The sequence below is a fragment of the Neobacillus mesonae genome (genome assembly GCF_001636315.1).
Taxonomy (GTDB): Bacteria; Bacillota; Bacilli; order Bacillales; family Cytobacillaceae; genus Neobacillus; species Neobacillus mesonae.
In genome coordinates, this window is the sequence record NZ_KV440949.1 from 2,507,230 (window position 1) to 2,622,572 (window position 115,343).

The 115,343-nt window shown below is 40.3% G+C and carries 100 protein-coding genes, 4 tRNA genes, 1 pseudogene and 3 riboswitches (2 of these 108 only partly in view); of the genes and pseudogenes, 37 read left to right on the top strand and 68 right to left on the bottom strand.

Translation table 11 applies throughout. The annotated features are described in order from the left end of the window. A protein-coding gene (locus tag A6749_RS11850; protein WP_066389775.1) for an ABC transporter ATP-binding protein crosses the window boundary here: on the bottom strand, positions 1-81 show its beginning. It extends 807 nt beyond the left edge of the window; only the first 81 of its 888 coding nucleotides appear in the window; the start codon lies at positions 79-81; its stop codon lies off the left edge, out of view. Positions 82-96: 15 nt separating this feature from the next. Then, positions 97-720: a TetR/AcrR family transcriptional regulator gene (locus A6749_RS11855; protein ID WP_066389776.1), complete on the bottom strand. Its 624-nt coding sequence runs from the start codon at positions 718-720 to the stop codon at positions 97-99. Between the two features lie 167 nt (positions 721-887). On the opposite strand from A6749_RS11855, the gene A6749_RS11860 reads away from it, so the two are divergent. Together A6749_RS11860 and pepT are read left to right on the top strand one after the other, a co-directional pair. Further along, positions 888-1,853, top strand: coding sequence for a nuclease-related domain-containing protein (locus A6749_RS11860; protein WP_236719660.1), 966 nt, complete (start codon positions 888-890; stop codon positions 1,851-1,853). 472 nt (positions 1,854-2,325) lie between these two features. Further along, entirely contained in the window at positions 2,326-3,558 is a 1,233-nt protein-coding gene (gene pepT / locus A6749_RS11865; protein ID WP_066389778.1) for a peptidase T, read from the top strand. 32 nt (positions 3,559-3,590) lie between these two features. On the opposite strand, the gene A6749_RS11870 is transcribed toward pepT, so the two are convergent. The 3 genes from A6749_RS11870 to A6749_RS11880 all read right to left on the bottom strand — a co-directional run bounded on the left by A6749_RS11870 (position 3,591) and on the right by A6749_RS11880 (position 7,115). Continuing rightward, positions 3,591-4,529 carry a phosphotransferase gene (locus A6749_RS11870; RefSeq protein ID WP_066389779.1) on the bottom strand — a complete coding sequence of 313 codons (939 nt, stop codon included), beginning with the start codon at positions 4,527-4,529 and terminating at the stop codon, positions 3,591-3,593. Beyond that, entirely contained in the window at positions 4,522-6,096 is a 1,575-nt protein-coding gene (locus tag A6749_RS11875) for an FMN-binding glutamate synthase family protein (RefSeq protein ID WP_066389780.1), read from the bottom strand. Before A6749_RS11875 ends, A6749_RS11870 begins: the two co-directional genes overlap by 8 nt. 113 nt (positions 6,097-6,209) lie before the next feature. Beyond that, entirely contained in the window at positions 6,210-7,115 is a 906-nt protein-coding gene (locus A6749_RS11880; RefSeq protein ID WP_066389781.1) for a LysR family transcriptional regulator, read from the bottom strand. Positions 7,116-7,305: 190 nt separating this feature from the next. On the opposite strand from A6749_RS11880, the gene gdhA reads away from it, so the two are divergent. From gdhA to A6749_RS11890, 3 genes are all read left to right on the top strand, one after another. Beyond that, positions 7,306-8,688 carry an NADP-specific glutamate dehydrogenase gene (gene gdhA, locus A6749_RS11885; protein WP_066389783.1) on the top strand — a complete coding sequence of 461 codons (1,383 nt, stop codon included), beginning with the start codon at positions 7,306-7,308 and terminating at the stop codon, positions 8,686-8,688. A 75-nt stretch (positions 8,689-8,763) separates the two neighbouring features. Further along, positions 8,764-8,916 carry a DUF4023 domain-containing protein gene (locus A6749_RS27645; protein ID WP_407937508.1) on the top strand — a complete coding sequence of 51 codons (153 nt, stop codon included), beginning with the start codon at positions 8,764-8,766 and terminating at the stop codon, positions 8,914-8,916. Positions 8,917-9,148: 232 nt separating this feature from the next. Beyond that, positions 9,149-9,231, top strand: a riboswitch (cyclic di-GMP riboswitch). A gap of 31 nt (positions 9,232-9,262) precedes the next feature. Then, positions 9,263-13,228 (top strand): Ig-like domain-containing protein, encoded by a 3,966-nt coding sequence (locus A6749_RS11890; RefSeq protein ID WP_066389788.1) that lies wholly within the window; start codon positions 9,263-9,265, stop codon positions 13,226-13,228. Positions 13,229-13,278: 50 nt separating this feature from the next. Here the strand turns inward: A6749_RS11890 and A6749_RS11895 are convergent, their stop codons facing one another. From A6749_RS11895 to A6749_RS11940, 9 genes are all read right to left on the bottom strand, one after another. Next, complete coding sequence (locus A6749_RS11895; protein ID WP_066389790.1) at positions 13,279-13,863, bottom strand: hypothetical protein; 585 nt, start codon at positions 13,861-13,863, stop codon at positions 13,279-13,281. 14 nt (positions 13,864-13,877) lie between these two features. Continuing rightward, positions 13,878-15,044 (bottom strand): ParM/StbA family protein, encoded by a 1,167-nt coding sequence (locus A6749_RS11900; protein ID WP_066389792.1) that lies wholly within the window; start codon positions 15,042-15,044, stop codon positions 13,878-13,880. An 851-nt stretch (positions 15,045-15,895) separates the two neighbouring features. After that, positions 15,896-17,359: a L,D-transpeptidase family protein gene (locus tag A6749_RS11905; protein WP_066389794.1), complete on the bottom strand. Its 1,464-nt coding sequence runs from the start codon at positions 17,357-17,359 to the stop codon at positions 15,896-15,898. A 340-nt stretch (positions 17,360-17,699) separates the two neighbouring features. Further along, positions 17,700-18,923: a L,D-transpeptidase family protein gene (locus tag A6749_RS11910; RefSeq protein WP_066389796.1), complete on the bottom strand. Its 1,224-nt coding sequence runs from the start codon at positions 18,921-18,923 to the stop codon at positions 17,700-17,702. Between the two features lie 140 nt (positions 18,924-19,063). Next, positions 19,064-20,338, bottom strand: a complete 1,275-nt coding sequence (locus A6749_RS11915) for a cytosine deaminase (RefSeq protein ID WP_066389798.1) — start codon at positions 20,336-20,338, stop codon at positions 19,064-19,066. A 3-nt stretch (positions 20,339-20,341) separates the two neighbouring features. Continuing rightward, a complete protein-coding gene (gene codB, locus A6749_RS11920) occupies positions 20,342-21,604 on the bottom strand; it encodes a cytosine permease (protein ID WP_066389804.1) in 1,263 nt (420 codons plus the stop codon). Positions 21,605-21,956: 352 nt separating this feature from the next. After that, positions 21,957-23,156 (bottom strand): phosphoglycerate dehydrogenase, encoded by a 1,200-nt coding sequence (locus A6749_RS11930; RefSeq protein WP_066389809.1) that lies wholly within the window; start codon positions 23,154-23,156, stop codon positions 21,957-21,959. A 117-nt stretch (positions 23,157-23,273) separates the two neighbouring features. Then, a riboswitch (glycine riboswitch) is annotated at positions 23,274-23,354 on the bottom strand. A gap of 149 nt (positions 23,355-23,503) precedes the next feature. Then, positions 23,504-23,584, bottom strand: a riboswitch (ZMP/ZTP riboswitch). Positions 23,585-23,654: 70 nt separating this feature from the next. Continuing rightward, entirely contained in the window at positions 23,655-25,727 is a 2,073-nt protein-coding gene (locus A6749_RS11935; RefSeq protein ID WP_066389816.1) for an SA1320 family protein, read from the bottom strand. Between the two features lie 13 nt (positions 25,728-25,740). Beyond that, positions 25,741-26,685, bottom strand: coding sequence for a DUF1672 family protein (locus tag A6749_RS11940; RefSeq protein ID WP_066389817.1), 945 nt, complete (start codon positions 26,683-26,685; stop codon positions 25,741-25,743). A gap of 689 nt (positions 26,686-27,374) precedes the next feature. On the opposite strand from A6749_RS11940, the gene A6749_RS11945 reads away from it, so the two are divergent. Further along, on the top strand, positions 27,375-28,121 hold the full coding sequence (locus tag A6749_RS11945; protein WP_066389818.1) for a 3D domain-containing protein: 747 nt from the start codon (positions 27,375-27,377) through the stop codon (positions 28,119-28,121). A 212-nt stretch (positions 28,122-28,333) separates the two neighbouring features. After that, positions 28,334-29,653 carry a short-chain fatty acid transporter gene (locus A6749_RS11950; RefSeq protein ID WP_066389819.1) on the top strand — a complete coding sequence of 440 codons (1,320 nt, stop codon included), beginning with the start codon at positions 28,334-28,336 and terminating at the stop codon, positions 29,651-29,653. Positions 29,654-29,714: 61 nt separating this feature from the next. On the opposite strand, the gene A6749_RS11955 is transcribed toward A6749_RS11950, so the two are convergent. Next, positions 29,715-30,194 (bottom strand): NUDIX hydrolase, encoded by a 480-nt coding sequence (locus A6749_RS11955; RefSeq protein WP_066389820.1) that lies wholly within the window; start codon positions 30,192-30,194, stop codon positions 29,715-29,717. A gap of 256 nt (positions 30,195-30,450) precedes the next feature. Here A6749_RS11955 and A6749_RS11960 point away from each other — a divergent pair, with 256 nt between their 5' ends. Further along, a complete protein-coding gene (locus A6749_RS11960) occupies positions 30,451-31,920 on the top strand; it encodes a S8 family serine peptidase (protein WP_066389822.1) in 1,470 nt (489 codons plus the stop codon). Between the two features lie 55 nt (positions 31,921-31,975). Here the strand turns inward: A6749_RS11960 and A6749_RS11965 are convergent, their stop codons facing one another. The 4 genes from A6749_RS11965 to A6749_RS11980 form a co-directional block, all read right to left on the bottom strand. Beyond that, complete coding sequence (locus tag A6749_RS11965; RefSeq protein ID WP_066389827.1) at positions 31,976-32,962, bottom strand: SPFH domain-containing protein; 987 nt, start codon at positions 32,960-32,962, stop codon at positions 31,976-31,978. Positions 32,963-33,050: 88 nt separating this feature from the next. After that, positions 33,051-33,944, bottom strand: a complete 894-nt coding sequence (locus A6749_RS11970; RefSeq protein WP_066389831.1) for a TPM domain-containing protein — start codon at positions 33,942-33,944, stop codon at positions 33,051-33,053. Beyond that, entirely contained in the window at positions 33,941-34,969 is a 1,029-nt protein-coding gene (locus tag A6749_RS11975) for a TFIIB-type zinc ribbon-containing protein (RefSeq protein ID WP_066389835.1), read from the bottom strand. Before A6749_RS11975 ends, A6749_RS11970 begins: the two co-directional genes overlap by 4 nt. A 25-nt stretch (positions 34,970-34,994) precedes the next feature. Continuing rightward, positions 34,995-35,372: a PspA/IM30 family protein gene (locus A6749_RS11980; RefSeq protein WP_066389836.1), complete on the bottom strand. Its 378-nt coding sequence runs from the start codon at positions 35,370-35,372 to the stop codon at positions 34,995-34,997. A 644-nt stretch (positions 35,373-36,016) separates the two neighbouring features. On the opposite strand from A6749_RS11980, the gene A6749_RS11985 reads away from it, so the two are divergent. Both A6749_RS11985 and nspC read left to right on the top strand, forming a co-directional pair. Continuing rightward, positions 36,017-37,255 (top strand): saccharopine dehydrogenase family protein, encoded by a 1,239-nt coding sequence (locus A6749_RS11985; protein ID WP_066389837.1) that lies wholly within the window; start codon positions 36,017-36,019, stop codon positions 37,253-37,255. A gap of 1 nt (position 37,256) precedes the next feature. Further along, entirely contained in the window at positions 37,257-38,384 is a 1,128-nt protein-coding gene (gene nspC / locus A6749_RS11990; RefSeq protein ID WP_066389838.1) for a carboxynorspermidine decarboxylase, read from the top strand. A gap of 97 nt (positions 38,385-38,481) precedes the next feature. On the opposite strand, the gene A6749_RS11995 is transcribed toward nspC, so the two are convergent. Next, positions 38,482-38,904, bottom strand: a complete 423-nt coding sequence (locus tag A6749_RS11995) for a hypothetical protein (protein ID WP_236719661.1) — start codon at positions 38,902-38,904, stop codon at positions 38,482-38,484. Positions 38,905-38,963: 59 nt separating this feature from the next. Further along, the gene (locus tag A6749_RS12000) at positions 38,964-39,437 is read right to left on the bottom strand and encodes a hypothetical protein (RefSeq protein WP_066389840.1); all 474 of its coding nucleotides are present in this window, start codon (positions 39,435-39,437) and stop codon (positions 38,964-38,966) included. A gap of 198 nt (positions 39,438-39,635) precedes the next feature. On the opposite strand from A6749_RS12000, the gene A6749_RS12005 reads away from it, so the two are divergent. Further along, positions 39,636-41,918: an outer membrane protein assembly factor BamB family protein gene (locus A6749_RS12005; protein WP_066389841.1), complete on the top strand. Its 2,283-nt coding sequence runs from the start codon at positions 39,636-39,638 to the stop codon at positions 41,916-41,918. A 66-nt stretch (positions 41,919-41,984) separates the two neighbouring features. Here the strand turns inward: A6749_RS12005 and A6749_RS12010 are convergent, their stop codons facing one another. The 5 genes from A6749_RS12010 to A6749_RS12030 all read right to left on the bottom strand — a co-directional run bounded on the left by A6749_RS12010 (position 41,985) and on the right by A6749_RS12030 (position 47,705). Next, on the bottom strand, positions 41,985-43,142 hold the full coding sequence (locus tag A6749_RS12010; RefSeq protein WP_066389842.1) for a PQQ-dependent sugar dehydrogenase: 1,158 nt from the start codon (positions 43,140-43,142) through the stop codon (positions 41,985-41,987). Between the two features lie 132 nt (positions 43,143-43,274). After that, positions 43,275-44,237 carry a quinolinate synthase NadA gene (gene nadA / locus A6749_RS12015; RefSeq protein WP_084797815.1) on the bottom strand — a complete coding sequence of 321 codons (963 nt, stop codon included), beginning with the start codon at positions 44,235-44,237 and terminating at the stop codon, positions 43,275-43,277. 155 nt (positions 44,238-44,392) lie between these two features. Beyond that, positions 44,393-45,229, bottom strand: coding sequence for a carboxylating nicotinate-nucleotide diphosphorylase (gene nadC / locus A6749_RS12020; protein ID WP_066389843.1), 837 nt, complete (start codon positions 45,227-45,229; stop codon positions 44,393-44,395). Continuing rightward, positions 45,198-46,781, bottom strand: coding sequence for an L-aspartate oxidase (nadB, locus tag A6749_RS12025; protein WP_066389844.1), 1,584 nt, complete (start codon positions 46,779-46,781; stop codon positions 45,198-45,200). Before nadB ends, nadC begins: the two co-directional genes overlap by 32 nt. A 138-nt stretch (positions 46,782-46,919) precedes the next feature. Beyond that, positions 46,920-47,705, bottom strand: a complete 786-nt coding sequence (locus tag A6749_RS12030; protein WP_066389845.1) for an SDR family oxidoreductase — start codon at positions 47,703-47,705, stop codon at positions 46,920-46,922. Between the two features lie 170 nt (positions 47,706-47,875). Here A6749_RS12030 and A6749_RS12035 point away from each other — a divergent pair, with 170 nt between their 5' ends. Beyond that, the gene (locus tag A6749_RS12035) at positions 47,876-49,021 is read left to right on the top strand and encodes an MFS transporter (protein ID WP_066389846.1); all 1,146 of its coding nucleotides are present in this window, start codon (positions 47,876-47,878) and stop codon (positions 49,019-49,021) included. 61 nt (positions 49,022-49,082) lie between these two features. Here A6749_RS12035 and A6749_RS12040 read toward each other — a convergent pair whose 3' ends face one another. After that, complete coding sequence (locus A6749_RS12040) at positions 49,083-50,327, bottom strand: serpin family protein (RefSeq protein WP_084797816.1); 1,245 nt, start codon at positions 50,325-50,327, stop codon at positions 49,083-49,085. Positions 50,328-50,505: 178 nt separating this feature from the next. On the opposite strand from A6749_RS12040, the gene A6749_RS12045 reads away from it, so the two are divergent. Continuing rightward, positions 50,506-50,955: a CoxG family protein gene (locus A6749_RS12045; protein WP_066389847.1), complete on the top strand. Its 450-nt coding sequence runs from the start codon at positions 50,506-50,508 to the stop codon at positions 50,953-50,955. A 55-nt stretch (positions 50,956-51,010) separates the two neighbouring features. On the opposite strand, the gene A6749_RS12050 is transcribed toward A6749_RS12045, so the two are convergent. Next, positions 51,011-52,546 (bottom strand): malate:quinone oxidoreductase, encoded by a 1,536-nt coding sequence (locus tag A6749_RS12050; protein WP_066400945.1) that lies wholly within the window; start codon positions 52,544-52,546, stop codon positions 51,011-51,013. A gap of 310 nt (positions 52,547-52,856) precedes the next feature. After that, positions 52,857-53,765: a LysR family transcriptional regulator gene (locus A6749_RS12055; RefSeq protein ID WP_066389848.1), complete on the bottom strand. Its 909-nt coding sequence runs from the start codon at positions 53,763-53,765 to the stop codon at positions 52,857-52,859. Between the two features lie 171 nt (positions 53,766-53,936). Between A6749_RS12055 and A6749_RS12060 the strand changes: the two genes are divergently transcribed. Further along, the gene (locus tag A6749_RS12060) at positions 53,937-55,127 is read left to right on the top strand and encodes a coenzyme F420-0:L-glutamate ligase (protein WP_066389849.1); all 1,191 of its coding nucleotides are present in this window, start codon (positions 53,937-53,939) and stop codon (positions 55,125-55,127) included. A 98-nt stretch (positions 55,128-55,225) separates the two neighbouring features. Here A6749_RS12060 and A6749_RS12065 read toward each other — a convergent pair whose 3' ends face one another. The 6 genes from A6749_RS12065 to A6749_RS12090 form a co-directional block, all read right to left on the bottom strand. Next, entirely contained in the window at positions 55,226-55,777 is a 552-nt protein-coding gene (locus A6749_RS12065) for a pyridoxamine 5'-phosphate oxidase family protein (RefSeq protein ID WP_180321126.1), read from the bottom strand. A gap of 226 nt (positions 55,778-56,003) precedes the next feature. Continuing rightward, entirely contained in the window at positions 56,004-56,756 is a 753-nt protein-coding gene (locus A6749_RS12070) for an SDR family NAD(P)-dependent oxidoreductase (protein ID WP_066389850.1), read from the bottom strand. 56 nt (positions 56,757-56,812) lie between these two features. Next, the gene (locus tag A6749_RS12075) at positions 56,813-58,507 is read right to left on the bottom strand and encodes a M20/M25/M40 family metallo-hydrolase (RefSeq protein ID WP_066389851.1); all 1,695 of its coding nucleotides are present in this window, start codon (positions 58,505-58,507) and stop codon (positions 56,813-56,815) included. Positions 58,508-58,601: 94 nt separating this feature from the next. Next, positions 58,602-59,324 carry an amino acid ABC transporter ATP-binding protein gene (locus tag A6749_RS12080; RefSeq protein WP_066389852.1) on the bottom strand — a complete coding sequence of 241 codons (723 nt, stop codon included), beginning with the start codon at positions 59,322-59,324 and terminating at the stop codon, positions 58,602-58,604. After that, positions 59,290-60,000 (bottom strand): amino acid ABC transporter permease, encoded by a 711-nt coding sequence (locus tag A6749_RS12085; RefSeq protein WP_407937528.1) that lies wholly within the window; start codon positions 59,998-60,000, stop codon positions 59,290-59,292. The genes A6749_RS12080 and A6749_RS12085 overlap by 35 nt, the downstream gene beginning before the upstream one ends. 49 nt (positions 60,001-60,049) lie before the next feature. Further along, a complete protein-coding gene (locus A6749_RS12090) occupies positions 60,050-60,865 on the bottom strand; it encodes an ABC transporter substrate-binding protein (protein WP_066389854.1) in 816 nt (271 codons plus the stop codon). Between the two features lie 312 nt (positions 60,866-61,177). On the opposite strand from A6749_RS12090, the gene A6749_RS12095 reads away from it, so the two are divergent. Continuing rightward, a complete protein-coding gene (locus A6749_RS12095) occupies positions 61,178-62,569 on the top strand; it encodes a sigma-54 interaction domain-containing protein (protein WP_084797817.1) in 1,392 nt (463 codons plus the stop codon). Positions 62,570-62,887: 318 nt separating this feature from the next. Here A6749_RS12095 and A6749_RS12100 read toward each other — a convergent pair whose 3' ends face one another. Next, positions 62,888-63,790 carry a MerR family transcriptional regulator gene (locus tag A6749_RS12100; RefSeq protein ID WP_066389856.1) on the bottom strand — a complete coding sequence of 301 codons (903 nt, stop codon included), beginning with the start codon at positions 63,788-63,790 and terminating at the stop codon, positions 62,888-62,890. A 254-nt stretch (positions 63,791-64,044) separates the two neighbouring features. On the opposite strand from A6749_RS12100, the gene A6749_RS12105 reads away from it, so the two are divergent. From A6749_RS12105 to A6749_RS12170, 15 genes are all read left to right on the top strand, one after another. Beyond that, positions 64,045-65,112, top strand: a complete 1,068-nt coding sequence (locus A6749_RS12105) for an ABC transporter permease (protein ID WP_066389857.1) — start codon at positions 64,045-64,047, stop codon at positions 65,110-65,112. Between the two features lie 3 nt (positions 65,113-65,115). Then, positions 65,116-65,847: an ABC transporter ATP-binding protein gene (locus A6749_RS12110; protein ID WP_084797818.1), complete on the top strand. Its 732-nt coding sequence runs from the start codon at positions 65,116-65,118 to the stop codon at positions 65,845-65,847. 167 nt (positions 65,848-66,014) lie between these two features. Continuing rightward, entirely contained in the window at positions 66,015-66,473 is a 459-nt protein-coding gene (locus A6749_RS12115; protein WP_066389858.1) for a staygreen family protein, read from the top strand. A gap of 129 nt (positions 66,474-66,602) precedes the next feature. After that, positions 66,603-67,829, top strand: a complete 1,227-nt coding sequence (locus A6749_RS12120) for an NAD(P)/FAD-dependent oxidoreductase (protein ID WP_066389859.1) — start codon at positions 66,603-66,605, stop codon at positions 67,827-67,829. A 386-nt stretch (positions 67,830-68,215) separates the two neighbouring features. Further along, the gene (locus A6749_RS12125; RefSeq protein WP_066389860.1) at positions 68,216-72,898 is read left to right on the top strand and encodes a beta-N-acetylglucosaminidase domain-containing protein; all 4,683 of its coding nucleotides are present in this window, start codon (positions 68,216-68,218) and stop codon (positions 72,896-72,898) included. Between the two features lie 241 nt (positions 72,899-73,139). Continuing rightward, a complete protein-coding gene (locus tag A6749_RS12130) occupies positions 73,140-73,577 on the top strand; it encodes a LytTR family DNA-binding domain-containing protein (protein WP_066389861.1) in 438 nt (145 codons plus the stop codon). 14 nt (positions 73,578-73,591) lie between these two features. Continuing rightward, positions 73,592-74,023 (top strand): DUF3021 family protein, encoded by a 432-nt coding sequence (locus A6749_RS12135; protein ID WP_066389862.1) that lies wholly within the window; start codon positions 73,592-73,594, stop codon positions 74,021-74,023. 198 nt (positions 74,024-74,221) lie between these two features. Further along, complete coding sequence (locus A6749_RS28405; protein ID WP_161487142.1) at positions 74,222-74,398, top strand: hypothetical protein; 177 nt, start codon at positions 74,222-74,224, stop codon at positions 74,396-74,398. A 233-nt stretch (positions 74,399-74,631) separates the two neighbouring features. Then, positions 74,632-75,036 (top strand): cytochrome c oxidase subunit II, encoded by a 405-nt coding sequence (locus A6749_RS12145; protein ID WP_066389864.1) that lies wholly within the window; start codon positions 74,632-74,634, stop codon positions 75,034-75,036. A gap of 255 nt (positions 75,037-75,291) precedes the next feature. Next, positions 75,292-76,593: an alpha/beta hydrolase family protein gene (locus A6749_RS12150; protein WP_066389865.1), complete on the top strand. Its 1,302-nt coding sequence runs from the start codon at positions 75,292-75,294 to the stop codon at positions 76,591-76,593. Positions 76,594-77,345: 752 nt separating this feature from the next. After that, positions 77,346-78,575: a selenium metabolism membrane protein YedE/FdhT gene (yedE, locus tag A6749_RS12155; protein WP_066389866.1), complete on the top strand. Its 1,230-nt coding sequence runs from the start codon at positions 77,346-77,348 to the stop codon at positions 78,573-78,575. 69 nt (positions 78,576-78,644) lie between these two features. Beyond that, the gene (locus tag A6749_RS28915; RefSeq protein WP_269085726.1) at positions 78,645-78,821 is read left to right on the top strand and encodes a sulfurtransferase TusA family protein; all 177 of its coding nucleotides are present in this window, start codon (positions 78,645-78,647) and stop codon (positions 78,819-78,821) included. Positions 78,822-79,164: 343 nt separating this feature from the next. After that, positions 79,165-79,878: a CsxC family protein gene (locus A6749_RS12160; RefSeq protein WP_066389867.1), complete on the top strand. Its 714-nt coding sequence runs from the start codon at positions 79,165-79,167 to the stop codon at positions 79,876-79,878. Positions 79,879-80,130: 252 nt separating this feature from the next. Further along, a complete protein-coding gene (locus tag A6749_RS12165; protein WP_066389868.1) occupies positions 80,131-80,835 on the top strand; it encodes a CsxC family protein in 705 nt (234 codons plus the stop codon). 251 nt (positions 80,836-81,086) lie between these two features. Then, the gene (locus A6749_RS12170; protein ID WP_066389869.1) at positions 81,087-81,809 is read left to right on the top strand and encodes a CsxC family protein; all 723 of its coding nucleotides are present in this window, start codon (positions 81,087-81,089) and stop codon (positions 81,807-81,809) included. A 32-nt stretch (positions 81,810-81,841) separates the two neighbouring features. On the opposite strand, the gene A6749_RS28095 is transcribed toward A6749_RS12170, so the two are convergent. Then, on the bottom strand, positions 81,842-82,543 hold the full coding sequence (locus tag A6749_RS28095) for a hypothetical protein (protein ID WP_127489570.1): 702 nt from the start codon (positions 82,541-82,543) through the stop codon (positions 81,842-81,844). A 111-nt stretch (positions 82,544-82,654) separates the two neighbouring features. Here A6749_RS28095 and A6749_RS28100 point away from each other — a divergent pair, with 111 nt between their 5' ends. Then, the gene (locus tag A6749_RS28100; protein ID WP_153043025.1) at positions 82,655-83,185 is read left to right on the top strand and encodes a hypothetical protein; all 531 of its coding nucleotides are present in this window, start codon (positions 82,655-82,657) and stop codon (positions 83,183-83,185) included. 320 nt (positions 83,186-83,505) lie between these two features. After that, a complete protein-coding gene (locus tag A6749_RS28410; RefSeq protein WP_161487143.1) occupies positions 83,506-83,655 on the top strand; it encodes a hypothetical protein in 150 nt (49 codons plus the stop codon). 195 nt (positions 83,656-83,850) lie between these two features. Here the strand turns inward: A6749_RS28410 and A6749_RS12180 are convergent, their stop codons facing one another. Together A6749_RS12180 and A6749_RS12185 are read right to left on the bottom strand one after the other, a co-directional pair. Next, positions 83,851-84,669 (bottom strand): CsxC family protein, encoded by an 819-nt coding sequence (locus A6749_RS12180; RefSeq protein ID WP_127489574.1) that lies wholly within the window; start codon positions 84,667-84,669, stop codon positions 83,851-83,853. A gap of 348 nt (positions 84,670-85,017) precedes the next feature. After that, on the bottom strand, positions 85,018-85,803 hold the full coding sequence (locus A6749_RS12185) for a CsxC family protein (protein ID WP_066389871.1): 786 nt from the start codon (positions 85,801-85,803) through the stop codon (positions 85,018-85,020). A 165-nt stretch (positions 85,804-85,968) separates the two neighbouring features. On the opposite strand from A6749_RS12185, the gene A6749_RS12190 reads away from it, so the two are divergent. Together A6749_RS12190 and A6749_RS12195 are read left to right on the top strand one after the other, a co-directional pair. Continuing rightward, positions 85,969-87,159 carry a ParM/StbA family protein gene (locus A6749_RS12190; RefSeq protein ID WP_066389872.1) on the top strand — a complete coding sequence of 397 codons (1,191 nt, stop codon included), beginning with the start codon at positions 85,969-85,971 and terminating at the stop codon, positions 87,157-87,159. Positions 87,160-87,171: 12 nt separating this feature from the next. Beyond that, positions 87,172-87,531 (top strand): hypothetical protein, encoded by a 360-nt coding sequence (locus A6749_RS12195; protein ID WP_066389873.1) that lies wholly within the window; start codon positions 87,172-87,174, stop codon positions 87,529-87,531. Positions 87,532-87,723: 192 nt separating this feature from the next. Here the strand turns inward: A6749_RS12195 and A6749_RS12200 are convergent, their stop codons facing one another. Then, entirely contained in the window at positions 87,724-88,263 is a 540-nt protein-coding gene (locus A6749_RS12200) for a CotY/CotZ family spore coat protein (protein WP_066389874.1), read from the bottom strand. Positions 88,264-88,422: 159 nt separating this feature from the next. Then, complete coding sequence (locus tag A6749_RS12205) at positions 88,423-89,202, bottom strand: nitroreductase family protein (RefSeq protein WP_066389875.1); 780 nt, start codon at positions 89,200-89,202, stop codon at positions 88,423-88,425. Between the two features lie 426 nt (positions 89,203-89,628). Here A6749_RS12205 and rluF point away from each other — a divergent pair, with 426 nt between their 5' ends. Further along, the gene (gene rluF / locus A6749_RS12210) at positions 89,629-90,336 is read left to right on the top strand and encodes a 23S rRNA pseudouridine(2604) synthase RluF (RefSeq protein ID WP_066389876.1); all 708 of its coding nucleotides are present in this window, start codon (positions 89,629-89,631) and stop codon (positions 90,334-90,336) included. Between the two features lie 257 nt (positions 90,337-90,593). Here the strand turns inward: rluF and A6749_RS12215 are convergent, their stop codons facing one another. The 23 genes and pseudogenes from A6749_RS12215 to A6749_RS12325 all read right to left on the bottom strand — a co-directional run bounded on the left by A6749_RS12215 (position 90,594) and on the right by A6749_RS12325 (position 111,574). After that, on the bottom strand, positions 90,594-91,082 hold the full coding sequence (locus A6749_RS12215; RefSeq protein ID WP_066389877.1) for a methylated-DNA--[protein]-cysteine S-methyltransferase: 489 nt from the start codon (positions 91,080-91,082) through the stop codon (positions 90,594-90,596). Further along, positions 91,066-91,538 (bottom strand): annotated as a pseudogene (locus A6749_RS29390) (DNA-3-methyladenine glycosylase family protein); the annotation flags it as partial. The gene A6749_RS12215 and the pseudogene A6749_RS29390, both read right to left, overlap by 17 nt. 101 nt (positions 91,539-91,639) lie before the next feature. Further along, on the bottom strand, positions 91,640-92,212 hold the full coding sequence (locus tag A6749_RS12225) for a bifunctional transcriptional activator/DNA repair enzyme AdaA (protein ID WP_066389878.1): 573 nt from the start codon (positions 92,210-92,212) through the stop codon (positions 91,640-91,642). A gap of 21 nt (positions 92,213-92,233) precedes the next feature. Beyond that, complete coding sequence (locus A6749_RS12230) at positions 92,234-93,010, bottom strand: isocitrate lyase/PEP mutase family protein (RefSeq protein ID WP_066389879.1); 777 nt, start codon at positions 93,008-93,010, stop codon at positions 92,234-92,236. Between the two features lie 221 nt (positions 93,011-93,231). After that, complete coding sequence (rlmH, locus tag A6749_RS12235) at positions 93,232-93,711, bottom strand: 23S rRNA (pseudouridine(1915)-N(3))-methyltransferase RlmH (protein WP_066389880.1); 480 nt, start codon at positions 93,709-93,711, stop codon at positions 93,232-93,234. A 101-nt stretch (positions 93,712-93,812) separates the two neighbouring features. Beyond that, positions 93,813-93,971, bottom strand: a complete 159-nt coding sequence (locus tag A6749_RS12240) for a CxxH/CxxC protein (RefSeq protein ID WP_066389881.1) — start codon at positions 93,969-93,971, stop codon at positions 93,813-93,815. 130 nt (positions 93,972-94,101) lie between these two features. After that, positions 94,102-95,322 (bottom strand): S1C family serine protease, encoded by a 1,221-nt coding sequence (locus A6749_RS12245; RefSeq protein ID WP_066389882.1) that lies wholly within the window; start codon positions 95,320-95,322, stop codon positions 94,102-94,104. A 169-nt stretch (positions 95,323-95,491) separates the two neighbouring features. After that, complete coding sequence (locus A6749_RS12250; protein WP_066389883.1) at positions 95,492-96,286, bottom strand: MBL fold metallo-hydrolase; 795 nt, start codon at positions 96,284-96,286, stop codon at positions 95,492-95,494. Between the two features lie 5 nt (positions 96,287-96,291). Next, on the bottom strand, positions 96,292-97,089 hold the full coding sequence (locus A6749_RS12255; RefSeq protein ID WP_066389884.1) for a two-component system regulatory protein YycI: 798 nt from the start codon (positions 97,087-97,089) through the stop codon (positions 96,292-96,294). Continuing rightward, positions 97,076-98,401, bottom strand: coding sequence for a YycH family regulatory protein (locus tag A6749_RS12260; RefSeq protein WP_066389885.1), 1,326 nt, complete (start codon positions 98,399-98,401; stop codon positions 97,076-97,078). Before A6749_RS12260 ends, A6749_RS12255 begins: the two co-directional genes overlap by 14 nt. Then, positions 98,398-100,224: a cell wall metabolism sensor histidine kinase WalK gene (walK, locus tag A6749_RS12265; protein WP_066389886.1), complete on the bottom strand. Its 1,827-nt coding sequence runs from the start codon at positions 100,222-100,224 to the stop codon at positions 98,398-98,400. Before walK ends, A6749_RS12260 begins: the two co-directional genes overlap by 4 nt. Positions 100,225-100,230: 6 nt before the next feature. Next, a complete protein-coding gene (gene yycF / locus A6749_RS12270; protein ID WP_066389887.1) occupies positions 100,231-100,941 on the bottom strand; it encodes a response regulator YycF in 711 nt (236 codons plus the stop codon). 216 nt (positions 100,942-101,157) lie between these two features. Continuing rightward, a complete protein-coding gene (locus tag A6749_RS12275; RefSeq protein WP_066389888.1) occupies positions 101,158-102,585 on the bottom strand; it encodes a peptidoglycan DD-metalloendopeptidase family protein in 1,428 nt (475 codons plus the stop codon). A gap of 384 nt (positions 102,586-102,969) precedes the next feature. Then, positions 102,970-103,042: transfer RNA gene (locus tag A6749_RS12280), tRNA-Phe, on the bottom strand. A gap of 162 nt (positions 103,043-103,204) precedes the next feature. After that, positions 103,205-103,281, bottom strand: a tRNA-Asp gene (locus A6749_RS12285). 74 nt (positions 103,282-103,355) lie between these two features. Beyond that, positions 103,356-103,427: transfer RNA gene (locus tag A6749_RS12290), tRNA-Glu, on the bottom strand. A gap of 12 nt (positions 103,428-103,439) precedes the next feature. Beyond that, positions 103,440-103,515: transfer RNA gene (locus A6749_RS12295), tRNA-Lys, on the bottom strand. A 661-nt stretch (positions 103,516-104,176) separates the two neighbouring features. Then, positions 104,177-105,469 carry an adenylosuccinate synthase gene (locus A6749_RS12300; RefSeq protein WP_066389889.1) on the bottom strand — a complete coding sequence of 431 codons (1,293 nt, stop codon included), beginning with the start codon at positions 105,467-105,469 and terminating at the stop codon, positions 104,177-104,179. A gap of 175 nt (positions 105,470-105,644) precedes the next feature. Next, complete coding sequence (gene dnaB / locus A6749_RS12305) at positions 105,645-107,009, bottom strand: replicative DNA helicase (RefSeq protein WP_066389890.1); 1,365 nt, start codon at positions 107,007-107,009, stop codon at positions 105,645-105,647. Between the two features lie 130 nt (positions 107,010-107,139). Further along, positions 107,140-107,586, bottom strand: a complete 447-nt coding sequence (gene rplI / locus A6749_RS12310; protein ID WP_066389891.1) for a 50S ribosomal protein L9 — start codon at positions 107,584-107,586, stop codon at positions 107,140-107,142. Further along, positions 107,583-109,562, bottom strand: coding sequence for a DHH family phosphoesterase (locus A6749_RS12315; RefSeq protein ID WP_066389892.1), 1,980 nt, complete (start codon positions 109,560-109,562; stop codon positions 107,583-107,585). The genes rplI and A6749_RS12315 overlap by 4 nt, the downstream gene beginning before the upstream one ends. A 25-nt stretch (positions 109,563-109,587) precedes the next feature. Then, a complete protein-coding gene (locus A6749_RS12320) occupies positions 109,588-110,532 on the bottom strand; it encodes a YybS family protein (RefSeq protein WP_066389893.1) in 945 nt (314 codons plus the stop codon). 106 nt (positions 110,533-110,638) lie between these two features. Next, positions 110,639-111,574, bottom strand: coding sequence for a substrate-binding domain-containing protein (locus tag A6749_RS12325; RefSeq protein WP_066389894.1), 936 nt, complete (start codon positions 111,572-111,574; stop codon positions 110,639-110,641). Positions 111,575-111,716: 142 nt separating this feature from the next. Between A6749_RS12325 and modA the strand changes: the two genes are divergently transcribed. Next, positions 111,717-112,523, top strand: a complete 807-nt coding sequence (gene modA / locus A6749_RS12330; RefSeq protein ID WP_066389895.1) for a molybdate ABC transporter substrate-binding protein — start codon at positions 111,717-111,719, stop codon at positions 112,521-112,523. A 5-nt stretch (positions 112,524-112,528) separates the two neighbouring features. Then, positions 112,529-113,185: a molybdate ABC transporter permease subunit gene (gene modB / locus A6749_RS12335; protein WP_066389896.1), complete on the top strand. Its 657-nt coding sequence runs from the start codon at positions 112,529-112,531 to the stop codon at positions 113,183-113,185. Positions 113,186-113,231: 46 nt separating this feature from the next. Here the strand turns inward: modB and rpsR are convergent, their stop codons facing one another. The 4 genes from rpsR to ychF form a co-directional block, all read right to left on the bottom strand. Beyond that, entirely contained in the window at positions 113,232-113,471 is a 240-nt protein-coding gene (gene rpsR / locus A6749_RS12340) for a 30S ribosomal protein S18 (protein WP_066389897.1), read from the bottom strand. 49 nt (positions 113,472-113,520) lie between these two features. Continuing rightward, a complete protein-coding gene (gene ssb / locus A6749_RS12345) occupies positions 113,521-114,039 on the bottom strand; it encodes a single-stranded DNA-binding protein (protein WP_066389898.1) in 519 nt (172 codons plus the stop codon). 67 nt (positions 114,040-114,106) lie between these two features. Then, the gene (rpsF, locus tag A6749_RS12350) at positions 114,107-114,394 is read right to left on the bottom strand and encodes a 30S ribosomal protein S6 (RefSeq protein ID WP_066389899.1); all 288 of its coding nucleotides are present in this window, start codon (positions 114,392-114,394) and stop codon (positions 114,107-114,109) included. Positions 114,395-114,594: 200 nt separating this feature from the next. Further along, positions 114,595-115,343 carry the 3' portion of a redox-regulated ATPase YchF gene (gene ychF, locus A6749_RS12355; protein WP_066389900.1) on the bottom strand. Its footprint extends 352 nt past the window's final position, so only the last 749 of its 1,101 coding nucleotides appear in the window; the start codon falls outside the window, past its right edge; it ends in the stop codon at positions 114,595-114,597.

A 115,343-nucleotide genomic window follows, 5' to 3' on the forward strand; every position in this document is an offset into this window, starting at 1 on the left:
CTCCACGTTAAAGCTGATGTTTGCAATCCCTCTCGCCTTTCCATACGTTTTCGTCAGGTTCTTAAGCTCAATCACATTCATCGCTTAGGGCCTCCCTTATTTATAAAAAGCCTTTATGAGTACGTCGAAATACTGCTCCACTTCAATGCGGACTTTTTGATAATCTATTTCGTGGTTTGGTGATAGCTTTGCTTTGTTCAGCTCCTCATCACTCAATTTTTCAAATGTCCAGGTGATGATTTTCAAGATTTTTTCCTGCTCAATATCATCGCGGAATTTCGAGGTATCAATGTTTTCATACATTTTGGCAAAATTGATTTCCAGCAGCTGCTGTAATTTATTTTCAAACTCCTGCTTTATTTCCTTCGATTCTTCCAAGTAAACAGCCTGAAGGAAATTAAACAGCTCAGGATAATTCGCCAGCAATTCCATCTTAATGATGACCGCCTGCCGCATCCTACTGAAAAAATCCGCCTCTGAAAGGTCAATTTTTTTGAAAAATTCATCGGCAATCAAGTCATAGCAATAATCAAACAGGAATAAGTACAACTGCTTTTTATTGCCGAAATAATGAAATAGCAGCCCTTTTGAGATTTCCGCTTCCTTCACGATTTCATTCGTCGAGGCATTATCATATCCTTTCTGGGCAAATTCCTTTATCGCAGCATTAATGATTCGATCTTGTTTTTCTTGATCTAAGTTGAGAAATTTCGTAAACAATGTTTAGCGGCCCTCCTTTTGTTGTGGTTATTGACCACATCAGTCAATTACATTTTATTCCTATTGACTGTGCTGGTCAATGGGCGGACAAGTTTATTTTTACAACTTTTTGAACTCTATAGTTTTGCTTTTTGCTGTGTGCTACGATGCGTGTGGAGGTGATTTATTTGAAAGATCGAGATTTTTCATTGAAGTTAGAAGGGCTGATTGCTGCCCAAGACCGGTTGCCGGCTGCCCATCCGATCCTGCCGATTTTATCCGCGAAACAATCCGCAGTTGAAGCAGGGATTGGCGGGGAAGAGAGGGTTGCGGAGGTTTTAAGGAGAAGTTCGTTTTGCTTTGATAACCGCATTTATCATGATTTATCCCTTGCATCTAATGAGAAATTCCAAATCGACTCACATTGTTTAACTCCCTGGCACGGCGTTGTTTTTGAGGTAAAAAATATCGGCGGGGTGCTGGAGTTTAAAGAAAATCCGCCGCAATTAATCAGCACGAAAGACGACGGACACCAATTTGGCTATGAAAGTCCCGTTACCCAGCTGCAGCGAAACTGCGATTTTTTAACTGACTGGCTTTGGAGCCGGAACATCCAACTCCCCATCTACAGCGCGGTCGTACTAGCCTATCCGAAGCAAATCGTCAAAGTCCCCCCTGCCCATACGAAGCTTTTATTTCCCAACCTAATTCCAGCTTTCATCAAAAACATCCCACGACCCGAGCAAAGGCTAGACCCAGATACCTTTGCATGGCTTTCCGCTGAACTTCTAAGATGTCATCGACGTTATATCCCAAGGCCCATTAGTGAAGCTTATCAAATTCCGCTGGGGGATTTTCTGCCGGGGACAAGATGCAAAGTATGTCGGAGGTTGGGAATGATTAAGCTGCCTAGAACATGGGTTTGCCCCACTTGTGATGCAACCGATCCTATAGCACATCAAAGAAACTTTCTCGAATGGTTTTTGGTTTATAAAAGAACCATCACCAATCAGGAGTGCAGAAGGCTTTTGGGGGTGGATATCCAGACAGCGAAACGTATTTTACTAAGTATGGGGTTTAAAATCGAAGGCAATTATCGATATAGGAGATATATAATGGATATTAATAACTTTAATCATTTACTTAAGAAATAGTTTTGATAAATTATTTTACACTCCGATAGCTGGGGTTCTGCTAACGACAATTGGGACACGCTATACGACAACTGAACTGCCTTATTCGACAGTTGGAGATCGCTTGGCGACAATTGATTTCCTTTCCGACAATTGGGACACGCTATACGATAATTGAACTGCTTTATCCGACAGTTGGAGATCGCTTGGCGACAATTGATTTCCTTTCCGACAATAGGAACATGCTATACGACAATTGAACTGTCTTATCCGACAGTTGGAGATCGCTTGGCGACAATTGGTTTCCTTTCCGACAATTGGAGCATGCTATACGACAATTAAACCGCTTTATCCGACAGTTGGAGATCTCTATACGACAATTGTAGTATGTCAACCGCCAATAGAGCACCCCTCCTCCAAAAATGTGTAACCGCCCCCGCAACGTGATATGATAATCATGTACATAACTCAGAAAAAAAGGGAGTGCTGCACAGTGAAAGAGGATTTGATTAAACGATTTACTTCCTATGTTAAGGTGGACACGCAGTCGGATGAGAGCAGTGAAACTTGTCCGTCGACTGAAAAGCAGTGGACGCTACTTCGCATGCTGGTGGATGAATTAAAAGCAATAGGCATGGAAGAGGTGACGATTGATGAAAACGGATACGTGATGGCGACACTGAAAGCCAACACGGAAAAAGACGTGCCGACAATTGGCTTCCTTGCCCACGTTGACACAGCAACTGACTTTACCGGCACAAACGTCAACCCGCAGATTCATGAAAATTACGACGGAGGCGACATCGTTCTTAACGAAGCGTTAAAGGTCGTCATGTCACCAAAGGATTTTCCAAATCTCGAAAATTACAAAGGTCATACTTTAATCACCACAGACGGTACCACGCTGCTTGGTGCGGATAACAAAGCCGGGGTAACGGAAATCATGACCGCGATGCACTACCTTATCCAGCATCCAGAAATCAAGCACGGCAAGGTTCGTGTTGCTTTCACACCGGATGAGGAAATCGGGAGAGGCCCGCATAAGTTTGACGTTGCGGCGTTCAATGCCAAGTATGCCTATACCGTTGACGGCGGTCCGCTTGGGGAGCTGGAATATGAAAGCTTCAACGCAGCAGGAGCTAAAATCACGATTAACGGCAACAACATTCACCCTGGTTCAGCCAAAGATAAAATGGTCAATTCCATGAAAATTGCGATGGAATTACAAGGCAAGCTTCCGCCGCAAGAAGCACCGGAGCACACCGAAAATTACGAAGGCTTTTATCATCTGTTGTCCTTCAACGGCGATGTCGAGCAAACGAAGCTCAACTATATTATCCGCGACCATGACCGGGAAACGTTTAATAAACGAAAAGAAACCATGACTAACATCGTCAATGAGTTAAAGGAAAAATACGGCGCTGAAAACATTCAGCTTCAGTTGAATGATCAATACTACAACATGCGTGAAAAAATTGAACCGGTGAAGGAAATCGTTGATATTGCCCAGCAGGCGATGGAAAGCCTTGATATCAAGCCAATCATCCAGCCAATCCGCGGCGGTACGGACGGCTCGCAGCTATCGTTTATGGGTCTGCCAACACCAAACATCTTCACCGGCGGGGAAAACTTTCATGGGAAATATGAATTTATTTCTGTTGAAAATATGGTAAAAGCAACCCAAACCGTCGTTGAGATTGTCAAACTTTTTGAACAACGAGCATAACATACAAAAAGCTAACCCTCACCATAAAAGGGTTAGCTTTTTAAAATACACTCACATAACTGCTCCAGCCCAGCAATCGTCTCATCACGCTGTCTCTTCAGCTGCTCATTCGACCACTTTCCCTCATCTGCCTGTAAATCCTGCTCAATTAATAACAGCATCCACAGCGAAAACACGACCGCAAACAAATAATACTCTTTTTTAAATGCCGCCCTGTCAACCGCCGCCTCAACACCATCAAGATAACAATCCAGCGCTTCCTCCCGCAGTCGGCGAGTCATTTTTTTCAAAAAAACAGGGTGTGCCATATCAATCACATGGTACAAATCCCAATAAGGCAGATTCAAATGGGCATGCTCCCAGTCCAGCACGAACAGACGGCCATCGACAAGCGCATAATTACCTTGATGCAAATCACCATGAGAGATAACCTGCTTCTTTGAAAATATGAAACTTTCAAGTCTGCCCCAAACAGGGCCAAGCAGCCCAACCCCCGAAAACTTCTCTCGGCCAGCAAGCACCTCCGCCCGCATCTCCTCAACCCCCGGCTTCATCCCCGACAATGGCACATCCGCAAACGAAGCAACAGGCAGGGAGTGCCACACTACGGCCGACCTCACCACAGCAAGCAAACTTTCCTTATTAAACTCATGCGAAAGTGGCCCCAAATCCTCAAAAATCAACCAGCACAAATCTGCCTCGCCGGAAACCCGGTAAGAGATAATTTTTGGAAAACCTGCTCCAACCAAAGGAAGAACCTGTTCATGAGCCCAAACCTCTTTGCCAAATTGCGCATTGTTCGTAAGAGGTTTAAAAATATATGATTCCCCTGAAGGCAGATAAAATCTTTCCACACACCGGCCGTTGTTACCACGATAAAGAATTTCCCTGCTGCAAACCATCTCATCATTCAGCCGGCCATCACCTAAAACAATCCCCTCAGGCAGCCTGGAAGAACGATGGTCACTCATCACCGGTCTCCCGATCAACAGCTAGAGGAAATAACTCTGAAAGCCGCCGAACATGGCCGTCAGCCTCCTTAAAAACAATATGCTCGCGGGTGAACTTACGCGGTGACTCTAGACCGCAGGCCGCCGCCAGTGCATATAGACCTTGGCGGACGCTGATGATATAGTTCATCACACGCCATTTCTTCTCCTCCGGAACCAAAGCCTCCTGCTGTTTCGGATCGGTCGTCGTCACCCCCGCGGGGCATTTACCGGTATGGCACTGCAAGGCCATGATGCAGCCGTTAGCCATCATAAAGCCCCGGGCGGAGTTGACTGCATCAGCCCCAAGCGCCAGGGCAATGGCAATTTTATCAGCAGAAATTAATTTCCCTGAGGCAAAAATCTTAAATTTATCGCGCACACCGTAGGCAGCCGCTTGATCAACCACCGTAATCAAAGCCGGGTAGAGGGGAAGCCCCATGGTATCCGCCATCGCCTTGTACGTTGCCCCCGAACCGCCTTCACCGCCGTCCACGGTAATGAAATCAGGATAAATATCGAGCACTTTCATTGTCTGAAAAAAAACATCCAATTGAAAATGGCTGCCCACGACTATTTTAATCCCGACCGGCTTGCCACCAACGTCCTGAAGCCGTCGAATAAACTGAAGCGCGTCCTCAGGATTCCGTAAAAATGAAAAACGGTTTGGCGAGATGATCGTTTCCCCCTGCGGCACTTTGCGAATCCGGGCTACCTTTTCCGTCACTTTAGCCCCCTCTAAATGACCGCCTTGAATCTTTGCTCCCTGACCGAACTTTAGCTCAAACGCCCTAACTACCTCAACATCCGCAACCCGTTTAAATTCATCAAGAGAAAAATCCCCTTCATGGTTACGAAAGCCAAACAAACCAGGGCCAATTTGGACTACAACGTCAGCGCCGCTTGCCAAATGCTCCGGGGCAATTCCGCCTTCACCGGTGTTTAACCAAGAACCACCGGCCATTTTACAGCCATACCCGGTCGATAAAATATAGTTTTCCCCGACAGAGCCATAAGAAGTGGCCGATGCGCCAAACGGTCCGTGAAGCTTCCACGGCTGTTCCCGAACCGGACCGACGATAATCGCCTCTTCTTCCGGAAACAACCAGCGCGGCACCGTGTCCTCTGCAAGATGCTCCCGCCGGAAAAATAAGCCTTCATTGTCAATCCGATACTTCATTGCCTGAACATTATCCTGATTATCAACCTCGAGCTCTTCCTTTAATAATGGAAACAGTTCGTTGGCAATATAGTAACCTGGCTGATCAAAATCACGCTTCGAGCCAAAACTGATCAAATCTGTACGGTATTTCGCGGAAAACACCACCCCTAAATAATCCGCCCGGGAAAACGGTCTGGCGCTGTTATCATCGTCAAACCAGTATTGCCTCAGCTTCGGCCCCATCATTTCGAGCACATAACGGATCCAGCCAAAGTAAGGATACGCCCGAATTATCGAATGCTGCGGTTTTTTTGCTAAATTGCGAAGCCATAAGAAAAAGCCGAGCATGCCGCCGAACAAGATAATCAAAACAATCGTCCACACCATACAAATCCCCCTTAACATGAGGTCTCAAGGCCTCGCGAGGTGTATCAAAGATAAAATAATCCTTCTTTAATACATATGTATGGTGGGAATGTCTTTATCCCGCTCCAATAAATCTAATGCTTATAACGATCGAGAATACTAAAGAAATCGCTTAAAAACTCATAAAACAGTTTTTCTGTCGGCAGCAGCTCACGTTCGGAGGGAATAATCACCCCAACCGTACGGCTGACCTCAGGTTCCGTGATCGGAATTTTAACAGTCGAACGCGGCAGACCGTCAATCAATGTGATCTCAGGAATCAACGTGACACCAAGTCCAGCAGACACCAAGCCTTTAATCGCATCAATATCTTCTCCCTCAAACGCTACCTGTGGTTCGAAACCAAGCTGACCACAGGCATTCACAATAATTTCCCGTAAAATAAATCCCTTTGGAAATAAAACAAACGAGTCCTCCCGTAAATCGTTTACCTTTAATACCGGCTTTTTGGCATGCGGGTGGTTCTGTGGCAGGAGGGCGACAATTTTTTCCGTAAACAAGGTCCTGCCCTTAATCTTTTGTTCCTTTTTCGGTACCGGTCCAAGAAGTGCTAAATTAAAATCTCCCTTTACCACGCCTTCAATTAAGTTTGCATAGGAGCTCTGATTTAACTTGAATTTCACCTCAGGATGCAGCTCACGGAAGGCTGAGATAGCAGTCGGCAAGGTGTAAGCGGCAAGGCTGCTCGGGAATCCGACGCGAATCGTACCTTTTTCAGGATCGAGCTGCTCTTCAATTTCCCGTACAGCATTATCAATCAGCTTGACCGCCTGTTCCATTTGTTTTAAAAACATTTCGCCAATCGGCGTCAGCTTTACGTTTCGGCCCTCACGGATAAATAGACTGACCCCCAGTTCTTCCTCTAAGTTAAAAATTTGCCTGCTCACAGCCGACTGGGCCACATGCAGGGCATGGGCTGCTTCTGTCACATGCTCTCGTTTTGCCACCTCAATAAAATATTGAATCTGTCTTAACTCCATTTTTTCCCCGCCCCTTTCATCAAACTCCTATCTATATTGTATTTTAAAGCATTCATCTCATTTCGGCATTAAACCTATCTATTATTCATATTGCTTAGATTATTTAAACCATTATAAAATAAATCCATGCTAATAAGAATATTCAGTAAACACTTAACGAATTAAAATTTTAACAAAGGGGTTGATTGCATTGCAAACAATTGAAGATGTAAAACAATCAGGAACGCAAGCAGTAAGAGACTATGTGAATGAGGTGTTTGAGACGGTAAAACGCCGCAACCCTTTTGAATGTGAATTCCATCAGGCCGTTGAGGAAATTTTCGATTCCCTGATACCCGTTTTTGAAAAACATCCAAAATATATGCAACAAGGTATTTTAGAAAGAATTGTTGAACCTGAACGAGTGATTTCCTTCCGTGTTCCTTGGACAGATGACACCGGCAAGGTTCAAGTAAACCGCGGTTTCCGCGTCCAGTACAACAGCGCAATCGGGCCATATAAAGGCGGACTTCGCTTCCACCCCTCCGTTAATGCCAGCATTATTAAGTTTTTAGGCTTTGAGCAAATTTTTAAAAACTCCTTAACTGGCCAGCCAATTGGCGGCGGTAAAGGCGGCTCTGACTTCGATCCGAAAGGAAAATCAGACGGCGAAATCATGCGTTTCTGCCAAAGCTTTATGCAGGAGCTGTACCGCCATATCGGACCGGATGTCGATGTTCCGGCAGGAGATATCGGTGTAGGAGCGAGAGAAATCGGCTACATGTTCGGAATGTATAAGAAGCTTCGCGGTAATTTCGAAGCTGGGGTATTCACAGGCAAAGGGCTTAATTACGGCGGAAGCTTAGCGAGAACAGAAGCAACCGGCTATGGTACTGTATATTTTGTTGAAGAAATGCTGAAGGATAAGGGCTTAAGCTTCGATGGCAGCACTGTTGTTGTTTCCGGCTCCGGAAATGTCGCCATCTACGCTATTGAAAAAGCGCAGCAGCTTGGTGCGAAAGTTGTTGCCTGCAGCGATTCCAATGGATATATCTATGATGAAGATGGAATTAATTTTGAAACAGTGAAACAGCTTAAAGAAGTGGAACGGAAAAGAATTTCTGAATATGTTGACCACCATCCACGCGCCCAATATTTCGAAGGCTGCACAGGCATTTGGTCCATTCCATGTGATATCGCTCTTCCATGTGCGACACAAAATGAGATTGATGAAGCTTCTGCCAAAATCTTGGTATCTAATGGAGTAAAAGCAGTTGGCGAAGGTGCTAACATGCCATCTACTCTTGATGCCGTGAATGTGTTCTTAAACAGCGAAGTTCTATTTGCCCCTGGTAAGGCAGCAAACGCTGGCGGCGTAGCAGTTTCAGCTCTTGAAATGGCACAAAACAGTGCAAGACTTGCTTGGTCATTTGAAGAAGTCGACTGCAAGCTTCACCAAATCATGACGAACATCTACCGCAACAGCGTAAAAGCTGCTGAAGAATACGGGTTCCCAGGCAATTTAGTGGTCGGGTCCAACATCGCCGGATTTACTAAAGTGGCCGATGTTATGATTACACAAGGCTTAATTTAGAAATCTCCTTTCTAGGAGATTTTTTTATTCCTTCTGAACCCCCCTTACATGTTTCCAATCAGGATGGTAACACTAATGAATGGTAAAGGAGGGTTAATCGCGATGGATCAAGGAAGTACACATGAATTTGTTGAAAAATTGCATGAAAGACAGGAAAAGGATCGGAAAAACAGAGAGAAGCAGGGCGATAATGCCCCTGCAAAGAAATTGCCGAATCATAAGCACTAGTCAAACTAAGGAACAAGCCATGATAAATTAGACCATGGCTTGTTTTATTTGCGTCTCGCTTTTAATAGCGGCCACATACTCTCTAATCCCCCATTTTACATAATGATTCGACCGTTTTTTTTGTCGAACGAATTTACTTTTTTAAAAGTTGTAGTCAATATAACATAAAATTTAGAAAGCTATGTCTTTTGTACTATTTTTCACTTTTTAAAAGGGAGGGATTAATCACTAATTTTAAAAGGGAAGCATTGAAGTATAACCTGATTTGGACACTTTGGTTATATGGAGCTAGTAGTGTAACCGGCCCTCTTAGTCTGTATTTCTATAATTCTAGGGGGAAGAAGTAATGTTGAAAAAATTACAGAAGTCGTTTGTGATGTTGTTGGTTTTATTGGTTTCGGGGGTATTTTCGACCCTGTCGGCGATTGCGTCTGAACTAGAGGCTGTTCCCGAGTTTAACGGTGAATCTAATGGAGTCATTAGGGTAGTCCAAGGGGCAAGTTCAGAATATACCTTGAAGTTATCTTATGAAAAAGGAAATCAAAATAATACATCCGGAACTATTACGGTTTATACCAATTATCAAATTATTGGAGACACGCCTAGTAATTCAGGTTCCCCACAAACCTTTTCATTTTCAGGAGAAACTTTATCAAAAAATGTTAAAGGTACTATTTCTGCAAAGAATGCAGTACCAGGAACATACACAATCCCAATTAATGTGACCATTAAAAATAATGGGAATGGCAAAGGGAATGAATTGATGAACACCACCATTGACTATTTAACGGTTATGATACTGCCAAGTGATTCAGCAGCACCTGTTGTTACGATCACTAAACCTGTTAATGGCGGCTTCTATCAATCTAGCAAGCTGCCAAAAGAGCCTGAGTTTACCGTTAAAGACGAAAGTTCTTATACAACCAATGTAACCGGATGGAATACAACAACCGAAGGAGAGCAAACTGTTACAGTTACCGCAACCGATGCATATGGTAACGTGGGACATGCTTCTGTCACATACTACGTTGATAATACAGCTCCTGCGATTACTTCAGAGGTCGTTAACGGCGGTGTCTATAATGCTGCTTCACTAAAGGACAAGGTTAAAACTTACTATTCAGTAAATGAACCAACAACATCTCTTTTAGCAGATGCATTAGACCTGTCAGTTGGCCAGCATACCGTCCATATCACTGCTGTAGATCGAGCCGGAAATAAAGCTGAAAAAGAAATCACCTATATTATAGACAATGACGCACCAACAATTACCTTTAACTTTGATGATGGGGGATACTATAAATCTAGTATTTTTAGCTCATTTAACCCCTACTATAACATTGAAGATGACAATTTAGATCAAGATTCCATTTCGGCTAGTAAACCAAATTTAACAGAAGGACCACACTCAGTAACAGTCAGTGCTTCTGATTTAGCGCAAAACTATAGCACTGCCACAGCAAGCTACACCATTGATGATACAGCACCAAAGGTTACTATCCATTTAGAAGATGGGAAATATTATAATGCTGCTTCCTTAAGCGAAATTGGGGAGTTTTATACTGTAGAGGATCTTAATCTATTAAGGGTAGAACCTTCCGGATTTGGGACCACCAACGGCCACTATAAGGCAACCGTAATTGCTACTGATAAAGCAGCAAACGTTACAGTTCAATCGGTTGAGTACGTTGTTGATACTATTGATCCTGTGATTACATTTAATTCCGACAAAATCGCCAATCGCGGTTTCTACACATCCAGCTATTTGCAAGATCTTACTGATTTCTACTCCGTAGAAGATGCTAACAAGGATGAAGTAAACGTAACTGCGTTTGATTTAACCGAAGGGGAGCACACATTAACCATTACAGCTACTGATAAAGCCGGGAATAAATCAACAGAAACTATTACTTATACAGTGGATAACACAGCACCGACGATTACGTTTAATTTAACGCCAAATGGTTTCTATAATTCTAAAAATCTACCAGAAAACTATTTCACTACCTCTGACAAAAACGGAGTAGTAAGTGTAGTTCAATCCGGCTATGATAAATCTGAGGGCATACACACGCTGACTGTTACTGCGATGGATGCTGCCGGGAATAGTACAACAGAATCCATCACCTACACAGTAGACGATACAGATCCAGCAGTTTCAATTAATATCCCTAAAAATGGCGGTTTCTATCAATCTGCTAATCTACCTAAGCAGCCAGATTTCGTAGTAGTCGATGCCAGTCCTGTTGTAACCAACATTGTCGGTTACAATAAAGAAGCGGAAGCAGAGCATACCGTCACGGTTACTGCAACAGATGCGGCTGGTAATGTTGGTAGTGCATCAGTAACCTACACGGTCGACAATACAAAGCCAGAGATTACTTCAAAATTGATTGATGGTGGGTATTATAACAAGGAAACACTGGAGAATCTAGGCAAGTATTATGATGTTAAAGACCCCAACATAAATTTAGAAAAGGGCGTAACAGCAAGTGATTTAGTCCTGACAGAAGGAAAACACACTGCTGTCATTACCGCGGTAGATAAGGCCGGCAATAAAGCTGAGTTAAAAATCAACTACACAGTGGATAATACAAAGCCAACAATTACCTTTAACTTTGATGATAGCAGCTATTATCAGTCTCAAAAATTCAAGACCTTTGACCCATATTATAAGGTTGAAGATGAGAATCTTGATAAGGATTCCATTAAAGCAAGTGACATTAGCTTTGCAGAAGGAGAACATGAGTTAACGGTCAGCGCAGCGGATTTAGCGAAAAACTCCAACAGTGCAACCGTTAAATATATCATTGATGATACAGCTCCAACAGTTACGCTTGCTTTAAAAGATGGGAAGTATTATAATCTTGAAGCTTTAGAAGCTCTTGGCCAATACTGGTCAGTGACCGATAACAGCCCATTTGACGTTGAAGCAACACCTTTAGTGACTGAAGATGGAACTTATACGGCAACCGTTAAGGCAGTTGACCGGGCTGGAAACGAAACAACGGTATTTGTTGAATATCATGTTGATAACACACCACCGGAAATTGAACTGGATGAATCTAAGCTAAAAGATGGCGGGTTCTATAACGCAGCCTACCTTAAAGGTTTATCCAGCAAGCCTTACACAGTGAAAGACGCCAATCCTGATACCGATACCGCTAGTGAGTTCTATTATGAAGAAGGAACTCATGAGTATACTCTTACAGCTAAAGATAAAGCTGGAAACACGGCCGTCAAAACGATTTCCTATACAGTCGATAATACCGCACCAACGATTGGATTTAATCTAGAAAAAGATAAAGTTTATACTTCGGCTCAGCTTGCAGAAATCGGGCAGTACTATAGCGTGTCAGATAACCGCCCTGAAGCCGTTCATGTAGAGGCGGACGAATTAATCACCGGGAAGGATGGAACTTATACTCTAAATGTTACGGCAACAGACAAAGCCGGGAACATCACAACTGCTTCCATCACCTATACTGTAGATGATACAGCCCCAGTGGTTAAGTTCCATTTGGAAGATGGCAAGCACTATACAACAAAAACTTTAACCGATGCCTTGGCTGAATTTGACCATTACTACACTGCCACAGATAAACACTTAGCAGATGTTAAAGCTGAGCCATTAAAAACCAATGAGGGTGTGCATACGTTAACTGTCAAGGCAACAGATGCTGTAGGAAATAATACGGTTGCATCCGTTACCTACACCGTCGATAACACTGCGCCGAATATCAGTGGCTTAAATGGATTAAAAGACGGCCAGCGTTTCTTAGTAGGACAAAAGATCGATATTAAACCGATTGTAACAGATAACTTTGACAAGGAGCCAACTTTAGAGGGCCCAGTTAAACTTGATACCTCAAAAGCCGGAGCTCATAGCATTACGGTTACTGCAACGGACAAAGCCGGAAATACAAACAGTTTCACATATTCCTATCATGTTTATCAGTATAGCGGCGTCCTTGAGCCAGTTAAAGCTGACGGTTCCAGCACATTTAAAAAGAACAGCACGATTCCAGTGAAGTTCCAAATTAATGATGGCAAACAATATGTGACTGACGCCGTTGCGACACTTGGCCTTGTCAAAATTTCTAACAACGGAAGCGAAGAGGAAGCCCAAGTGATTTTTACATCTGCGGCTACAGAAGGCAACCTTTTCCGCTGTGGAAACGGAGACAGCCAATATATCTTTAACCTAGGTACAAAAACCTTAGATGAAGGTAAATATAAGGCAGTCATCAAAATTGAACTCGATGGAATAGAAACAATTAAAGAATCTCAAACTTTTATCATAAAAAAATAATCCCAAAGAACCCCGTCTTTTCTTCGACGGGGTTCGATTCTGTATTTAAACTATTTATTCATACTCGCCAAAAACCCGCCCAGCAGATCATCGGCATCCTCTTCCTGATCTTCTTCAGTACCAGCAGCAAATTCATCCGGTTTAATCTGATCCCAATCAATCGTATCTAAATCATCGTCCCGATGGTCGGGCTCAACTGCCGCAGCTGCTTCTTCATTTAAAGAAATGTCGATTTCTTGCGGCACCGGGGTCATTTCCTCCTGAAGATATAACACCTCTTCAAGGTCTAAAGACTTACTATTTAATGACGCTAACAACGAAGTCGCGCGCATTGGGTCGGCAATCAGCTGATACACGATGCTCCCAAGCAAAGCTTCCGAGTGCTCATGCTTTAGCCAATCTCGCTGCATCTTGGTTAAGGATTTCGGAAGGGGAATCGTGATGGTTTCCTTCTCCCTGGAATAAGAATTTCCGACCCCTTGCAGAACAAACTCAGCCATCTTACTGGAAAAATTCCGTCTTTCCGTTTCCTTCAATCGTTGCAATTCTTTCAAAAGATGTTCCGGTGTATCGGATGGGAGCCGGAAAGAAATTGCCTGACCTCGCTTTATGTCAGTGGTGGCAGACTTTTTCATATCATCACCTTAGATTAATTTTTAACCGGTGTTTTAACTTCTGCTGCCTTTTGTTTTTCTGTTCTTCTGACAAAGTCAGTGATGAGCTTATAATAAGCATTTGCCATCATCCAAATACTTTCTTTCTCATCCTCGAAAAATTCAATATTGTAGCCGTCTAGATTGTTATTTAAAGTTTTAAGATAATCCTTTAACACATGTGATCCGCCACCGACAAAATAGCAGATTTCCGTCTGTGAGTTTTTTAACCAGACATTGCGCAATAAACGGTATTGTTTTTTTGCCAAGTCCAAGAGAATTCGGTCGGTAATATCATGGACGCTTGTCCTGCTGCCACGAACCATAATATGATTACGGTTATTTTTGCGGGTAATAATATCGACCACATCACGGCGGCTGTCGAGCTCAACGCCATGCTTCTTTCTAATCTCTTCCCGAATTGCCTCTAATGACTCGGAAACGCCAAGATTAAAGCCTTGAGCCTTATCATCATCGACATTACGGTTTTTAATCACAGCGATATCAGTAGAAAGGCCGCCGATATCTTGGATTAAAATGCGCTTATCAATTAAATCCTTGTTAATAATTTTTAAGTTACTATCCATTACAAGGTTAATGAATGCAGCAAACCCCTCCGGGTATACCTTTACTTCATTAAATTTTATATTTACCTTTATTCCTTGGTATTTAGGAGTCACAAGGAACTCGACCTGATGAACAGAACCTAGTAATTTAGAGCGGTATCCCGCGTCTTTCCCTTCTTTTACTTCACGAAGGGGGAGACCGGTTCCAATCGTATATGTAGCATCAATCACATTTTTTGTCTGCGGAAAGTCTTGTTTTACCGCATCTAATGCCAATGTCGCAAACAGCATAATTAAAGTTTGATCTTCCTCAGACTTGCTGCTGCCTGGGTCTAATTCAGCCGCATTATCGCTTTTAGCTGCCAGGTTCCCGACACGATAAATGAGATTATTCTCCTTCAGGGCAGGGGAGTGGACTCTAATATGAATTCCGTCTAACGGATCTTTACTATCCAGTTCTTCAATCCCGATAATCGGGCGGTCTTCTGTATCTCTAGCAATAATGTTCGGGATATTCAATTCATATTCCATTTCTCCAAAAATTGCCTTAATCGAATCATTACCAACGTCAACTGCGGCCAATCTTGATTTTGTCATAAGCCTCAACCCTTTCCACTTAAATTGGTTTATCTATCATTAAGCGTATAAGAGTTTACTAGATTCAGCAATGAATCTAAGCGAAAAGAAATATAAGTGTAAAAATGTAAACAATACGTAAACTTTTGTAGACAAGTAAACAATTTCGTAAACATCGTTTACAAAGATGTACACTTGTTGATTTAATGCGATGTTTACATATTTGTATACACGTAAACATTATTGTAAACATAATGTATACAAAATGCATACATGTAAACATATGATGTATACAATTCGAAAACATGTAATCATTTCTGTTTACATATTGTTTCTTGGAAAAATAAAAACCTGAAACAAAGCGTTCCAGGTCCCATTGTCTTATTGTTATTTGTTGACAATAACTGCTATATGGTTGCTAACATCAAGAAAGACAAGTGATTCTTATATTTATACTTATGAGTTACAGTATTGTCATTGCCTCATCTTGATCTAGAAAATAGGGTTTGTGTCGTCTTCCTGGAGTCATCCTATTTGCTGCACACCGGTTTGTTCTAGAAAGTACTTTTTCCCAGCCATTTCGACCCCAGCCTGTCTGCAATACACCGGTTGAATCAAATTAATATATCTTCCCGTCTACTAACACCCTGCTTGTTTTCGCCGTACCCGCTTCATCCATGTACATGTATTGATTTAAAGCGATGTTTACATATCTGCAAACAAGCAAACGTTATTGTAAACGTAACGTATACAAAACGTAGACAAGTAAACTTGTAATGTGTACAATTCGAAAACATGTAAACTTATCTGTTTACTTGATGTTTTCTTACGGAATAAAACCCAAAACAAAAGTTTCAGGTCCCATCGCCTCCTTACCATTTATCAGAAATAATCGCCATATCCTTGTTGACGTCAAGATAATACCAATGATTCTTATATTTAATCCAATGAGTTACAGTAGAACGTAGATTATTTAAATAATACCGCTCTCCATCTACATTCAGCCAATCAGACACCCCGTCATCAATCACATCAGTTATAACAGCAGCCAAAGCAGTATTGTAAGAACCATCGGTGCTTAAGTAATACCAGCTCCCATTAACGTTAATCCAGCCGGTTTGCATTACACCATCATCCGCTAAGTAGTACCAGTTCCCGCCGTCATTAGCCCAGTCGGTCTTCATGGCACCTGATTGATCAAAATAATACTTTTTGTCACCAGCCTTAAGCCAGCCGGTTGTCATTGCTCCATCATGGTCCAGATAATAGCTTTTGCCGTCTAGCTGAAGCCATCCTGTATGCAGCACACCGGTTTGATCTAAAAAGTACCTTTTCCCATCTATTTCGACCCAGCCTGTCTGCAATATACCGGATGAATCAAAATAATACCTTTTCCCGTCTGTTTCCACCCAGCTTGTTTTCACTGCACCAGCGTCATCTAAATAATATTTTTCCCCGTCTATTTCATGCCAGCCGCTCTCCTTTGCCGCCCCGGTTAAATCCAAGTAATACTTCTTGCTGCCATCCTCCAGCCAGCCCCTCTGCATGGCACCTGATTGATTAAAGTAATATTTTTTTCCGCCGATTGTAAACCAGCCGGTCCGCACTACCCCATTTATATCAAGGAAATATTTATCCCCGCGGAGTTCTAGCCATCCTGTTTTCATGGCTCCGGATTGAAGAAAGAAGTACTTTTTCCCGGCGATCGTCTGCCAACCTGTCTTTGCAATCCCATTTTCGTAATAATATTTACTTCCGTTTGCCAAAACCCAGCCACTTTTCTGTTCAATCGGCGTACTTTCACCGCCGCCCCCGCTCACAGGGGCCGTTACAGGATAGCCATTTGCTACGGCAATAGCATCAAAACTGCTGCTTGAATAAGTAATCACAACCGGTGTGAAATTATTTACCCTGCCAAACAGCCACTGCACCTCGGCATTATGCATCCGTACACAGCCCGAACTGACATACCTGCCAATCGAATTTTCATTATTGTTGCCGTGGATCCCATAGGTGGTGCCATATGTGCCCCTTGCCTCAAGCCCCAGCCAGCGGTTGCCTAGCGGGTTTCGGGGGTCGCCGCCAGGAATATTCTCCGTATAATAAGGGCGGTTGACGATCTTATTGACAATCCGAAATTTCCCCTCAGGCGTTAACGCACGTGTCCTCCCAGTAGCTACACTAAAGGTTCTCACCAGCTTTCCATCTTGATAAAAGGCGAGTGTATTGGTTCGTTTATTGATAATAATGAACTGCGTGTTAGTATCAGCTTCCGTATGGCTGGTAAAAACGAACAAAGACATCAACAACACAAAAATCGCTGATAATTGTTTCATAATGATCTCTCCAATATGGTTGTTATCTTTAACATAACATGCCAAATCAGAGCGAATTGTCACAATCTGGTAGTAAATTTGTAACTTTTTTAATACTTATTGCTTAAGGACAAAACACTTCTTTGAAACTAGAAAACTGTCCTCAATAGGCATGCTTAAGGACAAATTACTCCTTCATACCTACAAAACTATCTTCAATAAGCCTTCTTGAGGACAGAAACCTCCTTCATGCCTACTAAACTGTCTTCAATAGCCCTTATTAAAGACAAAACCAGCCCAAATAACGATGAAATTGTCATTAAGGAAGCCCCAGCTATTAAAAAGCATCTTAAAAATACCATTAATGACCTTGTACTGATGCCGTCACAACCGTTCCCGCGTTTGGGTTGTCCTGAATGGAGATGGCCGCCATACCCTTACCAACATTCATGTAATACCAATTATCCTCATATTTTAACCAGCTGGTAACCGTCGACGAACCGCTGTTCAAATAGTAGCGGTCGCCGGAGATATTCAGCCAGCTTGTTTTCAACGAATCCTTATTCTCCGCCAAATCCGGACCGTCACCATCACCAATCCAGGTATTTTCTATAAACCCGCTCGAATTTAAATAATACCATTTACCATTTGAGTTCACCCAGCCTGTCTTCATTGTTCCGTTTCGTTCAAAATAGTACCATTTATCTCCAGCCTCCAGCCACCCGATTTTCATTGCGCCGGTTTTGTCAAAGTAATATTTTTGGCCGTCTTCCTCGAACCAGCCCGTTTTTAACGCTCCGTCCTTGGCGAAATAATATCGTTTACCTTCATCGGTCAGCCAGCCGGTTTTTGCCGCTCCTGTTTGGTCAAAATAATATCTTTTCCCATCAGCTTTAAACCAGCCTGTCTTTGCTGCACCATTTTGATCAAGGAAAAATTTCTGCCCTCCGCTGGAAACCCAGCCGGTCTGCATAACCCCGTTTTCGTTAAAGTAATACTTTTTGCCGCCAATCGTCTGCCAGCCTGTTTTCGCCGCACCATTTGCAAAATAAAATTTCTGCCCGCTAAAGACTTGCCAGCCGTTTGTATGCTCTTTAGCAATCGTCTTAAAGCTGCTGCTTGAATGGGTAATCACAACAGGGGTATTATTCTTCACTTGACTAAACAGCCAGCGAATCTCAGCATTGTGCATGCGGACACAGCCTCCGCTTACATATCGGCCAACTGAATATTCATTGCTGTTCCCATGAATCGCATAGGTTGTCCCATAAGTCCCCCTCGCATTTAATCCCATCCAGCGATTGCCTAACGGATTACGCGGGTCACCGCCGGCAATTTTCTCTTTATAATAAGGACGGTTTACGATCTTATTGACAATCATGAATTTCCCCTCAGGCGTTAGATCCCTTGTCCGACCAGTAGCCACCTTAAACGTCCGTACCAGCTTGCCGCCATCATAAAATGCCAGGGTATTAATCTTCTTATTAATGATAATCAACTGGGAACTCCCGCTCGCCTCCGAATGACCGGCGGATAAGAAAAACAACCCGAACAATACAACAAAAACAAACGACAATTTCTTCATATTAAACCTCTCCAATTATGTAGTTATAACCAAGCTACCATAATATATCTGAATATTTTGTCAAAAATTATCGTCAAGATAAAAAAAAGCGGTGTCAGGCACCATGTGAAAATTCACATGGTCCTGACACCGCACTTTATTTATCTAGTAAACGTCACTCGTTCTGTATTACTTTCAAGTGAAATAGTTGTTTCGCTCGGTTTTGTTTCAGCAATCACTTTGCCGCCGCGAATCGAATAACGGACTGGTGCTTGTTTCCGGATTGCCTCGTATTCGTTTTCTGCTGCTACAACAATCAAATTCGCCGGCTTTCCTTCTTCAATTCCGTACATTTCTTCAATATTTAATGTACGCGCGCTATTTTTTGTAATAAGATCAATCGAATTGACAATTTGATCATAGCCCATTAGCTGCGTTACATGGATGCCCATATGCAAGACTTGCAGCATATTGCCTGTACCGAGCGGGTACCATGGATCAAAAATATCATCATGGCCGAAACATACATTTAGTCCTGCTTCCTGCAATTCTTTTACCCTCGTCACGCCGCGGCGTTTTGGATAAGTATCAAATCTGCCTTGAAGATGAATATTCACCAGCGGATTTGCCACAAAGTTCATATCAGCAAGCTTCAGCAGTCTAAATAATTTGTATGCGTAAGCATCATTATATGAACCCATTGCTGTGGTATGACTTGCGGTAACACGAGAGCCTATGCCGCGTTCATATGCTTCTGCTGCAACAACCTCAATAAAACGCGACTGCTCATCATCAATTTCATCACAGTGGATATCCACAAGCCGGTCATATTTCTCTGCCAAGTCAAAGGCCTTTTTCATAGAATCTACGCCGTACTCTCTTGTGAATTCGAAATGAGGAATGCCACCGACAACATCCGCCCCCATTTTCAACGCTTCTTCCATTAGTTCGAACCCATTTGGATAAGATAGAATCCCTTCTTGTGGGAATGCGACTAATTGTAAGTCGATATATGGCGAAACTTCCTCTTTTACCTCAAGCATCGCCTGTAACGCAGTCAGTTCAGGGTCAGTTACATCCACATGTGTTCGGACATGCTGGATTCCTTGTGCCATTTGCCACTTAAGCGCCGTTTTGGCTCTTGTTTTTACATCTTCTTTTGTTAATGTTTCTTTCCGCTGTGCCCACCGCTGAATTCCTTCAAACAATGTACCGCTGATATTCCATTCAGGCTCACCTGCAGTTAAAGTTGTATCTAAATGAATATGCGGCTCAATGAATGGAGGGAGAACAAGGCAGCCCGCAGCATCAATCACATCATGGGACAAGCTGTCAATGTCTTCAACCTTTTGCGTAACCTTGACAATTTTCCCTTCTTCCATGGCAATTTGCCATAGTCCATCTTTTCCTCTAAGTTTTGCATTTTTAATAATCATGGATTAACTCACCTTTTCCATTTCAGTTACATATGTTGAAACTTTTCCTACAGCCGTTAATTTAGAAACGACCACATAAATGATAGCTGATCCTAAAAGACCATTTATTGGTGGAATTCCGGGCATATACTTTGCCAGTACCACTCCTGCTGCCCATGAGAAAATGGCAATCCAGTTGACTGCTTTAAACTTCATCCCTTCAAAGCGCGGGTATTTACCACGATGTACGATGAAGTAATCTGCTAAAATAATCGCACCGATGGATGGCAGTGTTGAACCTAATATTGTTAAGAAGTTGACAAAGTTGTTATACAGCCACATCGCCGCAATCGTTCCTACAATTCCGTTGAAGATAACCATTTTGCTCTTTTTGATTTTTGTAATGTTTGAAAAACCAAGACCAGAAGCATATAGCGCATTATCATTTGTCGTCCAGATGTTAAAGCCTAAAACAATGATTGCCGGTACAATTAATCCTTGAATAAACATTACTTCTGAAATATCTGATTGAGCAGTTACAATCGTTCCCACCGCTCCGAAAAGGAACATTAAGGAGTTACCGATAAAGAAGGCAATGACCGTTGAGGTTACCGCTGAGCGCTTTGTTTTTGCAAAGCGGGCAAAGTCAGGTGTTAAAGAACCGGCACTGATAAACGAACCGATACAAATCGTTAATGCAGCTGCAAGCCCCATTGCTGCATCTGGCTGATAGTTGAACAATTCGTGAATACCGCCAAGTGTTTCTGTTGCTTTAAACATCGAAAAACCGCCTAGAACCGCAATCGAAGGACATGCTATAAAGCTTAAAATCGCTAATGCCTTAATTCCGAAAAATGCTGTTGCTGTCATCGCAATTCCAGCAATCCCGATTAATAAGTAAGTATCTAAACCCGTTACTTTTTGCACCGGAATGGCGAACATCGCAACACCGACACCAAACCAGCCGACTTGTGTTGCTCCAAGTAGAAAGGAAGATAGATAGGAGCCTTTTTCGCCAAACGCATAACGAGCAAGCAAATGGGTTGATAAACCCGTTTTTGCTGCGATGTAAGCTAGTGCACCTGTATAAAGTCCAAGAATCAGATTACCTGCTAAGACAATCCAGATAAACTGTGTAAAGTCCAAACCCTTTGCTAACGATCCGCCAGACCACATGCTCGCTGAGAAGAAAGTCAGCCCAAGCATAACCACAAGCATATTCCAAAATCCATTACGATTAGCCTGCGGGACAGGCTGCAGAGAAAAATCTAAATCTACTTTTTTCATACCAATTCCTCCATATACTCTTCATTTGGTTTGAACTGGTACCGAAGGAAACCTTCGATAAAAGAAAAAAACTCCTTGCCGTTTCCGACAAGAAGCTTTTTCATCATGATAAACAATGGGCAGGGTAAACCAAAGCCCACCATATATCACAAATTCCGTTGTCCTTGTCAGCCTCACGGGACTGAATTTAAAGGTACCAGTATTAAATTAACAATATTATGGCAGAAAAACGCCAAATTTGTCAATAGGGGAAATGAGGCATGGGACGGTTCTCCTGCATCATACGAAACAACAAAAAGGACCGGCCCCTCACTCTGCTAAACTAGTGAGAGACCAGCCCTATAAAAATAATTTAAATAATCCGTGCTCTTACAACACCGTCAACTAAATTAATTTGTTCTGCTAAGCCCGGAATAATATCACCGCTTACTTCATTGTCAATATCAATGATCGTATAGGCATAATTGCCGCGGCTTCTGTTTACCATGTCGGCAATGTTCAGATGGTAGTTTGAAATCACTGAAGTGATTTTTCCCACCATATGCGGAATGTTTTGATGGAAAACAGTCACACGAACCTTTCCTGTATACGGTAAGAAAGCATTCGGGAAGTTCACAGAGTTTTTGATGTTTCCTGTCTCCAAAAGCTCCTTCACCTGACGTGAGGCCATGATTGCACAGTTTTCCTCTGATTCTGTTGTTGAAGCCCCAAGGTGCGGAATTGGCACAACATTTTTCATTTGCAGCACATTTTCATTTGGGAAGTCAGTAATGTATTTACCTACGATTCCATCCTCAAGTGCAACAGCCATATCAATTTCATTGACAAGCTCGCCGCGTGAGAAATTCAAGATGTGAACACCCGGCTTCATAATGCTGAAGGTTTCTTTGTTAAACATTCCTTTTGTGTCATTTGTTAACGGAACATGTACGGTAATATAGTCAGCTTCAGCAAACAGCTGTTCAATCGTCATGGCGCGCTGGACGTTACGGGATAAGTTCCAAGCTGTGTCAACAGAAATGAACGGGTCAAAGCCAATGACATCCATATCTAAATCTAGCGCATCGTTCGCAACAAGGGCGCCGATGGCTCCGAGACCGATGACACCAAGTGTTTTTCCTTTTATTTCTTTACCGACAAACTGTTTCTTTCCTGCTTCTACAAGCTTTGGAATTTCACTGCCTTTTCCATCAAGAGCCTTTGTCCAGGCAATCCCGTCAAAAAGATTACGTGAGGAAGCCATTAATAACGTTAGCACAAGCTCCTTAACGGCATTGGCATTGGCGCCTGGTGTGTTAAAAACAACAATTCCCTGCTCTGTGCACCGATCGACTGGAATATTATTTACACCTGCACCAGCACGGGCAATACCTAATAGATTGCTGCCAAACTCCAAAGAATGCATGTTGTAGCTGCGGACGACAATCGCATCCGGGTTCTCACTTGCATCATCAAGTATATATTGGTCATTTTTGAATACCTTTAATCCTTGTTCTGCAATGCTATTTAACGTTTTAATTGTTTTTACTTTGTCTAATGTTATTGTGCTCATTTTCGTTTCTCCCTTTTTTTTAAAATCATTAAAAATACTTAGCTTCCAAATGAAAAAAGAGACTGGTGTTCTCCAATCTCTAAAAAAGGTATCAAAAATAACAAATAAACATTGCCTTTGTTATCTTCTGTCCTTTTGCCTGAGATATTGAACCCTTCGGCGCTGCGGCAAAACCGCAACCTCTCCAGAAGCCGCTCCTGTTATAGTGTGACCCATAACCTTCATAGCGCTTTTCCTATTTTGTTTTTACAACCAGCAGAACTGCAAGCTTTCAAGTTTACTATCAGCATCAATTCTAATCTATCGCCTCCTTAAAAGCATAAAGAGGCAAGGGAGTAAATCCCCCTTACCTCTGCCCAGGCGAACGGCTATACGATACAATGTGCTCCCTCACGGTGATCCGTGTCTCGCCAGTCACACACAGTCTTTTAATTTGTTTTATTTTATCAAAATTTTCAGCGAGTTTCAACCCTTTAAAACTTTAAAGTGCGTAAAAATTTAAGTTAAAGTAACCCGCTGGACTTGTTCTTCCAAGGCACCCATGTTTTTTAAGACATCTTTTGACACTTTACATAAGGCCTCAATGGAAAGACCTTTCTCATCTGATAATTGAAAGACAATATCCTTAAAAAGAAGCTGCATATCCTTAAAAATATTGACCGCTGCCGTATTATAGAAATGAAGATTCATATAATTCCCGGGATGAAATAGGGCACTATCAATATAAGGACGCAAATTATTAACCAATCTAGGAAAGTGGAGGATTAACCGGTCAACACCTTTTCTGACCCCTTCCACTGTTGCCGCTGCTTCATCCAACGGTGCAAGTGCTTGCCGAACCTTCGCCCTGACTTTATCTTCATAATCGGTAAAAAGGCTCAATACAAGCGATTTTACATTTCCATAGATGACAATATTGGTCATAATATTTTTGATTGTGAAGGATGTTGTCTCCAGAACGGATTCAATCGTTGATAAAACTTTTTGGATTGTGATCAATAAAGGAAGGACCATTTTATAAAGTGTCGTTTTTAATTTTTCAAAAACTAGATCAAGATGAACTTGCTTGAGCCGCATTCTTAATGTCATATATTTCGAAGCTTCTAAATGATAGTTATTGGTTTTCTGTACGTCAATAGTCCCTTCCGCAAAGCTGGATTTTGAGCCGATGGCAGCTGCCAGTGCTTGATCCCGTTGGGCAAATGTGGTGGCCGTATCTGACACCTGCTGGGTGAATTCCGATAGCTGTTTAGAAACTTTTCCATGATTTCGATCGATGATCTGATAATGGCCATTGATTTCTCCGACAACTGCATCTGCAAAATGATCTGCTCCGCCTTTAAATAATTCCGGTACCTTTTCATGAATCAAGAAATGAAACACGTTGGTAAGTTCTTCAATTTGCTGCTTGATTTGGTTTAAATATCCTCTAGCTTGATCAAACAAATGCTCCACACTAATATTTACATGATAAATATGTTCCACAAGCTCCATCGGCGGGGAATTCAAAATCAAATTGAGTGAACGGCAGTATCCTTCAGCCTTATTAAGAAAAGTAAGCAAAATATCAATTTGAAATTTAAACATGTTTCCGGTGGACGTTATTCCTTTAAAAATGGGGTCCCCTACTTGATTTTCAAAGGAATCTGTAAAGGTTTCCTGGAGCTTTTGGACGCGTTGGCGAAATTTACTTGTTTCGTGCTCAACAATTTCGAGGGAATGTTTCATATATTCTTTAGCCCTTGAAAGCTGCTGATGAACGTCCGTTTCCAGACTATGTTCCAGTATTCTTAGATTTCCCTCATTGATCTCAATTTTTTGCGAACCGCCATACAACGGCTTTCCAGTCCAAAAATTTGTCATGATGTGGGTATCGGCATCGACGTAAATGACTCCGTAACCAGGCTGTCCTTTTTGGCCTATGGTGTAATATTGTCGACCATCATTCTCTCTTAAATAACCCGTATGATTGGTGGCAAGCTTCGAAAATTCGGGAATACCATTATTGATTTCATAGCGATTCCCCGGGATTCGATTATCCAGGCCCAACGCCATTTCCGTCTTGGTCAGCACATCATAAATACTGAAGTAATTGGTAATATTCGAGTACGATTGGTTCGGGTCAACAATTCCCTCCGGTAAGAGGGCCGGATTTAAGGTGACGGCCTTCACCTCCGGATGCGCAACTCCAACCGCATTCGTCGTCGCACCACCAAGGGAATTCCCGCACACATTGGTAATCTTTCCGTACTTTATCGCCATCTCACCGTAATAATCATTGGCCGCTTGTATTTGTGCCGGGATAATTTTACTTAGCAACTGAGCATCTGTGAATACGTCCTTTTTATCGGCTGTACCGGCGAAGACGATTGTTAATTCACCCGTTTTATCATTTACAACTGTCATGGCATCGAGTCCGGAGGGGTGGTCATATCTTGTATTTACAACCAAATAGTCGTTCCCATTTACTTTTAATCTATCATTTGTTCTATGTGAAATATAGGCATGATATCCTGCCAGTTCTACTAAATCATTATCATATTTGATTTTAAAACTCGTTGAAGAGTTCACATCCGTTTTCCTCCTATTTTTTAATAATAAAGTTTGGATAGGCTCTTTCAAGAGTAGAGTCTTTCGAGTTTATTCCCGTAGTTTTATCTAAAGTATTATCATTTAATAAAACTGAATAAGCCCCAGGAGGAATACCGTCCCCTTTCTCGATATCTGCCACTAATTGGTTTAAAACAGCTGGATCCGGCTCGGCATCTTTTTCAGCCATGAAAAATTCAATTGTAATAATTTGGTCTTTTGGATCTAATGATTTCTTATCAAAAAGAGTTTTCCACTCTTCATTGCTGCGCTTTGGATTTTCCATATACTTATCAAATAAGAAATCACACAATTCACCCTTGGAAGTTGTATAGTAATAAGGTGTTGAAAAACCACCTGTATCGGTATTATTAACTGCCTCTATCCGTCTTCCAACTACCGGGTGTTCTTTGACAAATGATCCTACATATTGATCAAGTTTTTTGAATTCCTCGTCAAAGATCATCGCATAAATGCCTGTTGCTATAGCATCCTCGATTTGCCCTTCCTGTGACCAAACATTCTCAGACATGATTTTTTTATTTTTTGTATCGATAGGTATAATTGCATAAGCATGAAAATGTGGCTCTCCTACTGATTCCACAAATACTGTCGCTCCATCCACATTACCCACTGCATTATGTACAATTACTTTTGTTTTGTAATTTTTTAAAAAGAAGTCTTTAACAGCCTGGTCAATTTCTTTTCGGTGCGTCTTGGCAATCTTATCTGTTTTCTCTCCATTTTCCAGTTTATAGCCCTCGCCCGTATAATCCTGAACCCGTACATAATTTTCAAGGCGTACATTCGACTCTTCTTTGTTATTAGGGGTTTTGCTTTCCGTCTCCGTGTTATTATCCGAAATATTCATTTTGCCGCAGCCTCCTAAAATTAAAGACATTCCGATGGCTAAGGCCATCATTGTTTTTCCATATTTCATATTTAAAAGCCCTCCTAGACTTGATGTCTTTATAGATGATGCCAATTATTGTCCAATTATTAAAATGGGAAGGGGTCATATTGAACAAAATTCATTATGTACATAAAGTTATTCAATAGGAATACAATTACATACAAATCTTACCATATTAATACATAATCAGAGAATGTTACTTTAGAAGGATAAAATTTTCGAAAGGCAGGACATTAGACTTATAATTTAGAAGGGTTTGAAATCGATGACCAACAAAGTCAGGTGAAGACAATGGTATTCACCTGGCTTTGTTTTATTACAACTGCCATAAAGCAACACGAAGGAGGGTGTTTTTGGATGGATTTCCCACAAGGACGAAGGTTCTCCTGTCTCATAAACAAAAAAGTTATAAAATTTTCGGAAAAATAAGTGGAATATACCCCATAATTTGGTTATAGCGTGCGTTTTATATCCGCCCTTTGTAACATCCCTGTAATATTTCTATGCTTGTTTTAAAAGCAACAGTCTGTTGGGATTATTGCTATTATAGTACTTAAAATGAAATTTATATTCAGATTATTCAGTTAATTTAGAAATGCTATTGCAATATACCTGCCATATCTGTCATTAATTTAACATCTCGCTGTTCTTTGCCACAAAAAAATCCATGTTACGATTATGAAAACTTAGCAACAAAGAACATGGAGGGTAAAAGAATGCTAGACAAATTAAAAATATTCATCGCAGCAGCCGTACTCTCAGTAACTGTAAGTGCTAATGTACAAGCTGCAACCGTAACAGTAGAAAAAGGAGATACCCTATGGGATCTTTCAAACGAACATGATACATCTGTGGAGAATATCCAAAAAGTAAATCATCTTTCATCGGACCTGATTCATCCCGGAGATAAATTAACGATACCCCAGGAAAAACATTATATAGTAAAAAATGAAGATACTTTAATCGATATTGCTAAAGAACAGCATGTAACAGTATCACAAATTAAAGAATGGAACGATTTAATTACCGACCTTATCCATCCTGGACAAGATCTTTTACTATATAAGAATGTAAAGGCAGAACCGATAAAGCCAGAGGTCACAAAGCCTGCTAAGAAGAAACAAAAGGTAGATAAACCTAAGGTAAAAGCTGCCTCAACAAGTAATACTGGTAAAAAGCAAATTACCGTGAAAGCTACTGCGTACACAGCTTTCTGTGAAGGATGCTCTGGTACCACCGCTACTGGAATTGATCTAAGAGCAAATCCAAATAAAAAAGTCATTGCAGTAGACCCATCCGTTATACCGCTTGGCAGCAAAGTATATGTAGAAGGCTTTGGTGAAGCAATCGCCGGAGATACAGGCGGAGCCATCAAAGGAAACCGAATCGATGTCTTCATTCCATCCGAAGCAAAAGCAAATGAATTCGGTGTAAAACACCTAAAAGTAACCATATTAGACTAATGGAGCATGGGAACTGTTTTCCTATTTCATTGGTAAAAGGGTCAGCCCCTCAACTCCGCTTCAGCGGAGGAGGGGCCAGGCCCTTTTTTGGTGTCAGGCACCCCATCCTCCAATTTCCTCACTAATATTTTCACTATAAAAACAGGAATAATCCCCCATTGTATAGAATAATTGGAATATTAGAAAACTATTTAAGGAGGAAGTTTTTTGACATGAAGGCTCTTGTTTCTTTTTTTAACCGGGTTATGCAGCGCTATTTGCCTGATCCATTTCTGTTTGTCATTATTTTAACTTTTGTCGTCTTTGGATTAGGCATTGTTTTGACGGATAATGGGCCATACCAAATGGTGCAGCATTGGGGCAATGGCTTTTGGGGCCTGTTAGCTTTTTCAATGCAAATGGTGCTCGTTCTGGTAACCGGACATGTACTTGCAAGCAGTAAACCATTTAAAAAGGGATTAGGCGCCCTTGCCTCTCTGTCCAATACACCGGGACAGGCAATTATTTATGTAACACTGATTTCACTTATTGCCAGCTGGATTAACTGGGGCTTCGGTCTTGTTATCGGCGCACTTTTCGCAAAAGAACTGGCGAAGAAGGTTGAAAATGTTGACTACAGACTGTTAATTGCGAGCGCTTACTCCGGCTTCGTTGTTTGGCACGGCGGCTTTTCCGGCTCCGTACCATTGACAATCGCAACACCGGGCCATTTTTCTGAAAAAATGATTGGCATCATTCCTACAAGCGAAACGATTTTCGCCCCATTCAACATTATTATTATTCTCGCTCTAATTGTTGTTTTACCGATCTTAAATCGTTTTATGATGCCGTCAAAAGAAGAGACGGTGATTGTGGACCCGGCACTTTTAGAGGACAATACATTCCAGGCAGCGGCATTAGAAGGTAAACTTACCCCGGCTGAACGGCTGGAAAATAGTAAAATTGTTTCCTTACTCGCCGGTATTTTTGGATTGATCTTTTTATTTTGGTATTTTGCCACGAATGGATTCAAGATTAACCTTGATATCGTTAATTTTCTGTTCTTATTCTTAGGGATCTTATTTCACGGCACACCAAAACAATTCCTCGACGCTGTCCTAAATGCTGTAAAGGGGGCAAGCGGGATTATTATTCAATTTCCGTTCTACGCAGGTATCATGGGTATGATGGTAACTTCCGGCTTAGCCGCGGTGATTTCCGAAGGCTTCGTTTCGATATCAAACGAGTTCACCTTCCACCTGTTTACATTTTGGAGTGCAGGGCTGGTTAATATTTTTATTCCATCCGGCGGCGGGCAATGGGCCGTTCAAGCACCGATTATGCTTGATGCAGCCAAAGCCCTTGGTGTATCTATTCCAAAAACAGCCATGGCCGTCGCCTGGGGCGATGCCTGGACAAACATGATCCAGCCATTCTGGGCCCTCCCAGCCCTAGCCATCGCCGGCCTAAAAGCCAAAGACATCATGGGCTTCTGCGTCATGGTCCTAGTCGTCAGCGGCATCATCATTTCATTAGGGTTCCTATTTCTATAATGCATGGGGCTGGTTCTTTTGCTTCTGATGCAGAAGAACCGTCCCCATTTCTCATTCTAGATTAAACCCGTATTGGCAGAGGGGATGTAGTATAATTCACTACATCTTCACCAACATATTCAAATATATGCTCTAACCCATATTCCCCATTTAACATTTTTGGCAAAAACATTTTCATATTACTGACAACTCCCCCGTTGTCTGGGTGTAAAATCCACTCAAGCGGTTTCCAGTCTAGAATCCCTTCGTCCATTTTAAGAGGGGTCGGAAGATGAACATCCTTGAGCAAATCCGCAAGAAACACATACATCCCGGACACCTCCATATCGCTTTTCCAAATCACATTTCCTGCGTGCACCACTTCGTCTAATTCAAGCCCTGTCTCCTCCAAGACTTCCCTCATTACACCTTGATAAGGAGACTCATCTTTTTCAATTTTTCCGCCTACGCCATTCCACTTCCCCATATTTGGGCTTTTTCGCCTATTTATCAGCAGTAATTCGCCATTTTTTTTTATAAAGCAAATCGTATATTTCAACATCAAATAACTCCTCAAAACATTTTTAATAGCTTCAATTATATCACTCCCAGACTAATTCCAAATAAATGAAGCGCAAAGGGTTTTTCGTTTTGCTAAATATTTAACAGGCTTTTGCTACTTTGGAATCAGAAGAACCATTCATTTTCAAAATATTTGTCTAAACCTTTTCGGTTCTAATTTCCTCATTCGACAATATCATTTAGGAGCTTGTCTTAAAATCTAGTTGTACTTAAATTAACTAAAGGGAGAAATGTAAATGAAGAAAAAGTTTGCTGCTTTATCTGTTAGTTCGGTTCTATCATTATCTTTACTTCTTGGGGCTCCATCCATCGAAACAAAGGCATCTCCTGAGCCGGAACATTATGTTGTTGCCTATAAAGGAAAACTACCCTCAAACTTCTCAGAAAAAATTGAAGAAGCAGGTGGAAAGGTAGAACGTGTGATACAAGAAATCGGGACCGTTGAGGTTGCTTCCTCTGATCCTTCATTTCTAGCAAATATAAAACAAGATACAAATGTGCATGCTGCGGACCGGGAATTAGAAGCATACTTAGAAACGGACCCCGATGGGAAAATTCAATTTACCCCGGGGACCCCAAACGGAGAGAAGGTTACGCTTGATTCAAATGCTGACAGCTATTGGGATCAACAATGGGACATGCAGCGCTTAACCCATAATGGGGATTCCTATAAATTAAATAAAGGAAATCATGATACCGTTGTTGCGGTCATCGATACTGGAATTGACTTTAGTCACCCAGATTTAAAAGATAACGCAGATCTTGCCGGGTCGAAAACCTTTGTACCGAGAACTACTGATGCTTGGGATCAAAATGGCCACGGGACGCATGTCGCTGGATCAATTGCCGCAAATGGGAAGGTGAAAGGGGTAGGACCTGGATTAACGGTTCGTGCCTACCGTGTATTCGGTGCAACAGGAGGAGCACAGCAGTCTTGGATTACCGACGCTATTGTATCAGCGGCCAACGATGGTGTTGACGTCATTAACATGTCGATTGGCGGCTGGCGCTGGATGGCCAATAACTTAGGGGAAAAAGGTGATTCAGCTTCGATGGTAGCTTATCACCGCGCCGTTCAGTATGCCATTCAAAAGGGAGTAACAGTGGTTGTTTCAGCCGGTAATGACTCAAGAGATTTAAACAATTTACATGATATGCAAACCTATTGGAAGGAAAATTACGGTTGGGATATTAAAGGTCCATCTCGCGTCGTACCAGCACAAATTCCTGGTGTCATTACTGTTTCTTCGTCAAACGAGTGGAGTGATGAGGGGATTGCCTTCTATTCTAATTATGGAAATGCCATCGATGTTGCCGGCCCTGGTGGCGATAATGGCCCAACGTATGACGGTCTATACCGCCAAAACCCGAAAGGTGACTTTTTAAATAAACGTGACTTTACTTATCGCACATTATCAACGTATCCTACCTATCCTGTTGGCGGCGGAAATAATGCGACAACGAAATTTAGTGACGGCAAATGGCATGGATATTCTTACCTACACGGAACATCCATGGCAGCACCAAAAGTAGCCGGTGTTGCCGGAGTCATTAAAGCCGCCCATCCTGAATATAGCCCTGCCCAAGTAGCAGCTGCGATTAGACAAAGTGCAATTGATTTTGGCAAGGTCGGATTTGACGCACTCTACGGCCACGGCGAAGCAAATGTTTATAACTTCCTATCAAAAGATAAGCCTAAAAAATAAGCTAAACACAGGGACGGTTCTTCTGTATCAGAAGCCAAAGAACCGTCCCCATGCATCACACCAGCTTTTGCCCGCAGTTTGAGCAGAAGTTGGCTCCGTCTGTTTTGGTGCCGCAGTTTGGGCAGAAGTTTGGTCTCTTTTGGTCGCTGGTTCCTGTTTGTGTAGTGGGCTGAGTATTTTGCGATGGTGCATCCTGATTCTGTTTCATTTGGTTCATCATTTTACCCGCTATATTCATCCCCATCATCATTCCAGCCATATCCGAGGCTGCCCCTCCGCCGCTCATTTTGCCGGAGGCCATGCCGTCCGTCAATTCAATCTGCTGATAGCGATTAATGTCACTAACCATCCCGTGCGATGCATTTTTAGTAATCCTGTCTTGAATTTCCTTTGGATAGCTGAAGCTCATGACATTAAAGCCGGTAATTGCAATACCGCTTTTTTGCATCTGCATATCTAAATCTTCTTGAATGCCTTTGGAAATGTCGAAGGAGTTGGCCTGAAGGTTAAACATATCCTTTCCTTCCTTCGTAATCCACTTCATCAAGAGCTGATCAAGAACTGCCGTAATCCGTATTTTGACATCCTCAACCAAATATTGCTCGCGGACACCAGCGATTTGATCAATCAACGCAATATAATCACTCACTTTAAAATTGAACGTTCCGTTCGCCCGAATCGGCAGGCCGCCCGGAAGCCCTAAAGTAGGGATATTAATCGCATTTTGCGTGCCCCATTTCACCACAAACTCCTTGGTATTGACAAACAGCACCTCGACTCGCATGCCGCTATTAAATCCGAACTTAAATCCCTTCAATGTCGACAAAAAAGGAATGATTTGCGACTCGATATCATACTCGCCTTCATCACGGAAAATCCCTTCAATTTTTCCATTGTTTAAAAAAAGCGCATCCTGACCGGGACGAATGATCAGCTTACTTCCTTTTTTAATCTCGCGGTTGCTCCACTTATAAAAAATCATATCATCCCTGAATTCCTGCCATTCTACAACATTTGCAAATTGGTTTTTAAAAAAAGACATCTATCCATCTGCTCCTTTCTGAAATATCATTTTTATATGTGTTATTGACTTTGAGAATTGTCTAGCTCAGCGCCCGCAATCCATTTCTTTAAAATTTCCCCCGGCTGCCGCTGTGTGAATGCCCACCGCCTGTAATACCGCCACCGCCGCTATTTGTATTGCTCGACGGTTTCTTCTGTCTCGTTATCGTCCGTCGAACAAAGGTATCATAACTGCTGATGACCTTTGAACTGCTTTTATCCATATAGGTTTGGGCATCAACCGTAACCCTGCCGCCGGAGCGATAGGCCATTATTCCCACAACACCCCCCGCCATGACGAAAGAGATAATTAGCTGAAACCACCATTGAAAAAAGATATTTTCCGGATTAACACGCGAATCATACTCATGGGCGTTGTACCCGTCATCGATGCCACCGGATCCATAGTCCGTATATCCACTAGACCCAGATTGCCCAGGTCCATCCCCCGGCTCATAGCCCATATATTCATAAGCATTATTTAAAAAAACCGAAAACGCCTCAAAATATTGGCCGTCCGATAAATCCGGGGTAATTTCATCGCGGATCATATCAAGCCTGCCGTCATCCAAATACTGCTCGGCTTTTTTAAAACCGGCCAAATACACATCGCGCTCGTTCATGTCGATGGCCAAAATCGCTGTATTTCCATGTGGCTGGTCATAACCAGGACCATGCTCATCATAAAAATCCTCTACATATTGAACAATGTCCTTTCCATCTGTGTCCTCTAATGTAATGATAAGAAAAGCAGTGTCTCTTTCTTCTCCCAGTTCACTCGCTAACTGTTGTAGTTCCGCCTCTTCATCATCCGTTAACAACTGGGCATTGTCATAAACATAATGCTCCCGGTCAAACGTTTGTGCCGCCTGTACATTGGATGAAAACCCACCCCAAGGCAGCACCAGCAGCATCGCCGTCAAAAAGAACAGGAGACTTTGTTTCACATGAAACAATCTCACCAAAATCCACCTCCCATCATGTAGGAGACGCATTTTAAGGCAAAAAAGGTCCCGGCCGCAATCCCGCTAAACCACGCTGTTACTCTGCCCCGGCTGATAGGAGGTTTACCGACAATTTTCCCCGTCTGCCCGTTCATCGCAAACGTATACTCAGCCTTATTGTAGTCATAGCTGATCATCCAGACCGGCAGTAAAACATAATGGCTGTTAACATTTCTAGTATCAATGTGCTTATTTTTATAAAGTACAGAATGATAGCTTGAAAAAGTAGAAGAAATATAGGAATCAATGTAGCCGCCAATTTTGTCTTTCGCCCGTGGCAGCAGCTCTTCGTCATTGTACTGGTATTTCTCCGCCATATATCCTGCCAAATAAGGAGTTTTAAACTCCTTCAACTGGTCATACGGATATGGCTCCAATTTATCCATTAATTCATCACTCATTTTCATTGAGGCATCCACCGGGATTTTGAGATAGTCAAGATTGATATCGCGGAAGGCATCATAAAACTTTGTTTCGGTATAAATATAATCCCCTTCTGTATAAGTCCTAACCTTCGTACATTCCGCGCTGACTTGTACCTTACTATTTAAATCAAACAGCCAAAACGGAACATATATCCCCGTAATATTCTTAATCCGGTCCGCATGCATGAAGCCTTTCGGGGTCAGCAGCCCTTTGCTGCACCACTTTTTGAACGCTGCCATGGCTTCTTCCTTGCTAATCGTAAAAGGAATGACTTTCGCGGGTGCAAGCTGGCCTGATAAACGGTCAGCGATGACAACACCTGCACCGCAAAAGCCGCAGTTTGTAGCCGCTGTCTCGGCCGCGGTGATAAGAACTGCGCCGCAATTTTCACAATGAAACTCCGTTGCTTCATCATCAGAGAACCTTATTGATTTCAGTTCTTCTGGATATTTTTCGATATTCTCCTGTCTGCCGCAGCTATGGCAGGACAGATCGCCATTTTCAGCATTGAAAGCCATATCACTTCCGCAGCCTGGGCATTTGTAATGAAGGATCATGGTCACTTCACCCCTTTAGCAACTACTAATTTTCAAACCCTTCACGTTTAATCGATTCCAATTCACTAATATCCGCAAGAAGCTTATCAAGCATTTGCTTCATGTGCTCGGATTTTGCCGAAGCCAACTGATAGGATGCCTGTAATTCGGATAACTTGGACGCCCAGACAGCTTTCTTCTCTAAAAAATTCCTTGCCTCTCCTTCGCTTCCAGCTTCTAGCGCCTTATTCGAATAGCGCTCCAATTTCTTGATTTCTTCTTGACATTCATTGATTTCCCGCTGCAAGCGCTGTTCTTCAGCCCGCACAGCTTCCGCTTCGGCCTTTACCTTTCCTAAATCCTTATTAATAGCTTTAAGATACTGATCAATCATTCTTGCTGGATCATCCGCCTTATCAAACACATGCCTCACCCTCCCATAAGAAAAAGCAATACTACATTATACTGCATAAATTGGATAAAAGTTTCATTTCCTTGAATAATGCATGAGGACGGTTCTTGTGCCTCTGAGATGCAAGAACCCTCCCCATGCATCAAAAAAATTTTAAATTTCCTCTTGTTTTTTTAAAAAGATGCTGATACTATAAAGTAGCGTTTAATTGGAAAGCTGATATTCAATACTTTGAGTCTTTCCAGCAGATAATTTAGACCACTTCCTATTGGGAGTTAAGGCCATACGGACAGCCGGGTCGAATGCCGATTGGCAACTTTAGTTGCCCCTATTGATTGAGTTAAAAGCTCAAATTTTATAAGTTGGTTACTTTACAACCAGTGCGCATGACGCACACAACTTGTGAAATGGTCAATAAGAGTGGTAAAAGTAATTATTTGCTATATAGACTCTGATCATATTTTGATATAGTTTGAATATTAAAAAGCTTTCTGCCATCATGTTAAATTTTTTGGCAATAATATACTTGTGGCTTTTTATGGGTATATTTATGCTTTTTAATAATAAGATTATGTCGAAGCAAGTGTTGTGCGCGAATAGGCGTTTTACACTTGCTTTTTTTGTTGCAAAAAAATTCACTTGGGGGGAAACGAAAGATGGGAAAAGCACTTATTATCGGAGCAGGCGGCGTAGCATCCGTTGCCGTCCACAAATGTGTTCAAAACAGCGAAGTATTTGAGGAAATTTGTATCGCAAGCCGTACAAAATCAAAATGTGATGAGTTAAAAGCAAAGCTTGACGGCGGCAAAACAAAAATTACAACTGCTCAAGTTGATGCAGATAATGTAGAAGAGCTAATTGCGTTAATTAACGAAGTAAAACCAGACATCGTCATGAACTTAGCATTACCATATCAAGATTTAACGATCATGGATGCCTGCCTGGCTACAAAAACTCACTATATGGATACTGCCAACTACGAGCCGGAAGATACGGCAAAATTTGAATACAAATGGCAATGGGAATACAAAGAGCGCTTTGAAAAAGCCGGTATTACAGCTCTTCTCGGCAGCGGTTTTGACCCAGGTGTAACAGGCGTATTCTCTGCTTACGCGTTAAAACATTATTTTGATGAAATCGAATATATCGACATTCTTGACTGTAACGGCGGCGATCACGGCTATCCATTTGCTACAAACTTCAACCCTGAAATCAACATTCGTGAAGTATCTGCTAACGGACGTTATTGGGAAAATGGCGAATGGATTGAAACGGAGCCAATGGAAATCAAGCGTGTCTATAACTTTGCTGAGGTTGGCGAAAAAGACATGTATTTGCTTTACCATGAAGAGCTTGAATCGCTTGCGAAAAACATGCCAGGACTTAAGCGTATTCGTTTCTTCATGACATTCGGCCAAAGCTATCTTACACACCTAAAAGCACTTGAAAATGTAGGAATGACTTCCATCGAGCCAATCGAATTTGAAGGCAAGCAAATCATTCCGCTTCAGTTCTTGAAGGCTGTGTTACCAGATCCTGCAACACTTGGCCCACGTACAGTCGGCAAAACAAACATCGGCTGTATCTTCAGAGGGAAAAAGGATGGTAAAGAGAAAACCTATTACGTATACAATGTTTGCGACCATCAAGAGTGCTATAAAGAAGTTGGATCACAAGCAGTTTCCTATACAACAGGCGTTCCGGCGATGATCGGTGCTGCAATGATCTTAACTGGCAAATGGAACAAAGCCGGCGTTTACAATATCGAAGAATTTGATCCAGATCCATTCATGGAAGAGTTAAACAAATGGGGACTTCCATGGGTAGAAGACTTCAACCCAGTGCTTGTTAATGATGAGCCTGTAAAAACGAAAGATCCGGAGTTCGTTCGCTAATATGCGGTTTGAAGAACTGCCAACTCCTTGTTATGTCGTTGATGAAGGTCTTGTGGAAAAGAATTTAAAAATCCTGAACGGTGTCATGGAACGTACGGGAGCTAAAATTGTTTTGGCGCAAAAAGCATTTTCTATGACAACCATGTATCCCCTCATTGGAAAATATTTAAGCGGTACAACTGCAAGCGGTTTGTACGAGGCACGATTAGGCTACGAAGAAATGGGCAAAGAGAATCATGTCTTTGCCCCAGCCTACCGTGAAGATGAAATAGACGAAATTATTTCGATTTGTGACCATATTATTTTTAATTCCTTTTCTCAATTGGAGAAATTTAAAGATAAAGCATTGAAGGCCGGAAGAAAAGTGGGCTTGCGTATCAATCCTGAATGCTCCACACAAGTTGGACATGCCATCTATGACCCATGTTCACCAGGCTCTAGATTCGGTGTTACCAAAGAGCATTTCCGCCCCGATTTGCTTGAAGGTGTGTCTGGACTGCATTTCCATACACTCTGCCAGCAAAACTCTGACGACTTAGAAACTACGCTTAATGCCGTGGAAGAAAAGTTTGGTGAGTGGCTGTCGCAAATGAAGTGGATTAACTTTGGCGGCGGGCACCATATCACAAGGGAAGATTATGATATCCCTCGCCTTGAGGCTTGCATTAAGAGAATGCAGGAGAAATACGGATTGGAAGTTTATCTTGAGCCGGGAGAAGCAGTTGCGCTTAATGCCGGATATCTGGTTACATCTGTCCTTGATTTCCATCAAAATGGAATGGAGATTGCGATTCTCGACACTTCTGCAACCTGCCATATGCCGGATGTACTGGAAATGCCTTATCGTCCACCGTTATTCGGCTCAGGTGAAGCAGGAGAAAAACCATATACGTACCGTCTTGGCGGGCAAACCTGTCTTACCGGCGATGTCATCGGCGACTATTCCTTTGACCAGCCATTAAATTGCGGCGATCGCCTAGTCTTCGGTGACATGGCTATCTACACCATGGTTAAAAACACCACCTTTAATGGAATGGCACTTCCAGCCATTGCGATCAAAGACAAGGACGGAGACTGCCGCATCGTCCAACAATTCGGCTACCAAGATTTTAAAATGAGATTAGCATAGGAAACATAGGAGTCGGCTCCGCCTGCCCCTTTGTTCTTCCGTTACATATTATTAAAAGTGCTGCCGGCCAGGCGGCACTTTTTTCTACGTAAATTACCTAATACTCTCTAGCCCCATATGCTTTAATCACATAGTAAAAACCAACCCAAGAACTAAGAACAACCAAATAAATAGCAAACGAGATGTAAAGGTTATAACCATGATGATAATGATAAATCCCCAGCAAATCGCCCACCCTTTCAAATCCAACACTGATAAGCGCCCACACAAGAATGTACATCGGGGAATATCGCAGTCTAATATTCATACGGTCATATAGATGAAAGTACAAATAACTATAAGGCGCATACATACACTGGGATAGGTAGTCAAAGAATTCAAATTTAGGTGAGTCGTTTAAATCATAATAATTTTTCGGTAAAACACTTAAGGTATGATCGAAAAAGAAGCCGAAAAAAACTCCGCATATGAGAAAAACAGCAGTTATTTTCTTTGGAAAACGCTTCGGGAGGAAATACACCACTATACCCCCTATAAAGAGGGCAATGATAATGAACCACTCATTTTGATTGAAACTATTCAAGCCTTTTTAATCCCTCCTCGTTCCAAATGAATAAACCAACGTGTAATTTGAGCAAGCACTAGGATAAAAAGAATGTAGTTAATAGAAGCAAAGAACATATTCCAATTGTGATAAACAATGATCCCTAACGAGAGCAATAACCACTCATTTATCATGAAGAATAAGTATATTGCTGCTGCCAGCAGCCACCGCGTTATCGATCTTAACCGCGAGTTCAATATGCTTGCACCTATGATTAGAAGGAGGGGGATCTCAACAAACCGGCAAATATTTAACGCAACCCCCTTCTCCACATCCTTGCTGGCCGGAACCCAGTGTAAATTTACATCTAAAATGGAAAAAATAATAACTGTTAGGATGGAACTGACAAAGTATGTAAAGATCATTTCTACCAGAGTCAACCCTTTTGGCATAATGGCAAACACAATGATGACCAGCCAAGTGACAAAGCAAATGACAGCAATTGACATCCAATCACCCCTTTTCAAGTGCGCTCCAAAAATGAAACACTCCCATTAGTTTTTACTTTTTCCTAATTGGTCCAAATTAACAGAAATCTTTTCAATAATATGGAGTATTTTAATGTCCTGTTCGCTCTTATCTTTTTAGATAAATTTATTCAAAAACGGGTAAATTACAGTAAAACCATTGAAAGGAGTGTTAAATGGGTGAAAAAAATAAGCTGGATTATGATTATATGGCTGTTTTTGATGACTGCGGCAGCCGGATGCGGTCAACAGGATACCGCTAAGGATAACACTAACAACAAGGGAACAACTGAAACAAAAACAGAAGCCCAAAAAGATAACAAGGGGGAGGACAGTAAGCAAGGGCCAGATAACAATAAACCCGGTGACACACTATACGGATCGGGACATCGTTCTTATCAGCATATGAAATATCTTGCAAAAGCCGCACCGAAGTTTTCCTCTAGTGAACTGACCAAACCACCGACAGGAAACTGGGTCACAAATGGGGGAGACATCAACAATGGCCGATATTCTCCATTAGACAAAATTACCACAGCAAACGTAAAAAATTTAAAAGTGGAATGGGTTACAAGCCTTGGCTCAGGTAAGGAGTTTAAATATTCCGGCGAGGCTACGCCGCTTGTCTATGATGGAGTTATGTTTACCATTACCGGGGCAAATGAAGTTCAAGCACTTGATGCAAAAACCGGTAAGTTGATTTGGGAATATAAGCCACAGCTTGCCGAAGGGTTGAACACTGTTTGCTGCGGATGGACGAGCCGCGGCGTCGCATTAGGGGACGGCAAAGTCTTTGTCGGACTTCTCGATGCAAGACTAATTGCTTTAGACCAAAAGACAGGAAAATTGGTATGGGAAACACAGGTAGAAAGCTGGGAAAAGGGCTATACCATTACAAGCGCGCCGCTTTATTATGACGGAAAGGTCTATACGGGAATTGCCGGCGGTGAGTACCAAATTAGAGGATTCGTTGCCGCATACGATGCTGAAATCGGAAGACAAATCTGGCGGACCTATACCCTTCCGGCACCGGGTGATAAAGGAAGCGAAACGTGGCCAAAGGACAGCAGGAACTGGCTGACAGGCGGAGCTCCAGTTTGGCAGACACCTGCCATTGACCCAGAGCTGGGAACGATTTATTTTGCAACTGGGAATACCTCTCCTGACCTTGATGGAAGCAATCGTGAAGGTGATAACTTATTCGCGAACTCCATCTTAGCGCTGGATGCCAATACTGGGAAATACAAATGGCATTTTCAAGAAGTGCACCACGATATTTGGGATTTAGACCCCGCAAACCCTGTGGTGTTATTTGATGTAAAAATGAATGGAAAAATGCGAAAAGGAATTGTCCAGGCCGGAAAAACAGGCTGGCTATATATTTTAGACCGAACAAACGGGAAACCGCTGATTGGCATTGACGAAAAACCGGTGCCGCAGAATAAGAACCAAAAGACTTCACCTACCCAGCCGTTCCCGATTGGGGATGCGTTTGTACCGCAGAAGATTACAAAGGAAGATGTGAAACGCGATTTACCAAAAGATTTTAAGGGCGAGTATGGAGATATTTTTACACCGTTCTGGGACAAACCGGTCACTCTTAAACCATCACCTCAAGGCGGAGCAAACTGGCCGCCATCTGCTTACAACCCGAACACAGAAATGTTTTATGTGTTAGGAAATGATAATTATTTTGCCTATGCCCATTATGGAGAAGAAAAAGATGAGCGATTTACGGAAGGGAAAGAGTATATTGGAAGTGTTTGGCAGCCGGTGGAAAATTCCCCGCACCTCGGTACTGTCACCGCCCTTGATATTAAAACAAATAAAATCGTCTGGCAGAAAAATTGGGATACGATTGCCTATAGCGGAATCTTAACAACGAAGGGCAATTTAATGTTTACCGGACATAATGACGGCCGGATACTTGCCTACGATGCAACCAACGGCAAGCAGTTATGGGAATTTAAAATGGATGCAGGGGCTAATGCGCCGCCAATCACCTATGAAGTCGACGGAAAGCAGTATATCTCCATCTTCGCAGCCGGAAATACACTAGCTGGCACAACCCATGGAGATAAAATTTATACCTTCTCATTAGACGGTAAGTATGGTTCTTTAAACGATATTCCGAAGGATAAAATCAATGTATCTCCAATTAAGAATCAAGATACGGAAACTGATAAGCAGCAGGCTGCCGATCAAAGTAAATCTAAGAATGAAACCAGTTCAGCGGCTGGAACAGGAGAAGGCATATATAAAAACAACTGCCTAGCCTGCCATGGAGACAAAGGCGCCGGCGGCCATAATGGACCAAATTTACAAACAACCAAATTAGATCTTAACGGCATCATCAACCAAGTGAAAAACGGCGGAGGCGGAATGCCCCCATTCAAAGACACACTATCCGCAGACGAAATCAAAGCAGTAGCCGAATACGTCAAATCCCTCGGCGGCGGATAATACCAAATTTAAAAGGGTGTCAGGCACCATGTGAAATATTCACATGGTGCCTGACACCCGTATTCCTTATTTTTTATCAGCTGAAGCTCTTTCAGTTAAAGAGATATGGATTAAGCGGTCGTCTTTGTCTGTTGGGTTTCCACGTTTGTCGCGGTTGCTGGTGATGGTAAATAATTCGTTGTGATCGACCAGTACGTCCCGTAATCTGCCGGCCTCCGCATAAAACTCATTAAGCTTTTTATTTGCTACATCATACGTGAAAATTTTCTTACCTGCTAATGAAGCAACAAAAAGCTTTCCATCATTAAAGGCCATTCCAGACGGAGCCCACGTAGCATCGCCCGATTGAACAAGCGGCTTCACCATGCCGTTTGCCTCTTCATCCCCTTGAATCACCGGCCATCCATAATTTTTCCCGGCCTGAATCAGGTTAATTTCGTCATGTCCTTTTTCCCCATGCTCTGAACTGTATAAGTTGCCTTTTCCATCCCAGGCTAAGCCTTGAGGATTTCGATGACCATAAGAATACACATACGAACCTTTAAACGGGTTATCCTTTGGAATTTCACCGCTTACTGTCATTCGTAGTATTTTCCCTGCTAAGCTCTTAAGGTCTTGGGCATTTCCTCCCTTGCCGACATCACCTGTCGTGGCGTAAAGCATCCCATCCGGTCCGATTTTAATCCGGCCGCCGCTGTTGACCTCACCGCCAGGAATCCCTTCTAACAGAACAGCTTCTTCTTTCCATGTATTGCCGTTGAGTTTTAAGGAAACAATTCTGTTCAACGTTTTACCATATTTTTGGTAAGAGTGATAAGCAAAAGCCTTTTTCGATTTTTCAAAATTAGGCGCTATCGTAAACCCTAGAAAGCCGCCTTCGCCTTCATGGTAAATGTCCTTTGAAACCTTTACATTCTGAACATCAACCAAGCCAAGGTCCCCATTAATTTGAATGACCGTGCCTTCGCGCTGGCTTAGGAAAAACAAACCCCCATTCTTATTAATTGTCCATGGGATGTACAAATGATTGGCATTAACACTTCCATCATCGGAAACCGATACCTCCACCACCTTTTGCGTTACCTCTTTTGCATCCGGCTGCCGCAGGGAATTTTGCTTTTTACCTGTATCATTCGCTTCGTCTTTATCATTCCAAAGCAAAGCCGTCCCAAGCCCCGCCGCTAAAACAACACCCAGCACACTAAAAACTACTAACCTTTTCAAACTACCACCTCATATTTAATAAATTACACCACCATCCTTGACACATTTTTGATTTTTCAAACTCTTCTAAACAAAATAAAACATGGGGACGGTTCTTCTGCATCTAAGGCAGGAGAATCGTCCCCATGCTTTCTATCCAATAGAAATCATCCGATCAATGGCTAACTTTGCCTTCTTGGCTGTTTCTGGCGGAACGGTAATGACATGTTTGTTTTCTTTTAAAGCTGCTAGCACCTTCTCGAGTGTGATCATTTTCATAAATGGACAAATGGCTTCTCGGTTGGCAGGGATGAATCGTTTGTCAGGGTTTTGTTTTTCCATCTGATGAATAATTCCAACTTCTGTTGCCACAATAAATTCCGTCGCGCTTGAAGTTTTTGAATGCTTTAACATATTGCCAGTGGATAGAATATGCGTTTTCTCTTCAGGAAGCACACCTTCAGACATTAAGTACATGCTGGAGGTAGAACAGCCGCATTCCGGATGGACAAGCAGCTCAGCTTCCGGATACTGCGTGATGACCGTTTCAACCTGATGGGGAGCAATCCCCGCATGAACATGACATTCCCCCATCCAAATATGCATATTTTCACGCCCGGTTTCCTTCTTCACAAAAGAACCTAGAAACATGTCTGGTAAAAACAGAATTTCTTGATCCTCCGGAATCGAACGGACAATATCTACCGCATTCGAAGAGGTGCAGCAATAATCGCTCTCTGCCTTCACATCAGCTGTTGTATTCACATAGGCAACGACCACGGCACCCGGGTGCTGCGCTTTCCATTCCCGCAGCTGGCTGGCAGTGATGGAGTCAGCTAGCGAACAGCCCGCCTCAAGGTCTGGCAGAAGAACTGTCTTCTCAGGGTTCAAGATGGCGGCCGTTTCTGCCATAAAGTGAACTCCGCAAAAAACAATGACCTCGGCATCGGTCGTTACCGCCGCGCGTGCCAGCGCCAGGGAATCGCCCAATACATCAGCAATATCCTGAATTTCCGGAAGCTCATAATTGTGGGCAAGCAGAACCGCATTACGTTTTATCTTCCACTCTTGGATTTCTTCTATTAAACGGCTTTTCATTTCAGTAGTAACTGTCATATGAACGTTCCTTTCCATTTAGATTTAGCCGACTTTGCGTTATATCGGCGATTTCTTCGCTTTTATCAGCGAATTTATGGTACTTATCAGCGAATTGACTACCTTTATCGGCGAATCTAAACCGTTTATCAGCGAATTGAGATTTGCATCCTGCTTCAGCTGAGCAAAACCTTCACACTTATATCAAGCGCCTTATAGGAATGAGTTAAAAAGCCAAGTGATATATAATCAACACCCGTATCACGGAAGGACGCCAAATTACTTAACTTGATTCCGCCGGACGCTTCCGTTATTACATGTTCAGGAACTAATTCAATCAATTCCTTTATTTCATCCGGAGTACGGTTATCAAACATGATAATATCTGCGCCTGCTTCCACTGCTTCCAAAACCTGTTCTTTCGTCTCCGTTTCCACTTCAATTTTCACCATATGTCCGGCATTTTCCCGAACCAGCTCAACCGCATGCTTAATTGAGCCGGCAAAGGAAATATGATTATCTTTAATCATTACCCCATCATATAGCCCAAAACGGTGATTAAAACCGCCGCCGCAGCGTACTGCGTATTTTTCCAGCATTCGCAGCCCCGGTGTTGTTTTTCTCGTATCGCAAATCCTTGTATGAGATGAGTCAAGCGTCTCTACCGCCTGACGGGTCAAAGCGGCGATACCGCTCAACCGTTGAACCAGGTTAAGAATCACTCTCTCTCCCTTTAGCAAATCGGAAATCCTCCCGGCGGCAACAGCAAATTGCTGCCCTGCCTCAATGACCGCACCGTCGCGGGTAAAAAGCTCCACTTCAATTTGCGAATTTAACAGTTCAAAGCCTGTTTTAATCACTTCTTCCCCGCAAAAAACCCCATTTTCCTTTGCCAGAAAGACAATTTTCCCGTTCGTATCCTCTGGAAAAATAAAATCTGTCGTTAAATCTCCTTCGCCAATGTCTTCGATAAAAAATTGCTCAATTGACGAGCGCAGTTTCAGCTTGTTCATGTTTCACCATCACTTCCCCTTTGCGCTTATGAATGATCGTTTCCCTACACCAATTTTCATCTTCATTTGGAAAATCACTGCGGTAATGGCCGCCGCGGCTTTCCGAACGGTGCCATGCCGCATCCGTTATAAGGTAAGCAGTGATATACATAAAAATAGCGTTAATATCTTCAATTGAATAAGAGTCTAGCTCTATAAAGGCATTTAGATGTAATTGCTGGAGCCAATTTTTCTGATCTTCCAAAAGCTCTTTAGAACGAACAATGCCAACCATTTTCATCATCCGCTCCTTAAGAACTTGTACATCAGGAAGGACTGACTTTTTTTCTTGAACGGGCTGGATAGGTTTAGGAACACGGTGCCTGACACCCAATGTTTTTTCCATATTTTTATTGATCCACTGTGACAGCCTTTTCCCTTGATAAAGGCCTTCTAATAACGAATTGCTGGCCAGGCGGTTGGCTCCATGAAGACCCGTACACGCTGCCTCCCCTATCGCAAACAGTCCATTGATGGATGTACGCCCAATCAGATCTGTCTTAATGCCGCCCATTGAAAAATGACTCCCTGGAACAACCGGAATTCTCCCTTCCAATAGATTCACTCCGTTGTATTCGCAAATAGCGGTTATCGAAGGGAACCTCTGTTTAAAATCGCGAATGGCACTGATGTCTAAATAAACGTCCTGCCCCTTTTCGGTATAATTAAAAATTGTCTGTGAGACAACATGTCTTGGGGCAAGGTCTTTCATAGGATGGACTCCTTCCATAATCGGGGTTCCATCTGCGGTTACTAAAACCGCGCCTTCCCCTCTAACAGCCTCAGAAATCAATCCTTTTGTTTCCCCATTTTTATATAGTAGCGTTGGGTGGAACTGAATAAATTCCATGTCGGAAATTTCAGCACCGGCTAAGTAAGCCATCGCTATCCCGTCGCCGGTAACCGTTGGCGCTCCGGAAGAATAACTATATAGCTGGCCGCAGCCGCCGGTCGCAAGGACAACATACTCACCATAGAAATGGCGGATTGTACCGTCCCCGCTTTTCGCTTTGACACCAATGCATCGCTTCTGTTTCTGATCGAGGATTAGCTGGTAAGCAAAAGTATTTTCTTCCATCCTTATATTGTCTGTTAAATTACGAATTAAGTAATCTATGAGATTTTTCCCTGTTGCATCGCCGCCGCTATGAACAATTCGTTTCTCACTATGTGCACCTTCAAGACCAAGAAGGAGGTTTCCGTCTTCGGTCTGATCAAAAATATTACCTTCTTTTGAAAGCTCTTGAATCAGCAGAGGTGCCTCGTTCAAGATTTCACGAACGATTTCCTCATCATTATGAAATCTTCCTGCTTCAAGGGTGTCGGCGAAATGCTTCGAAGGGTCATCATGAATTCCGATGGCAGCGGCAATCCCGCCCTGTGCCATGTAGGAATTTGTATTCTTTATAAATGACTTTGTGAGAATCCTCACATTTTTATCTTGACTAATGAGAGTGGCCAGTCTTAATGCCGCAACCCCGCTGCCAATAATCAAAACATCATCCATTTCCATATTAAGCACCTCACTTATTATTTACAGGTGTCTTGACATATATATTTACATATATTCATCCTAATTACAATACTTTTTTTAAATGAGACATGGGGAAGATTTTCCCGCCTCCTGATGCAGGATAATCTTCCCCATGTCTCATAAAAGGGATTGGGCTCCGTCGATATAGATTTCGCTTCCTGTGATGTGGCTGGATTGGCTCGAGGCGAGGAAGAGGACAAGATCTGCGACTTGTTCGGGTGTTCCGGGACGGTCTTCTAAGGGCTGGTTTCCTTCGGGATAATCAATAGGGATTTGTACTTTCTTTAATTTCTCTTTTTCTTTCCAGGTATTTTCGCCAATATTGGTGTCGATTGCACCCGGACAGATGATGTTTACCCTGATGCGGTAATGGGCAAGCTCAAGGGCAGCCATTTTACCGAAACCCATCTGACCTATTTTAGAGGTACTGTAGGCCGACATGCCAATATTTCTAAAAATTCTATTTCCATTAATAGAGCTCGTAATGATTATGCTGCCGCCATCCTTTTTCAAATGAGGAATGGCATATTTTACGGTTAAAAACGTGCCTGTCAAATTATTGGAGATGGTTAAATTCCAATCTTCAGGCTTCATGTCCTCAATCGGCGTCACTTCGCCATTTATCCCTGCATTAGCAAAGACAACATCCAATCTTCCCCAGCGGTCCATCGTTTGTTTATAACAGAGCTCAACTTCCTCCAGCTCCGATACATTCGCCTCCAGCAGAAGGGCTTCGCCGCCCGCTGCTTCAATTTGCTTTTTCACTTCCTCAACGTTTTCTTTATGCAAATCTACTAAAGCAATCTTTCCGCCCTGTTCCGCAAGCCTAATCGCTGCCGCCTTTCCGATCCCTGAGCCCGCTCCTGTAACAAACGCTACCTGATTTTGCAGTAATTTCTCCATTTTACAAAGCCTCCTTGATGATGATGTATATACTATATCCATCATGGAGGTTATTAAAACGAAAAAATCTAACAAAAACAGCTTGCAAATCGCTCCAGAAACGGTGACTTTTCCGGTATTAGCGCGTGTAAGTTCGCCATGATATAATGCAAACATTGGGGGGAGAAAATTTGAATATACAGCGCTGGATGAGCCAGCAGTTTTTTAGTTTTTACATAACTTGGGGTGTTTTCCTGCCCTATTGGACAGGGTGGATGATCTATACAAAAGGAATAACCATTTCACAGGCCAGCTTGATTATGAGCTTAGGACTGATGATACGGGGGCTTTCTACATTATTTGCCTTTCCTTACTTAGCGGAGAAACTCAGCAGTAAAACGCTGGTAAATGCAATGGCTATCGGCACGTTTATTACCATTCTCTGTTATATTCCGGCTGATTCCTATTCCAGCTTACTAGCAGTAACGTTACTGCTCAATATTTTTTATCCTACATTAATGCCTGCGTTAGACAGTGCGGCCGGTGTTCTTGTACAGAATAAGCAATTGAGGGATTACGGGAAGAGCCGCTCTTGGGGTTCCATTGGGTTTGTCGCGGCTGGCATGATCTTAACCTTCTTTACAGGCGCCCTGGGAGATATAGTGATTTTATGGGCATTGATACTCAGTACAATGATCTTTATGTGTCTAGGTTTTGTGAAAACACCTGATATATTATCTCAAAAACCACAAGCGATTCAAACAGACAAAGCCAAGCTAAATTTATTTAGCATCAAACACATTGGTTTAGTGCTCATCATCGTCATTTTACTGCAGGCAGCACATGCTTCTTATTACAGTTATGGCTATATTTATTTACTAGATATCAATGCTCCAAAATATTTAATTGGCCTCATTCTAAACATTGCCGTCATCGCAGAAATTATATTCTTTTCGATTGCTGACACAGCATTCCGAAAATATTCCATTGGCGCCTTACTGGCATTAGCCGCATTAGGTTCAACAGTTAGATGGGGCTTAATATATGCCTTTCCAAATGTCATCATGTTCTGTGTCGCCCAAACATTGCATGCATTCTCATTTGCAATGGCACATTATGCCTTTATGAAATACTTAGTAAAAAATATCCCACATTCTCAAATCGCGAAGGCACAAGGAATTTACTCCGCCCTCGCACTTAGCTGGAGCACCGCTGTATTCACCATATTCGGCGGCTACTTATACGAAATTGAACCAAGGTACGCCTTTATCGGCATGATCATATGCACTGTGCCGGCACTGTTCTTAGCACTTATTTATCGGAGGTTAGATCACTAAAACAAAACATGAGGAGTATTCTTCTGCCTAATGAATAAGACCGAAGAACATCCCCCATGCATCATGGTTTTGAAATGGAACCGAGAAATAAGATGGTACCGGTTTCGTTATTTGTTATAGTTATGAAGAATGGACGATTGATTTCCATTTGGAAGGGACTGTCCATGGGTGCTGCCTTTGTATCCATTTTTACAGAGGTGGCGCCGGCTGCTTCTGACCCTTGTTCATCGACATTGATAAATGTTTTTTGTTTAACTTTATCAATCCAAACTGACCCTTTTGTTCCTTTAACCATTTTCGTAAAAACAGCCTTCTCATCATCAAATGCGGTCGTCATACCAAGCTTCACCAGTGCCTTACTCCATTCAGCGTCGTATTCTAACTGAAATTTCGGAAGCAGAACCGTTCCATCCTTTTCATTGAATTCAGCCTTCCATTTCTCCCAGTTATCATTCGTAAGTCTTTTTCTAAACTCCTCTAAGCTAGACCCTTCCTTTGGGAGAAATACATACATGCTCATTTTTTCACCGGCATAAGGAAGAATCACCGCCTGGAAGTCCTCATTTTCCATATAGGCTAATTTCTCATGCAGCGTCATAAGAGGCTGCTCTTTCGTTGTGCCGTCCCCTAAATGAAATATCCGCTTCTTTGTATGCTTAGGATCAAATTCATGCATCCAATCCCCTTTAAAATAAATTGCATTAATCAGGAAAGCTGCTGTATCGGGGTTTATTTCCTCATCAACAATTTTAGGTATTCTTCCATTCGTTGCTATTTCAACCCAGTTATTAATTATTTCTGGGGTTCTAGAACTATTTATGTCAACTTCTTGAATTTCGGCATTATAATAGTCGTGGACATTCTGAGCGAAATCATCCTGAAATTGTAACTGATTGTTTAACCAAATCGAGTTAGCAATCTCCAGCCGGCTATGCTTGAAATCATTTAGAAGCATTGACATTAAAGAAGCATTAGCTTTATTGAGCTGCTCTGCCTCGATTCCCTCCTTATAGAGAACCTTTGCCATTTCCTCTTTAGTAATCCCATCTGCCCCATTGTAGGCCATCGACAACGCGATTAATAAACTAGTAGGAGAAATAAATATATTGCCGTCTTTATTTGGCTCTGACTCCGGCAATATGTCAAACCCCAATTGATTATTGGCGGAAATAATTGTCTGATAATCATCTTTGTTAAAAGCAGCATTGATTATGAATCCCGGACTCTCTTGGTTCTTCCCAATTACACTGACAATGACCCCTGCCAAAATAATCATTACTATTATTGGAACAATGAACTTCTTCAATCCACCACCGCCTTTACTTTATTAGACTTGGAGAAGCAAAAAAATGTTTCAGCTGAAGTGGTTACAATCCTGTAGTGGGAAAATAAAGATCTAATTTTAATAAGTCCTTTCCAAACGGCGGAAGAAACATATACATATACGAAGATCTAAATATTGACAATAGAGAGGAGGAATATCAATGCCGAGCGGAATGCATCAAGTTGAGGTAGGGGTACCGATTCATAAGGTTTGGAATTTTGTTAAGAATATGGATAACTGGGCTCCACTTATTCCCGGATATATTCAACATCGGAGATTTACTAACCGTCAATCCACCTGGGAATTTTATAGTAACATTGGATTCATTAAAAAAAGGATTAATCTGATGGTCACAATAAAAGAATGGATTGAACCGACAAAGGTTACTTTTGATTTAAAGGGGACCAATGAAAAACTTTCAGGCAGCGGCTATTTCCTGGCTGAAGCAATCGATCAAAACAAAACAAGAATAACAGGTTATCTTGATATGACTGCGGGCGGTGCAACTGGGCCATTGGTTAATACGTTTTTAAAATCCTATCTGCCTAGGGTAACAGAACAAATCACCATCGCAATCGCCACAAAATTAGAGGAGCTTAATAAATCTTAAAAAGGGGTCAGTCCCCCGATGCTTTAAAGCATCGGGGGACTGACCCCAAAAGTTATTAAACAAGTACAGCTTCTCTTTCTCTTTCCAATTTATAGTTTTCCTTCTTGCCTTCGCTTAGTTTAAGCGCTTCTGCTGTTGAAGCGTGAAGCTCGTAGAAAAGATCAGGGTTTTTCACGAGTGATACACCATAAGAAGGAATCATTTCTTTTAATTTAGGTTCCCACTCTTCCATATACTGCGGGAAGCATTTATTGATTACCTGAAGCATAACGTGAACGGCTGTTGAAGCACCTGGTGAAGCTCCGAGCAAAGCAGCAACCGTACCCTCAGCCCCCGTAATGACTTCCGTACCAAATTGAAGTGTTCCTTTGCCGCCAGCTTCCGTATCTTTAATAACTTGGACACGCTGACCTGCTACTACAATATCCCAATCCTCACTTTTGGCGTTCGGAATAAATTCACGTAACTCTTCAATTCGTTGTTCTTTCGATAACATCAGCTGCTGGATCAAGTATTTTGTTAATGGGATGTTTTTCGCCCCTGCGGCCAGCATCGTAAAGACGTTATTTGGCTTCACAGAACCTATTAAATCCATATTTGAACCAGTTTTTAAGAATTTTGGCGAGAAGCCCGCAAACGGTCCAAATAGCAGTGATTTTTTGTCATCAATAAATCGTGTATCCAGATGCGGTACAGACATTGGAGGTGCACCAACTGCGGCTTTGCCGTAAACCTTTGCATGATGCTTCTCAACAACATCCGGATTGTTACATACTAGGAATAATCCGCTTACCGGGAATCCTCCAATATGCTTACTTTCAGGAATACCTGTTTTCTGCAATAGTGGCAAGGAGCCGCCGCCGCCGCCGATAAAGACAAATTTGGCGGTATGACGTTCGATGGAACCAGTGTCCATATTCCACACTTTCAATTCCCAATAACCGTCACTGGTACGTTTAATATCTTCCACTTGATGTTTGTATTTGACTTCAACGTTTTGTTGCTTTAAATGATCAATCAAAATACGCGTTAAAGCGCCAAAGTTAACGTCCGTTCCTGAGTCAATTTTGGTAGCCGCTATAGGCTCCGTTGTGGTCCGGCCTTCCATAATAAGCGGAATCCATTCCTGCAGTTTTTTCGGGTCTTCGGAAAATTCCATCCCTTCAAATAAAGGGTTGTTCGTAAGCGCCTCATAACGCTTTTTCAAGAACGTTACATTTGTTTCCCCTTGTACTAAACTCATATGAGGCAGCGGTCTGATAAAGTCCTGTGGATTTTGAATCAGATTGCTGTTTACAAGATACGACCAAAATTGTCTTGAAACCTGGAACTGTTCATTAATATTTATAGCCTTGCTAATGTCTATAGATCCGTCTGGTTTTTCGACGGTGTAGTTAAGCTCGCACAGAGCAGAGTGTCCCGTTCCCGCATTATTCCACTCATTAGAGCTTTCCTCTCCTGCGGATTCGAGTTTCTCAAACACTGTTATTTTCCATTCTGGCACTAATTCTTTCAAGAGTGTCCCCAAAGTCGCACTCATGATTCCGGCACCAATTAAGATAACATCTGTTGTTGTTTGTCCGTTACTCATTTTTCCCATCCCTTATACCCCTAAGATTTGCAGAAAGGATGTAAGCGCTCCTGCTAAGGCGTCATAGCAAGCAAGGGGCGCGACTAGTCACACACCTTTTCTGGATCAATGATTACTATTACTAGTTTATCACTATTATTTAGAGATTAATAGTTATTAAACTATTTAAAAGCTGGTAAAAGTACAAAGTTTCTCCAAAGAAATTAGACTAATTTTTATTCTTATTTAATACCTCAAATTTATTTCTGTAAAACATTTCCCATTTAATCAAGTATATTATCAATTTAACAATTATTACATTCCATTATTTTTATAAACGCCCATAAGAATTTCTTATGAGCTTTTTTTCAATAATTTCAACAAACCTTTCCGCGGCTCGATTTAATGGAACATTTTTCAAATAACATATGCCAATACTTCTTTTTGGTATTGGATCTGTTAAGGTCACTTCGCGAAGTAATCCTTTTCTCAAAAACTGTTCCGAGAATTCCTTTGTCACACAAGCAACGCCAAGATTGATCCTAGCGAATTCTAGCAGCAATTCATGTGAACCCAATTCAAATTCCGGCTGGATTATAATTCCCTTTGATAGGAAAAATTCTTCAACATATCTCCTTGAATTGGAATTGTCCAATAAAATAAGCGGAAGCTTAACCAATTCCTCAAGGTTAATCGGCTTAGATAATATTTTTCGGTATTTTTCGCCATATACAAAGGTATCCTGAATCTCAAATATAGGCTTTACTTCTAATGATTTGTCATCAATAGGAAGATTACAAATGGCTATGTTCACTTCTCCAGATTTTAAGGCAGCAATGATTTCCCACGTTGTTCCATTGACTATTTTAAATTTAAGATTTGGATATCGATTATGAAAAGTTTCTAAATAGGGAAGCAGAAAATAACGGGAAATGGTATCGCTAACCCCAATTTTAAATTCACCAATGATTAAATTTTTAAATTCTAAAAGCTTTTCTTCACCAGCTTGTATAAACTGAAGGGCTGAACTGACGTATTCAAATAATAAACTTCCTTCATCCGTCAGTGTTACTCCTTTCGAAATCCGATTAAAAAGCCTTGTATCTAATTCCTTTTCTAATTGTGCAATCGATTGGCTGATTGCCGGCTGTGACATATAAAGCTCTTTTGCCGCTTTGGAGAAGCTTTTACTTTTACCAACTGTATAAAAAACATAATACAAATCTAATTTACTTATCATATAACTACCTCTTATACCGCATATTAGATATATTAATTTTACTTATATCATTAAAACCCGTATATTACAAGTAGATACTGTTTGAATCGTTAATGTTTTAGCATAAATAAAGTGAAGCTTTTTATTAAATAAACTAAAATGAACAATTTTAAGAAGAAGGAGCGGATTTTTGTGGAAAGAGTTGTAGGAACTGTCGCCAGAGGGCTTCGCTGCCCGATTATCAATAAAGGAGATCACATTGAAGAAATCGTTGTTGATAGTGTATTAAAAGCAGCAGAAGTTGAAGGCTTTACCATTCAGGATAAAGATATTGTAACCGTTACCGAGTCGGTTGTTGCACGTGCTCAAGGTAACTATGCAACCATTGATCATATTGCCAAAGATATTCAAGCCAAATTTGGTGATGATACAATCGGTGTGATTTTCCCAATCCTTAGCCGTAACCGTTTCGCTATTTGCCTTCGCGGGATCGCAAAAGGGGCGAAGAAAATTGTATTAATGCTAAGCTATCCTTCTGATGAAGTAGGCAATCATTTAGTGGATTTAGATACACTTGATGAAAAAGGGGTAAATCCTTGGACAGATGTTTTAACAGAAAGCCAATTCCGTGAGTACTTTGGTTATAACAAACATACATTTACGGGCGTGGATTATATCGATTATTACAAATCCTTAATTGAAGAATATGGCGTGGAATGCGAAGTCATCTTTTCGAATAATCCGAAGACGATCTTAGATTACACAAAGAGTGTGCTTTGCTGTGATATTCATTCAAGATTTAGAACGAAACGAATTTTAAAGGCTAATGGCGGCGAAAAAATTTATAGTCTTGATAATATTCTTTCTGAATCGATTGACAGCAGCGGTTTCAATGAGTCTTATGGCTTATTAGGCTCAAATAAAGCAACAGAGGATAGTGTAAAGCTATTCCCACGTAATTGCCAGCCTGTCGTTGACAAAATTCAAGAGGTCTTGAAAGAAAAGACAGGAAAAACAGTTGAAGTTATGATTTATGGCGACGGTGCATTCAAAGATCCTGTAGGCAAGATTTGGGAACTGGCAGATCCAGTTGTTTCTCCAGCTTATACCGCTGGGTTAGAAGGAACACCAAATGAAATTAAATTAAAATACTTGGCTGATAATCAATTTGCTGACTTAAAAGGTGAAGAACTAAAGCAAGCCATTTCTAAATACATTGATGAGAAACAGGAGAACTTAGTCGGAGCAATGGAAGCTCAAGGGACTACCCCACGCAGACTAACAGATCTCATCGGCTCACTGTCCGATTTAACATCAGGCAGCGGCGATAAGGGTACACCTATTATCTTTATTCAAGGCTACTTTGACAACTACACAAAATAAGCAGGACTAAGAAATCATAGGACAAGGGAGTTCGCTCCTTTGTCCTATTTTTTATAGATTGTTTCATTTCAGGGACTTATCAGACAGTCCTGTTTTATTTATCTCGTTCTGTCATGATGCTGGGTTTTTCCATGATAGAATAGTTTATCGAGCTGCATTGGATTTTCTTTAGCGCTCATCTCTAACGTTTTTATTTTATAAATAACTGTGCAACTACCGAGCGAGGAACGATACTTTTCAACATGAGAGCTTGATAAGGGCTTATCGTAATAGCCAGGGACGTATTTATCAAGCATTTGCTGCATGGCTTTGACCGATTCTTCAAGTTTTGTCACCAATTCCACCTCCCCAAAAATCATAACACTCATGTAGGCTGTATCTGTCTCAGCAGGGACAGGATCTGTTAATGTTCCTTGATTTGCACTGACTGTAAAGCAGGCCTTGGCATTTTCCCCAATAATATTAACCTTTCTCCCTTCAACTGCTCCGTGAAAATAGATAGCTCCGTCCATCCAAACAAAATTAAGAGGAATCACATATGGGAGTTTGTCATCTACCAGTCCTAAAAATCCGGTTTTCTCCTGATACAAAAATGAATTGATTCTTTCTTGGTCCTTACATTCTAAATTCTTTTTTCTTATTGGAATCATTTTCTCTTCACCTCATTTTTCCTTTTAACTAATATCCCAATAATCAAAGTTCTACCCTAAAAAGCATAATGATTGTTGCAAACACCATTCCGAATAAGCAACTAAAAAGCTAGGTTTAACCACCTAGCTTTTTAGTTTTATAGAAATTTAGTCCATTTTAAATCCATATATCGTATTGAGATAAAGATAGGACAATTAACGTTAATTCTAATAGTTTGCTAATGTATTATGCCAGTTCTCCTCCATCAATTGGAATATGCTGACCGGTAATGTAAGCTGCTTCTGTAGATGCTAAAAATGCATATAATCCTGCTACTTCTTCTGGAAGAGCATGTCTCTTTAAAGGGATGTTTTCATTAACTTGTTCCAACATTTCTGGGGTATATTCTGAAATCTGCATCGGTGTTAAAACATATCCTGGACAAACAGTATTAACCCGAATCGTTGGTGCAAGCTCTAGTGCCATTGTTCTAGCTAATAGATTGACCCCTGCTTTCGATGCATTATAATCTGCGTAAAACGGATGTCCAACTACCCCATTCGTTGAAGCAGTCATTAAAATAACACCACTCCCCTGAGAAAGCATACGTTTAGCTGCCTCTTGGGCGGTATAAAAAATTCCATCTAAATTAATTCCAAGGACTTTTTTCCACTGCTCCGGAGTGATGTCAATAAATTTAGACCTCACACTGATTCCTGCATTAGCTATCAGCACATCTACTCCATGCATTAAAGAATCAATCTCTTCAAAAGCATCTTTAACTTCATTCGGGTTACTTACATCCACAACTACCCCATGCTTAATGGCTGGATATTCCTTGAGAGTACGGTGAAGACTATCTTTATTATTATCTAATATGGTAACGATAGAACCTTCTTCTGCGAAGCGGATGGAAGTAGCAAGGCCTATTCCACTTGCTCCACCAGTGATGACCACACGTTTATTTTGTAGACTATCCGAATATTTACTAACTGCCATATGAAACTCCTCATTTCCATACTAATTTATGTTGAATAAATTTTCGCCATGTCTTTTTATACTGTTTTGTCAGCTAGGTGCTTAGTAGTTTGCTTGCTATCCATGCCTAATAGTCTGCAAATAACTTCATTTGTAATATTCGGTACAATTTCAGTTGAATAGTGCAATTCCATCCGCTCGTACCTATTATGAGCATCATAGCCATATGGTCCAATATTGATAGTGGGTACGTTAATGTCTCGAATTGCTTGATAATCTACATAATGTTTTGTACCCCACCCAGGATTGTTTTCACTTACTGCCCGAATACCTTCTTCGTCATCGCTTAACGCCACACAACTCATATCACACACGTATGGAAAGTAGTTCTTCGTTACGATTGGATAAGGGTAATGTGTTTGAACAGCTTCAACTGCATGATTAAGTGCATCTAGCAATTTTTGTTCACGTTCATTTTTACCAGTTAACTCCACGCGAGGTGAATAGAGGGAAGAATAGAACAAGATAATGGCCGGACTTTTATCCTTCATCCAATTCCATTCTTCTTCAACGACCCTTGCTGCAAACATTCGCGTATCGAGCGTTTTGTCTAATAGAAGCTTTGCTTTAAATGTATTCATATGTTGGATAAATGCTTCTCCGTGCTGTTCAACAAGCTGTTTCTGCATATCTTCATATACTAGTACTCTAGTTTTCCATTGTAATTCTTTATAAGGGGTCCCGCTTCTTTCACAATATTTTCGGTGTCTATCTTTCAAAGTCATTAACGCATTATCAAATGCGATTTCTGCTTGTTCCTTAAGCTTGATTAGTACATCTTTAGGCGACCAGGAATGTATAAAGAAATTATAATAAACGTAGGCAGATAATGCTGTTTGTACTGTATAGGTTGGCTTTAAATCTGTTTGTTTTAGAGAAACGGGTGGAACAGGAGTTTCTCCTAATGATTCGTCACATAACTCAGGATTGTAGCTAATTTGCCTTGTTAACTCCGCTGCTAAATAGTTTGGATCCAACCCTTCAAAGCTCGAACCTACATGTGTTTCCGAACCTGTAATAAAGAAGGAAGGTAGAAGTTTTCCAACTGTCCCTTTATATATATAACGCTTTTCATCTCCTTCAAATCGTGGCGCTACAAAATCAGAGTTTATAAGAGCTTGATAATCAAATTGATGCTCTTCTCTCCATCTCTTTAAGTCCTTAAGCGCAGATAAAACACCATGGGAACTATCTTCTTCGTCACACTCTGCTAATAATATTAGATTGCCAATTAATTCTTCAGGGTGCTCAGAATAGTATTTAAGTAGATAAAGATGACTTGCAACCCCGCTTTTCATATCTAAAACGCCACGGCCAAAATGCCACTCACCTGACTTCAAATGTTTCTTAACAAGCTCTGGTAAATCCTCATGGGATAGTGCCTTTATTAGTTCATCAGGAAAACATGCTTTATCTTTTAAATGACTGTAATCCTCAATTCCTACCGTATCAATGTGACCCATTAAGACTACAGTTTTGTTGCTTTTCTCTTTTGTACCTTTCACAAACGCAAGTACATTGTACCGTTCAATTTCATCATTCTCTGTTCTCGACATAATAAGATGAGAAGGATTTTTTTGAAAGTAAGGAAGTTTTCCTATGATATTATATAAACTGTTTGCAATATCAATTTCACCAACGGTATTGACAACGCTTTCAATGTTTACTAAATAATCAGTTAATTTTAATACATCTTCACGACTGGATAACATTTATACACTCGCTCCTTTTTTGCACTCAAATTGCTTATTATATTCTCCAATTTTTAAGCTTGAATTCACTTCTAATAGTCTCTGAAATTTTCTACTATAACACTTGTTGTAAAAAGCGACGGGTCCTCTCTTCCTTCGGTTCAGTAAAAAATTCCCTTGGACTACCTTCCTCAATTATCTTCCCATCTGCTAGCATAATTACACGGTCTGCAACTTCTCGGGCAAACCCCATTTCATGTGTAACAATCACCATGGTCATTCCATCCCTTGCTAAACCTTTCATAGTCTCAAGTACTTCGCCAACAAGTTCGGGGTCTAACGCAGATGTGGGCTCGTCAAATAATATGACATTGGGCTCCATGGCTAGCGCTCTGGCAATTGCAACCCTTTGCTTTTGTCCTCCAGATAATTGTTCAGGATATTGGTATGCTTTATCTGCCAATCCTACTTTATTTAAAAGCTTCATCGCCTTCTCAATTGCTTCCGTTTTACTTTTCTTCTTTACACGAACAGGCGCCTCAATTACATTATCCAGTACTGTCATATGCGGAAACAGATTAAAGTGTTGAAATACCATTCCCATATCTTCTCGTACTTTATTTAAATCCGTTTTATTAGTATCGATTACTTGGCCATTAATCTCAATTTCTCCGCTATTCTTTATCTCAAGAAAGTTAAGGCATCTTAATAAAGTGCTTTTTCCTGAACCACTTGCCCCAATTAGTACCACAACTTCTGATTTCTTAATTTTAATAGAAATATTATTTAAAACTTGCAATCCATCAAACGCTTTGCACAATTTTTTTACCTTGATCAAATCGTTTCCCCCTCCTACTCTTACTCTTGCCTACATCTAACCTCTTCTCAATTTTGTTAAAGATTATGGTGAATATTAGCACCAGAGTTAGATAATAAATTCCAACCACAAAATAAGTCTCAAACGGCATATAGTTTTCAGCTTGAGCAGAGAGAGCATGATTGAACAATTCTGTGACAGCAATGTATGCTACAAGTGAGGAATCCTTTAAACCGATAATAAATTGGTTTCCTAATGATGGAATTGCCCTTTTTAATGCTTGTGGGAGAATAATACGGCGCATCGCAAGAGCATATGGCATTCCTAAGGAACGAGCTGCCTCCATTTGTCCCCGATCAATCGATTGAATCGATCCTCGGAAGATTTCAGCTATATAGGCACCAGAGTGAATTCCTAAAGCAAGTGCACCTGCTGTAAAATCATTTAGTGTGAAGACACTTGAAATCCCGTAATACAAGAACATAAGCTGTACAATCAAAGGCATCCCACGTACTAGGAAAATATAAGCATCAGCTGTTTTCCTAAGAATTGTAATATTGGAAACTTTAAAAAAGGCAAAAACCAAACCAATTATCATAGCAATAGCCAACGAAACCACAGTTAGTTCAATAGTTAGCAAGGCTGCTTTTAAAAATTCAATACCATGCGTTTCGAAAATAGATGCAATACTTGTTATAAAATTCAAATTTACTTCACCTCCTAAGGATATAAAAGCACTAAAGATTTTACTTTGCTAAAAGATCTACGCCAAACCATTTAACGCTGATCTCTTTATAAGTACCATCTTCAATCATAGACTTAATGGCTTTATTGATTTCCTTCAGCAGCTCTGGATTATCCTTGTTAACCGCAATACTAATATTTTCAGTTGTTAGAATATCATCTACAGGTTTGATTTTTAACCCTGATTCTTTCATAGCAGATATCCCAACGATCTTATCTGTAATAACAGCATCAATACGGCCAGGCTCAAGGTCTTGAAGGGCGTAAATATCACTTGGAAAACTTTTTATATCTTTCGTATATAACTCGGCATGTTGTTTATAAGTACTTGCTTGCATAACCCCTATTTTTTTGTTCTTCAAGTCTGTTTTCGTTTTCAAAGTATTATTGGAATCAGCTACAAAAATTTGTGCACCAGAAATATAGTAGGGATCTGAAAAATCAACTTGTTTCGCACGTTCTTCTGTTGCAGTCATACTGCCGATGATTGCATCGTACTTTTTCCCTTTTAACCCTTGTATAATTGTCTCCCATGGGTTTGTCACAGGGTTGGACTCTAACCCGATCCGCTTAGCAATTTCCTGTCCAATTTCAACATCAAATCCTACTAGTTTATTGTCTTTTTTATAATTGAGTGGCTTAAGTAAACCACTCATGGCAAAAGTTAGTTTCCCGTCATTTACCAGTTCCATTTTTTTATTACTTTCTTTTTTTCCATCTTCTGTTCCTGATACTTTAGAACTATTGGATCCACAGCCGCTTAAAACAAAAAGTAAGAGAAAACCAACAATTAGACCTAATGATGCTTTCCTTTTCATAAAAACACTCCTCTTAATGTAATTTTTGTTTTTTACTTAGAAATTACCTATGAAACTTCTTTTGTTAATTAAATATGCAATAAATGTGCCAACTTACTATGGTTGAAAAATCAATAGTTTTTAATAAAAAATTAGAATTTAATTTGTCAATTCCGTCAACAGATTGACAATTCTGAACTATCCGAATTATCATTATACTCATCAGTAATCTACTTAATCTTTGTAATTGATAGTAGGGAAGATAACTCAAACACCATGATTTTTTTAACCTTCAAATCTAGAAGATTATCCAAATAAGGGGAGTGTTAACTGATGTCCTCGATTATTGCAATTACCAAAGTGATTAATGCATTTGCAGAGCTTTTACAAATTGAAATTGCTCTCTTTAATCCAGAAGGAGTATTGATTGCATCGACAGAAGAGTATAAAAAAAGGAAAGGAAACCGTATCTATTTGTCTTTTTTTCAAAAACAATATGAACATCCTATTAGTTTTGTAAAAAAACCTGGCCATATGAAGATGTGTAAAGGTTGTCATTTTCAAAATAACTGCCCATCAACGGCAGAAGTTGTGAAAAACATGGTAGAAAACGGAAATCATTATGGATATCTCTCATTCGTGAGTTTTTCTTCAGATGGTCAAGATAAAATGATTGACCATCAAAAAGAATACGATTATTGGATGTCAAAATTAAGTGATATTATTGTAAGTCACCTTAATGATTCTAGCTGTTCCGTATTTAAGAAAAAGCGAGAACACACTGAATACATCCTTGGAAACAGCTATAAACTAAACAAATTAAAGGAGCTTATAAAAAATATTAAAAATAGCTCTTCTTCTATTTTCATTACTGGAGAAACAGGAACAGGAAAAAGCCTACTTGCAAAGCTCATTCATGAGCAAAGCATCTTTCGCAAAGGCAACTTTGTGGAAATCAACTGCTCCAGCATTCCGGAATCATTGTTTGAAAGCGAATTATTTGGTTATGAGGAAGGAGCCTTCACTGGAGCGAAAAAGAGAGGGAAACCTGGATATTTCGAAATGGCCGATAGAGGGACACTTTTTCTGGATGAGATTGCTGATCTTCCTATACATTTGCAGCCAAAGCTTTTAAAGGTGCTGCAGGATGGTATGGTACAAAGAATTGGTGGAACAATCACAAAAAAAGTAAATGTCCGAATTATAGCTGCAGCTAATCAACCTTTAGAAAACCTTATGAAAACCAAACAGTTTCGTTCAGATCTTTATTACAGGTTAAATGTAATTCCTCTCCATTTACCCCCATTAAGAGAAAGAAAAGAGGATATTGAAGATTTAGTTCAAAATTTAATGGAAAAATTACAAACACGAACTGGAAAATTTATAAATTCTTATGATAAGAATTTTTTAGGGAAATTAAAGGAATACCATTGGCCTGGGAATATCCGTGAGCTAGAAAATGTCCTCGAGTACAGTATGAACATGGAAAGAACTATGAAGTTGACAGTAGCCTCCCTACCTGACTTCTTAATGAAAGACATACCGCCATCCATTTCAGCAAAGAATGGAGCATTGAAAGATACGGAAAAAGAGGTAATTATCGAAAAACTCCACCAGTATGGCTACGACCTGGAAGGAAAAAAGCAAGCTGCTACAGCTTTAGGAGTAAGTGTACGAACCTTATATCGAAAAATGGGCAACCTTGGGATATCTGTTCCAAAATAAAGTAGTATGGTACATAAAAAGAAGGAAGAAAACAACCTTTCTTTTAACCAAAGAAAAGTTGTTTTCTTTATTTAGCCAATTCAAATAAGACCCTATCAGCAGATTCCAAGGAGCTCTTTTCAGCCGACCTCAAGATGCCTCTAGCACTATAGCCGTGCAGACTCTTCTCCTACCCCCTATAATGATGATAACATTAAAAACGTATTTTATTTCTAATGCTCTTAATTTGGCTCTTAAGTGAGATTATTAATGATTGTTCCTTAATAAAATTTATAGTAAAAAACAGTAGGTCGATTCCTACTGCTATCTTAGAATAGATTATTTTAATATGTCTTCAATAGAATTTGTCACAGTAATGGCCCGTGGTTTATAGCCGGAGAGATTAGAGACTGCCCCTTGGCCGCCAAGGTAAAAAGCTATGTCCTTTTGCTTTTCAGCAAATTGATCCAATCTCCGCAGCAGTTTAGGGTCTGTTTCAAATGGTATGGTAGCTGTAGCGGACAACAAGACCACATCTGGCTTTAATTTGCCTACCAATGATTCAATCGCACCTGGAGCAGGGGAAGCTCCGATTAATTGGGTTTTCCATCCTTTCATCATGAAACGCAATAGGATCAAATGCAGTGGTACTTCATGATGTTCATATGGCAGACATGCTCCGAGCACGAACGGAGCATTTTCCCGATATTGATAATTTCTTCGAATTTGAACCAAGAAATCCCTTACAACCAGACTCGATACCGATTCCTGATATTCATCCCACTCCTGAGTCTCCCACTTTCTTCCTACCTCTTTTAAAAAAGGGACCACGATATCGGTTAAAAAACGCTCCAGCCCTACATGATGATACGCCTGTTTTAAGATAAAATTTAATTCTATTTCATCACAGTGCTTGCCTTTTTCCAGAAGCTGAAAGACATACTCATTCCATTGCTCATAATCAGGGGATTTTCCCTTCTGTATTGGTACCTCAGGGTCTTCAGCAAACACTTTTACAAGATGGGCAGCTTGTTTAAGCGAATGGCCTTGTTCCGAAAGTAATTTGATTTTTAAAAGCGTTTTGACATCCTGTTGACTATATATTCTATATCCATTCTCCAAACGCTTCGGTTGAATAATCCCATAACGTTCTTCCCATTTTCTAATCACTTGTTTCGATAATCCGGTCATATCTGCGACTTGTTGAATCGCAAATAATCCATTTTCATCGGATTGAATCATCTATTTCATCCCCTTAACACCTTATCCGAATCCCCGGAGGCATAATTAGTATAACGAATACTTGTACTTTGTACAACGTTATCACCATAAACATTGGACAAAGAATAAAGTTGACAATATCCTTCCTGATTACAAAATGCCAGAACCAAGGTATAATGTTTTTAATATTTTATTATACAAAGGTTTGACAAATCAATTTATCTCCGATAATAATTAGATAAATAGAATTTTAATATGAGAAAGGGAGTGACATGGTGTTTTTAGCATGGCAGGAAATCAAAAAAAATAAACTTCGTTTCACCTTGATTACAGGGATTTTAATGCTAGTTTCCTATCTTGTATTTTTTCTCTCCGGACTTGCAACTGGTCTCGCTAGTCTGAATAGGGAAGCGGTTGATAAATGGCAAGCGTCGGCTATTATCCTTACCGATGAATCAGATAAAAGCTTGTATCAATCATCCATGTCGATCAAGCAGCTTAACGACATTAAAGCGAAAAAAACGGCTGTAATCGGTCAACTAAACGCGATTGCCAGCAACGGCGACAACAAGCAAAATATATCTCTCTTTGGTATTAACAAAGAGGAATTTCTGATGCCCAATGTGACGGAAGGAAGGACTTTTAAAAAAGCAAATGAAGTGATTGCTGACGATTCACTTAAAGACAAAGGATTCAAATTAGGTGATTCATTATCCTTGTCCTCCAGTGACCAACAGTTAACGATTGTTGGATTTACAGACGATGCCAGGTTTAATGCTGCACCTGTTCTGTATGCCAATCTTGCCACCTTCCATCAAGTCAAATTTGGCGAAGCAGCGGATCAGAAAAAAGATCAAATTAATGGAATTGTTGTAAAGGATGATTCTATTTCAAATATGACCAAAAATAAGGAGCTGGACTCCATTGAGATTGAATCCTTCATTCAAAGTTTGCCTGGCTATACTGAACAAAAACTTACCTTAAATTTCATGATTTACTTCCTCTTTGGTATTTCATCCATCATCGTAGCGATTTTCTTGTATGTTTTAACTGTGCAGAAGATAAGTATGTTCGGGGTCATGAAGGCTCAAGGCATTTCCAGCATTTACCTATCTTGGTCTGTTGTGGCACAAACCTTTATTTTAGCGTTTATCGGGACAACGCTAGGATTTGCCTTTACACTTGTTTCAGGAGCCTTTTTACCGGAAGCTGTTCCGGTTTCGTTTGATTTGGCCTTGATGGTGTTCTATGGGTTAATCCTAATGGTTGTTGCAACTGCTGGTGCTGTTTTCTCAGTCTTCACGATTGTTAGAATTGATCCACTGAAAGCGATAGGAGGTTAAACCATGGCAGTGTTGGAGTTACATCAAGTAAAGAAGAGTTTTGGAAGCGGGCATACGAAAGTGGAAGCCTTAAAGGAAACGGATTTTCTTGCCGATCGAGGTGAGTTGATTGCAATCATTGGCCCGTCTGGTTCTGGAAAAAGTACCTTTCTCACGATTGTCGGGGGATTATTATCACCAACCTCAGGGGATGTAGTAATCAATGGGCAAAACCTAACCTCTTTAAATGAAAAAGCACGCTCACAAATCCGGCTCAAAGAAATCGGATTTGTGTTACAAGCGTCGAACCTGATTCCCTTCCTCTCCGTGGCCAATCAATTGAAACTATTAGACAAAGTGAAAAAGGGGAATATGTCAAAAACGGAGCGAGATCAACTATACGAGGACTTGGGAATCGCTGACTTACTCATGAAATATCCCTCCGACTTATCCGGCGGGGAACGGCAGCGTGTAGCCATCGCTAAGGCACTGTACAGCAATCCTTCGATTATTTTAGCTGATGAGCCTACAGCCTCCCTTGACTCGGACCGTGCCTATGAAGTTATGGAGCTATTGAAAAAAGTAACGAAGCAGAAAAAAACAACTACTATTGTGGTGACTCACGATATTCGGCTTGTTGGCTATTGTGACAAAGTTTACAAAATGACGGATGGTGTCCTTTCAGCAGCAATAGAGAAACATGCTAAGAGGCCACAAACTGCATTCGAGGATAAAGTCGCTAATTCAAATCATTGAGATTTAGTGTTTCCTTTCTCCTTCCTGTCATTATTTAATTAAAACTAAATGGCAGCTCCGATCAGTACACGAGAGCTGCCTTTGTTCATAATGGCGGAATATATTTAAGGAATAAACAAACGGTCATCAGCATACTGATAAAAAACCGATTGATTGGAGTTGATGACTTGAGCACTTTTTACCCAGAAAAACTATCTGTGGAATACATGGACGGTACTGCGGCAACGGAACCCGTTATTCCAAGGCGTTACACACTAACTCACTCTGATGTTACCGGAGAACTATTTTTAAACATCGGAATTCATTATGCCTGGGATAAAATTAATCCTTTGAGAGATGAAGTGTTGGGCGAATGGAAACAATGTGGAAGCTCCTTATGTTTTTGTGTTTATTTGCACGTCGATCAAGGAGAATTTAAGCCATCTGTTTCAGCAAAACGTAATGAAATATTTAGACGTGAATTACCTCTTGCATTAACAGCTATTAGATACGGCGATAGGTTTTTATTCAACAGATACCCTCATTTAGATCAAGCCCCCATCATCATTCAGTTTATGTCCGCTTATCCCCAGTTTGCAAGGCAGGAAAATTGGGGCACTTTCCAAAGAATTAGCACTAAAAAATAGTCATGATTCCAATCCATTGGCATTTGGGCACCTCTTCTATTTATTTGTACAGTTCCCTATGATTTTTGCATGGACCAAATGAGGTTGGACATATTAACATTAAACTTTCTTAATAACTGGGGGATCCCAATGAATTTACAATCTGGAACCTATTATTGGCCCACTACATTTCCTGATGCTCCATTATACCCAGCATTGGAAGAAGACCTTTCTTGTGATGTATTAATTATTGGGGGAGGAAGCTCCGGGGCTCAGTGTGCCTATTATCTTGCTGATTCTGATTTAGATGTAGCTGTAATTGAAAAATCAACCATTGGCAGCGGCAGTACTAGTACGAACACAGCCCTCCTTCAATACTCCGGTGAAAAAATGTTTACAAATATGATCAATACCTTTGGTAAAGGTTACATAGAGAGGCATTTACAATTACTGAAGGACGCCATAAAGGAAATTGAAGCAGCCTCAAAGAACGTCACCATTGATTGTGAATTCAACAGAAGAGATACTCTGTATTCCGCAAGCTGTGCAGAAGACGTTGAAAGTCTTAAAAAGGAATATGAATTTTTAAAGCAGCATAACTGTGAACTTACTTTTTTAACAAAGGAAGATATTGAAGCAAAATATCCTTTTAGCAGGGATGCTGCCATTTATTCATACAACGATGCAGAAATAAACCCCTTTAGATTCACCCATGCACTAGTGGATTACGCTGCAAGAAAAGGAATCCGTATATATGAAAATACGGAAATGAATGGTCACCATTATGATAAACAACAAGGAAAGAAGATTGTTTCTACAAAAAACGGACATACCATACAAGCCCGCTATATTATTTTTGCAGCGGGTTATGAAGGAATGGAAATCAGAAAAGAGAAAAAGGCCTCTTTTGTAAGTACATATACGGTAACAACTAATCCAGTCGAAGATCTCTCGGAATGGTATAACAGGACACTCATTTGGGAAACCGCTCGTCCCTATTTATATATGCGGACAACTAGAGATAACCGGATTATCATTGGCGGACTGGATGATAATACCACTTATCCTGAGGATCGCGATAGTAAACTAATTCACAAAAAGAATAAACTGATTGAAGAATTTAATAAAATGTTTCCCACTATTAAAGTACAGCCAGAATATTACTTATCTGCATTTTATGGAGGGACAGCAGACGGTATTCCGATTATCGGTCAATATGAAGAATATCCTAATAGCTACTTCCTATTTGCCTTTGGTGATAATGGGACGGTTTACAGCCAATTGCTTTCAAGGATTATTGTAAATGACATTATTGAAGGGAATTGTCCAGATTTAGCTTTATACCTGCAGGAACGGCCTTTGCTAAACAAGGGATGAGAAAATGAGGTTGTGTGCGCTAGGGATTACTGGCTCCCCAAAGATTGAATAGGCGAGGAAAATTATACTCTCCTAGACTGAAAAATCTGAAAACCGGTTGATTTAAAATTGTAAACGTTTTATAATTTGGTTATATATCGAGTTTCATGTGACCGGTTCATACTGGGCATGGAAAGCAAATCGCAGGAATTCCTTAGAGGATTCTTGGTTTTGTTTTCCATGCCCTTTTATTTTTCATAAAACTTTTAATCCGTAACAGAGCAGGAACTTCTAATTTTAGGGGGTGATAAAATTTACTATTGAACATGATTAAGGTTGTTATGAATGTTCATTTCTTAAGACAAAGATCGATTTATATTCATTCGTTAAGAAAGTAGGGGGAATAATTGAAAAAAGGAATTTTGTTAAATCTAGCTATCATATTAGCTGTTCTATTTAGTACAATAAGTGGATTTAATGCACCATTACATGCTGCGGCAGAAACCGTTAGATATCAAATTTATCCAAACCCTCACGAAATTCATTATCAAGATAAACAATTTGAGATAAGTAATACATTAAATATTGTATATGAATCTAAAATTGATTCTTATACTAAAAAAAGAGTAGAGGAAATACTAGCGAGTAAAAATATTAAATTTACAATATCGAATGAAATAGCAGCAGATAAAACGAACTTTTTAGTCGGTGTCTATCAGTCAAAAGAATATGTAGATCAGTATTTTAAAGATAAGCAATTAAGTGATGCCGCCATACTAGCAAAGCTTGATGCCAATATCATCTCGATTGATGATAACGTCATTGCAGTACTAGGAAAAGATGTCGATTCTGCCTTCTATGGTGTCACAACTGTCAAACATATTTTCAAACAAATGAAGGATCGTACCATTCAGGCCTTAACCATTAAAGATTATGCAGATGTTAAAGGCAGAGGTTTCATTGAAGGATATTATGGAGAACCATGGTCAAATGAAGATCGCGCCGAATTAATGACCTATGGCGGTGAATTCAAAATGAATTCATATATTTATGCACCAAAAGATGATCCAAAGCATAATGGCAAATGGAGAGAATTATATACACCAGCTGAGCTTGAGAAAATCAGCAAACTCGCTGAAGCCGGTAATGCTAGTAAAACTAGATTTGTATATACACTTCATCCATTTATGAATAATGCCATTCGTTTTAATACCGAAGAAAATTATCAAACAGACTTAAATATTATTAAAGCGAAGTTTACCCAATTACTGGATGCAGGAGTTCGAAAATTTGGTATTCTGGCGGATGATGCAGGAGTTCCACCACAAGGGGCCCAGACGTATGTAAAATTGATGACCGATTTAACTAACTGGTTAATTGAGCAACAAGCAGCCTATGATGGTTTAGTAACCGATATGATCTTCTGTCCAAATGATTATATGGGAAATGGAAGCAGCGCTCAAATCCAGACGTTAAAGCAATTGCCAAAGTCTGTTAGCATGATTCAAACCGGTGGTAAGGTTTGGGGAGAGGTTTCAAATAATTTCACTCAGACATTTACAAATAATGCTGGCAGAGGACCATTCTTATGGATCAACTGGCCTTGTACGGATAACTCTAAAAAGCACCTAATTATGGGCGGGAATGAAACATTCTTACAGCCAAATGTGAACCCTGAAAATATAGAAGGTATTGTATTAAATCCAATGCAACAATCTGAAGCAAGCAAATCAGCTATTTTTGCTAATGCCGATTACGCTTGGAATATTTGGGATAATGTTGATCAAGCAAAGAAAAACTGGAATGACTCATTTGCTTACATGGATCACTTAAACATTAATGAAACTCCTGCTTCCAATGCTCTAAGAGAGTTGTCCAAGCATATGATTAACCAAGCTATGGATTCCCGTGTTGCTAAATTAGAAGAATCAGTGGAATTGGCTCCAAAGTTAAATGCATTCAAAGCAGCCTTAGGTAAAGGAAAAATTACCGAGCAAGCACAGGCGTTATTAAAAGAATTCGAAGTCATTCGTGATGCGGCACTTACTTACAAGGAAAACCCCGGTAATCCAAGAACAAGGGATCAGATTGTCTATTGGCTTGATAGTGCTGTCGATACGGCCGATGCAGCTATTTTCTTATTAAAGGCGGAAATGGCTCATGAACAAGGTGATAAGTCTGCTGTATGGGAAAACTATAGTCAAGGCCAGGCTTCTTTCGATGCATCGAAGAATCATCCGTTCCGATACATTGACCATTATGAATATGCAGAAGTAGGCGTGCAGCATATCGTCCCATTTATCAAAACATTATTAAATGATGTATCGATTAAGGTTCAATCGATTGTTAATCCGGACAGTAATTTTGCCAGAGTGATTACAAACCGGACAGATGCTCCAACCGGAGACTTAGAGAATCTTTTAGATAACAAACCAAGTACCGAAGTGGTCTTTAAAAATCCTAACTCTATTTCGACTGGCACGTATATTGGGGTACTATACGAAAAACCTCTTATCCTTAATTCAGTACGCTTTGAATTAGGACAAGCTGGCAATGCCAATGACACCTTTACAGAAAGTAAGGCCCAATACACCGTTGATGGGGAAAACTGGATGGATATTGAAGGCGCATTATACGGTCATGTCAGTAAAGTAGTATTAGAGAATTTAAATCTAAAAGCAAGAGGTATTCGTTTAATCGCAACGAAGGATCGTACCAATACATGGCTCGGTATTAAAGATATCGTTGTAAACGAGACCAACACAGGAATTGAAACACCACAATATCAGTTAATGATTCCGCCACACTTTAAAGCGTATCAAGGAACAGAAGCCAATCTATTTGATGGCAATGACACAACTTTTATTTGGTATAACCCTTCAGGTACAATCAAAGATACGTCTGTTGCCGGAGATTATATTGGTGTAGATTTACAAAAGTCCTTTGATTTAGGCAAAGTTTACTTTGCTGTAGGTAGGGATAACGGTGACAAGTGGACAGAATACCAGTTAGAATATTCAACTGATAATGTAAATTACACGATGTTTAAGCAATATGCAGGTAAGGCATCAGGGATGGATAAAATTGAAGCAGACCTAACAGGTATTAAAGCAAGATATGTCCGCCTGAAAAACCTAAAAAATGTAAACGTATGGCTCAAGTTTAGTGAAATTCGCATTGATATTGCAAAATCGTCTTCCGAATATACGTACACTAATAATACTAATTATAAAAACATCCTTTCGCAGCATACCCTTGAAAATACTAGTCTAAGCAAAACAACAGGTATTACTCTGAAACCACAAGAATATGTGGGAGTAAAATTAGAGCGCATTAAAGAACTTAAGGATGTAACAGTAAATGCAACAAGCGATAAACTAACCCTGCAGGCTTCAGCGAATGAGGTAGAATGGAAAACTCCTAATGAGGGAACCATTGCTCGATATGTAAGACTATTTAACAATACTGATGAAGATATTACATTTGACCTGAATAAATTTAGCGTTTCCTCTAAGGAAATCTATGGACCAAGTTTTGTCGGAACGGATATGGGAATCTCTCCTGCCTATGCGGGGAGTGATTCAAGAAATGCGGGGACACTGCTAGCTCCTTTCGATAAAAACTTTAGCACGAAGGCTATTTTTGCTGATTATCAGAGAAAAGGGCAGTATATCACATATTCAGTTGGCGAGCCTAGAATTTTTAATAGTTTACGTGTGTATAACGAAGAAAATAATATTAACTATATCCGAGACGCCAAAGTACAATTGTCCATGGACAACGAAAATTGGACAGATGTGATTACTTTAGGCGATGGCGTAGACAATCTTGCAGGCGGTAAAGCGGATTACTCGGACATGATTGCAGATGGCTACACACATGATTCTGCTAACCCAGGAAACTATTATTATGGTAATGATCATATAGGCGGCATTAAGGCCAAATATATTAGAATTCTCTTTACAGCAAATTATTTAACAAGATTTGCTCATATTAATGAATTCGTTATTAATGGCGGCGAATATGTTAAAACCGAGAACAATCCAACCTATGTTACCGATCCAATCGAGGAAGAAGGGTTCGCTCCTGAACGTTTATTGGATGGTGACTTAACAACAGCTTATAAACCGAATATGACGGATAGAACAAATGGATCATTAACGTACCGTCTTTCAGAAAAAACAGATGCAGCAGTGATCACAATTGTGCAAGGTTCAAAATCCATTTCAAAAGCTGCCGTAAGTGCAAGAGTGGGTAAAGATGAATGGGTTGAGCTAGGTGTCCTGGATAAAAGTTTAAATACTTTCTATAATCCAACCTATGATCATATTTTTGAAATTAAGTTGACTTGGGGAAATGTTCAACCGGTTATTTATGAGTTGAATACATCTACCAATAAAGAATTATTACCTGATCGTTCCGTTTTAAAAGGACTATTATTAGAAAACCTGGATGAATCTCTATTTACAAAGGAGTCCTATAGTATCTATAAAACAGCTTATGCTAAGGCAAAAGAAGTATACAACAACACTCAAGCTACTCAATCTGAATTAGATACTGCAAGTAAGGAGCTCCGTGCTGCTAAAGCACAGCTTATCCTTTTTATCGATCTTGGAACAGAGCATTCTGCAAAAGTATCATTAACAAAAGAACAAGCACAGTTTTCAAAGGATAATGGCATTCCTTTAAATGTAATGAATGATGAGGTGAATCTATTGATCCCGGCCGACATCACCGCTAAGGGAAATTTTGAAATGACCATCGACCGTTTAGAAAAAATCAACAAAGCGAAAAGCCCTGCATACGACTTTTCCATTTCCATTGACGGAAAGGAAATTCAACAATTTGAACAACCAATTACGTTAACATTTACTCTTGATGGCCGCAAAGTAAAAGAACCAAAAAATTTAAAAGTATTTTATTTTAATGAGCAAGCAAAAGAATGGAAACTGGTACCTGGCGCTGTTTATAATGATGGCAGAGTTTCAGTGGAAACCAACCACCTTAGTACCTTTACTGTATTAGAGGCTTCTGAGGATAAAGCAGAACCAGGTACACAAGTACCTAAAAATAAAAACAACAACAAATAGGGTTCATTGCATCAACCATATCATTAATACCTTAACGGTTAACATGTTAAAAGCAGTGTGATTTCATTTGAATCACACTGCTTTTATTTTATATTTGGATGCTATCATAGTATAAGTTTTACACAATAATCTGATAAAATGTAAAAGAGTATTGTAAATTCATGAAACAGTCAACTCGGAAACACCGAAATACAGAATTCATGGTCAACCTGAATTAATTTGAATTTTCGTGGGTGAAAATATGAAAATTTCAATAGAAGAAATAAGCAAAGAATTGGTAGAGGAAATCCTCATTCGATGTCATGAGGTAGATGACGAAATATACGAAATCGTAAACAAGCTAGAAACTGAAAACCTCTCTTTACTTGGCTATCAAAATGATAAAGTTTACCGTATTAAACTCAGCGATATCTATTATTTCGAGGCAGTGGACGGAAAGGTTTTTGCTTACTGCAAAGACAACGTTTTTGAGGTAAAACAAAAGCTTTATGAGTTAGAGGAATTTTGCAAAGGAAAGAACTGTTTCCGTGCATCCAAATCCACTATTTTGAACATAGCTAAAATTTCTTCCATACATCCTTCCATAAGCAGCCGATTCATAGCGGTACTTGATAACGGGGAACGTGCGGTTGTATCAAGACAGTATGTGCCTGTCCTTAAAAAGATGCTTGGATTATAAAAGGGGGGATTAAAATGACGCTGTCCAAATTTGTGCAAAAGATGATGAAGGATTTCCTGATCATCTTCGCATGCATCATCATTATGATTACGATACTACGACAAATCTATTATCCCGATCTCTCCTTTGATTTGAAGTCAATTTATATCATTATGGGATTTTCATTTTTAAGTGCCTTAATCGGATTTATTTTGTATGCTCCCCATGATCTAAGTGAGAAGAAAATGCGGATTAGAATGACCATTCATTTTTTCGCTTTAGAGATTCTATTGATTGCCCTAGCCAGCGTTTTTGATATCGTGACGAGTGCATTAGATGGAGTCATTTTGGCACTGCAAATTGCCTTAATCTATACCCTAGTTCGTTTCCTGTCATGGAAAAATGATAAAAAGGAAGCCAAAAAAATCACCGAAAAACTAAAGGCATTAAAGAAAGATGTTTCGTAAAATCATAAAGAAGCTTTGTGTGCGTACCGTTTTTCTCTCTGTATTTCTCCCAATCTATTAAACGGTTTCGAAAGGTGAAACCATTGTATAAACCATGAAAATTTTGTCTACACTTAAGCTATAAAGATAGTTTGGGAGGGTGAAGACATTGAGTTGGATTGGTACAGAAAGGGTCAGGTTAAAGCTGGGGTGGCATCAATGAGTAATGAAGAATTAAATAAATTAATCGCTATAAAGAAGATGGATTTAGAGGAATGCGAACAAGAACTAAACACTCGATATTATCCCTCTATTGTAAGAATAGCCATGATGAATTATATAGTAATTTTACAGAAACAATTAGAGGAATACTCAAATAACCGAATAAACTTTTAATGAGGGGGTACAATAGAATGCCATTTTACCTCTAAAAGAACGAGTCCCTCGAACAATAAACTTTCAGGGGGCTTATCCATTTGCGTGATATTCTCCTTTATTTGTATGAAGTTGATTTAAATCAAGGAAATGAAGGAATGATCCCCTTAAGATTAAAGTAGCTAAACAGGGCGGGACTACAAAATCATACTGTTGTTTAGTTATATATTCCATATAAAGGGGAGTACATTACCATGAGGATTATTGGATTACTTTTATTAACAGGTTCCTTAACAATGGGCCTTGCAGCTTGTGGAGGAGGAGACGAACAGTCAACAGCTAAACAGGAGAAAGCCGTTGAAACATCTACAGAAGCAAAAGCCGGAGTTGAAGAGTTCACAATTACTGCAAAGAATTGGAATTTCTCTTCTGATAAAGAGATAGTTGTCAAAAAAGGAGAGAAAGTCAAACTGAATTTAGTGAACAAAGAAGGCCTTCATACTATTAAAAATGACGAATTAGGCATTGATCTTACTGCAGACAAACCTGCTGAATTTACGGCAGACAAGACTGGAGAATATGTTTTAAAATGCTCTACTGTTTGTGGTGCTACACAGGATCACGAAGGAATGGAAATTTCACTAAAGGTAGTAGACTAAGTTGATTATTTAATGGGTTTGTCCTTCATAAAGTGAACAAGGCGATATGTAACATTTGTAAAAGGGCCAGTCCCCTAATACTTTCCGGAATCAATATCCCTCATCCACTTTGCGGTAAGCTTTAAAAGCTTATCGCTTTTTTTTTTGCATCTTACCTGCCTGTGAAAGCAACTTACTGTTTTTCTATATACTTCCCTTCAGCCATTTTTTATGATGGGTTCATAAGAAATTTTTCAAAAAGAAGGGGTAACTACGATGGGAACTTTACTATTATTGATCGCTTTGAGTTTCGAAATTGCTTTTGCAATTTACTGTATGAAAACAAAACACAACCATAAAAAAATGCAGAATTGGTTTCGAATTGCGGCATTTATTGCCTTTGTCATGCTCACACTTTCATCGGTGATTGTGTGGAGCTTCCGCTGGATATTTCTTGGTATACTGCTTCTCCTATTAGCCGTAATGGCCACGGCTTCTCTGATCCGCAACAAAGCAAATAACCGGAACTACAAAACTTCTAAAATTGTGTGGAAATCGATTATCACGATATTGGCTTTCGTTTTTACACTTGTACCTGCTATTGTTTTTCCGCAGCATCAATCACCAAAGATGACAGGTAAATATGAAGTAGCAACCGCCACATACACCTATGTTGACAAAGACCGCATCGAGGAATTTACCGACAAAGGCAACAATAGATTTGTGAATGTGGAATTTTGGTATCCCAAAAATGCAGATGACAAATTCCCGCTTTTGGTATTCTCACATGGAGCCTACGGTATTAAAGCAAGCAATACCTCTACCTATACGGAGCTGGCAAGCCACGGTTATGTAGTCGTTTCCATAGACCATCCCTATCACTCCTTTTATACTCGTTCGGAGGATGGAAAAAGTGCCTTGATCAATAATGATTATAACAGTGAAATCGACAATATGAATAAAGGCGTTTACTCGAATGAAGAACTATACGGGCTCATTCAAAAATGGATGAAACTGCGAACAGACGATATGAATTTTGTTATTGATACCATTCTTAATAAAGCAAAAAGTGACAATAACCCGATTTATCAACATATCAATACAGACAAAATTGGCGTTTTCGGGCACTCAATGGGCGCTGCATCAAGTGTTTGGCTAAGCAGAGAACGTAATGATATAGATGCATTTGTAAATATTGATGCGCCTTTCTTTAGTGAGCTTGATTATAAGAAAGAAGTGGATAGTTTTGTGGCAAGCAGCAAAGACTTCACGGCCCCGCTGCTTAACATTTATTCTGATGATGTTTGGGGACAGCTAGAAAGCAACTCCCTTTATGCAGCAAATAAACTCAACAACGAAACATTCAAAGACGCATATACCGTTCATTTCAAAGGGGCAAAGCATTTAAGCCTGACCGATTTACCGCTTTTCTCTCCAATACTTGCAAATGTCCTGCAAGGCGGTAAAGCGGATATTGATCCATATTACTGTATTGAAACTCAAAATGAGTTAATTCTTAAATTTTTCGATTATGAACTAAAGGGCCTTGGCCAGTTTGCTCCCGAGGAAACATATTAACTTTTTTCCATTTAGATCCTATTAAAGGAGGCCGTCCAACTCTGGACGGTCTCTTGAATTCTTCTCTTGATATGATTAATTAGATTTATCTGAAGACCTACTTTTAATCTTATGAAGACCAAAATTCTCTTCTGATTCCTCCAAAATGGCCTTCATCCTTCTTATGAAGACCATTTTCCTCTTCTGTCTCCTCCAAAATGGTCTTCATCCTTTTTATGAAGACCAAAATTCTCTTCTGACTCCTCCAAAATGGTCTTCATCCTTCTTATGAAGACCAATATTCTCTTCTGATTCCTCTAAAATGGTCTTCATCCTTCTTATGAAGACCATTTTCCTCTTCTGACTCCTCCAAAATGGTCTTCATCCTTCTTATGAAGACCAAAATTCTCTTCCGAATCCTCCAAAATGGTCTTCATCCTTCTTATGAAGACCAAAATCCTCTTCCGAATCCTCCAAAATGTCCTTCATCCACTGAATCTGATAGTAAGACCCTTAAAACTGCCGCTACTTTTGTTACGATTTCCCGTAATGATCTAAGAGGTGGAACTAAAGTAGGAAACGCCCTTCCTCTTGTATTTATAATTACGATGATCTTCAATCTAACTTATCGATAAATTGAATTGCTTTGAACCCAAATACCCGTTACGCTAATTAATAAAAGAACTTTTAAAATGCCTGGAAACCCTAGGCATTTTTTGTCTGTTTAAGCAGTTTAGGACATGGCCTTCGAAAAAAAGGAGGGATTAAGCTTCATGAATCTATATCAAAAAATCTTCAAAGAGTACTGGAATCCCTATATCGCCGTTGGTATTGCCGGTCTTGCCAGTGCATTGTACTTCGGGATTACCGGTACAGTTTGGGCGGTTACCGGAGAATTTACCAGATTAGGCGGACACATCCTTGGATGGTTCGGGATCGATGTGTCGCAATGGGCGTATTTTCAGCTTGTGGGCCTTGAAGGAACACCCATCAGCAGAACCGATGGCTGGATTGTCATTGGAATGCTGGCTGGTGCGCTAATTACGATTTTGCTTAGCAGCAGTTTTAAAATCCGTGTACCGAAGCAAAAGCGGCGTTTAATTCAAGGATTTATTGGCGGAATCATCGCCGGATTTGGCGCACGTCTTGCCCTTGGGTGCAACCTTGCTGCCTTTTTCACTGGTGTACCGCAGTTCTCGTTCCACTCTTGGATCTTTATGGTGACCACTGCCATCGGTACCTACTTTGGCGTAAAAGTCGTGAATACAAAATGGTGGCGGGGAAAACCAACCTTGATGAAGGGATCTATGAACCCGGTTGTCACCGAGCATGTTGAAAAAAGAAATATTCAGCCTATCTTAGGCCTCATTTTCGCCTGTTTGTACCTCGCACTAATTGTTTACTTTTTCGCGGTTGGCAAATCAATGCTCGCAGTTGCCTGTATAGCTGGAGCACTGTTCGGGATTCTTATTGAACGCGGGCAAATTTGTTTCACTTCCGCTTTTCGTGATTTATGGATCAGCGGCCGCGCCGTCATGTCCAAGGCGATTGCCGTTGGGATGCTGATTAGTGTTGTGGTTACATTTTTCTATATTCAAAATGGCGCTGCTTCCATAATCAAAGTGGCTGCTCCAAGCACGGTAATTGGCGGTCTCCTTTTCGGGTTTGGTATTGTACTTGCCGGCGGCTGTGAGACTGGCATGATGTATCGGGCAATGGAAGGCCAATTGTTATTCTGGGTGGTAGGTGCAGGTAATATCGTCGGTGCGACAGCCCTCGCTTACGGCTGGGATCATCTCGGGATTTACAATGCCCTTGCAGCAAATTGGTCGAAGGTAAACTTAATGGAGCAGTGGGGGCCTATGGGCGCATTATTTGGAACAATAGCCATGCTTGCAGCTTGGTTCTTACTATCGAATTGGTGGGAAAAACGGTTCCGCTACGGAACGGGCATCAAACATCAAAAAAGGGAACGAGTTTCTCACGTTACGAAGGAGGTATAATGTATGTCCCAAGTGATCGATGTCAACTACACTTTAGACATTCGCGGGGAGCCATGACCATACCCCGTCATTTATGCGCTGGATGCGCTAAAAAGCATGAAGATTGGCGAAGTCTTACAGGTCATCGCAGATTGTCCGCAATCCTTTCGAAGCGTCCCGGAAGAAGCCGTCAAACATGGCTACCAGCTTCTAACTGAGCCGCAAAGAGTCAACCAGGATATCTATTTTTATATCAAAGTAATTTAGAGTACTTATTTTACTATAAAGAGGGCAGCCTATCTATTTTTCGATAGTCACCTATAATTACACACAATCACATTCTTGATTCAGGTGAACAGCCCGTTTTAAAAGCAGTGCCTGTTATTCTTATAAAATATATTATTTTACCTGCTCCTCAATTGTTTCAATTGGGGAGTTTTTTTATTTTATTTTCAAAGGAAGCTAAAAAGAAATATTCAAATAATAGGCAGATCCTTTTGGTTTCTTGTCCATATCCACTTTTTCTTTGTCCTCATATATATAAGTAAAGTCAAATCAATAAAGTCATAGATTTTAAGCGTTTGACTAAAGAGTATTAAGGAGTGATTTTATGTCAAGAAATTGTGGATGTGGGGGAAGTTCTCATTCTCACTCTCACTCTCACCCAGGCAAATCATGCCCGCCAATGCAGGTATGCGACACAGCTAAAACGCATGACCATTTTTGTACGGCTACGGTAACCACTACAGCTGGTGGTACTACTGAAGTAATTCAAATCATCGGTGATGTAACGGTCAATACAAATGTGGAAGCAGATATTTGTCTCCCTAGTTCAGCTCATGATATTAAAAATATCACAAAAAATGTTTATTTAACACAATGCAAAGCAATCCCTGTCCCTCCTACTTCAGGATCTTCTACAACTTCTGCAAATTTGTACATTGAAGGCTACGTACACAAAAACATTCAATACTCTGAAGGCTGTGATGGCTATGTAAAAGATTATAGTGTAAATGTCCCTTTTAAATGCTATCAATTAGTAACTGGCCTAAGACCTATTTTTTTCCGCGGCTTCAGCCAAAAGAGCAGTCAAGTACAAGAAATCAGAGAAATTGCAGAAGATGGCATGGGTTCTGATCGCTGCAGTTTCGGATCAAGACACTTTGAATTTTTTAATGAACCGGTTGAATGCAGATTACTCAACCACACCATTAATGAGTTCGAATTCCCGCACAGCTTTGATAGATGGAGCAATTTCGAGAAGCTTACCGAAAAAATAACAATTAATTTTACAGTTCGATTAACTCAGCTGCAACGCACCTAAGTTATCAGAGAGTGTCTCGTAATCCGAGGCACTCTTTTTTAGGATCATAAAGTTCTGTCCCAATTCTTTAAAATGCGATTAAGACACCGGTTTCCCAAGGTTTTAAAATTTACTATTTAATATTTTTAAATGGTTGGAAACAAGGGTACTCGTCCATTCATTTTCTTTTTGTCTACATATATTTTAGTAATGTCAGAAAACAAAGTCATAACGACTTTACGTTTTGACAAAAAACTTATAGGAGTGGATTGTATGAAAAGAAATACTGGATGCGGCTGTGGTAGCAAATCTCATTCACATAAAGAATGCCCGCCAATGCAAGCATGCGACACAGCTAAAACGCATGACCATTTTTGTACGGCTGCGGTAACCACCACGGCTGGTGGTACTACTGAAGTAATTCAAATCATCGGTGATGTAACGGTCAATACAAATGTGGAAGCAGATATTTGTCTCCCTAGTTCAGCTCACGATATTAAAAATATCAGAAAAAACCTTTATTTAACACAGTGTAAAGCAATCCCTGTGCCCCCAGCTACCGGCTCTGGGGAAGTGACTTCTGCAAATTTGTACATTGAAGGCTATGTACACAAAAACATTCAATACTCTGAAGGCTGTGATGGCCATGTGAGAGATTATAGTGTAAATGTCCCATTTAAATGCTTTCAATTAGTAACTGGCCTAAGACCTATCTTTTTCCGCGGCTTCAGCCAAAAGAGCAGTCAGGTACAAGAAATCAGAGAAATTGCAGAAGATGGCATGGGTTCCGATCGCTGCAGCTTCGGTTCAAGACACTTTGAATTTTTTAATGAACCGGTTGAATGCAGATTACTCAACCACACCATTAATGAGTTCGAATTCCCGCACAGCTTTGATAGATGGGGCAATTTCGAGAAGCTTACTGAAAAATTGACGATTAATTTTACAGTTCGATTAACTCAGCTGCAACGCACCTAAGTTATCAGAGAGTGTCTCGTATCTTAATCCGGGGCACTCTTTTTCCGTCATAAAATTACGACCAATTATCGGAAATTTAAACAAGACGCCATGTTTTGTAGGATTTTGTAATTATTTAAATACTTTTAAATAGGTTGGAAACAAGGATACTCGTCCATTCATTTTCTTTTTGTCTACATATATTTTAGTAATGTCAAAACAATGTCAGAATGACTTTACGTTTTGATAAAAAACTTATAGGAGTGGATTGTATGAAAAGAAATACTGGCTGCAGTCATGGAAGAAAACCCCATTCACATAAAGCGTGTCCGCCAATGCAGGCATGCGACACAGCTAAAACCCATGACCATTTTTGTACGGCAACTGTAACCGCTGGTACTTTTACTGAAGTCGAAAAAATTATCGGGGATGTAACAATCAATACAAATGTGGAAGCAGATATTTGTCTCCCTAGTTCAGCTTATGAAATTAAAAACATCAGAAAAAATGTATATATCACACAGTGTAAGGCGATTCCTGTTACACCTGCCCCAGGAGCTACTACTGTAACTGCCGCGAATTTGTTCATTGAAGGTTATGTACACAAAAATATTCAATATTCTGAAGGCTGCGATGGATATTTAAAGGATTATAGTGTAAATATCCCATTTAAATGCTATCAACCAGTCGGTGTAACAGGAACTGCCTTAGCACCTATCTTTGTCCGCGGATTTAGTCAAAAATCCAGTGAAGTACAGGAAATTAGAGAAATTGCGCCAGATGGTATGGGATCCGACCGCTGCAGCTTCGGATCAAGACACTTTGAGAATTTTAATGAACCTATTAAATGCAGAATTCTAAATGATACCATTTTAGAGATGGACTTCCCGCATGATTTTGACAGATGGGGAAATTTCCGCAGACTTACTGAAAAAATGACCCTTACCTTTACAGTTCGATTAACCCAAGTACAACGTAATCCAACATTAGGATAAGCCAAAAGGTGTCTCGAACACGAGACACCTTTTTATCTATTAAGATTAATGAACTGCTCCTGCACTAAATCAATCCACAATGTTGCACTTCCTTGAATGTCCATCTGAGTCCCTTCTGTACAATTACGGAAGGATTCTGCACTAGTGAAATGGACTGCTCGTAATTCAGAATCGATTTCATGGGCAAACTGTTCTTTGAATTCATGCTGGGTGCCGATTTCCTCACCATTATGCGCAGCAAAAAGAAACTCTTTTTCACTTTTAGTTGAAAGCTGCGGAGGATAGAGCCAGTCAGCCTTTGTTGTTTTTGACCATAAGACTGGAATTTTCACCATATGGAAACTTCCTTTATACATATATTGAACCTCGGCCATTAATGTTCCTTTAAGAAATACAACCGTTGCAGGCAAAATGACTTTACAGTCGTAAGATTGCAGCGACCATTTTACCTTTGATACTGTTTCAATTGGGATATATAAATCAACAGTTTCAATAAGATCGATTGAAACGATTAGTTTAGCGAGCACTACAGGCAGTTTTACAATAGGCAGGTGCTCCTTTTGTACTGATGGTTCTTTCTTTATGGGGTGAGAAACGATCCGGTCCTCAATCTCTTCTTCCTGAGACATTTCATTTTGAGATGCATCTTCTTTAGAAGGTTCCTTCTCTTTTTTATAGGCAGGGCTTGCAGACGACTCATCCTCCGAAAAATGACAGTCAGCAAATGAATGCATATCATCTTCCCCGGAATAATCCGATGAGAAGGAATCCATTTCCTGATGCGGTGAGGAGTAGCAATCCTTTTGAAATGAGGATGCCTCCTCCTGATTGAATGGGCTCACCTCTTGAGGAGAACTGAATTCCTCTTCATCTATAAAAGGGCTCTCTTCTCGGGGAGAACTGGTCTCCTCTTCATTTATAAAAGAGCTCTCCTCTTGGGTGGAACTGGATTCCTCTTCATCTATAAAAGAGCTCTCTTCTTGGGGAGAACCGGATTCCTCTTCATCTATAAAAGAGCTCTCTTCTTGGGGAGAACTGGATTCCTCTTCATCTATAAAAGAGCTCTCTTCTTGGGGAGAACTGGATTCCTCTTCATCTATAAAAGAGCTCTCTTCTTGGGGGGAACTGGATTCCTCTTCATCTGTAAAAGAGCTCTCTTCTTGGGGAGAACTGGATTCCTCTTCATCTATAAAAGAGCTCTCTTCTTGGGGGGAACTGGATTCCTCAATATCTATAAAAGAGCTCTCCTCTTGGAAGGAACTGGATTCCTCTTCATCTATAAAAGAGCTTTCTTCTTGAGTGGAAGTGGTTTCCTCTGCTTGAATGAAAGAGTTCTCCTTTTTGAAAGAAGAGGAGGCCTCCTCAAGATGGACTGAAATTTGCTCATCAAGAAAATCTACTTTTTTCTGCATAGGAGAAACATGTTCCGAATCTTCTGCGAGCATCATAAGAAACTCATTGAATTGCGAATTGGATTCCTCCTCCATAAAGGGTGAAGATTCATCTTTTGGGTGAGCGGTCTCACCCGATGAGGAAGGAGGCGTCTCAAGTAACGTAGAGAATTCCTCTTCAATGAATGAAGTCCTTTCTCCCCTTTTTAGTTCATTTCTCAATGGTGTTTTTTTACGAATTCGTTTTCTTGTTCCTTTCACTACTTCTACCTGTTCTGACTTCACCATCGGTGGAGGGTAAATCAATGGAATGGAGAACCTTTTATCCCCTATTTTCCCTGTTACAAAGGATTGGTTCGGTGCCGTTTGTTTCTTCTGAAATCCATTTTTATCTTCTTCATGTGCCATTTTCGAAAATTGAATGGAGAAGGATGATCATTCCAATTAATAGTTGATAGATTAGTGGGTGTCCCATCTTTTTTCCTATGGTCTGGGTTACCAAATTTATTACCCATTCGATTCATGATCATTTGGATGATTCAGCTATAAAAAGCATCCTCTCCAATCGCCTCCTTCCTACTCAATTGTCTAATACATCGTTTGATTCTTGGCAGTTATTTCATAAAACGGCCCAATCATTATGGCTTTGGTTAACAACTACTGCTGCTACTACTGCTGCTGCTACTGCTGCTGCTGCTAGATTCGTCCCAATCACAAAAATCATCATCATTTGTCGTTGAACATACGCGAATTTGTTGTTTTTGTAGAACCTTTAACGTTACATCAACCACCATTTTTTCTTCAATTCGTGTAAAATATCCTTCTCCTATTGGAGAATCTGCTGGAATGGATACACGATCGACAGCTTCATCCCATTCAATTATTTTACTGGAGATTAATTCACAGAAAGGAATTTCATTATAATATTGTGAGCTTTCCTGATGAAACTGAGATAGGTCACTGGTTAGCAATTCATCTTTTTCTGGAAATCCAGATGGCAAAGATTCTGAAATTAAGAAATCAAATTCATTACGATTGTTTACTCTTGGCATTACAGGGCGTGTCAAGAAATGATGGATTTCAGTAACACATTGAAAAGGAATATCAACCGTCATGGAATGCAAATCTGAAGTCACAGAACAATGAGTGCTTTTTTCAATCTCAGGGCTAGGGCTTGCATACTGAATATTTTTACGGACAAAACCCTTTACAAATAATTTATTGGTCGGCAAAAGAAGCCTGCATTGGGTTAATTTTACACGCTTTTTAATATCTTTGATTTCCAATACTGGTTCTGGAAAATCAATAAACGTATCGATATTTACTTGCAGTGTAAGTTCAGCTAAAACAACAGGAACCTTTGTAATCACTTTTCCCATGGTCACTCTTGGTTGATGCAATTTGTTTTCACATTCTAATTGATTTGCAGTAATTTTACATTCATTCATTTTTTTATTTATCTCTGACATTCGGACTCCTCCTAAAATTAAGATAATGCATGGTATGCGTGATAAACGTCTATGTGTGGGCTATTTACCCATTTTTTTACCGGAGCGATGTAAAACGCTTATTAACCTTGATAAATGGAGGGAATTTATAAAATAAAAAATTTCATAAAATTCGGAACATATTTGTTTTAAAAAAATTTATGGACTAGTACTTTTAAACTATCACATTTTCTAAAAATGAATATGTATATTTATAAGAAGGTCTTTCCAAAAGAAAAGACAATACCATGATTTCAAGGAAAATCATGATATTGTCTTTGATTGGTCCTATCGTCACTCGCCAAAGTAAATAGGATTAGGTGTATAAAATTAACCTGCAGTAATGCGGACTTGCTGGTTTTGGAGTATTTTTACGGTAAACTCTAAAAACATCTTTTCAACAATATTTTGGAAAGTCCCTTCTTCAAATGGCTTGTGGTTAGGCAGTGGTCTCCGGTCTATCGCTTCATCCCACTCAACAATGTGGCTATCGATTAACTCACAATATGGAAGCTGGTTGTAAAACTGTCTGCTTTCCTGATGAAATTGGGAAAGGTCGCTTGATAGCAGTTCATCTTTTTCTGGGAAACCATGACCTAATTCTTGAGCCCTAAAGAAGTCAAATTCAGAACGTGTATTGAAAAATGGTCGCTGTGGCGGTGTAAGGAAACTTGTAATTGTGGTCACGCACTCAAATGGTACATCGACTGTCAAAGATCGTAATTCAGAAGATACACAATCAGCAGTTGAATTCGAACTTGGTGTTGCATATTGGATATTTTTGCGAACAAATCCTTTAATAAATAAATTAACAGGCGTAGCAGGCAATGCAAATGGATCTGATCCTTGCGGTACTCCTGGAAGCAGCAGTCTGCATTGGATAATTTTTACCCTCTTTTTAATATCTTTGATTTCAAGAACTGGCTCTGGAAAATGAATATTCGCAACCAGGCTGGATCTTACCGTTAATTCTTGCAGTGTTACAGGTAATCTTACGATTCTTGTTCCTGCAGGAGTTAAAATTGGTGGTGTTATTACATTATTACACTCCCCTACGTGCGCAGTTACACCTACATCTACACAATTTTGTTCCCCACAATTGCCATGTTTGTTCATTATTTTTCCTCCCTTATTTCAGATACAATGTATCGTATGCGGAATTATAGTTAAATGCATTGGGACATTAGTGGAATTTGGAATGCTTGGTTCCTAACAAAAAATATTGGTACTTGCACAGGCAATTGCCCATTGTGCATAGGATTCAAAAGAGGAGTGAGGAAAATGGAGAAACAAAACTTTTTAGCCGTCGATATAGGCAACAGCTGGTATAAGGCTTTGACTTCTGATGGAGAATTTAAATGCGAATATCAAATTCCTAACACCATCGCTTTATTCGACGAAGAGTTTTATGAAAAACCCTATAATGACGAAGATGTAGACTTTTTAGAGAATTTGATTGTTGAAGTGAAGAGTCAGGCCATCTTAGACAAAAGGGAAATCTATTATATTGGGACAGCCGCAGCAAAGCAACGAAATGTGAGTTTAACTACGTTCAATAATCAAAAGGTGGATGAAGACAGAACTTACATTTTATTATTTAGTCTTGCTGCTTATCATGCCATTAACCTAAATCCAGATCATACAGAGTTACATTATACAATTGATCAATTGGCAGTATCCTTGCCAACCACACAGTACAAGGAAAAGAAAGACAACTTCAAACAACGATTGATTGGTACACATACAGTTATTTTCCATAAAGTACCCTGCATTCCGGAACCAAAGGAAATTGTTGTAAAGCTTCATGTAAGTGATGTAATTATTGGCGCAGAAGGAGCATGTGCCTACTTAGGCTTGACTCGCGACCAAGAAACATTGGGAATTAAAGATGAAAATATTGTGAATGATTCAAAGAAGGGTATCATTATTGGGGACCTTGGTGGTGACTCCGTTGATTTTGTTGGAATCAAAAATAATAAACCAGTGTCTTCTGTTGAAGGAGAAACATTCGGCATTAACCAATTCCTTGATCATATCATTCTAAAGGTCAGCAAAAATGAGTTATATAAGTTTGATTCCCGTTCCGAGCTCGAGGAAAAATTATTTGCCGGCCCATCAGAGTGGTATGTGGAGCCTTTTGCCGGAGTCAGAAAAGATATTAGCAAGTATATTATCCCTCAGCTTAAATCCATGGCAATTAAATACCTGGAACATTTTGATCGTGTTCGAAGTTCCTCTAGTGATATAAAGGGGGCAACGCGATATATAGCAGTTGGCGGTGCTGCAAAATTGGCTCAAAGACAAATTCAGGAAGCAGCAGTCAGGTGGGCTGAACGTGGCCGTCCAATTGATTTATTGTTCCCAGAAAATATGGAAAAACTAAATGTTCTTGGATTAATGATTCTCGCAAAAATGAAGCAGCTCAAAAAGGACCAAGAGACCTCAAGAAGCCTTATCTCCACGAACAGTTAAAGGATGATGGAAATGTACAGAACTTACACAGATTACATCAATAAAACCACATTAACCGTTCCAGGTGAATTCATTGATGTTAAAACAGGTGATACAATTGCTGTATCATCCAAAGTCAGGGAACAAATTGAATACCATGCAGATAACCAGACATTGATTCATTTAGTTTTATCAGCTCTTACTAATTACCTCCAACCTAGACGGATGAATGTAGGTACGAAGGAAATTCTAAATGAGTTATCTGAAATCAAACAATTATTACATCAGGGATCTTTTACAAATATTCCTCTTTCCAAGACCACAACAGCTCCTAAAAAAATGATGTTTGATTTAAAAGATGTTGATGATATTCTGGAGGAATTTGGGGGATAGATTCGATAATAAAGAGCTGGCTTAAAAGATCGATGCTAAACACTTTTTTGAGCCAGTTCTTTTTCGGTTTTTGACTTTATTATATGGGGCCGCTCCATGAGAGTTAAAAAAAGAGTTGATCCAGAATGTCAACCTGGTTACCCTTTTTCTATAGGGGAATTTATTTGGGGGTACTACCTTATTTGGGAATTGCTATAAATATACGGCAGGCAGACATGTAATTCCGCAAAAGCTAGAGAGGTCCACTTTAATACAAATACCCGTTTTCATAAGATCCTCGACAAACTCTAAATCCATTAGACTGCATGGGTAACAATCTTTATGTGCATTACTTTTTGACTTTCGTGGTTTGAATACCAATAGTTCAAGTACGGCACAATTATCATCAAGCTTCTTTATTCTGAAAATAAAGGATGAAACGCAAACAAATTTTTTCTTTTTAGGCGATCCAGGAAGAGTGGTCACTCCCGTCCCCTTGAAGGGCCCACACCCACTGTAGAGGATGAATGGGATTGTATTTTTCTTCAGTCTTTTGTGTCTCTCTAATAGCTCATTTATTGATTCATTGCATGAACTTTTCCATTCCCTATGCATTTTACTTACTTTCTTTTGTGCTTTTAATATTGCTTCTAAAACCTCTTTTACACAGCTGTCTTTCTTGTCTCCATCATGTTGACCTTCGCAGCTTTCAACTACATGATTATGGCCATAATCCTTATATTCCTTGTACATAATTTCCCCTCCTTTTTATTTACTCAAAAACAGCATATGGTTTAACACCTATTTTTGCGTGAGATGATTGCCTAATTAGGAGGAATCTTTTAAAGGTATGGAAAAAGGGGGTCAGTCCCCCGGTACGTTAAATTATCAGGGACTGACCCGTTTCCAAGATCAATCATTATTCATAAAGTTCTGCTTTTCCAAGTAATTCAGCACTGTCTGTGAAAACTCGATGTGGGATTCTTGCGTATATTTGGCAATAGTATAGACCTGAGCCAGATTCTTTAATCCCAAGCGTTCTGTCATTTCCTTCAGCCTAGGAATATCCATGTAGCGTTTCCATCCCTTTTCATTTCTTTCTTTGTAAATTTCTAGAATTTCCTCTTCTGAATAATCATGATACTGGTCATAGTGAACAACTCCATGCCTTGGTAATCGATCACGCGGGGCAGGGTTTTCTGCGGGATATCCTAACGAATAACCCACAACTGGTACGACATTTGGTGGTAAGTTTAGCAGTTCACCAATTTGATCGCAATTTGCAAGCGTTGAGCCCATATAACAAATACCCAGCCCAGCATTCTCTGCTGCTAAAGCACAGTTCTGTGCCACTAAAGAAGCATCAATAGCCCCTATCATAAAGCTCATAAAATTATCAAAATGGACAGGTGCATCATTGAGTGAAATCCATTTTCTCATTCTATTAAAATCAGCACAAAAAGTTAATAGTACAGGTGCATCAACAACCATCGATTGTTCCATATGAGCGGTGTAAAGTTTGCGCTTAAGCTCTTTGTCTTTTGTGACGATAATCGAATAAGTTTGCATATTGCCACTTGATGAGGCGCGAATGCCTGCATCTACTATTTGCTCTAATAGTTCTTGACTTACCTCTCTATCTTCATATTCCCGTATGGATCTGTGTCCAAATATTACATCATTTAATTCCAACACAATCACTCCTTATAAATCACATATGTAGGTGTTTGAACATTTTTTGCATATATAAAGTTAAATCTATTCATTTGGTCAATACCGTGAGTTAAGCATTTTTTCTCCTACTCCTATGAATAGACTTTAACTAATATTATAACATTTGTTCAAAATTATCTGATAAATGGTAAAAAGCATTGTATTTGAGAGTGTAAAAAACAGTGCCTGTTACTCCGAATAATGTCTATGAATTCAACTAATTGTAAGTCGTGCCAGGCATAATTTTTTTATATTCAAGTAGTTAATAGAGAACTGCTATTGCAGTAAAAATTGTTATCTTTGTTTAAAATCCGTTATATCTAAAAAAGAGTTTGTGATTCTTCCTTAAAATAAAGTATAGTTAAGTATCTAATAAAACTATCCTCTGATTAAGGACGTGTCAACATGCGTATTAATAAATATATAAGCGAATCTGGAAAAGCATCTAGACGAGGTGCGGATAAATTAATTGCCGATGGGAGAGTTACTATAAATGGTAAACGTGTAACAATAGGTAGCCAAGTTGAACCTGGGGATGACGTTCGAGTAGATGGAAATCCAATCCGAGTAGCAAGGAATAATGTCTATATTGCCTTAAATAAACCTGTAGGCATTACTAGTACAACAGAAAAAGGTGTAAAGGGAAATATTGTTGATTTAGTCAACCATCCATTAAGAATATTTAATATTGGGCGCCTAGATAAAGATTCAGAGGGCTTAATACTTCTTACGAATGATGGCGACATTGTTAACGAAATCCTTCGTTCTGAAAATAAGCATGAAAAGGAATATATCGTTTCAGTAGACAAGCCTATTACTCCTGAATTCTTGAAGAAGATGTCAGAGGGTGTCAAAATATTAGGTACAAAAACACTTCCTTGTGAAATAGTTCAATTATCAAAATTTGATTTTCAAATCATTTTAACACAGGGGCTAAATCGCCAAATTCGCCGTATGTGCGCTGAATTAGGGTACGAAGTTTACAGATTGCAAAGAACCCGAATCATGAATATTCATTTAGGCAACCTTCCACCTGGACAATGGAGAGATTTATCCAAGAAAGAGCGAACTCAATTATTTAGAGAATTAAACTATGAGCCAAAAGAATGGTAAATACAACGGATTATAAAGTCTATGTAGAATTATAATTGGATTAATGCCCAACTAAAGGGACAATCTAATTATTATTAAATCTTAGTGCTTCTTTCTTGGAAAGAAGCACTAAGGAGGATATGCATACGAGGCATCTTTTCCCTTAAAAACCTTACTTACTTATGATGCTGTTTGCGGAAATTAATATAAAAAACGTCCTCTTTTTATGGTAAGGTTCCCCTAACAGATCTAAATGAGGTCTTTAGAGTTCCTTACATCTACTTATGTTCCTTATTACAAGATCTCTCGTGTTGAAGCAGCCATTCTTTTCTCCAAAGACCTCCTGCATAACCGGTTAATTTCCCATTTGAACCGATGACTCTGTGACAAGGAATGACAATACTTAACTTGTTTTTTCCATTTGCATTCCCTACAGCTCTGATGGCTTTTTCATTCCCAATGGTTACGGCAATATCTTTATAGCTCCCAGTTTTTGCATAGGGGATTTCTGTTAAGGCTTCCCATACTGTTTTTTGAAATTCAGTCCCTTCAAATTGATATGGAAATGTAAAATCATGGCGATCTCCTTTAAAATATTCGTCAAGTTGGTTATAGCATTCCTTTAAAACCAGAGGAGTTTCAGCATGTAAAAGGTTCACCTTGTTATACACTTCAGAGAACAGAATAGAATTGATAGCTTCATGAGAACTGACTATTTCTATCATGCCAATCGGTGATTTATAGTTTAATTTATATTTTTTTGTCATATAAGGACCTCCAAAGATAAAAGGTGGCATACGCCTGCCAGCCTTCCCAACCAGCTGCATATTCTTCTATTTCTACTATAGTCGGTTTCCTCTCAAGTCCTAATTGATTCTTTAATGCATTATGAAGGCCGACATCCAAAACTGGGAAGGAAGATGTGTAGTGCAGGCATTTCATCATCACATAATCTGCCGTCCATGCTCCGATTCCTCTTATCATCATTAATGATTTTTGTATTTGTTAATAATCATTCTTCTGAAGCAATAATTCTTTGGTTAATTCTCCATTTATATAGCTTTAGCCATATCAATGATATATTCAGCCTTCCTATGCGTAAATTGAAGCTTCCTTAAATCAGCGACATTTATTGAAGCTAGTTTTTCAAATGAGGGGAATAACCAAAACGTTTCTCTTTCGAAAGTTAGACTCTCGCCATACTTTTCAACAAAGCGTTTCTTTTGTCTGATGAAGCACTTCCTGATTAGACCTGCCCTAGAAAATTAAACACTCCTCTAAATTAAATTCCTTTGGAGGATAAATCTCTATATAAGATCTATGATCAATCCAATTCATTTAGGAGTTCCTTTCGATATTCACTAGGAGAACAGTTTTTTAAACTTCGAAATACTTTGTAAAAATTGGACGGGCTCTGAAATCCTACCTCATAGCAAATCTCTAAGTTTGTCATAGCGGTGCATTTTAAAAGGCGGGCTGCTTTATCGATGCGTATTTTTTCTAAATAAGTCCTTGGTGTCTCAGAGGTTTCCTGTTTAAATAAGCGTTCCAAATAAAAGGGACTCAATCCGACTTGATCCGCTATATCTTTTAATATCAAATTTTGTTTATAATGATTGACTAGGAAGGTAATGATATTTCTGACAAGCTCAATGTGCGGAGAATGCTCAACTTCTGGCTGACATCTTTTGCAAGGACGATAACCAGCTTTTTCAACTTCATTCATGTCATGGTAAAATTCAACATTTACTTTTTTGGGCTTCCTTGATCTACAGGAAGGACGGCAGTATATTTTCGTTGTTTTTACTGCCGTAAAAAATAGCCCATCATATTTACGATCACAAGTGATGATTTTCTCCCACATCTCTTCAAATGAAAGATTGATATTAGTCGTCATGTAAACCACTATCCTTTCACATTAGTGCTCGTTCTCATACAAAAGGGAAGTATCCTTATACTCTAATAATTCTCCAGCCTTCTTTTCTAAATAAGCAATCACTTTATCAGATAAGGCATTTCCAAAACTAAAACGTCTCACTCCTAATTCCTTAAGCTTATTACAATTTGTAAGTCCGGGTAAAGATAATATATTTAGTGGAGCATTTACATTCATGGTAATTCCTTTAATCTCATTAGGCTCTTTTAAGCCGGGAACAAAAATCCCACTAGCGCCACTCTCAACATACGCTTTTGCTCGTTCTATTGTTTCCATAAAAGGGTTTTGCCTTTGAAAATAAGTATCTGTTCTAGCGTTAATATAAAAATCTTTATAACCATTATGGTCTAACGCTATTCTTATTTTCTCCAGAAGATTACAGTGTTGTGAAATCTCTCTTAATCGATTTGATTTTTTCAATGAATCTTCAATATTGATACCTGCTGCCCCTACATCTGCTGTCCTTAAAACATTATCAATAATCTTGTTAGTGTCTTCGCTATATCCAGCCTCAATATCAGCTGAAACAGGAATTTTCACATTCTCTACAATAGTTTTCATGATTCCTAAATGTCTGTCAAAATCAATCAATTCTCCATCTGAAAATCCTAGTGAGTTTGCGATACCCCAACTAGTCGTACCAATTGCTTTGAATCCTGCTTTTTCAAGCGTTAAGGCTGAAAGTAAGTCCCAGGCGTTGCCAAGAAATAATAATTCCTTTGAAGAATGCAACCCATTGAATTCCTGAATTTTATTCATTTTATTTTCCTCCTAAGTTTGTTGGATTCATTTTAACAAGTAACAGATCTCCAATTCGTCCTAATTCTTGCTCTTATGGTCTAGATTAAAAACAAAAAAAGTGAAGCTATATGTGCTTCACTTTTAAAGTCTATATAACAATATTTCTCATCATAATAAAATTACTTAAACACCCCATTTTCCTATATGCTGTCGGTCCTGTGTTATGAAAGAAATCTCATTTACTTATGATACGGTTCTCCGCGATTTATCCTATAAGCCCGATAAACCTGCTCCACCAATATCAGCCGCATCAGCTGGTGTGGGAAGGTCATGCGTGAAAACGACAGCTTCTCATTCGACCGCTGTAATACTTCATCACTTAACCCTAATGATCCGCCAATCACGAAGGCGATTTTGCTTTTGCCATACGTCGCAAGTTTATCTAGAGTATCGGCTAGCTCCTCTGATGACTGCATTTTGCCCTGAATCGCCAATGCAATCACATATGTATCCGCACTAATCTTCGCTAAAATCCGTTCCCCTTCTTTTTGCTTCACCTGAAGCATTTCCAGCTCGCTTAATTCCTCTGGCGCCTTTTCATCGGCAACCTCAATGATTTCTACCTTGGCATAAGCAGACAATCTTTTGACATATTCCTCTATTCCTAATTTCAAGTATTTTTCTTTTAGTTTACCAACTGTAATTATTGAGATATTCACAATCCACAGCCCTTTTCGTTTTGATTACAAACAGGTTACAAACAAGATATCCACAGAAGTTATCCACATATCCACATTTTTTATCCACATCTTGTATGGAATCATTTGTTCGCCACAAGATATACAGCTGTATTTTGACAGAATTCACAGCTTGTTGATAAGTTATCCACATCAATTTTCGTTAATACCGGAAATGTCTCATATTCATCCACAATAACATCTAATCCAAGCTCCACATGTTCCTCACAGCAATAAACCATTTAAACTTCACCTTTCTTTTAAAAACAATGTTTAATTCTATTTTTAACTACACGTACTATATCATACAGATTCCATAAATGACATGAAAAAACAGGAAAGTGAACCTCTCACCTTCCTGTTTTCCAGCATCTATTGCATTCGATCCCCTGTTAATGTCAGGCTTGTCTCATGCAGCTTTCCGTCACGATAAAATTTAATCGTCATTTTCTCGCCAATTTTCTTATCCTGGTACAAATGCTTACGAAGATCAATGACGTCACTTATTTTCACACCATCCATTTCAACAATAACGTCCAATTCCTCAAGCCCCGCATGTGCGGCAGGTGATCCTGGGACTACTTGACGAATTGCAACCCCATGAGTCACATCCCGCGGCAGCTTCAGCGCTTCCTGCTGATAATAAGCAGGAATTTCATCTACTGACTTTAGATCAACACCCATATATGGACGTTTCACACTGCCAAAGCTCTCAAGGTCACGGATAATCGGTTTAGCTGAATTTATTGGGATTGATAAACCGATTCCTTCTACTGCATTCTGGGCAATTTTCATTGAATTAATTCCAACTACTTGTCCAGCCATATTAATAAGCGCACCGCCGCTGTTCCCCGGGTTAATCGCAGCATCTGTCTGCAATACTTCTGACTGCCAGTCAACAATACCATCCTGATTGATATCTACCGGAATCGTGCGTTTAAGACCCGAAATAATCCCTTGTGTAACGGAACCTGAGAATGTAGGACCGAGTGGATTTCCAATGGCTATCACTGGTTCACCCACTTTTAAACTGTCTGAATCGCCAAATTCAGCAACCTTTTTTATTTTGGCCGCATCAATTTCAAGCACCGCTAAATCGGTCCAAATATCGCTGCCTAATAGCTTAGCAGGGATTTTAGTGCCGTCAGACATACTTACCTCAAGCCTTGTAGCACCCTCAACAACATGGTGGTTTGTCACCACAAAGGCCTTGCCGCCTGCCTTTCGATAAATCACTCCAGAGCCGGTTCCAGCGGTTTCATCTGAGTTGTTATTATCAGTCCAAAAGCTTGTGGACTGAATATTGTTAATGCCGACAACCGCATCGGCTGTTTTATTGATGGCTTTTGTTGTGTCTGTTTTTACATCATAAGAAATTTGCTGATGGATCACTTTTTGGTCGCCGCTCGTATCGGTAGATTCCGCTGCCCTTTGATCCGATTCCAATATCCCTCTTTCCGACAAGGCAGGGACCAAAATAATGACTAAAATTGCCCCGAGGATGACACCAACCAAGCCGGCTAAGAATATGCCGCCCCGATTTCCTTTCCGTCCCTGGTACCTATTCGGTGAATGATCATCATAATAACCCAATTCTACACCATTCCTCTCTTTCGAATGATTGCTAATCATATTTTGGCTTATAATTACAATTATACTCTACCAACATAGAATTTCTAAAAAATTGCACATTGATTGATTTGTGCCCCATCCGCAGCTGCAAAAAAAGAATGCTTCTTAATAGAAGCACCCTTCAATAATTTTATACTGCCGTCAATATCGTTGGTATTTTAGGATCTGTATCATAAAGCCCAAATTGTTCACCGACAATCAGACCGCAGCCCTCCAGCGTTTGTGTAACGGACATTCGCGCCAAATCCTTCATATTATTATCTTGACTTAAATGAGCTAAATACACCTTTTTCGTACGGTCACCGATTACCTCGCTCATTGCAACCGCCGCATCCTCATTCGAGACATGTCCTAAATCACTTAGGATTCTTCGTTTGACATTCCACGGATAACGCCCCATCCGCAGCATCTGTACATCATGATTGGATTCAAAAACATATACATCCGCATTCGAGATAATGCCCTTCATCCGGTCGCTGACATACCCAGTATCAGTAATCAGCACGAGCTTCTTATCAGAGTGATGGAAGGTATAAAACATTGGTTCTGCCGCATCATGTGAGACACCGAAGGATTCGATATCAACCGCGCCAAAACTTTTGACCGACTCCATATTAAAGACAAACTTTTGCTCAGTCGGAATTGCACCAACTGAACTTTCCATCGCCCGCCATGTTTTCTCGTTTGCGTATACCGGCAATTTGTATTTACGGGCGAGAACGCCAATTCCTTTAATATGGTCGCTATGTTCATGAGTAACGAAGATAGCGGAAAGCTTGCTCGGATCGCGGTCAATTTGTTGGAATAATGCTTCCATCTGCTTACCGCTAAAACCCGCATCCACCAAGAAGGAGTGTTCATCAGACTCTACATATAGAGCATTCCCCGTACTCCCGCTGGCTAAGATGCTATAACGTAAAGACATACTACTCACTCCACACTTATTTTTTCATCACTTTTAAAATCAATAATCTGTCCCTCAAAGGCATTAACAAACAAACTCTCCTTGCCATTTACCTCAAAGCGCCAGGTAGGGGCCAACACTTGGGATGCTGCTAATTGTACAAGTGTCGAATAGCCTAGTTCAACTTTGGTAATCGTGCTCTTCGGCTTCAGTACTCCCTTTTGATGCAATGTTTCAATCGCCTTTAACGGTGGAAGAATCTCCTCTTTTGCCGTCAGCTCTTCCATTCCTTCCAGATAGCTTTGCTGGTAGGAAACAATCTGGTTCTTCTCGTTATATTTAAATGTAATCATCCCATTTATATTTTGATATAGCGGAAAGTTTTCATATCGTTGAAAGTAGGTGATTGTTTTTAACTTATCATTTTTCTCCCAAAATTGATATTGGTCCCCATATAACACATCATTCTTTATAAAATCTGCCAGTTCCGCCGGTTCAAACTTTGCACTTAATTTTAGCGGCTTTTCTAAATTGATATTTAAGGTAGTGCTCGGTTCCTTAAAGGAAACCTTTTGCTTTTTCAGCTTCAGAATATCTTCCTGCGTAAAGATTTTTGGCTTTGCGCTAAGATATTGTGCTTTAATAAACGTTTTTGGCAGTTCCCCATATGAAATTTCATCTGCCTTCAACTTTTCTTCAAACGAGGCTTCGGTAGCCACTTCAAACTTATTGGCATCACGAATCTTCATGAATTGAAATAAAAGGTACACATCTAGAATGAGGAACGTAATTATGAATATGGTTTTAATTTTACTCCAATCCATGTGCTGGCCCCCCTAGGTCTTCCAACGTAATAAGCCCCCATTTATTATCATAACGATAAAACCAGGCAGGTTCTAAGAGGATCAGTCTGCTTTCGTCCGCATCTCTTTCCATTCGATAACCTAATACCATTTGCTCGAGAAGCTCAGGTTTAAAGTTTCGTTTGTTTTGTAAAAATTCCAATGCCGTATATCCCGATGGCTGCGTCACGCTTTTTGCTTCTGTAGTAAGTTTCAGCTCTAACGCAATATTTGGGCGAATATATTTATTAATTTTGTTGCCGCCCCATACCTCGTAAATTTCTGACATTCCTAAATTGTTAAACACTGGATAGCCATCTTTGCTATACAGGCGGAAAGTAACAGAACGTTTATATTCATCCTTGGCAACATAACGGTATTCATCCGACCAACCGCCATGCTCATTAACAAAATCGATGCTGCGCTTGACTAAATCATAGGATTTCTCAACAGAATTATCTTCTGTCGTGGGATTCACATACGAGAGCATATTTTTGTCGTAATTGATTGTCAACTTACTTGAATCATTTGTATATTCTTCACCGTTGGTCAGCACACTTTTTTGGACAAAACTTGGGTCATCAAAGAGAGCTTTTTTAAAGTCTTCCGAATCAAGAGTAATGGGCCAATACTTATACGTCGACATTTTTGTTTCTTCCTCAGGAAGGAAAATAGTCCGTTTACTTGTTGCCTTATAGGCAAAGTAACGGGGGTATTGGCTGCCGCCTTTAAAAAAGTTTTTATTAAAGGCATTCAGGTTTGCTGCTGAAATATGGGCGACATATACCTGCTGATTTCCTGTAGAAACAAAATAGACAATCCCATTTTCTTTTCCGGAATTTCCAACATTAACAACTATTCGATCAAAATTAAAGGATGGAATTTTCCTTCCTTCAATATTGATGACACTACGGTATAATTCAATCGGTACATCCACCGGAAAAACAATTTCAGCATTGCCGGACCCATGCACCAAATCATTGTAATTTTCCACTTTATTAGTGAAATTTTTTAAATCAAAAATGGACCATTTGCTGATTTCCTTGATGATTTGTTCTAATTCCGCGCTGTTAGTAGTTCCATAATGTCTTTCGTTAATATGGAACAGTACCTGATCAGGGCGGATAATCTTTTGTACTTCCTGCTTTTCACTTACCGTGACTTCCTTCAAGGTATTATTATTACTTCCCATAGATTCGTAATTCGGCTGATAGGTCCAAAGATTCCAGGTTAATAAAATACTGACCGCGACTAAAAAAGTTAAAATAATAGATTTTATCGTTTCATATCTCATGACCAATCATCCTCTTCGGTATGATCAAACGGCAGTGAGAAAGAAATGGTTGTTCCTTTGCCTTCCCTGCTGGTTGCCCATATATTGCCTCCATGGCACTTCACCATTTCTTTTGCAATGGCAAGTCCCAGACCGGTACCGCCTAATTTCCGCGTTCTTGCTTTATCCACACGATAAAAACGATCAAATATTTTGCCGATGCTTTCTTTAGGAATCCCTACCCCTTCGTCGGAAACACTGACGATAATTTTGTCATCCTTATCCTTAAGAGAGAAGGTAACCTGGCCGCCCTCCGGTGAATATTTCAAGGCATTGGAGATAATATTGTATAAAACCTGCGTCATCTTATCTTCATCAATCTCCACAAAAATGGCACGATTCGGAAGCATACGTTTGAAGGTCACATTTTGCTGCTTCGACATTTCCAGCCGATCAATAATCCGGTCGTAGAAAACAACAAAGTCAACCCATTCCTTATTCAGCTTATAATCCGTGCTGTCCATTTTCGATAACTGCAATAGGTCATTGACAAGACGGATCATTCTTTCAGTCTCCATACTGGTCACTTCTAAGAAGTTCGGGGCAATTTCTTCATCACGCCAAGCCCCATCAGCAAGTGCCTCAAGATAACTCCGCATCGTTGTCAGCGGTGTCCTCAGCTCGTGGGAAACATTCGCCACAAATTCTCTTCGTTCTGCATCAATCTTTTCCTGCTCGGTAATATCGTGAAGAACCGCGATTAAGCCGTTGACAAACCCGGTTTCTTTTTGAATTACGGAGAAATTGGCCCGAAGAATATAAGGCTCCGACTTCGTACTATAATCCAATATTAAGGAATCCTTTTCTTCCAGCAAATCCTCGAAGGTATTACTATCCTCCAAGCCAAGTACTTGCTCAATCGGCTGGGAGAGAATTGTTTCACGTGAAACATCCAGCATCTCGACAGCCGGTTCATTAATTAAAATCACTCGTCCTTTTCGGTCAGTGGCAATCACCCCGTCCGTCATATAGGAGAGCACCGAAGACAGCTTACGCCGCTCGCCCTCTGTCATCGCCTGGGCTTCCTGGAGTTTCTTCGTTAAATGGTTAAAAGTGCTGGCAAGTGTCCCAATCTCATCATTCCCATATACTTTAACCTTACGGGAAAAGTTCCCCTTCGCCATCGCCATTGCCTGCTTTTTCATATCTGCAATTGGTCTGGCAATGGTTTGGGCTAACAAGATCCCTAATACTGCGGTAATCGATAAGGCAATCGCTGTTCCTGTTGCAAAGATCCCATTAATGGTCTTCATTTGAGTAAAAACACTTTCAATCTTAGCTACCAGATAAATGGCGCCTAGCACTTTTTTTCCAGACTTAATGGGGGTGGAGAGGACCCAAATCCGATGACCTGTCTTTTCGTCAATCCGAATGACACTTTGGTCCTCTTCCATTACCATTGATTGTTTGATCTTAAGCTCCGTTGTCCGCTGACCGACAATTCCCTGATTATTCTCATCCGAGGTACCTAGAATTTTCATCGATCTTCCGTCAATCACGCGGACTTCGGATATATCTCCCGCTTCGAAATCTTTCAACGTTTTCCCAATATCTTCTTCTAATGTAGGATCTTCAGGTGTTCTTTCCTTTTCCATTTCCTCCCTGACGTTATAAGCCAGCAAATTAACCCGTTCCTTGATCGACGTTTGGAAGTTTGTTCTTAACGTGGTCTCAAGCTGTTTGACAAAATATACGCCGATTACTTGCATAGCTACTAAAATAAGGAGGACATAGATGATAACAAATTTAACGTGTATAGAACGAAAGAAACCAACCTTTTTCACAAGTCATTACTCCTGTTCAGGATTTCGTAAATAATAACCCACCCCGCGTCTCGTCACTATCCATGCCGGATGGCTTGGGCTATCTTCAATTTTTTCTCTAAGACGTCTTACCGTTACATCGACAGTTCGGACGTCGCCGTAATAGTCATATCCCCAGACTGTTTGCAGCAAATGTTCTCTTGTCATAACCTGGCCGATATGTTTTGCCAAATAGAAAAGCAATTCGAATTCTCGATGTGTTAATTCGATTGTCTCTCCACGTTTGGAAACGATATAAGCATCAGGGTGAATTACTAGCGATCCTATCGCAATTTCATTTGTTTCATCTTCAGCTTCTGGCTGCGAAATAACTTGCTGGTGGCGGCGCAGGTTTGCTTTGACCCGGGCAATTAATTCCCGTGTGCTGAACGGTTTGGTTACATAATCATCAGCACCAAGCTCCAGCCCTAATACTTTATCAATTTCTGAATCCTTCGCAGTCAGCATAATAATCGGCATTTCATATTTCTTTCGGATTTCACGGCATACTTCCATGCCGTCTTTTACTGGCAGCATGATATCGAGGAGAACTAGGTCAGGCTGAATATCTTCCACTAATTCAAGAGCCTCGTTTCCGTCATATGCACAGTAAACAACATATCCTTCTTTTCTAAGATTAAATTGTAAAATATCTGCAATTGGTTTTTCATCATCAACAATGAGAATTTTCTTTTCCATACCAATACTCCTCTCATTTTTCGCATAAAGCTTCAATCTATCTTTAACAGCTGCAAAAAGTCATAACTATTCTATTTTACTTTACCATTATTTCATTCTAAATTCACGCATTACAAGTATTTAACAGAGACTTCCAGCAAGTGATTTTATTATCAGCAAGGGGCCGGAGCTGTAAAATTTGAAACAGGAAAAGCCTCCAGCATCAGCTGGAGACTTTCATCTTTTGACATATTTTAACGGATTCTCTAGACTGCCGTTTTTATATACTTCAAAATGTAAGTGGACCCCTGTTGAATCACCGGTTGACCCCATTATTCCAATTGCTGTACCTTTGGAAACAGTTTGCCCTGCACTCACCTTAAGAGAGGACATATGGCCGTATAAAGTGCGGAAACCGTTCTTGTGGTCAATGATAATCATATTTCCATATCCGCTGCCCCAGCCCGCCTTCACAACAACGCCATTATCAGCCGCTTTGATCGTTCTGTCGCTCGGTCTGGCAATATCGATTCCTTTATGCAATTTGCCCCAGCGATATCCCTTTTGACTGGAAATATAGCCGCCGACAGTCGGCCAGCCAAAGCTGCCTTCACCGCGGGAAGGGATTACCTTAGTTCCTTTAATGACAATACGGTCTGCCGGCTCCTCAAGGATGTGCTCTATTACCGTTTCTTTGTTTTTTTCTATACCATTTTCTTCGGTAATTTTGTAAGTTACTGATCGTGAGCCGTCTTTACCTTCTTGCTTTACTTTAGTTTTCCCTTTTAGCAGAGACGAATCTTCCACTGTTTTCGTCTTGTATGAGATTGCTTCCTCACGGTTTGCTTCCTTTTCCACAATAACTTCAATAAATGGTGTAAGTGCCGTTACATTAACTTCCTGCCCTATTTTTAAAATAGAATCACCTGTTAAGCCCGGATTCAGCACTAACAGATCTACTAGCTTTAAATCATGGCTGTGAGCAATCGATTCAAGGGCATCGCCTTCTTGAACCTTGTACTTCTTTTCTTGTAATGTTCCTTTTTGCAAATATGTGACAGCGTCCCCGAGCCCCATTATTTTTTCAGGCTCGACATTTTGCTCTTCGATTGAAACATTCTTTGATAAACGAATGTCTAATAGACGAGTTTCATTTTCTGCTAACGGTGGTAAAGCTTTTTCCATAGAGGCCTTTCTCGCTTCAAGCGACTCTAGCTGCTCTTTCGTGACATATTGGAGTTTAAGATTCCTTAAGACCTCTTCGGCAGTTTCTTTGCTGTCTACAAATGCGACAGGTTTCCCGTCAATGACTATAGCAATAGCCTCTATCTTAATCTGAAATACATCCTTTAACGTTTCAATGGTTCGCTGGTTGTTTGCAGTCTTATGAAAAACACGTTCCGGTATGTATTGAACCTTTGGTGCTGCCTTAACAGGGGAACTACCGGCCTGCTTTTCAGCAATGATCCGGTTAACAACTTTTTTATTTGTCACATTACCGGCATACGTACCGTTTACATATACTTGATATGTATTTGCTGTTTTAGCCGTGTCGGCCGTATCGGCAAAAGCTATAGGACCGTTACTAAAGGCAATTGTCGAAGCCGCCATCGCAGTGATGATGGTTGTCTTTAAAATTAACAATCTTTTATGTGAAAATAACATGGTTTCCTCCTAAATTGCGAAAACACTCTTAATCTAGTACTTTTGGGGCTAGAAATTTTAAACCCATTTTACTTTACCATACATTGTTTAAAAAAAATGAACAGTCTTAATAATGTAATATAATTGTATAAAAGCTGACACTTTCCTGCTTTTTATGAAATATGCCAGTGATTTTTACTTAATATATTTATTGGAAAAGCAGCCTTAAATGCCTATTTTATCGAGGTTTTTACTAGTGCTAGAGGGGCAGGTCAAATTTTACATATTAGGACAAAGTTAGTGTTTGAATTGTAAAAATATAGTTCTTTTTTTACAGATGGATCACAGAGAGAGTGGGGTGAATGTAAAAAAAGCTTGCAAATAATTGCAAGCTTTTTTAGCAGATGGCTCAGGACGGAATCGAACCGCCGACACAAGGATTTTCAGTCCTTTGCTCTACCGACTGAGCTACTGAGCCATATTGGAAATTGAACCCTACAGAAATATTAGCTGTAGTCCTTTGCTCAAAAAATCTTACGATTTTTCTCGCAGATTGCTCTGAGAAGCAAATTCGATGAAGCAAGCAATCTGCTCTACCGACTGAGCTACTGAGCCATTTTAAGATATTGTTATGTATAAATGGCGGTCTGGACGGGACTCGAACCCGCGACCTCCTGCGTGACAGGCAGGCATTCTAACCAACTGAACTACCAGACCAATATTAACATATTAATGGCTAGTCGGCAAGGAAACTGTCCTTGCCAGCCTTTTGCCGACTTGCCAAATGCCGATGACCCCTACGGGATTCGAACCCGTGTTACCGCCGTGAAAGGGCGGTGTCTTAACCGCTTGACCAAGGGGCCATTTTATTAAAGTGGTGAGCCATGAAGGACTCGAACCTTCGACCCTCTGATTAAAAGTCAGATGCTCTACCGACTGAGCTAATGGCTCATAATACAATGTAGTTTCCTACAGTTTAGTTTTGCTATGTCAGATGTCCCCATCTCAGAAAGATTATGCAAGATGCGGCTCGATGGGTACAACTCGCAGCTATTTCACGGAAGACCTGCTCGTTGCTCTACCGACTGAGCTAATGGCTCATTTACTTAATTATCGTGTTTGTGACGACGCTTTTTATATTAGCATGGTTTTTATATAAAGCGCAATACTTTTTTAAAATATTTTTTAAAAAAGTTTTTGAACAACCTTTTGCTGCTAGATAAAGTGCTCGTGAAAACTTTATTGAAGACAGTTTCCCGCCTTCAGCACATCTTTTTGTCTTCAAGATACCTTATTAAAGACAGTTTTTCCTTTTCAGCACACCTTTTTGTCCTCAAGATGCCTTATTAAAGACAATTTTCCCTTTTCAGCACACCTTTTTGTCCTCAAGATGCCTTATTAAAGACAATTCCTAACGATTCCAAGCCTTTTTTGTCTTTAAGGATACTTCTATAAGACAGTTCCACTCGACTTTTTACCTATTTTGTCCCATAGAGCCCTCCTATGAGACACATCTCTGGAATTCCGGCTCGTTTTGTCCCATACCCTGTCCTGCTACATCTACACCAACAAAAAAGCCCTCCAAAAACTAGAGGGCCTCTCATAATACCAGTTAGATCTGTCTCCATGGGCTGCGGACTACATTTGTTTGATTGCGGTCCGGACCGACAGAGAAGGTTGATAACGGAATGCCAGTCAGCTGTGTTACACGCTCCACATAGTGACGGGCATTAACAGGCAGTTCATCTAATGATTTCACGCCGGTAATATCTTCAGTCCAGCCAGGAAGCTCCTCGTAGATCGGCTCGCATTGAGACAATACCTTTAAGCTTGCCGGATATTCTGTAATTACTTCGTCCTTGTAACGATAAGCCGTACAAATTTTTAAGGTTTCAATGCCGGTTAACACATCAATCGAATTAAGGGAAAGATCCGTTAAACCGCTGACACGGCGGGCATGGCGGACAACGACACTGTCAAACCAGCCGACACGGCGCGGACGGCCCGTTGTTGTACCGTACTCACGGCCAACTTCACGAATTTGATGACCAATTTCATCATGTAATTCAGTTGGAAACGGACCATCGCCGACGCGGGAAGTATAAGCCTTACAAACACCCACAACGTGTGTAATTTTAGAAGGACCTACACCAGAACCGATCGTAACACCGCCTGCAACTGGATTTGATGATGTTACAAATGGGTAAGTACCTTGGTCAATATCAAGCATTACCCCTTGAGCACCTTCAAATAACACGCGTTTGCCTTCATCCAGCGCATCATTTAAGACAACGGATGTATCACAAACATACTGTTTAATTTGCTGGCCATACTCATAATATTCATCAAGAATAGCTTCCTTTTTAAAGCCTTCCACTTCATAAATCCGCTCAAATAAACGATTCTTCTCGGCTAAGTTTCGTTCTAGCTTTTCCTCAAAAACTTCACGGTCGAGTAAATCAGCAATGCGAATGCCGACACGGGCAGCTTTGTCCATATAAGCTGGACCAATTCCTTTTTTCGTTGTTCCAATTTTATTAGCGCCTTTGCTTAATTCTTCTACTTCATCCAATTTTAAATGATATGGAAGAATGACATGCGCGCGGTTACTAATTCTTAGGTTCTCAGTGGTAATGCCTCTTTCATGTAAATAGGCAAGCTCTGCTACTAGCGCTTTCGGATCGACAACCATTCCGTTTCCGATCACACTAATCTTTTCTTTATTAAAAATCCCTGAAGGAATCAAGTGCAGTTTGTAAGTAACACCATTAAATTTGATCGTGTGGCCTGCATTGTTGCCGCCTTGATAACGAGCAATTACCTCAGCATTTTCAGATAAAAAATCGGTAATTTTTCCTTTTCCTTCGTCTCCCCATTGTGTACCAACAACTACTACTGATGACATGAAAGGCACCTCCGAAATATTCACTTCTAGGTAATTAAATATTTAACATACATTAGTGTATCAATTTCGCAATCAAAAATCAATTAAACGCGAACATTTACTATTAAAATATGAAAATCATTCGTAAGAATAGTAATCTATTAAAAAAGCCAGCCAAAGCGTGGCTGACTTAAAACTATGCTCCCGGCGGAGACATCGTATCATCAAAACGTCTCTCTAAGTTTACGAATTTATTATACTCTTTCACAAACGCAAGCGATACGGTTCCAGTTGGGCCGTTACGCTGTTTGGCGATAATGATTTCAATAATGTTTTTATTCTCCGATTCCTTATCATAGTAATCATCACGATAAAGAAAGGCAACAATATCTGCATCCTGCTCAATACTACCAGATTCACGAATGTCAGACATCATCGGACGCTTGTCCTGGCGCTGCTCGACACCACGGGAAAGCTGAGAAAGGGCAATAACAGGCACCTGCAGCTCACGGGCTAATTGCTTAAGTGAACGGGAGATTTCCGATACTTCCTGCTGACGGTTTTCGCCAGATCGGCCGCTTCCCAAAATCAGCTGCAGATAATCAATTAATATCATACCCAAGCCATGTTCTTGCTTTAAACGGCGGCATTTAGCACGAATATCATTTACTCTTACCCCAGGGGTATCATCGATATAAATCCCCGTATTTGACAAGCTTCCCATTGCCATTGTTAGTCTTCCCCAGTCATCTTCCGTCAATGACCCGGTACGGAGCCTTTGGGCATCGATATTCCCTTCAGCACATAGAAGACGCATGACGAGCTGTTCTGCGCCCATCTCAAGACTAAAGATGGCAATATTTTCGCCAGTCTTTTTGGCAACATTTTGCGCAATATTTAAGGCAAATGCTGTCTTACCAACCGAAGGACGGGCACCTACAATGATTAAGTCATTGCGCTGAAAGCCTGCTGTCATCTTGTCCAGCTCCGTAAATCCTGTCTCAAGGCCGGTAATCTCGCCAACGCGTTTATGCATTTCCTCAATATTGTCATACGTCCGGACAAGGACATCTTTAATATCATGGAACGCACCAGCATTCTTTCTTTGCGCCACTTCTAAAATACTTTTTTCCGCTTCGCTTAAGACGGTTTCCACTTCATCTTCGCGGGTGTAGCCATCTGTCGCAATATTAGTTGCTGTACGAATTAATCTTCTTAGCAACGCCTTTTCTTCTACGATTTTAGCATAATACTCTATATTTGCAGCCGTTGGGACAGACCCAGCCAGCTCGCTTAAATAACTGACACCACCAATATCTTCAATCAATTTGGCTGCAGCTAATTCCTCAGTGACGGTCACTAGGTCAACCGCTTTTCCTTCATCGTTGAGCTTTAACATGACGTTATAAATCTTTTGGTGTGCCGCACGATAAAAATCTTCTGGAATGAGAATTTCAGATGCAGTAGTTAATGAAGACGGCTCTAAAAAGATAGCTCCAATTACTGCCTGCTCAGCCTCAATATTTTGCGGAGGCATGCGGTCAGCAAACAAATCACTCATATAGCAAAAACCTCCTAATAGAAGGGATAATTTTTTTCAAAAAGAAAAGTGACCAGCTGACACCGATCACATCCATTACAATCTTACTATATTCTATCATGATTAACTAAAATTTGAACTGGAAAATATATTACACTTCTTTAACATGTACTGATAAAGTGGCTGTTACATCATGATGCAGCTTCACAGGGATCTTTGTCACTCCGAGTGAACGAATCGCATCTGCCAATTCCATTTTCCGCTTATCAATCTTAATGCCGTGCTTTTTCTGTAATTCCTCGGCAACTTGCTTTGTTGTGATGGAGCCGAACAGTCTGCCGCCTTCACCAGCTTTAGCGGTTAATTCAACTGTTGTCTGGTCCAGTTTTTCTTTCAGCTTTTTTGCCTCAGCAAGCTCTTCAGCCGCCAGCTTTTCCTGCTTCTTATTTTGCGCATCTAGTGAACTAAGATTGGCATTTGTCGCTTCTACCGCTAAGCCCTGCTTGATTAAAAAGTTTTGGGCATAACCATCAGCAACATTTTTTATTTCCCCTTTTTTCCCTTTTCCCTTAACATCTTTTAGAAAAATTACTTTCATTCCTTCTTGCTCCCTTCAAAGTATTCATCAATCGCCTGTTTTAATTTTGCTTCCGTTTCAGCAATCGTTAATCCGGTGAGCTGTGTAGCGGCATTTGTCAGGTGACCGCCGCCTTTTAAGCTTTCCATAATAACCTGAACATTTACATTTCCTAACGATCGGGCACTGATGCCAATCACACCTTCATTTCGTTTGGCTACCACAAAGGAAGCCTGTACCCCATCCATCGAAAGTAACGTATCAGCTGCCTGAGCAATAATGACCTGGTCATAAACCTCAACCTCTGAGCCCTTAGCAATGGCAATTCCATCACGATAAAAGACCACAGACTCAATCAATTTAGACCTTTCCTTATATGTATCAATGCTCTCCTTCAAAAACTTTTGGACAAGCACTGTATCTGCGCCATGAGCTCTAAGGTAGGAAGCCGCGTCGAAGGTCCGTGAGCCTGTTCTTAACGAGAAGCTTTTCGTATCGACAATAATTCCGGCCAAAAGAGCCGTTGCTTCAATTACTTCTATTTTAACCTTCTTTGGCTGATATTCAAGAAACTCGGTTACAAGCTCCGATGTGGAGGAGGCATATGGCTCCATATAAACAAGCAATGGATTTGTAATAAAATCCTCGCTGCGACGATGATGGTCAATAACAACAACATGGTCAATTTTGTTCAGTAATCTCTCATCCATCACCAAGGATGGCTTATGGGTATCGACAACGACCAGAAGGGTTTTATCTGTGGCAATTTCCATCGCTTCATCCGCGCCTATTAGGCGGGAGTATAAGGTTTCTTGGCCTTGGCTGCGAATTTCCTCCATCAACCGCTTAACCCCATTATCTGTTTCCTGCACGTTCACGACAATATAGGCATCCTTTTGATTCATCTGGGCAACTTTATAAATTCCAATACTTGCACCGATCGAGTCCATATCCGGATTTTTATGCCCCATGATAACCACTTTATCACTGGCCGTAATGAGGTCCTTTAAAGCGTGTGAAATTACCCGCGCCCTTACACGTGTGCGTTTCTCAATCGGGTTGGTTTTGCCGCCAAAGAACTTGACCTTTCCGTTCGGCTGTTTAATCGCTACTTGGTCACCGCCCCTGCCTAGTGCCAAATCAAGGCTGGACTGTGCAAGCACACCTAATTCTGGCAGCGAAGAAACCCCAGCGCCTACGCCAATACTCAAGGTAAATGAGACATTGTGCTTAGACGTCATTTCTCTTACATCGTCAAGGATTGAGAATTTTCCCTTTTCAAGGTTGTATAGGATCTCTTCATTAAACACAGCCATAAATCGTTCTGAAGAAACCCGCTTTAAAAAAATACCATTATCATGGGCCCACTTATTCAATATGGAAGTAACCAAATTATTGATACTTCCGCGCATTTGGTCATCCATACCCTGAGTCAGGTCATCATAGTTGTCTAAAAAGATTGTCGCAATAACGGTCCGTTCGTTCTGATACAGTTTTTCAATTTCAGTCTGCTCTGTTACATCAAAGAAGTAGAGAAGCCGCTCCTCATGCTTGTGGACAACGCGGAATTTCCGCTCATAAAGAGTGATCACCTCTGTTTCGACTTCCTGTTTAATTAATGGAATCAGATCGTCCGCCACATCATACAGCGACCTTCCAACAAGTGTATCTTCATCAAAGCAAGAGGCCAAATATGGATTGGTCCACTCAATATAATAATCATCATTAATGAGCATGATTCCAATCGGCATCTCCAGCAGCGCTTCCTCACCAACCTTTTTCAACCGGTAGGAAAGAGTGGAAATGTACTCTTCCACTTCCTGTCTTTGACGCTGGTCAATCACAAACATAAAATAAATCGGAATAAACATGAAAAGCAACCCAGCAAGACTTAAGATCCAATTATATAGCAACAGGACGATGAGGAGTACTACTGTAACGCCTATTAAACCGTAAAAAGGGTATCGTATTGACCTCTTTTCCAAAAATTCCGGCAAAGTTTTTCAGCTCCAATCGAAAGTCTTACCCATTTTGATCAAACCGCTTTCGAAAATTAAATCCTAAATCGGTAATTCCCAATAACATTATTATATAATGAACCGGCGGGATGATGAAAGCGAGAATTGCCACAAGCACACCAAGCCCCTTTGCCACTGACCGCTGATGAAATATAAAGAAAATAAGTGAAAGTCCTTGCATCACCATAAACATTTCTAATATGTACATAGCATTGAGGACGGCGGTATACAAATAAGTCCCTTCTGCAGGATGGCCAAGGATTTTAATACCAATCGCGATTAAGTAATACCATAAAAGGCTTCTTGGCAGCGAAAGGTTACGAAAACTACCCCATGGCTGTACCTTGATGCCAAACCGTTTGATAATTGGAAAACAAATCCATTGGATAACAAATACAGAAGCAATAGATCCGATAATTAATAAGCTGGGAGCTAAGGTTTGAAAGGTATTAATCAAAAGTTCAGTTTGTTTATTCACCTGCTCAATTTGACTTTCCTGTCCCATTGAACGAAACAATTCCTTAGACATTTCGGCGGATTCTTTATAGGCTTGCGTAAACTCATGAATGATATCAAGTTGAAAAAACGACGCACTAACTACATACATAATAACCAACCCGGCCATAAAGAGCAGCGAGCTGGAAATTAAAATGACTGTTCGGCTCCTGTTTTTTTGCAGCAAATAACCGATTACTGAACCAATTACGCTGTACAAAAGCATCAACCCCAGTCCAATAAACGAACCGGCAAGAAAGGAAATAATAGCCGCCGCAATAAAAAAAGCTACGATGAATCTTATATTATTCTTCGCCGCAAACATCATGAATGGAAGCGGCAAGACAAAATTTAAGATAGAACCAATAAGCGGTACATAGACCGTTATTAATAAGAGGACCGTAAAGGCCGCCAGAAGAATTGCTCCTTCTGTTAGTTTACCTGCATTTCTCACTTCTTCACCCCTATATAAATTGAAAACCTAATCCTTTTATTTTATCTGCAAGTAGAGCGTTGTTCAACTTATTTAAAAGAAGGCCCTGATTTCAGCAGCCTTCCGTTTAGTAGGTTTCATACATAATAGTACCGGTCAAAGAAGTATCATAATCCCCCAGCGAAGCAACCTCGGTCTGAAACTGGCGGGAGGACAAAACCTCCTTCACGCTATGAATAAGCCGCTCATTTTCAGGCGTTTTTAACATAACTAAATCATATCGTTCCGTGATTAATGGAATAAAGTCAATGTCTACGATTTTAGAAACCTTTTCAATTCCCACTCCCACGTTTGCAGTCCCTGCAGCAATTGCGGAGGCGACACTTAAATGGTTTGTCTCTTCATGTTGATATCCGTTAATATTCCTTGGAGAAATATTGTTGATCCTAAGCTGCTCATCAAGAAGAATTCGTGCCCCCGATCCTTTTTCACGATTGACAATCTGAATATTCCCCTGATGTAAATCGCTCCAGGAAGTAATATTTAATGGGTTTCCTTTTTGTACATAAAACCCTGCTTTTCTGCACACGAGGTTAAGTAAAATATAAGGATAGCCAACTAATATTTTCTTTATATATGGCAAGTTATATTCCTTTGTATCACCGTCAAACATATGCAAACTGACAATATCACACTCTCCATTGTACATCGAAATCAGACTGTTTAAACTCCCCGTATATGAACGCAATGCCTTAAAGGGTGAATTTTTCTCAATGTGTTTACCAAGAATATCTAACACCATATCCTGCCCGCTGATAACGATATTATAGGTTTCCTTTGTCTCATTTCTAGAAGGATGGACAATCGGCGCTTGGAATTTCTGGTTTTGATTCGTCTTTTGTTTATTGATATAGATGTCAAGGTCATTTGCACTTACCCGCATCTGTCTGCCTACACGGAAAACGGGCAGTTCTCCTTTTTTGACTAAATCATAAATCGTTAATTTAGATACTTTTAATAGCTGTGATACTTCTTCTATCGTATAGGATAGCTCATTGGTCATTTGCATCACTCCTTCTAGTATTGTAACTTACAAGCCACTAAAAAAGAATGAACATTTTGATATTTGTTATTTTCTTTTTAGTTATAACTAATTATAATTAATTATAACAAGTTATAACTAGATATATAATAGGAGAGGAAGGATGGCACTGAAAAGGCAGATTGTTTTTTCTATTTTGTTGTTGTTGCTTATTGCTTCGGGATGTTCTAGTGAATCTGATAAGCAGCAGGGGCAAATAAAACATGGAAACAAGGTAGAGAAGGTGGAATTAACGGTTTCAGCAGCTGCAAGCCTGCAGGACGCATTGAATGAAATTACAACCGCGTTCGAAAAGGAGCATCAAAATATAAAAATCAACTATAACTTTGGCGCTTCCGGGGCACTTCAGCAGCAAATTTCCCAAGGCGCACCAGTCGATCTCTTCTTCTCAGCTGCGGAAGACAAATTTGATCGATTAGTGAAGAACGGCCTAATAAAAAAAGAAAACGGACTGAATCTTGTAGGAAATGAGCTTGTGTTAGTGGTTCCCAAAGAGGCGAATAAACAAATCCAAACATTTGAGGACCTTCCCAGAGCAAATAGAATTTCCATCGGTACCCCAGAATCTGTGCCTGCAGGACAGTATGCGAAGGACACATTAGAAAACCTGCATATTTGGAAGGATCTAAAGGATAAAATTGTTTTTGCCAAAGATGTTCGGCAAGTGCTTACATACGTAGAGACAAACAATGTTGATGCAGGAATTGTTTATAAGACAGATGCCATGATTTCGCCAAAGGTAAAAATTATCGCAGCAGCTCCTGAAAAAACCCATGCACCGATTATTTATCCGGTTGGGGTGATCAAGAACAGCCCCCATCAAACAGAAGCAATGGAATTTTATCAGTATCTGCAAAGTCCAAGTTCGATCGAAATTTTAGAAAAGTACGGTTTTAAAGGACTGAATTAACGCCTATGGCAGTAAACTTTTGGTCACCGATCAAACTATCAATTGAAATTGCTTCTATTTCAGGTGTCTTGGTAATAGTATTTGGGCTTTTTTTCGGAAAAATGATGGCGGGCAGACATTTTAGAGGGAAAGTCCTTGTGGAAACGGTCTTTCTGCTGCCGCTGGTATTGCCGCCTACTGTTGTCGGCTTTTTACTGATTGTTATTTTTGGCAGAAATAGTCCGGTTGGCCAGCTAATTGAATGGGTGATTCAGCAGCCGCTTATGTTTACAAAATGGGCTGCCATTATTGCCTCAACTGTTGTAGCCTTTCCATTAATGTATCAATCGGCAAAAGCGGGGTTTGAAGGTATTGATGAGGATATTGAGAATGCCGCCCGGGTGGACGGAGCGGATGAACTTAAGTTATTTATGACGATTTCAATTCCTCTTGCCCTTAAAGCGATAATATCTGGAGCCATTTTAAGCTTTGCCAGGGCATTGGGGGAATTTGGCGCGACATTAATGTTTGCCGGCAATATCCCGGGGAAAACGCAAACGATTCCCACGGCCATTTATGTCGCCCTTGATTCCGGTAACATGCAGCTTGCGTGGCTATGGGTTGCCAGCATGATTGGGATTTCATTTATCATGCTGCTGTGCGTTCACATAACAAAAGCTTAACGGCATAAAAAAAGACACCCAGCGGGGGTGCCTTTTTTTATAACTATTATTCGCCTGCAACGAATGGTAGTAATGCCATTTGACGAGAGCGTTTGATTGCAACAGTTAATTTACGTTGGTATTTAGCGCTTGTACCAGTTACACGACGTGGTAAAATTTTACCGCGTTCAGAGATGAATTTTTTAAGTAAATCTACATCTTTGTAGTCGATTTTAGTAATGCCATTTGCTGTGAAATAGCACACTTTACGACGCTTTGCACGTCCGCCTTTGCGTCCTCCTGCCATGAAAATTCCCTCCTTTAGAATTTAATAAACCCGTTGATTAAAGGTTACATTAGAATGGAAGATCGTCATCTGAGATGTCAATCTGTCCGCTTCCTGCAAATGGATCATCATCCACTCTTGTAAACCCTTGGTTGGAATTTTGTCGTTGATTCTGATTGCCGCCACCATATGAAGAACCTTGAGGCTCTCTTGGAGGAGCACCGTAAAAATCGTTGCTTCTTCCGCCGCCGCCAGTGTTGCCTGAAGAGTTCTTAGGCTCAAGAAATTGAACACTTTCTGCCAAGACCTCAGTCACATAGACACGGCGTCCATCTTGACCTTCGTAATTACGCGTTTGAATACGACCATCTACACCCGCCATGCTTCCCTTTTTCAAAAAGTTAGCGACATTCTCAGCTGGTTTACGCCAAACAACACAATTGATAAAGTCTGCTTCGCGTTCACCCTGCTGATTGGAAAACGGACGATTTACCGCCAAAGTAAAGGTAGCAACCGCTACTCCACTTGGTGTATAACGCAATTCAGGATCCTTTGTTAAACGGCCAACAAGCACGACACGATTCATCATCAGAATCAACTCCTTTTCCTTCCACAATGTTCCATGTGGAACATTTGAAAAAATTTTATATTAAATATTACGCTTCTTCTTTAATTACAATATGGCGAATGATATCTTCGCTAATCTTTGCAAGACGTGAAAATTCTTGCACTGCATCTGCTGAAGAAGATGTTTTCACGATTTCGTAATAGCCATCACGGAAATCATTGATTTCGTAAGCTAGACGACGCTTACCCCAATCTTTTGTTTCAGCAGTCTCCGCACCATTTTCAAGAAGAATTGTGTTAAAACGCTCAACTAGAGCCTTTTTTGCTTCATCTTCAATGTTTGGGCGGATGATGTACATAATTTCGTACTTATTCATCACGGTCACCTCCTTTTGGTCTAAACGGCCCTTCTTTAAGGGCAAGGAGCAATTATTCATTACTCACAAGTTGAAATTATATCACAGGCTTGACAATAATGCAATGTCCTTCACAATTATGCCAAATTTTGATTAACAAACAAAGGTGTCAGGCACCATGTGAAAAATTCACATGGTGCCTGACACCCTATTCCAATTTATTACACATTAAAACGGAAATGGATGACATCGCCGTCTTTTACTTCGTATTCTTTTCCTTCCAGGCGGACTTTGCCGGCTTCTTTGGCGGCATTATAGCTTCCTGCGGTTAGAAGATCGTCATAGGAAACTGTTTCAGCGCGGATAAATCCGCGTTCGAAGTCAGAGTGAATGATGCCGGCACATTGTGGTGCTTTCATGCCCTTTCTAAATGTCCAAGCACGAACCTCCTGTACACCTGCTGTGAAATATGTGGCAAGACCAAGCAAGCTGTAAGCGGCACGAATTAATTGATCAAGCCCAGATTCTGCAATTCCAAGCTCTTCAAGGAACATCTGCTTTTCTTCGCCTTCCAGCTCGGCAATTTCCTCTTCAATCTTCGCACAAATCACAATCACTTCGGCATTTTCATTTGCCGCATACTCACGAACCTGTTTTACGTACTCATTATCAGATGGATCTGCAACATCATCTTCACTGACATTGGCAACGTAAAGAACTGGTTTAATGGTTAATAGATGCAAATGTCTTACAAGTTTCATTTGCTCTTCGGAAAACTCAACTGAACGAGCTGGTTTTTCCTCTTCGAAGGCATCACGTAACATAGAAAGAACTTCAAATTCTGCTGCTGCATCCTTGTCCTTTTGTTTCGCTAACTTCTCCACACGGCTAATACGTTTTTCAACCGATTCCATATCAGCAAGGATTAATTCCAAATTAATTGTTTCAATATCGGAAATCGGATCAACTT

What these genes read in the sequence shown, in the direction of transcription:
- A6749_RS12135 (WP_066389862.1), top strand. Translation starts at nt 73,592, where the DNA reads ATGACGCTGTCCAAATTTGTGCAAAAGATGATGAAGGATTTCCTGATC.
- A6749_RS11955 (WP_066389820.1), bottom strand. Translation starts at nt 30,194, where the DNA reads ATGTTGAAATATACGATTTGCTTTATAAAAAAAAATGGCGAATTACTG.
- A6749_RS12165 (WP_066389868.1), top strand. Translation starts at nt 80,131, where the DNA reads ATGAAAAGAAATACTGGATGCGGCTGTGGTAGCAAATCTCATTCACAT.
- A6749_RS11915 (WP_066389798.1), bottom strand. Translation starts at nt 20,338, where the DNA reads ATGATTATTAAAAATGCAAAACTTAGAGGAAAAGATGGACTATGGCAA.
- A6749_RS11895 (WP_066389790.1), bottom strand. Translation starts at nt 13,863, where the DNA reads ATGAAAAAGTCTGCCACCACTGACATAAAGCGAGGTCAGGCAATTTCT.
- A6749_RS11945 (WP_066389818.1), top strand. Translation starts at nt 27,375, where the DNA reads ATGCTAGACAAATTAAAAATATTCATCGCAGCAGCCGTACTCTCAGTA.
- A6749_RS12050 (WP_066400945.1), bottom strand. Translation starts at nt 52,546, where the DNA reads ATGAGTAACGGACAAACAACAACAGATGTTATCTTAATTGGTGCCGGA.
- A6749_RS12045 (WP_066389847.1), top strand. Translation starts at nt 50,506, where the DNA reads ATGCCGAGCGGAATGCATCAAGTTGAGGTAGGGGTACCGATTCATAAG.
- A6749_RS12100 (WP_066389856.1), bottom strand. Translation starts at nt 63,790, where the DNA reads ATGATTCAATCCGATGAAAATGGATTATTTGCGATTCAACAAGTCGCA.
- nadA (WP_084797815.1), bottom strand. Translation starts at nt 44,237, where the DNA reads ATGACAGTTACTACTGAAATGAAAAGCCGTTTAATAGAAGAAATCCAA.
- A6749_RS12250 (WP_066389883.1), bottom strand. Translation starts at nt 96,286, where the DNA reads ATGTCTTTACGTTATAGCATCTTAGCCAGCGGGAGTACGGGGAATGCT.
- A6749_RS11905 (WP_066389794.1), bottom strand. Translation starts at nt 17,359, where the DNA reads ATGAAACAATTATCAGCGATTTTTGTGTTGTTGATGTCTTTGTTCGTT.
- A6749_RS12150 (WP_066389865.1), top strand. Translation starts at nt 75,292, where the DNA reads ATGGGAACTTTACTATTATTGATCGCTTTGAGTTTCGAAATTGCTTTT.
- A6749_RS12055 (WP_066389848.1), bottom strand. Translation starts at nt 53,765, where the DNA reads ATGATAAGTAAATTAGATTTGTATTATGTTTTTTATACAGTTGGTAAA.
- A6749_RS28405 (WP_161487142.1), top strand. Translation starts at nt 74,222, where the DNA reads ATGAGTAATGAAGAATTAAATAAATTAATCGCTATAAAGAAGATGGAT.
- A6749_RS11930 (WP_066389809.1), bottom strand. Translation starts at nt 23,156, where the DNA reads ATGAGCACAATAACATTAGACAAAGTAAAAACAATTAAAACGTTAAAT.
- A6749_RS12215 (WP_066389877.1), bottom strand. Translation starts at nt 91,082, where the DNA reads ATGACAAAAAAATATAAATTAAACTATAAATCACCGATTGGCATGATA.
- A6749_RS12130 (WP_066389861.1), top strand. Translation starts at nt 73,140, where the DNA reads ATGAAAATTTCAATAGAAGAAATAAGCAAAGAATTGGTAGAGGAAATC.
- A6749_RS12000 (WP_066389840.1), bottom strand. Translation starts at nt 39,437, where the DNA reads ATGTCAATTGCTGTCATTTGCTTTGTCACTTGGCTGGTCATCATTGTG.
- A6749_RS12200 (WP_066389874.1), bottom strand. Translation starts at nt 88,263, where the DNA reads ATGTACAAGGAATATAAGGATTATGGCCATAATCATGTAGTTGAAAGC.
- A6749_RS12240 (WP_066389881.1), bottom strand. Translation starts at nt 93,971, where the DNA reads ATGGTTTATTGCTGTGAGGAACATGTGGAGCTTGGATTAGATGTTATT.
- A6749_RS11870 (WP_066389779.1), bottom strand. Translation starts at nt 4,529, where the DNA reads ATGAGTGACCATCGTTCTTCCAGGCTGCCTGAGGGGATTGTTTTAGGT.
- dnaB (WP_066389890.1), bottom strand. Translation starts at nt 107,009, where the DNA reads ATGAGTGATTTGTTTGCTGACCGCATGCCTCCGCAAAATATTGAGGCT.
- A6749_RS11880 (WP_066389781.1), bottom strand. Translation starts at nt 7,115, where the DNA reads ATGGAGTTAAGACAGATTCAATATTTTATTGAGGTGGCAAAACGAGAG.
- modA (WP_066389895.1), top strand. Translation starts at nt 111,717, where the DNA reads ATGGCACTGAAAAGGCAGATTGTTTTTTCTATTTTGTTGTTGTTGCTT.
- codB (WP_066389804.1), bottom strand. Translation starts at nt 21,604, where the DNA reads ATGAAAAAAGTAGATTTAGATTTTTCTCTGCAGCCTGTCCCGCAGGCT.
- A6749_RS12110 (WP_084797818.1), top strand. Translation starts at nt 65,116, where the DNA reads ATGGCAGTGTTGGAGTTACATCAAGTAAAGAAGAGTTTTGGAAGCGGG.
- A6749_RS11960 (WP_066389822.1), top strand. Translation starts at nt 30,451, where the DNA reads ATGAAGAAAAAGTTTGCTGCTTTATCTGTTAGTTCGGTTCTATCATTA.
- A6749_RS12185 (WP_066389871.1), bottom strand. Translation starts at nt 85,803, where the DNA reads ATGAACAAACATGGCAATTGTGGGGAACAAAATTGTGTAGATGTAGGT.
- A6749_RS12095 (WP_084797817.1), top strand. Translation starts at nt 61,178, where the DNA reads ATGTCCTCGATTATTGCAATTACCAAAGTGATTAATGCATTTGCAGAG.
- A6749_RS12075 (WP_066389851.1), bottom strand. Translation starts at nt 58,507, where the DNA reads ATGTTATCCAGTCGTGAAGATGTATTAAAATTAACTGATTATTTAGTA.
- A6749_RS11900 (WP_066389792.1), bottom strand. Translation starts at nt 15,044, where the DNA reads ATGACAAAATCAAGATTGGCCGCAGTTGACGTTGGTAATGATTCGATT.
- A6749_RS11965 (WP_066389827.1), bottom strand. Translation starts at nt 32,962, where the DNA reads ATGTCTTTTTTTAAAAACCAATTTGCAAATGTTGTAGAATGGCAGGAA.
- A6749_RS11985 (WP_066389837.1), top strand. Translation starts at nt 36,017, where the DNA reads ATGGGAAAAGCACTTATTATCGGAGCAGGCGGCGTAGCATCCGTTGCC.
- A6749_RS12030 (WP_066389845.1), bottom strand. Translation starts at nt 47,705, where the DNA reads ATGGAGAAATTACTGCAAAATCAGGTAGCGTTTGTTACAGGAGCGGGC.
- A6749_RS12230 (WP_066389879.1), bottom strand. Translation starts at nt 93,010, where the DNA reads ATGAATAAAATTCAGGAATTCAATGGGTTGCATTCTTCAAAGGAATTA.
- yycF (WP_066389887.1), bottom strand. Translation starts at nt 100,941, where the DNA reads ATGGAAAAGAAAATTCTCATTGTTGATGATGAAAAACCAATTGCAGAT.
- A6749_RS12195 (WP_066389873.1), top strand. Translation starts at nt 87,172, where the DNA reads ATGTACAGAACTTACACAGATTACATCAATAAAACCACATTAACCGTT.
- A6749_RS12180 (WP_127489574.1), bottom strand. Translation starts at nt 84,669, where the DNA reads ATGTCAGAGATAAATAAAAAAATGAATGAATGTAAAATTACTGCAAAT.
- A6749_RS11940 (WP_066389817.1), bottom strand. Translation starts at nt 26,685, where the DNA reads ATGAAATATGGAAAAACAATGATGGCCTTAGCCATCGGAATGTCTTTA.
- modB (WP_066389896.1), top strand. Translation starts at nt 112,529, where the DNA reads ATGGCAGTAAACTTTTGGTCACCGATCAAACTATCAATTGAAATTGCT.
- ssb (WP_066389898.1), bottom strand. Translation starts at nt 114,039, where the DNA reads ATGATGAATCGTGTCGTGCTTGTTGGCCGTTTAACAAAGGATCCTGAA.
- A6749_RS12255 (WP_066389884.1), bottom strand. Translation starts at nt 97,089, where the DNA reads ATGGATTGGAGTAAAATTAAAACCATATTCATAATTACGTTCCTCATT.
- A6749_RS12325 (WP_066389894.1), bottom strand. Translation starts at nt 111,574, where the DNA reads ATGACCAATGAGCTATCCTATACGATAGAAGAAGTATCACAGCTATTA.
- A6749_RS27645 (WP_407937508.1), top strand. Translation starts at nt 8,764, where the DNA reads ATGAATGGTAAAGGAGGGTTAATCGCGATGGATCAAGGAAGTACACAT.
- A6749_RS12170 (WP_066389869.1), top strand. Translation starts at nt 81,087, where the DNA reads ATGAAAAGAAATACTGGCTGCAGTCATGGAAGAAAACCCCATTCACAT.
- A6749_RS28095 (WP_127489570.1), bottom strand. Translation starts at nt 82,543, where the DNA reads ATGCATTCATTTGCTGACTGTCATTTTTCGGAGGATGAGTCGTCTGCA.
- nadC (WP_066389843.1), bottom strand. Translation starts at nt 45,229, where the DNA reads ATGAACAAGCTGAAACTGCGCTCGTCAATTGAGCAATTTTTTATCGAA.
- A6749_RS12190 (WP_066389872.1), top strand. Translation starts at nt 85,969, where the DNA reads ATGGAGAAACAAAACTTTTTAGCCGTCGATATAGGCAACAGCTGGTAT.
- A6749_RS12225 (WP_066389878.1), bottom strand. Translation starts at nt 92,212, where the DNA reads ATGACGACTAATATCAATCTTTCATTTGAAGAGATGTGGGAGAAAATC.
- A6749_RS11910 (WP_066389796.1), bottom strand. Translation starts at nt 18,923, where the DNA reads ATGAAGAAATTGTCGTTTGTTTTTGTTGTATTGTTCGGGTTGTTTTTC.
- rpsF (WP_066389899.1), bottom strand. Translation starts at nt 114,394, where the DNA reads ATGAATAAGTACGAAATTATGTACATCATCCGCCCAAACATTGAAGAT.
- A6749_RS12120 (WP_066389859.1), top strand. Translation starts at nt 66,603, where the DNA reads ATGAATTTACAATCTGGAACCTATTATTGGCCCACTACATTTCCTGAT.
- rplI (WP_066389891.1), bottom strand. Translation starts at nt 107,586, where the DNA reads ATGAAAGTAATTTTTCTAAAAGATGTTAAGGGAAAAGGGAAAAAAGGG.
- A6749_RS12090 (WP_066389854.1), bottom strand. Translation starts at nt 60,865, where the DNA reads ATGAAAAGGAAAGCATCATTAGGTCTAATTGTTGGTTTTCTCTTACTT.
- A6749_RS12260 (WP_066389885.1), bottom strand. Translation starts at nt 98,401, where the DNA reads ATGAGATATGAAACGATAAAATCTATTATTTTAACTTTTTTAGTCGCG.
- A6749_RS11975 (WP_066389835.1), bottom strand. Translation starts at nt 34,969, where the DNA reads ATGATCCTTCATTACAAATGCCCAGGCTGCGGAAGTGATATGGCTTTC.
- A6749_RS28410 (WP_161487143.1), top strand. Translation starts at nt 83,506, where the DNA reads ATGGAATGGAGAACCTTTTATCCCCTATTTTCCCTGTTACAAAGGATT.
- nspC (WP_066389838.1), top strand. Translation starts at nt 37,257, where the DNA reads ATGCGGTTTGAAGAACTGCCAACTCCTTGTTATGTCGTTGATGAAGGT.
- nadB (WP_066389844.1), bottom strand. Translation starts at nt 46,781, where the DNA reads ATGGAAATGGATGATGTTTTGATTATTGGCAGCGGGGTTGCGGCATTA.
- A6749_RS12070 (WP_066389850.1), bottom strand. Translation starts at nt 56,756, where the DNA reads ATGGCAGTTAGTAAATATTCGGATAGTCTACAAAATAAACGTGTGGTC.
- rluF (WP_066389876.1), top strand. Translation starts at nt 89,629, where the DNA reads ATGCGTATTAATAAATATATAAGCGAATCTGGAAAAGCATCTAGACGA.
- A6749_RS12065 (WP_180321126.1), bottom strand. Translation starts at nt 55,777, where the DNA reads ATGATTCCAATAAGAAAAAAGAATTTAGAATGTAAGGACCAAGAAAGA.
- rpsR (WP_066389897.1), bottom strand. Translation starts at nt 113,471, where the DNA reads ATGGCAGGAGGACGCAAAGGCGGACGTGCAAAGCGTCGTAAAGTGTGC.
- A6749_RS11875 (WP_066389780.1), bottom strand. Translation starts at nt 6,096, where the DNA reads ATGGTGTGGACGATTGTTTTGATTATCTTGTTCGGCGGCATGCTCGGC.
- A6749_RS11950 (WP_066389819.1), top strand. Translation starts at nt 28,334, where the DNA reads ATGAAGGCTCTTGTTTCTTTTTTTAACCGGGTTATGCAGCGCTATTTG.
- A6749_RS12275 (WP_066389888.1), bottom strand. Translation starts at nt 102,585, where the DNA reads ATGTTATTTTCACATAAAAGATTGTTAATTTTAAAGACAACCATCATC.
- A6749_RS12300 (WP_066389889.1), bottom strand. Translation starts at nt 105,469, where the DNA reads ATGTCATCAGTAGTAGTTGTTGGTACACAATGGGGAGACGAAGGAAAA.
- A6749_RS12160 (WP_066389867.1), top strand. Translation starts at nt 79,165, where the DNA reads ATGTCAAGAAATTGTGGATGTGGGGGAAGTTCTCATTCTCACTCTCAC.
- yedE (WP_066389866.1), top strand. Translation starts at nt 77,346, where the DNA reads ATGAATCTATATCAAAAAATCTTCAAAGAGTACTGGAATCCCTATATC.
- A6749_RS11890 (WP_066389788.1), top strand. Translation starts at nt 9,263, where the DNA reads ATGTTGAAAAAATTACAGAAGTCGTTTGTGATGTTGTTGGTTTTATTG.
- A6749_RS12145 (WP_066389864.1), top strand. Translation starts at nt 74,632, where the DNA reads ATGAGGATTATTGGATTACTTTTATTAACAGGTTCCTTAACAATGGGC.